The organism is Providencia hangzhouensis, from assembly GCF_029193595.2.
In the GTDB taxonomy this organism is placed as follows: domain Bacteria; phylum Pseudomonadota; class Gammaproteobacteria; order Enterobacterales; family Enterobacteriaceae; genus Providencia; species Providencia hangzhouensis.
Window position 1 is genome coordinate 3344946 of sequence record NZ_CP135052.1, and the last position, 115343, is coordinate 3460288.

Here is a 115343-nt window from a genome sequence, read left to right on the forward strand (position 1 = left end):
TCACCATCAAGACGCATATTATATTGGCCAACCCCCGACACTTCTAAAATAATCGGTGGGTTATCACTTGATGAAACGGTTTGTGTATCTGTTGCATCCGGCAATTCAACTTCCACACTTTGAGAAATAATCGGTGCTGTTGCCATAAATATCAGCAACAGTACCAACAATACGTCCAGTAATGGAACAATGTTGATTTCGGATTTCAGCTCACGTCTGCGACTTGTGCGCGCCATTCGCTTATCTCCCCCGTCTTATTTCTTATCAGCAGAGAAAGCTTGACGATGCAAGATGGCTAAAAACTCTTCCATAAAGTTATCGTAGTTTTGCTCTAATTTGCTGACACGTAAGTTCAAACGGTTAAATGCCATAACTGCAGGGATCGCTGCAAACAAACCAATTGCGGTTGCAATCAATGCTTCAGCAATACCCGGTGCAACCATTTGTAATGTTGCTTGTTTTACCGCGCCCAATGCAATAAATGCATGCATAATCCCCCAAACGGTACCAAATAAACCAATATAAGGGCTAATTGAGCCAACAGTACCTAAAAATGGGATATGCGCTTCAACTGATTCAAGTTCACGATTCATTGAGATACGCATTGCACGAGAAGCCCCCGTGACTACCGCATCTGGCGCATGAATATTCGCTTGGTGTAAACGAACGAACTCTTTAAAACCAGAATGGAAAATTTGTTCGGCACCACTCAATTCATCACGGCGAGCTTGGCTTTCTTTATATAAGCGCGATAACTCGATACCTGACCAGAACTTATCTTCAAATGCTTCAGCCTCACGAGTTGCCGCATTTAAAATTTTCGTTCTTTGAATAATGATCGCCCATGATGCGATAGAAAAACCGATCAAAACGAACATAATGAGCTGAACCAAAAGGCTCGCTTTAAGGAATAAATCCAGGATATTCATGTCAGTCACTGTTTAAACTCCGCGACAATAGACTTAGGAAGCGCAATCGGCTTCATTTTTGATGTGTCCACACAAGCAATAAGGGCATTTGCCCCACAAAGCAGGTTACCTTGCGAATCAACTAACCTTTGCTGAAAAGTTAATGAAGCGCGTTTCATTTCAATAATTTTCGTTTCAACTTCCAGCAGGTCATCTAGCTTAGCGCCTTTGACAAAATCAATTGTCATGCTTCGCACAACGAAGCCAAGGTTTTCAGCAAGCATACTTTGTTGATTGATACCTCTATTTCGCAGCATTTCGGTTCTTGCTCGCTCAAAAAAGGCTAAATAGCGTGCATGATAAACAACACCGCCCGCATCTGTATCTTCATAATACACGCGAACAGGCCAGCGAAATAACATAACAATCACTCCGTCTTAGGTTAAATTAATTAACGGTGCCACTATACGCAAGACAGTGCCAGTTTGGAATCACTTTGAAAGTAAAGATATCAAAAATAATTATGGGTCCATTGACCCATAATTAGCAATTAGAATTATCTAAAGACCTGAAAAAGTCCCCAAATAAGAATGATGGCAGCTGGCAATGGATGGAAAATTGCACGGAAGATAACTTTTTTAGGTTTAAAACCCACACCAAAAATCATCGCGGTACATGTTGCCCATATTAACAACAGCCCTTGCCATATCTGAAATGAACTCGTTTTCGCAGCAAATAGGGTTGGATCCCACATGACTGCACCTGCAGTTACTAAAGCTAAAATAAGGATAAGGGCCCTTATCGGCCCCTTATCCAATAGCTGATAGGTTTTATCCACCAGCATTTTTATTACTCACCATCTTTAGCTGTTTTAGAGTCTTCTGAGTGCTCTAATGCTAATGCTGCAATCACTGCAAAACTACAAGCTAACAGCGTGCCGAGGATCCAGGCGAAATACCACATAGTTATGCTCCTTAATACAGCGAGTGCTTGTTGCCTTCGATGAAGTTTTTGTCCAAACGACCGAACATTTTGTAGTAACACCATGCGGTGTATGCCAGTACGATTGGAACAAAGATAATAGCAACAACAGTCATCACTTGCAGTGTGAACAAGCTAGATGTTGCATCCCACATGGTCAAACTTGCGTTTGGCATGATGCTTGAAGGCATGATGAATGGGAACATTGCTACACCACAGGTTAAAATGATACAAGCGATAGTTAATGAAGAACTCACAAACGCCCAACCATTTTTGTCTGCTTTACTAAACAGCATTGTGATTAACGGTAGTGCTACACCTAGAGCAGGCAACGCCCACAGAATTGGGTAAGTGTTGAAATTAGTCAACCAAGCACCTGATTCAACTGCGACTGTTTTGTTGAGTGGGTTAGAAACACTCAATGTATCGATAGTTGAAGTAACAACATAACCATCAATACCCATTACTAACCAAACACCTGCGCCTGCGAAAGCAACTAAAGTAACTAATGCACAGATATAAGTCGCTTTACGAACACGTAAGTACAGTTCACCCGTGGTACGCATTTGCAAATAAGTTGCACCTTGCGTCACAATCATCATTAAGCCGACAACACCCGCTAACAGACCATATGGGTTTAGCAGACCAAACAGGTTACCTGTATAAGTCAGGTACTGCTGGTTATCGATTTGTAGTGGAACACCTAATAACAGGTTACCAAACGCAACACCGATAACTAATGGTGGAACGAAACCACCAATAAACAGACCCCAGTCCCACATATTACGCCATTTTGGGTTCTCCAGTTTTGAACGGTAGTCGAAACCAACCGGACGGAAGAACAGTGCTGCTAATACCAAAATCATAGCGACATAGAAGCCGGAGAATGCCGCAGCATAAACTTGTGGCCATGCAGCGAACATAGCACCACCCGCGGTGATTAACCAAACTTGGTTACCATCCCAGTGAGGTGCAACTGCGTTAATCATGATACGGCGTTCAGTATCTGTTTTACCTAAGATAGGTAATAAGAAGCCAACGCCCATGTCAAAGCCATCTGTGACAGCAAACCCAATCAGTAATACACCGATAAGGATCCACCACACAAATCGAAGAACTTCATAATCAAACATAAGTGGACTCCTATTTACTGAACGTCGTGTGCAGAAGTGTTTTTCTGTTCAAAGTGGTAACGACCGGTTTTCAGGCTACTTGGCCCTTTACGAGCGAATTTGAACATTAAGAACATTTCAGCAATTAAGAACAGTGTGTACAGACCACAGATCAATACCATAGAGAAGATCAGGTCATGGGTTGTCAAGTTGGAGTGTGCAACCGAAACCGGTAACACTTCACCAATTGCCCATGGCTGACGACCATATTCAGCAACGAACCAACCCGATTCAATTGCAATCCATGGTAATGGAATACCGAGTAGTGCAATACGCAGCAATAGTTTATTTTGACCAATACGGTTACGAACTACTGACAGGAATGCCCAGCCAATAATCAACAGTAACAGGAAGCCAACACCAACCATGATACGGAATGCCCAGAACAGAGGCCCAACGTTAGGAATACTATCTTTCACTGCTTTTTGGATTTGAGCTTCAGTTGCATCAACAACATTTGGTGCATATTGTTTTAACAGAAGACCATATCCAAGATCTTTTTTGCTTGCTTCGAATGCCGCACGCAGTTCAGGATCTTTATTACCTGCAAGAAGTTCTTGTAACTGACCGTATGCAATCATACCGTTACGAATGCGAACTTCGTGTTGTTTCATTAGGTCTTTCAAGCCTAAAACAGGTGTGTCGACAGAACGGGTTGCAATGATACCCATCGCCCAAGGAATCGAGATAGCAAATTTATTTTCTTGTTTCTCGGTATCTGGCCAAGCGATTAGGTTAAACGCGGCTGGAGGAGCATGAGTTTCCCACTCAGCTTCAACGGCTGCAAGTTTCGTTTTTTGTACGTCACCCATTTCGTAACCTGATTCATCACCAAGAACGATAACAGATAGAACCGCTGCAATACCAAAACTTGCCGCAATTGCAAAAGAACGCTTAGCAAAAGCAACATCACGACCTTTAAGCAGGTAGTAAGAGCTAATACCTAAAATAAACATTGCACCGGTACAATAACCTGCAGCAACTGTGTGGACGAATTTAACTTGTGCGACTGGGTTCAAGACTAGCTCAGAGAAGCTAACCATTTCCATACGCATGGTTTCAAAGTTGAAATCAGCAGCGATTGGGTTTTGCATCCAACCGTTCGCGACCAAAATCCACAGAGCAGAGAAGTTAGAACCTAAAGCAACTAACCATGTTACAGCAAGGTGTTGTTTTTTGCTTAAACGATCCCAACCAAAGAAGAATAAACCAACAAAGGTAGATTCTAAGAAGAACGCCATCAAACCTTCGATTGCAAGAGGTGCACCGAAGATATCTCCAACGTAGTGAGCGTAGTAAGACCAGTTAGTACCGAATTGGAACTCCATGGTCAAACCCGTTGCAACACCCAGAGCAAAGTTAATACCGAATAACTTACCCCAGAACTTAGTCATATCTTTATAAATTTGTTTGCCTGACAGTACATATACCGTCTCCATAATCGCAAGCAAAAACGCCATACCTAGCGTTAATGGTACGAACAGGAAGTGATACATCGCAGTTAAGGCAAACTGTAATCGTGACAGTTCGACAATATCAAACATCTTGACTCCTTGCTCCTAGCAGGAAGACACCGACTTGCGGCAACCCAGCTTCCAGTTTTAAATACTTAGAAAGCCTCTTAACTACCAGCAAAAAATGCCTCAAAACAACAAATAATTAACAAAATTAAAAGAACAAACGTTACTATAATAATAGTACGCCTATCTTCACACACAATAAACTTCTTTTACGTGACTCAGATTTGAATTCTGAATTTACATCAATAATTATACCCTTTAATAGAAAATCGAGTATTTGATCGAGCACCAATTTAAGCAATTTGAACAAATAAAGCCAGAGGCAATGAATTGATTTACGTCAATTTTTTTCCTGTTGTTAATTGATATACCTGTCAGTCAATTAATGGTTATTTACTTGTTAAAATGCTGTTATTGATAATGATACAAATGTTCTTAATTTTTCCAAAGATTAACAAAAAATATAATCATTGAATTAAAGCCTCGAAAAAAGAATATTTAATTTGTAATAGTATCTTATTTTAAACTTATTATGAATTTTATTAATATAGCCGTTTTTATCAACTAAACGGTTATATTGGTTTAATTGAATTGCCGTCAATATTATAAAATTGACATGCCGCAATTTTGCTATTTTTTGCACAAAATGCGATTAGCGCCCCCTACTCGTCTAGTTGCCCCTCATTATCAATTTTCCTTCATACAAGCCTGTAATACGCATTTTTAAGTATAGACACTCTTTTCAGAAAACCGCATAACCACATAAAAATTGTTTGAAATATTTTTGTAAACCATAAAAAAACCCGCGCTCACATGAGCACGGGCTTTCGTCTCTTACTCTTGCTAGTTGCCTAGCGAATCACTTATTTGTTCAGTAATGATTTTACTGCATCACCGATGTCTGCAAGGCTACGAACGGTTTTCACACCAGCCGCTTCTAATGCAGCAAATTTCTCATCAGCTGTGCCTTTACCGCCAGCGATGATTGCACCTGCGTGACCCATACGTTTGCCTTTTGGTGCAGTTACACCTGCGATGTAACCGACAACAGGTTTAGTGACGTGCTCTTTAATATAAGCCGCTGCTTCTTCTTCTGCGTTACCACCGATTTCACCGATCATGACGATAGCTTCAGTTTGCGGATCCGCTTGGAATAATTTCAGGATATCAATGAAGTTTGAACCTGGGATTGGGTCACCACCAATACCTACGCAAGTCGATTGACCTAAGCCTGCATCTGTTGTTTGTTTAACAGCTTCGTAAGTCAACGTACCTGAACGTGAAACGATACCGACTTTACCTGGCATATGGATATGACCAGGTTGGATACCAATCTTACATTCACCCGGAGTGATAACACCTGGGCAATTAGGCCCAATCATACGAACGCCTGCTTCGTCTAATTTCACTTTCACTGTCAGCATATCCAACGTTGGGATACCTTCAGTGATGGTGATGATCAGTTTAATGCCTGCATCGATAGCTTCTAAAATAGAATCTTTACAAAATGGTGCTGGAACATAGATAACAGAGGCTGTTGCGCCCGTTGCTTCTACAGCTTCACGAACAGTGTTAAATACAGGTAGACCTAAGTGAACAGTGCCACCTTTACCTGGAGTCACACCACCGACCATTTGCGTGCCATAAGCAATCGCTTGTTCTGAGTGGAATGTACCTTGACCACCAGTGAAACCTTGGCAAATTACTTTAGTGTTTTTATCGATTAAAATAGACATTATTTAGCCTCCGCTGCTGCTACTGCTTTCTTAGCTGCATCTGTCAGGCTATTTGCAGCGATGATGTTCAAGCCGCTATCTGCCAGTTTTTTAGCACCTAACTCTGCATTGTTACCTTCTAAACGCACAACTACCGGTACATTTACGCCAACTTCTTCAACTGCACCAATGATGCCGTCTGCAATCAGGTCACAACGAACGATACCACCAAAGATGTTAACAAAAACCGCTTTCACGTTTTCATCAGAAAGAATGATTTTAAATGCTTCAGTTACACGCTCTTTTGTCGCGCCGCCGCCAACATCTAAGAAGTTAGCTGGTGCGCCGCCGTGTAATTTAACGATGTCCATCGTACCCATTGCAAGGCCTGCACCGTTAACCATACAACCGATGTTGCCGTCTAATGCAACATAGTTCAGTTCCCACTGAGCTGCTTGTGCTTCACGCGCATCTTCTTGTGATTCATCACGCAGTTCACGGATTTCAGGTTGGCGATATAACGCGTTGCTATCGATACCTAATTTACCATCTAAGCAAACTAAATCACCCGCAGTGCTGATAACCAGTGGGTTGATTTCAGCTAATGCTAAATCACGTTCTAGGAATAATGTTGCTAGGCCCATGAAAATTTTTGCAAATTGGCTAACTTGTTTGCCAGTTAGACCTAATTTGAATGCTAACTCACGACCTTGGAAAGGCATTGGGCCAGTCAATGGGTCGATAATCGCTTTGTGAATTAACTCTGGGGTCTCTTCTGCGACTTTCTCAATTTCCACGCCACCTTCGGTAGAAGCCATGAACACAACGCGGCGAGTGCTACGGTCAACAACAGCACCTAAATAGAGTTCTTTATCAATGTCAGTCGCAGTTTCAACTAAAATTTGGTTTACTGGTTGGCCATTAGCATCTGTTTGATAGGTAACTAAGTTTTTACCTAACCAGTGTTCTGCAAACGCTTTAACTTCATTGATATCGCTAGTGACTTTCACGCCACCCGCTTTACCGCGTCCACCAGCGTGAACTTGGCATTTAATTACCCATGGGCCGTTACCAATTTTTTTAGCTGCATCGACGGTTTCAGCAACTGATGAACAGGCATAACCTGTCGGTGCAGGCATCCCATAACGTGCAAACAACTGTTTTGCCTGGTACTCGTGTAAATTCATGATGTTCTATCCATAATTGAGTCTGAAGAGGCGTTTATTCGCCTCCTGCAATTGTTACTGATTTAGCAACCCGCGAACGGGCTGCATCGGTTACTTCAGACCGGGCAAGTTGTACCCTGCCCTGTTATGTTGCTATACGTCCAGCAGTAAACGAGTTGGGTCTTCCAGCATATCTTTGATAGCGACTAAGAAGCCAACTGACTCACTACCATCGATTAAACGGTGGTCGTAAGACAGTGCTAAATACATCATAGGAAGAATTTCTACCTTACCATTTACAGCCATAGGGCGGTCTTTAATCGCATGCATGCCTAAAATCGCGCTCTGTGGTGGGTTAATGATAGGTGTAGACATCAGAGAACCGAATACGCCACCGTTAGTGATAGTGAAGTTACCACCACTTAAGTCTTCGACAGTTAATTTACCGTCACGACCTTTGACAGCCAGTTCTTTAATTTTCTTCTCGATATCAGCCATGCTCATTGCATCGACATCACGCAGCACTGGCGTTACCAGACCACGTGGTGTTGATACAGCAATACTGATATCGAAATAGTTATGGTAAACCACATCATCGCCATCAATAGAAGCATTCACTTCTGGGTAGCGTTTCAGTGCTTCAACCGCAGCTTTAACATAGAAAGACATAAAGCCTAAACGAACACCATGACGTTTTTCGAATACTTCGCCATATTGTTTACGTAAGTCTTTGATTGGTTGCATGTTGACTTCGTTAAACGTCGTCAGCATTGCAGTCGTATTTTTCGCTTCTAACAGGCGCTCTGCGATACGTTTACGTAAACGAGTCATTGGAACACGTTTTTCACTACGGTGCGCTAATGGCGCTTGTGGCGCTTCTGGTGCTTTCGCCGCAGGTGTCGCAGATTTATTTGCTGATAAATGTTTTTCAACATCTTCACGAGTTAAACGACCGCCAACGCCAGTCCCTTTGATATCCGCAGGGTTTAAATCGTGCTCTGCAATTAAACGACGAATAGCTGGTGTCAGCGCATCGTTGCTTTCTGTTTCTAAACTTGCAGTTTGACGTTGTGCAGGTGTTGACTCTTGTGCTTCTTTCACTTCAGCTGGAATACCAGTGCTATCGCCTAAACGAATGCGACCCAGTAACTGCTTAGACAATACTGTTGCACCTTCATCTTCAACGATAGCTTCTAATACACCCGCTTCGCTTGCAGGAACTTCTAATACGACTTTATCTGTTTCGATCTCAACCAGTACTTCATCACGCTGAACACTGTCACCTGGTTTTTTATGCCATGTGGCAACCGTAGCATCTGCAACGGACTCAGGAAGATCGGGAACAAGAATTTCTACGCTACTCATTTTCTATCCTTTAATTATTCAATGTTCAAAGCGTCATTAACCAGGGCTTTTTGTTGTTCCTGGTGTACGGACGTATAGCCAACTGCTGGAGATGAAGAAGCAGCTCGACCTGCATAACGTAAAGTTGCCCCTGCTGGGATAGCTTCACGGAAGTTATGTTGACTGCAATACCAAGCACCTTGGTTTAATGGCTCTTCTTGACACCATACAAAGTCTTTTACATCAGTAAATTGCGCCAACGCTTTTTGGATATCTTCGTGTGGGAACGGATATAGCTGTTCGATACGCACGATAGCAACGTCAGTTTGTTCATTTTTACGACGCTGTTCTAACAGATCGTAATAGACTTTCCCTGAACACAGAACGACGCGTTTCACATTTTTCGGATTGATTTCATCGATTTCACCGATAACTGGCTCAAATGTACCATTAGCCAATTCTTCCATGCTAGAAACCGCTAACGGGTGACGCAGCAGAGATTTTGGTGACATCACAATCAGAGGACGGCGCATTCCACGTAAGGCTTGGCGACGTAACATGTGATAAACCTGAGCTGGTGTTGATGGCACACACACTTGCATGTTTTGGTCAGCACACAGTTGCAGGTAACGTTCTAAACGTGCAGATGAGTGCTCTGGCCCCTGACCTTCATAACCATGAGGCAGTAGCATTACCAGACCACACATACGACCCCATTTTTGCTCACCAGAGCTAATGAATTGGTCGATAACTACTTGCGCACAGTTAGCGAAGTCACCGAATTGTGCTTCCCAAATAGTCAATGCGCGTGGTTCTGTCGTTGCATAACCATATTCGAATGCTAATACGGCGTTTTCAGTCAGAACAGAGTCCCAAACATTAAAAACACCTTGCCCGTTATGGATATTCTGCAGTGGGACGTAAACTGAACCATTCGTTTGATTGTGAATAACTGCATGGCGATGGAAGAATGTACCACGGCCCGCATCTTCACCCGATAAACGTACAGGAACACCTTCATCAACCAATGTTGCGTACGCTAAAGTTTCAGCAGCACCCCAGTCGAGAAGTTTCTCACCTTTTGCCATTTCGGCACGGTCTGCATAGATTTTCTCAACACGAGATTGCGCAACCACGCCTTCTGGAATAGTACTGACTTTAGTTGCCAGTTCAGTTAGGCGTTTAATATCAACGGTTGATTTGTATGATGCATCCCATTCATGGTTTAAATATGGAGCCCATGTGTATGAGTTCAGACCCATTTCACGGTATTCTTCAACCACACAGTTACCCGCATCTAACGCATCACGATACAGATTAACCATTTCAGTGACATCATTAGCACTTAACACATTTTCTGCAATTAAACGGTCTGCATAAATTTTACGTGGTGTTGGGTGCTGTTTGATTTTTTGATACATCACTGGCTGAGTTGCACTTGGCTCATCCGCTTCGTTATGCCCATGACGGCGATAGCATACTAAATCAATCATAACATCGCGTTTGAACGTGTTACGGAAATCCAGTGCCAAACGTGTTACAAATGCCACTGCTTCAGGGTCATCTGCATTCACGTGGAAAATTGGCGCCTGCACCATTTTAACGATGTCAGTACAGTATTCGGTTGAACGTGTATCTTTTGGATTTGAAGTAGTGAAACCAATTTGGTTATTAATTACGATACGTACAGTACCGCCAACTTCATAACCACGTGCTTGAGACATATTTAATGTTTCTTGCACAACGCCTTGGCCAGTTACTGCTGAGTCACCATGAATGGTAATTGGCAGAACCATATTGCTGCGGCCTTCATCCAGACGGTCACGACGAGCACGTACTGAACCAATAACTACAGGGCTAACAATCTCAAGGTGAGATGGGTTAAATGCTAATGCTAAGTGAACACGAGAACCTGCGGTTTCAAAATCAGAGGAGAAACCTTGGTGATACTTAACGTCACCCGCACTAGAGTGGTCTTTATGTTTCCCCGCGAACTCATCAAATAATTCGCCAGGTTTTTTACCTAAGATATTAACTAGAACGTTTAAACGACCACGGTGAGCCATACCCAAAACAACTTCACGGGTATCTTGCTTGCCTGCGTGGTGGATTAAATCTTTCAGCATTGGGATTAGTGAATCACCACCTTCCAATGAGAAACGCTTGGCACCTGGGAATTTAGCCCCAATGTAACGCTCAAGCCCTTCAGCTGCCGTTAATTCTGCTAAGAAGCGTTTTTTCTCTTCTACTGAGAAAATTTTAGATACGTCTACAGATTCAAGACGCTGCTGAATCCAACGTTTTTCTTCTGTATTTGTGATATGCATATATTCAGCACCGATAGAACCGCAATAAATACGTTTCAGGTGCTCATATAGCTCACTCAGCTTCATGGTTTCTTTGCCAATAGCAAATGAACCCACATTGAAGGTTTCGTTGAAGTCTTCTTTCGTCAGGTTGTGGAATGCGGGGTCTAAATCTGGAACAGATTCACGTTTCCAAAGACCTAACGGGTCAAGATTCGCATTTTGGTGCCCGCGGAAGCGGAACGCATTGATTAATTGCAAAACTTTAACTTGTTTTGCGTCGATAGCTGGATCGCTAACAGAGGTGTGATAACGTGTAGAGTCTTTTGCTAAGCGACGGAAGTAATCGCGCGCTTGGGAGTGGAATTGTTCACCGCTAGTACCTAATGCCGCACCAGGTAGTTGATCAAAAATTGCTTTCCACTCGGCATCGACAGAGTTAGGGTCAGTCAGATAATCTTCATAGAGCTGTTCTATATAAGTCTGGTTCGCGCCTGCCAGAAAGCTTGAATCCAGCCAGTCCTTCATTACGCCGTTCTGCATTGTGATCCCTTAAGCTTTTAAAGCTTTAGTTTTCGCCGTGGTTAACTAATCGCCGCATTTAAGCGACCTCGATAAAGGTTCTCTTGGACGTGCTTTATGCATGTTCTCTCTTTGGGAGGCCCTTTATCAGTAAGGGTTTCCCTTTTAAGGAACCTTTAAAAACTGGCTGCGGTTTTTAAAGGCCCCTATGCTTGGGCTGTCGTCTTCATCTTTTTTTGCAGTTGGCTATTTTTTCTACTTTTTGCTGTTACTTTCTTTGCTTTCACTTTTTTACGCTTTTGTAATGACAACGTTTTAATAAGTACTACTTTTTATGGGTGACAATGTTACTTTCTGACGCTCTTTGTTGGTATTTCGTTTTCGCGCTTTTGTGAGCTTCCGCGCATTTAAATCATGTCATTGTTTTTACTTTACGCGTTTCTTTTAACTTATGTTTTTATTTTGTGCTATTTCATTTTAACCCACAGCACCTGAGCACTGCGGGTTAAATATGCATCATTAAGCACTATGTTTTAGTAACATAGATTTAATATGACCGATAGCTTTCGTTGGATTTAGTCCTTTAGGGCATACATTGACACAATTCATGATGCTATGACAGCGGAAGACACTAAAAGCGTCGTTCAGATCATCTAATCGCGAATCGGTTTCTGTATCACGGCTATCAATTAAGAAGCGATACGCCGCCAGCAAGCCTGCAGGCCCGATAAACTTGTCCGGATTCCACCAGAAAGATGGGCAAGAAGTCGAACAACATGCACACAAAATACACTCATATAAACCATCGAGTTTTTCACGTTGTGCAGGAGTTTGTAAATTCTCACGCGCCGGTGGATTCTTATTATCATTAATAAGATATGGACGAATTTTTTCATATTGGGTATAGAATTGTGTCATATCGATGATCAGGTCACGTACAACAGGCAGACCTGGTAATGGGCGAATGACAATTTTCTTCCCACCACGGATTAACGCGGATAATGGCGTAATACATGCCAACCCGTTTTTACCGTTCATGTTCAGACCATCAGAACCACATACCCCTTCACGACAAGAACGACGGAAGGATAATGTTGGGTCTTGCTCTTTAATTTGGATTAACGCATCCAGCAACATCATGTCACGCCCTTCAGGAACTTCTAGCGTGTAATCTTGCATACGTGGTGCGTTGTCCACATCAGGATTGTAGCGATAAATCGAAAATTGTAATTTCATAGTTTATTTCTCCGCAACTGGATTAACACCACGCATTAGTAGGTACGAATTTTCGGTGGGAAGGCTTCACGCAGTTTTGGCTGCATGTTGACTTCACGACGCGTCATCGTTTCAGATTGCGGTAAATATAATGAGTGACATAACCAATTCGCATCATCTCGCTCTGGGTAGTCAAAGCGGCTATGCGCACCACGGCTTTCTGTACGGAAGTTTGCAGCTTGTGCCGTTGCATAAGCCGTTTCCATCAGGTTATCCAGTTCTAAACATTCGATACGCTGAGTATTAAACTCAGTCGAGGTATCATCAAGACGTGCATTTTGCAGGCGCTCACGAATCACTTTCAGCTCTTCTAAACCTTTCGCCATGGCATCGCCTTCGCGGAATACCGAGAAGTTATGCTGCATACAGGTTTGCAGTGCTTTACGGATTTCAGTTGGGTCTTCACCAGTACGTGCACCTTCCCAACGGTTAAAACGAGTCATCGCTGCATCGATATCAGATTCAGACGCATCACGCATTGAACCTTGTTCCATGATGGACTCTTTCAAATGCAGACCCGCTGAACGACCAAATACCACTAAGTCGAGGAGTGAGTTACCGCCTAATCGGTTAGCGCCGTGTACTGATACACAGGCAATTTCGCCGACTGCAAACAAGCCAGGAATGACTTCATCTTCACCTTTTTCGTTATAACGAATGGCTTGGCCTGTAACTTTAGTCGGAATACCACCCATCATGTAGTGGCAAGTAGGAATTACTGGGATTGGCTCTTTGATTGGGTCAACGTGAGCAAAGGTACGAGATAACTCAAGAATACCCGGTAAACGAGATTCCAGAACTTCTTTTCCTAAGTGGTCCAATTTCAGTTTAGCATGTGGACCCCATGGGCCATCGCAACCACGACCTTCACGAATTTCAATCATGATAGAACGCGCAACAACGTCACGACCCGCAAGGTCTTTCGCATTCGGCGCATAACGTTCCATGAAACGCTCACCGTCTTTGTTCAGCAAGTAACCACCTTCACCACGGCAGCCTTCAGTAACGAGAACACCCGCACCTGCGATACCCGTTGGGTGGAATTGCCACATTTCCATATCTTGTAGTGGAACACCTGCACGAGCAGCCATCCCCACACCATCACCTGTATTGATGTGTGCGTTAGTGGTTGATTGGTAAATACGCCCTGCACCACCGGTTGCTAAAATAGTTGCTTTCGCTTTGAAATAAACTAATTCGCCTGTTTCCATACAAATTGCAGTACAACCTACAACATCGCCATCTTGGTTTTTAACTAAATCAAGGGCATACCATTCAGAAAAAATGGTCGTGTGGTTCTTTAAGTTCTGCTGATACAAGGTATGTAACAGTGCGTGGCCAGTACGGTCAGCCGCAGCCGCAGTACGTGCAGCTTGCTCACCACCGAAGTTTTTAGACTGACCACCAAATGGACGTTGATAAATACTTCCGTCATCAAGGCGAGAGAATGGCAACCCCATATGCTCTAATTCAAGGATAGCCTCTGGCCCTGTTTTACACATGTATTCAATAGCGTCTTGGTCACCGATGTAGTCGGAACCTTTCACGGTATCGTACATGTGCCATTCCCAGTTATCAGGGTGAGTATTACCTAACGCAACAGTAATACCGCCTTGCGCTGAAACAGTATGAGAACGGGTTGGAAAGACTTTTGACAGCAGAGCACATGACAGACCCAACTGTGAAATTTGCAGTGCAGCACGCATACCTGCGCCACCAGCACCGATAACGATAGCGTCAAACTCTCTGATTGGCAGATTCATTTATGCACCCCACACAACAATTGTTCCGTAAATTAAATAAGCCAACAGACCTACAACGATAGCCAGTTGCAACACTAAACGAATTGCTAAAGGCTTAACGTAGTCAGTCAGCACTTGCCACATGCCAATCCACGCATGGACAAGAATCGAGAACAACGTGAGGATAGTGAATACTTTCGTCACAGAAGAGGCGAAAAAACCACGCCAGACGTCATAGGTAATGTCATTAATAGCAACAAAACCAACAATGTAGAGTACATAGAGCGCGATGACAATCGCAGAACCACGGATTAATAGCCAGTCCTGGATACCAGTACGGCCTAAAGCTGAAGCATTACTTACCATACTAAAACCCCCGCCAGAATTGCTAAAATCACGGTAATGACAAATGTAATTTTTGCAGATGAGTTACCAGCAGCAAGCGTTTCATCAACACAACCGAAATCCATTAGCATATGACGAATACCACCACAGATGTGGTAAGCCAAAGCCGTCAAGATGCCCCAAAGAATGAACTTAGCAAAAAAGCCAGTCATTATTTCAGACGCGTATTGAAAACCTTCTGGAGAGGAGAGAGATGTCCCTAACAACCAAAGCAGAATACCAACTGCGATGAGAGTAATGACGCCAGAGACACGGTGCAAGATCGAAGATATTGCAGTGATCGGGAAGTGAATCGTCTGCAAATCAAGGTTGACAGGTCTTTGTTTTTTCACAATTTTGCCCACACAGCTCTTTATTATTTTCCATCCTCCGGACCTGGGGTGGAAATCAGACAGCGACAGGGGGTACAAAATGCAACTTAACACAAACTCTAATCCATCATGTTTAAATAAAGTTGCATACTGATCACGCTGGGAACTCCTACTACAGGGTAATCCGGAGACCTGCCGCTAGTATAAAGTCTTCACAATGCCATTACAATTCCCACACAAAATGTTTGGAGACATTTAGCCCGAACAGTGAGAAGGATCACGATTTAAACATTTTGTATAAATGTGCTTATGTTATTTGACAATGATTCAACATTTATCTTACATATAGGACTGGCAGAATTATCTTAACGGTGCTGTTGACACTTCATCGTAAAAGAAAAAAACGTGAATATTGCAATGTTAAATACTCTTCAATTTGAACTATGATGGGTATTAATAACAAAAGTTATGAAAGTTGTTCCTCTTACCACAAATAATGATATTGTAGGGAAAACAACAAAAAGAACATAACATCTACACACTCATAAACAACCTAACTACATTGTCATCGGTCTCAGATTTCAGGTTTTATGTGATAGCTAGCTGATTTCCAAAGCATACCGGTAGAACAATGCACGAAGACGCAGTATAACGCTGGGCTTCTGGGTTGTTGGGTGTCGATTATCAAGCGCTAAGGAGACCGTAATGGCTGATAACAAAGCTAAGCTAACGACTGGTAGTAAGGGTGATATTGACCTAGATATTTTAAGCCCAACGATTGGTCAAGACGTTATCGATGTCCGAACTTTAGGTTCTAAAGGGTTCTTTACCTACGACCCTGGTTTTACTTCTACTGCATCCTGTGAATCAAAAATCACCTATATCGATGGTGAGCAAGGCATTCTGTTACACCGTGGTTTCCCTATCGATCAACTCGCTACTGAAGCCTCTTATCTCGAAGTTTGTTATATCCTGCTATACGGTGAAGCACCGACTCAAGAACAATATGACGTATTTAAAAATACGGTGACTCGCCACACCATGATCCATGAGCAAATTACTCGCATGCTTAATGGTTTCCGCCGTGACTCACACCCAATGGCTGTATTATGTGGTGTTACAGGCGCACTAGCTGCCTTCTATCACGATGCATTAGACGTGAATAACCCACGCCACCGTGAAATTACGGCTTATCGTCTGCTATCAAAAATGCCAACAGTTGCAGCGATGTGTTACAAATATTCAATTGGCCAACCTTTTGTTTATCCACGTAATGACCTGTCATACGCGGGTAATTTCTTGCACATGATGTTCTCTACACCATGTGAAGAATACACAGTTAATCCTGTTTTAGAACGCGCAATGGATCGTATTTTGATTCTGCACGCTGACCATGAACAAAACGCCTCAACATCGACAGTTCGTACTGCGGGTTCATCTGGCGCAAACCCATTTGCTTGTATCGCAGCGGGTATCGCTTCACTGTGGGGGCCTGCTCACGGTGGAGCTAACGAAGCTTGCTTACGTATGTTGGAAGAAATCCAAACTGTTGAGCACATCCCTGCATTTATCGAGCGCGCTAAAGACAAAAATGACTCTTTCCGCTTAATGGGCTTCGGTCACCGTGTTTATAAAAACCATGACCCACGTGCAACCGTAATGCGTGAAACTTGCCATGAAGTTCTAAATGAACTTGGCTTGAATGACAGCTTGCTGGAAGTCGCTATGGAGCTGGAACGTATCGCATTAAACGACCCGTATTTTATTGAGAAAAAACTGTACCCGAACGTTGACTTCTATTCGGGTATCATCTTGAAAGCAATGGGTATTCCATCTTCAATGTTTACTGTTATTTTTGCTATTGCACGTACCATTGGCTGGATTGCACATTGGAATGAAATGCACGATGACGGCCTGAAAATTGCACGTCCTCGCCAGCTATATACTGGCTATGACAAACGTGAATTCAACTCTGAATTATCAAAAAAATAATATTTAATTAAATCTGAACCCCTACATATGCTAAGGCCTCGAATTTTCGGGGCTTTTTCATGTTTGTTTACCAAAGTCATTTAGCTTACTGCTGCTGATATTCCCTTGGGGTCATCCCACTCATTTTACGGAAAAAACTAATAAACGCACTATCACTTGTTAAGCCAAGTTCTTGAGTAATATAATGATATGGCTTTTCTTGTGCGAGTAATTCAATGGCTTTAATATAACGCCACTGTTGGCGCCATGCTTGATAACTCATTCCTGTTTCTTTAAAAAAAATCCGTGTAATCGTCTTCTCACTCGCACCGATAGTTTGCGCTAATTGGTTTAAATTCGGTGGTAATTGTTCGATATCAACCCCTTTAAAGCGCCTATCTTGCGGTAGTGCTAACAGTGTTGGTTCTAAAGCAGCACTCTGTAATTCATCAATAAATACCGGTAATAAGTTGGCCAAACGCCCCTGCTGCCAATCACTATCAAACGGAGCAATAGCAATACGTTCTAGCACTTCCCTTAGCAATGGTGAAATATTTAAAATAACCACATCGTTCCCGATTTCTTTGGCATATTCTTCTGATAAATAAACCGAACGATACCCCACTGATGCCCTCATTTGCGCCCGATGAAGAACAAATGGTGGGATCCAAGCCATTCTACCAGGAGGAAGCAAAGACAGGCGATTTTCCAGTGAAATCCGTATACACCCTTGTTGTGTAAACAAAAGCTGTCCCATTTCATGTCTATGAAAACCTGAGTCATGCTGCCCCATTTTTGCTGCAATTCCCAATACTGGGGCGTGGTACCAGTGAGTTTGAAATTCATCTGTTTGATTTAACCAAGCCATAATGTCTCTTTTTTGATATTTATAGTCTTTATTATTGTAATAAGACAATAAAAATAACACTAAACTGCCTGCTATTAAATAGTTGTATCCGATTAGCCCCTTTATTTTTAGTAGATTGGCAGGAAAAAGTATGAAACATCCTCTCTCATTATGGCTTGCTGTTGCCTTAATGATGTTTCCTCAAATTGTGGAAACCATATACAGCCCCGCTCTCACTGATATCGCCAGTGCTTTCTCAGTAAATGCGGAACAAGCTTCACAAACACTGTCGCTTTATTTCTTTGCTTTTGCATTAGGCGTGGTGTTTTGGGGACGAATGTGTGACACCTTAGGGCGCCGCCCGACTATTTTGGCGGGTTTATTGATTTATGGTATTGCCTCTGTTGGCGCGTTATTTGTCACACATTTTTATTTATTATTATTAATGAGAATGTTGTCAGCATTTGGCGCTGCCGTAGGTTCAATTGGCACACAAACTACCATGCGTGATAGCTACCAAGGCCATGAATTAGCGAAAGTTTTTTCTATTATGGGAGTTGCTTTAGCAATTAGCCCTGCGTTGGGAATGTTATCTGGTGCTGGGTTAGCCAATTTTGGTGGCTATCGTGCCGTTTTTATCGGCTTAGCGATTTTAGCAGCGGTGCTTTTTCTCTGGTCCGTCTGTCGCTTACCTGAGACCAAGCCTGAAAACGTGACACAAGTCTCATTTATTGAGACATTTTTACGCATGATTGCGGATAAAGAAATTATTAGAAATGTGATCTTGATTGCATTTTTCAACATTAATTTATTTAGCTATTATCAGCTGGCACCTTTCAGTTTTGAACAATTAATGCTCACTCAACAACAGTTTGGATTAACTGGGATATTATTAGCACTTGGGGTCGGTTTAGGTTCGATATCAAATCGCTATTTATTGGCTAAAAAACACACATCTGAACAACTTGTTAAGCTATCGAGTATCATTTCTTTAGTTAGTGGCTGCTTAGTTTTTGCTCTAATGGATTCTATTTGGTTTGTTTTACCGGTTATTGGTGTCGTTATTGGTTACGGGATTGCGATTCCGAACATACTTGCCCATGCATTAAACCGTTATAGCGACCGAAAAGGCACCGCCGGAGCAATTTTAGGTTTATTTTACTACATCGGACTCGCCATCGGTCTAATGGTCGCTGGTTGGAGCCAACACTTAGGTTTAGTACTAACTATTTCGGGTTTGGTGTTGGTTTTTGCGTCACTAAGGTGGAGTAGCCAAGTACACTAAATAGATTTAGAGAAGCCCTTTTAGGTAGCTGTACAGCTAAAATAATGCCTGCTTGAGCCTATGGTCGACCAATAATTCAGAGACACGGATAACTTTTCTTCGGTTTCTAGAAGGATAACGTTACCGTGTCTATACATATACTTTGAAAGCGCTTTTTCTTAAAAATAAACGACATTCCCAAGATGAGCAAACCAAACTACGATAAGCCCTGTAAATTCTAATATACATAGAAACAAACTATGCAACTAATTACTTCAAACATACACTAGTAGCATGATAAATAAAGGTATTGTATTAGTGAGTTGGCTATTACGCTGTGGTGAGTTATCACACAACGCTGTTTATTGACCGTATCTAAAAATACCAGTTTTGAGGCTACAATGGAGCATCGTAGTGATGACTTTCCGCAATTAATGGCGTGGTTTCTAATTGCTTGGAATGCTTTGTTACGGTGTATAAACTCGTCATTCGGTGCCTTCCTCATCAATGGAGGTATTCAAAATTTACTGAAATACATGACAAGATTATTGGTACTTTCACTGAAAGAGAACATTATATTTAACCAAATCAACATATTTAATACACGACCAGCTAGGTGAGATTCACCGGACGCTTACTTATAAACCTAAATCAAGACTTTAGTAGAGACTTTACCAATGCCCTGAAGCACCGCCACCACCGCTAGAACCGCCTCCCCCACCGCTTGATGAACTTGATGAGCTAGATGAGCTAGATGAGCTTGATGAACTGAAATCGTGACTGGAAGTAAAATTAGAAGCATGTTTATGGGATGTGTTTACTGAATATGAAGGTTGATAAAAAGGTGAACCAAATCGACTGAACTCACAAATCGCTTTCCATTCTTTTCTCTGCTGTCGATAAATAGGAAATAAGATATTGATGCCAATAAACAACACGGTTAATGAAATAAGGTTAAAGAATAATGATAACACCACCATCAGTAATAAGATAAAAGGGTTAACAATACCATTAAGAATTATTTGTGTATAAAAAATGACAACGACTGAACAAAACACTACAGGGAAATACAGCGAAAATGATGTTGGAAAATAGAATGAGTAATTCAGATAATTTTTTAACCGTTTTAGCTGATTTGCACCTATCTTATATCCTCGCTTTTCTGAATTTTTCTTTTTTTTACCTGACTGCGCTATCACTTGATTAATTTTTCTTTTCAATTTTTTCGTTGAAAATACAAGCTGAAAACAATAAATTAGCCCTAATATTATCACATAAATTAAAATAAAATGTGTTTGTAATATTTTAAGAGGAATAAGATCTGTCAAAGAATTCGTTGAGCTTATTGGTCTATCATTAGCTACATGAATGGCATTTATAATCCCTTGCTCAATACCCGTATAATAGTTTTCTGCTCTAAAATACGGCAACATATTTTTTCGAATAATTCTCCCAGCAAGAACATCGGTAAATGTCCCCTCATAGCCGTACCCGACTTCAAAGCGAACACTGCGGTCATTTATTGCCACAACAAGCAGTAATCCATTATCAAGCCCCTTTTTACCTATCCCCCATTGATTAAAAACACGATTTGCGAAAGTTTCGATATTTTCACTCCCAGTAGTCGGAACGATATAAACAACAAATTGTGAACCATCATTCCGATTATTTTCAAAATTAATCAATAAATTATTTAGCGTTTTGAATTGCTGCGCCGTTAATAAATTTGCACGATCAATGACCCTATCTATTTTTAATGGGGGTGTATTATTCACTGATGCGCTCGCAATAGCACTAAATAAAAGCAAGGAAAATAAAATATTACGTATCATGAGTTAAAATCCACCGTTGGTGTTCTTTTGATTTCATGCCCATTCTCAACGTTAAAATTAATTTTTTTATCATACCCCATAAATTCCGCAATTAAGTTATAGGGGAATTGCCTAATTTGAGTATTATAATGGCGTACCGCCTCTATATACCGCCCTCTCGCAACTGAAATACGATTTTCAGCTCCCTCCAACTGTACCATCAGGTCTTGATAGAGTGAATTTGCTTTCAATTCAGGGTAATTTTCTGAAATGACTAACAGACGTGATAGAGATTGCCCTAAATTATCTTGAGCTTTTTGATAGCTCGCAGAAATTTCAGGATCATCAAACACGCGACCATCCACATTAATTTTCCCGACAGACGCTCTCGCCTTTACAATTTCTTGTAACACATTGCTTTCATGACTTGAATATCCCTTAACTGTACTGACCAGATTAGGGATCAAATCAAATCGACGCTGATATTGGTTTAATAATTCTGACGCTGCCGCAGAGACTAACTCATCATTTTTTTGGATTGTATTGTAAGAATTAACTAACAGAGTAAAAATTACAACTATCACTAATACCAAACAGATCGCTAACTTGCGCATTAAATATCCTTATATTAACCACTTAATGTTAATATTGACTATCTGGTGTAACACTAACTTCTTTACTATCATCAATCCTAGCGGATTCAATCATTATCCATCAGAACATCGTATCTTCTAACCAATTTTTACCGTTGAATTACCCATTAATACGCCACCGCAACTTACTGTATCACCTGTTCTGGCCGCAGGCTTACCATCAATAAATACACTACTTGAACCACCAACGATAGTTCTTGAATGCCCACCGTGAGGCGCTAATGCGTCTCCTTGCCGAGCAACCGCCTTACCATCGACTTTTACTGTTGGAGAACCTGTAATTACTTGAGTAGGGCCATGTTTCCCATGGCCTGTATCAGAATCACCAATAAGGATAATGTTTGGCATAATAGTACCCGACTATATGACCGGAATGAATTTTCCATTTACTAAAGAAAATATTGGGGAATGTACTCCAATAATTTTTCTATTTGCATCGTTAAAATAGCTATATGAAATAGGTGAATAATCAAAATCTTCTTTATAAACCAACTTTACCATTTTCCCATCATTCATAACTAAGGGTTCAAAATTATCCCAAGTAATTGGGATCATTGCGAATGCCTTCTGATTAAAATCAGCAGCTATTTCACGTGATTCAAGTTGTTCGTCAATCGTCCCTCCGGTTGTTTCTACCCAAGTTTTTAGTGAAGGAGCCAATATGTGTTTTATTTTTGATAAATCTTTTTGATTAAAAGCAGCCCAGAGTTCTAAATATGCGTCTTGTAACAATTTGCGTTGTTCTGGGGTATCTTGGTACCTTTCAGCGTTTACCCATTCCCATTCGGGTACTCCCATTACATTTATTTTTTTATTAAATTGGAATACTGTCATATCATGAGGATATTCATTGGGCCGAATATTCTGGCGTATTCTATTCTGATGTACTTTTTCTGTATTGGGGGCTTGAATCAATTTTTTCTCTACGTGTCTGTCCAGAGCATCACCTTGATACGCTTCTGGCTCACCTTTTTCATTAATTTTAACCAGTAGCGTTGTTAATGGAATAATATCGCCATTATCCGTTATTTTATTGACCGTAATCTCACATTTTGCATTCGGATTAAATTGATTGAGTTTATCTTTTGGTACCTCTTTAGTTGAAAACCAATTTGGTGATGCCATCTCAATGCTAATAGTATTCTCACCATTACGCATCATTATCATCGAGTTTGTGCTTGTCGTACCAAAACCTAATCCGCCACTCACAAGACCTGAGCGGTTATTAGTTCCACTTACCCCATTGGTTTTAACATCACAAAATGCGTATTTCATATCGACAGAAGTACGAATAAGAAAATCATTATCATCGGCATAACTCATAGACATATTTCCTAATATTAAGATTGTCGTCATACACAGTAAGTTGCTTAGTTTCATCATTAACCTTTTTCAAAAGTATTTTTTATAGCCGTGCCTGCTATGGATGTCGGTACGGCATTGACTGCTGAAGTAAACGCGGCTAGTTCCGGTCGTTGTCTTTCAGGTACTTTTCTAACTTGCCCCGCTAAATTAAAACGAATATCTGACTCGGTAGGCGTTAAAGGGTCTGCAAATTGGTAGATAGTCCAATCTGCGTCGAGTGGAGCACCCTCATAAAAAGCACTATCATCTTTTTTGGTTCGAAGAGAAATATCTGCCGTAAATTGAAATTTCAGCACAATACCATCATGACAAAGGACTAAGTCTATTCCATCATCATGGGCATCTAAAGCAAGTGCACCTTTTGTTTCGAATCGTAGATGAAATTCAAAACACGCCTCTAAAAAAAGGACATTGGCTTTGATATAAGCACCCGCATCGGCTTTAAAGCCTATCTCAAACTTATTATCACCATCAAATGCAAACTCTTGTTGCTTGTCAGGAGTTTGAGCCATCCCCACAAAACAGTGAACAGCAAAAGAGAAAGTAATATCAATATTAATACCCGCACTAAATTTATCTTTACCTTTTTTCCTTTCTTCTAAAGCTTCACGTAACTTACTTATACCGCTGCTCAAGGCTTTGCCACCATAAAGCGCAAGTACCTGCAAAACATCAATATTAAATGACCCGCCCCAAAAAGGCTTCCCTTCTAATGCACAAACTAATCGAGCTGAATCACGCTGAGTTACATTCTCCATAAAGAAGGTTAATCCAATCTCGATATCTGAAAAATCGAAAGAGAAAATAGGATATTTATCGGCGAAAGGGGTCAATTTACCTTTTTGCTGATATAACAATTTTGTTTCGATATCATTAATAATTTGACTGACTTTCAATATACCTGACAAGTCATCAAGAAACGTTTTTGTTTCGCTTATTTGCTTAATAGGCGTTAAATTATAGGGATGCCCTGCTAGCTCATAAAAAAAGCCGACATCAATACCTAGTGAGGTCGTTTTGACAAATGGGATCGGCGCTAATGTCCAGCCTTTATGGTACTTATTCAGCTTCTTCGGTAACGTATTTTCCCCTGGCCCGCCCTTGAGTCGTTCTGACTTTAATTTACTAATTTGCTTATCCCTTCGCTCTTTATCATTCGCTTCTCGAGTTTGAAAGGAGTAACTAAAATTGACAGAGAACCCAAACTTCACCGAAGGAATTACATCAAAAGTCCAATCTTGTTTCGTACCAAGGCAATTAGTCGCTGTAATATTGTATCGTCTAGGCGACTTGAATGCGTCAATGGGCGCCAGCATATTGACAAAGGTATTGAGTAAATTACTTGCGCTAAAAGTCCCCGCATCACGACTTGCATTATAGGAAACCGAAACCGATTGAGATGAACCCAAACTCAATGCTTGTTCATAGTTCTTTGAAGTGAGTATCGCGTTATGTTGAGCATTATTATGTTTCTTATCATTGAGCAGGATTTCTAACGGAACCCCCTCGCCCTCATCAATCACTATTTCCGGTGATATAACATCCTCGCCCCGCCACTCTAAAATCACCTTATCCTTTGAGGTGTCTTTGACAAGTAAATCCAGATAACAAGGTTCCGGTATGTCACATGTTTGCGTTGCACACCCTACTTTAGGTGATATTAATTTATCACTCATTATCCATTTTCCTTTGCTAAGTCTGGCAACATATTTAAGATACGATTAGCCAAACGATATACTCGATAATTTCCGGAACCCGTTTCATCAGCTAAAGACACGCGCCATTCTTCTGGAACATCCTCAATTCGATAAATTTGGTATAATGCCAGCATATAGGCAATTAACTGATAGGAATGTTTGTCATCGATTCTGTGCTGCTGACAAAATGACGACAAATCACTCGCTAATTGCCAATTTTGCCGCCAAGTGGTTTCACCATAACGCTCTTGTATTTTTTGTGCTCTCGGTGCTGGTCGTTCAAACGCACTGACAACCCAATCCTCTAATGAAAAATCCATTTGTGATTGATAACTCATACTTTTGGCGTGAATAAAAAAGTAAATTAACTGGTCTAAAAATTGGCGTTCAAAAACGAGATTTACTGCATCATATTGAATGGGGGTAAAACGCATCAGCTTGCCCCCGAGCTTCGCATTATCCGGAAATCCGCGGCGCTCACGCTCAAAGCGGGAAGCGGTTTCCTCTCCCCATAACAACGTCTTCAGCTGCGTGATAGGACCTAAAAATACATGCAATCGCCAATTATCAAAGGTTCCAAGCACATCCCACACATTGCGAGGGTCATAAAAACGCCAAAAGACCGGCTTTTCTTGTCCCGGTATCATCACCATCAAGTATTTGCGCAGATGCTGACGTAACTCACGCATGGTTGCGTTCGTATAAACATAAATTCCCCAAGGCGTCTCTCGCGTACTTAACCAGCGTTGCACCTCTTCGGTCACTTCCACTAAATAGGGCGCTAATGACACAATTTCAGGTTGAATCGGTTCGCTGTATAAGCAACTCGCCGGCGGTTCGTGCTCGGCGAACAAATTAAAGACATCGGGCTCGGAAGCTGCATCGATAATGGCATAGCACGTTTCAGGTTTAACCATTTTCCGCCTCCTCTTGCCCTTCCTTCATGGGACAATGCGCCACAAAGGCCGCGCCACTGCTCGCAGCGGCTTTAAGTACCGCAGGGTTAGTCGCTTGCAGGATATCCCCAGGGCTTCCCCCTGAATTTAAGTTTATCGCCGGTCCTTTAATATCCACGCCACCGCTGTGAACAACGACAAAGCTTCCGCCCACTTTTAACGTGATTTTGCTGCTGCTTTGTAAGGTAATATCCCCTTGTGCATTCACGCTGACCACACCTTGTATTGCCTTAACCAAATCCCCCTCAACCGAAAGGTGTTGGTCTCCCTCAACTTTGTCTTGATAGTTACCGGTTGTTTTGTGCGCTTGATTACCTTCAACCGTCACGGTCCGATTACTGGCAACAACCAGTTCATCGTTATGACCAATACTGGTTGTCCGGTCGTAATTAATCCGTTCACCCCGTGAGTTCAGCACATTGATGGCCAAATTCTTTTGCGCATGGAGATAGATTTCTTCTTGGCCTGCCTCATCTTCAAAACGCAACTCATTAAAGCCATCCCCTTTGTGGGTTTTGGTGCGAAACGTCGTGCGCGTTTTGTGTTTCGGTAAATCAATTGGCGGCCGATTACGGCCATTATAAGTACAGCCCGTAATGATGGGTTTATCTATATCATTGTTAAGATAGGAAATAATTACTTCCTGCCCAATTCTGGGGATGGACATAAACCCAAAGCCATCGCCGTTCCAACCGTGGGCGACTCGCACCCAACAAGACGCGCTATGGTCAGGTTTGCCGCGCCTGTCCCAATGGAAATAGACCGTAACCGCCCCTTGAGAGTTGGTATAGATTTCTTCACCCGGTGGCCCGACAACGGTAGCCAGCTCATCCCCATCCGCTGTAGGTTTATACCGATAGGGCGGTCGCCACTCTTGAGTACTGGGGATAAAGGACAGCTGGTTACTCAGTTGGGTGCCTTCACCGCCACTGTTATCAGCAAGAGGTTGCACACCGTGATGGGATACGCTAATCACTTGCCACGTCGTATTCATTCGAGGACTAGGATGGTTTGATAGGCTAAAGATGCGTCCCGGTGCTAACTCAATGCAGTTAGTCGTCGCCGTTCCTACTTGCCGCTGGTTTTGTGATTGCTCGTAGCGAATTTGGTTGAAGGGCTGCCCCTCGGCATCTTCTTGAAAGCGACCATAGCTTTCAAATACTTCATGTTGTTGATGAACTTCCCCCGTGACTTGGTGGCTCAGTGGGTAAGAGGGGCGAAGTTGGTTGTAGTCTTTATCCACGCGGATATCGCTGCACAACTGCTCGGCATAGCGCCATGTGGTGGCGGTGCTGTCGGTGATATCCGTTTCAGATTGCGGATTATAGGTGAGCGATATCCCCGCTTTCATGCCTAAATGACGGTCACTGTAAAACAGTTGTGGGCCTTCTTCGAACCAGTAATTAATCCCTTCTTCGGCAGCGAGGCGGCACCAGAACTCATACATCGTTTCACGCTTTTGGGTGATATACTCGCGTTTTAGATGCTCTTCAGGGTGGTAAAACTGCTTATCAAATTTGATGTGAGACTCGCTTAATAGCGTCTCAAGAATGTTCGGCACCGTCATATTTTGGAAAATGCGGCTGTCTTGCTTAAGCGTCATCACCCACATTTCAGGGCGTATCACAAAGTGATACCAGGTTTTCACACCATCCGTATTGCCTTGCTCTGCACCCGCTAAGATACCTTGTACCCTGCGAAGAATTTTTCCATCTCGCTTTACAGTCAACGAGGAGGCCACACCCAGCACCGTTTGAAAATCAATCTCGGGTAACGGGCTGACCGCCTGAATCGACAGTGAAAAGAGCTGGGAAAGCCCTTCTTGCAAATCAAACTGGGTCACTTGAAAGGTATTTTCAGGTAACCCACCAATGGTACAGGTGAATACTAATCCCGTCCCCATTTCGCCACTCATAATACGGTCTAGCAGTTGACCATGGGCTTCTTGCAAGGCTTGGTCCTGTGCATAGGTTCTGCCACCCGCATACCCACCACCGTGAATAAGTGGGTTATTTTCGGGGCTGCCAAGTCGTTTGTTTTTATTGGGGTCTGTCCAAGACATGGGGGTTTCCTCTACAGGAGAAAAAGCGAAAAATGCAAACGAGCCTCGAGAGGCTCGCTAAATTCGAACTTACGCTTCGAGCGGTGCGCGCCAGTCATCGGCACCGGATGTGCCTGCAACGGTGTGTTCCCAATCGATTTTGCGGTAAGACAGAGACACTTCGATTAACTGTGTAAAGTCCGCTTTCGCCGGGTCTTGGCAGTGCGGCATTTGGCAATCGATATTGACGATAGTCGCATCAGTTAACGTGGTGGTGAAGAAATGCTCTTGCTTGCCTTCAACCGATGTGCGGTACCATTTCAGTTCCACTTTCGGCAGCATTTCGCCAGACGCTAATGCGTTATACAGCAGCGGAACGGCTTTATTTAACGCCACGGTAAAACGGAACGGCTTGTGCGCACGTTGGCCTGAAGGTTGGCCGGATTGTGGGTCTGTCGGTACAGTCACAACGTGAGAAAACTCTTGCACTAACATTTGGTCTTCATGACCTTGTACATAAATATTACCGACAGAATCGGCAGTAAATGCACCGGCAGTGATGTTACCTTGGGTTTTTCCTTCAATGGAAATATAACATGGAGTTGGCATAGCGATATCCTTTATCCAGAATGACAAATTGGGTTAAGTCGACATAATTATCGATTAATTTCCGTCATCTCAGCCCGTGCGCACGGTAAGATTTGAGTTAAGGATAATAAAAGCTTATGAATGGACTGTAAACCGGAGGGCCAGTTTGTATCTCTCTAGGATAAGTGACTTAGCGTAAACGGGTTGAAATATCGCTATATAATTCCGGAAAAACACCAAAAACGAATCATAACAAAATAATCATCGAACAAAAAATAGACCAAATTGCGATTAGCCCAGTAAGTTCTAATGTACATAGAAATAAACTATGTTACTAAATATTTCAACTTAAGAAGTTATCGCAACTACATGATTCAAAACAAATAAAATAGAGAATTTAAGCTACCCTCTACTAGCAGTGAAATTATCACCCCAATTCAGCAGTGTATTTAGCTACCCAATGTGCAATTACAAGTTATTAATATCGATAGGTGTGCTAACCAACTATAAATTTTGCATTTTTACTGTGTGGTATAGGAGCGGTACAATAGTTTAGTAAGAAAGCACTATATTAAAGAATAATATTAAAAGAAAAATAGGAGGATACTTTATCTAACCATATGAGAAGTATCGGCCATATTGATAATACGTTCAAATATCAAACTAAATCTTAGGTACATACATATTAAGTGAAACCAACACTGCCACCGCTCGAATAAAACGAAAATTTAATTCTATAAATATATTATTAATCCATCTTCTATGTTTTTCGAATCACAGCTAGGCGGCAAGAGAGCAAAGCCCTAGGAGCATACATAAGTATGTGACTAGGGTTCGTGAATGCAGCCAACAACGCTTTGATGTAAAAGGCAACTAAAATTTAATTCTATAAATATATTATTAATCCATCTTCTATGCTTTTCGAATCACAGCTAGGCGGCAAGAGAGCAAATCCCTAGGAGCATACATAAGTATGTGACTAGGATTCGTGAATGCAGCCAACAACGCTTTGATGCAAAAGGCAACGAAAATTTAATTCTATAAATATATTATTAATCCATCTTCTATGCTTTTCGAATCACAGCTAGGCGGCAAGAGAGCGAAGCCCTAGGAGCATACATAAGTATGTGACTAGGGTTCGTGAATGCAGCCAACAACGCTGTGGTTTGAAAGGCGACGAAGATTAGGCAGGGTTATCGATATCGACAAACTCTGCATCTAACCCCTGCTCATCGACTAACCACTGAGTCAACGCCTTGATCCCATAACGCTCTGTTGCGTGATGCCCTGCACTGTAGAAATGGATACCCATTTCTCTTGCTATATGAATGGTTTGCTCGGAAACCTCCCCTGTTACAAAGGCATCTACGCCAAATTCTGCCGCTTGTAGGATGAAACCTTGCCCTCCACCTGTACACCATGCAATTTGGCGAATTTCTTCTTTTGCATTATCACCACAATGAAGAACTTTACGGCCAAGGCGAGTTTCTAAACGAGACGTTAATTCTGAAGGTGTAATAGGTTGATCAAAAAAACCAAATGGCATTAATGGGTCGATTTGGCCGTTCACCTGCACCCCCATAATATAAGCAAGCTGGGTATTATTACCTAACTGGTGATGTGCATCTAATGGGAGGTGATAACCATACAGGTTTATATCATTCGCTAATAATGTTTTTAAGCGATTTCTCTTCATGCCTTTGATAATGGCTGGCTCATTTTTCCAAAAATAGCCATGATGAACAATGACGGCATCAGCTTTCTTTTCAACAGCAACATCCAGCAATGCTTGGCAAGCTGTCACCCCTGTGATGATTTTATGTACATGGGGCCGCCCTTCAACTTGCAATCCATTCGGTGCAAAATCTTGGAACTCACTAACTTTCAATTCGTCATTAATGATTTCTTCTAATCTTAAATTATGCATTATGTTGTCCTTTTTACTGCACAGCTAAACGGTTTATCCACCAGTTTGAACGTAATTGACTGATAATCAATAAGCATAAACGGAAACATAATTTTTTTCTGTGTTATTTAGAACAAATCGAGGGCATTAATCGAGAAAAACCCAAGTGGATAGTAAATGCAAGTAAGAAAATAAAAAAACAAAACCCCCACAATTCAACATTGTAGGGGTTATTACTCGCCATTAAGTACTAAATTAGCGGTGACTTTCCAGCGTTGTCTCTGAACGTTCTAGCCAAACCGGTTTATCACTGGTTTTTGCCCAAACTTTATGTAAATGGCTATAAAACTTTGCTCTTTTTGGATAAAAAACCATAACCGGAAACGCAATAATGCCAGCTGTTACAGCAGCAGTGCGGCGTGCAAGTACCTGATTACGGGAATATTCGCGATATGTGGACATCGGTATCCTCCTTCAGTTGCCACTTTATTTGTCGATTCCAGCTTTGCTCTACCATTCCCCATTAACACACATTTCCCATTAACACAGTAGTAAAGAGCGACTAAAACCGAACAGATAATATGAAATATATTGACTGTAGATAGGATATCGCAAATTGTGTAATAAAACTACTCATCTGACCACTTAATGTGTAAATTTTTCTAAAAAATCTGTTCATTCCGTATTTTTATTACATTTTTTAACCAATAAATGTTTTATTTGTACATTTAAATTACAATTATTTAACAAGTAAATTAATAAAACCACACGCCACTTTCTCTATTAAGCACTCTCTTCTTGCTCGATAAATAACCATTTTTATACTTTTTTTACATCCTACCCGTGATTTTTATCAGCTTCTTTACAACGAACTCTTTAGCCTTATCTCATGGAAATAATAAGGAGAAAATACTGTGTCATTACTTTCCATTATTGGGGCAGTTCTCGTTGTTTTACTGCTGGCGTATCTGATTTATGCCCTGCTTAACGCGGAGGATTTCTGATATGACTACCACTACATTGCTATTTTTAGGTAGTTTTTTACTGATCTTATTCATCTTAGCAAAACCTTTAGGTAACGGTATTGCTCGGCTAATCGACAATGATATACCTCGTCGGTTAGCAAGCAGTGAGTCCTTACTTTGGCGCCTTGCTAGGGTCAAACAACCAGGGCGTGAAATGGCTGAGATGAATTGGCGACAATATGCCTTAGCGATTGTATTATTTAATCTTTTAGGCTTTGTTTTATTATTCGTTATTTTAATCTGCCAAGGCCGTTTGCCCCTTAACCCTCAACACTTTGAAGGGATGAGCTGGGACTTAGCCTTTAATACCGCGGTTAGTTTTGTTACTAATACTAACTGGCAAGCCTATAGCGGCGAAAATACATTAAGCTATTTAAGCCAAATGGCAGGGCTGACTGTACAAAACTTTCTTTCCGCAGCGACAGGCCTTGCTGTGGCCTTCGCAATTATTCGTGCTTTTTCACACCATGGCAGTAAAACTGTCGGTAATGCGTGGTTAGATATTTACCGCATTACTGTGTATTTGCTCTTCCCTTTAGCGATTATTTTTGCGCTATTTTTTGTCAGCCAAGGTGTGATCCAAAATTTTTCCAATTATTTACTTATTCATCCTTTAGATAGCAGTGAACAGCTATTACCGATGGGGCCAGTTGCGTCCCAAGAAGCAATAAAATTGCTCGGCACAAATGGTGGCGGGTTCTTCGGCTCTAATTCATCGCACCCTTTTGAAAACCCAACTGCACTGAGTAATTTTGTGCAAATGTTAGCGATTTTCCTAATCCCTACTGCACTTTGCTTTGCCTTTGGTCGTGTCGTTGGTAACAACAAGCAAGGCCATACCTTACTCTGGGTTATGGGGATCATTTTTGTGGTTGCTGCCATAGTCGTAGTTAAAGCGGAATATGTGGGAAACCCATTTTTAGCCGAACTGCATGCCACTAGCTCTGCCAATATGGAAGGAAAAGAGAGTCGTTTTGGGATTGTCGGCTCCGCTTTGTTTGCCGTCGTCACCACCGCAGCCTCTTGTGGAGCGGTTAACGCCATGCATGACTCCTTTACTGCAATGGGTGGAATGGTGCCGATGTGGTTAATGCAAATTGGTGAAGTGGTATTTGGCGGTGTCGGTTCCGGTTTATACGGCATGTTGCTGTTTGTGTTACTCGCCGTTTTCCTTGCTGGCTTGATGATTGGCCGTACACCTGAATACCTCGGTAAAAAAATCGAAGTTCGGGAAATGAAAATGGTCGCACTGGCGATTTTAGTCACCCCAACCTTAGTACTACTTGGTACAACTATTTCATTAATGACCGAAGCTGGGCGTGCAGGGATTTTAAATCCAGGCGCGCATGGGTTTAGTGAAGTGCTATATGCCTTTTCTTCTGCCGCCAATAATAATGGTAGCGCTTTTGCAGGGCTCAGCACGAATACGCCGTTCTACAATGTGCTACTTGCAATAGCCATGTTTATTGGTCGTTTTGGTGTGATCCTTCCCGTCTTAGCGATTGCAGGCTCAATGGCCAATAAAAAACCACAAGCCCAAAGCCATGCTACTTTACCCACAACAGGCCCTTTATTCATTGGGTTACTGATTTTCACTGTGCTTCTCATTGGTGCCCTAACCTTTGTACCAGCCCTTGCTTTAGGTCCAATTGCTGAACAATTACACATTGGTTTTGCGGGATGATAAGGAGGAAAATATGAACAATAAAAATATTAAATTATTCGATAATAAGCTAATCAAGCAGTCTATTTTTGAGTCTATCAAAAAATGCACCCCGCAAGCGCAATGGCGTAACCCAGTGATGTTTGTAGTCTTTATTGGCAGTATTATCACTACGTTACTTTGGTTAGCCATGGTAATGGATTACACACTAGGTAGTGCTTGGTTCAGTGGAATGATCACCCTTTGGCTGTGGTTTACGGTTATTTTTGCCAACTTTGCGGAAGCACTCGCTGAAGGGCGTAGCAAAGCACAAGCCCAAAGCTTAAAAGGCGTAAAGCAACAAAGTAGCGCAACGCGTTTAGCGTCTGCTTCGCTGGATGCCAATCAAGAAATAGTGAATTCAGATCAGTTACGTAAAGGCGATATTGTGTTGATCCGTGCTGGAGATACCATTCCTTGCGATGGGGAAGTCATCGAAGGCGGCGCCTCTGTGGATGAAAGCGCAATTACAGGGGAATCAGCTCCAGTGATCCGTGAATCTGGTGGTGATTTTTCCTCTGTAACAGGGGGAACTCGCGTACTTTCCGATTGGCTGATCGTGGAATGTACGGTCAACCCCGGTGAAACCTTCTTAGATAGAATGATTTCCATGGTTGAAGGTGCGCAACGCCGTAAAACACCCAATGAAATCGCACTCACCATTTTGTTAACTGCATTAACGATCATTTTCGTCCTTGTCTGTGCAACTTTGTACCCCTTTACCTCTTTTGCCGCAGATTATGCCGGTGCTGGCGATGCAGTTTCTATTTTAGTGTTGATTGCCCTATTAGTTTGTTTAATCCCAACCACCATTGGTGGCTTGCTTTCGTCTATCGGTGTAGCAGGGATGAGCCGCATGCTAGGAGCCAATGTTATTGCCACCAGCGGGCGTGCCGTAGAAGCTGCGGGAGACGTTGACGTTCTATTACTCGATAAAACAGGGACAATTACACTGGGAAACCGCCAAGCCTCCGAGTTTTTACCGCTAACGGGTATCACTGAACAGCAACTGGCTGATGCAGCACAATTATCTTCTTTAGCCGATGAAACACCAGAAGGCCGCAGTATTGTGATACTGGCAAAACAAAAATTCAATTTACGTGAAAGAGATATTCATGCCCTGAATGCGACTTTTGTTCCTTTTTCTGCAATGACGCGTATGAGTGGAGTCAATATTGGCGAACGGATGATCCGCAAAGGCTCTGCGGATGCGATCCGTCGTTATATTGAAGCTAACCACGGTAAATTCCCAGTAGAAGCCGATCAACTGGTCGAAAAAGTTGCTCATTTGGGAGGAACCCCACTCGTTGTCGTTGATAACCAAACTGTATTAGGGGTTGTGGCACTCAAAGATATCGTTAAAGGTGGAATGAAAGAGCGTTTTGCTCAAATGCGCAGTATGGGCATAAAGACCGTGATGATCACGGGAGATAACCATTTAACCGCCGCTGCTATTGCGGCAGAGGCTGGGGTTGATGATTTCCTTGCTGAAGCCACACCGGAAGCCAAACTGGCGTTGATCCGCCAATATCAATCTGAAGGCCGCTTAGTTGCCATGACAGGTGACGGCACCAACGATGCGCCAGCACTGGCGCAAGCGGATGTCGCAGTGGCAATGAACTCTGGCACCCAAGCGGCAAAAGAAGCCGGTAACATGGTTGATTTAGACTCTAACCCAACCAAATTAATCGAAGTCGTGCATATTGGTAAACAAATGTTGATGACTCGCGGCTCATTAACCACCTTCAGTATTGCCAATGATATTGCTAAATATTTTGCCATTATCCCTGCAGCTTTTGCGGTGACATGGCCACAATTAAATGCATTAAATATTATGCAATTACATTCACCTGCGTCCGCTATCCTTTCTGCGGTTATCTTCAACGCATTGATTATTATCTTCTTGATCCCTTTAGCCATTAAAGGTGTCCATTATCGCCCAATGAGTTCCCAATCATTATTGCAACGTAATTTAGGCATTTATGGCTTAGGCGGGTTAATTGTGCCATTCGTTGGGATCAAACTGATTGATCTGCTTATTAGTTTTTTTGGAATATAAGGAGTTGATTATGAATATGATCCGTTCGTCGATTATCATGTTACTAGTACTCACCATTTTTACCGGTATTGCTTACCCATTAATGGTAACTGGTCTCGCTAACATCTTTTTTCCATGGCAGGCTCACGGCTCTCTACTTATGCAAGATGAACGTACTGTTGGCTCAGCCTTGATCGGGCAAAATGTGGGTGATGTCCGCTATTTTCACGGTCGCCCCTCTGCGACGGTTGATAGCCCCTACAACGCATTAGCTTCTGGCGGAAGTAATTTAGCGGTCAGTAACCCGTTATTACAACAAACGATGATTGAGCGTAACGAACAACTGCGCGCAGCAAACCCCGATGCAGATAACGCCACCCCAGTGGATTTACTCACGGCGTCTGCCAGCGGCTTAGACCCCAATATTTCTATTGATGCAGCATTATACCAAGCTCCACGCATTGCAAAAAGCAGGCAAATTCCTTTGGATGCGGTAAAATCATTGATAGAAACACATACTGAACAGGCGCTGTTACCCTTTTTAGGCGAATCAGTCATTAATGTGCTAAAACTGAACCTAGCACTTGATGAATATCAACAACAAATAAACAGTCAAACTCACTAGGGGCTGTGATGAACAATCAGGAACCTATTCGCCCTAACCCCGATGAACTCTTGGTCAAAGCCAATGAAATTGGGCGTGGCAAATTAAAGATTTTTTTCGGTGCCTGTGCAGGTGTTGGAAAAACGTATGCCATGCTGCAAGAAGCGCAAAGGCTTAGAGCCCAAGGGCTAGATGTTCTGGTTGGCGTGGTAGAAACCCATGAAAGAGAAGAAACAGCCGCGTTACTTGACGGCCTTTCTCTGTTACCACCCAGACGCATTACCCATCACGGCCGCCGCCTAAATGGCTTCGATATTGATGCTGCAATTGCTAGGCATCCTGCCATAATTTTAATGGATGAATTAGCATTTAGTAATCCTAATGGCAGCCGACACCCTAAACGTTGGCAAGATGTCGAAGAGTTACTTGATGCTGGAATTGATGTACTGACGACCATCAACGTTCAGCACATTGAAAGCCTGAATGATATTGTTGGAAGCATTACAGGTATTCGAGTCCGTGAAACGGTTCCAGACCATATTTTTGATGCCGCTGACGAAGTGGTGTTAGTCGACCTTCCCCCTGACGACCTACGGCAACGTCTTAAAGAAGGTAAGGTATACATACCAGGGCAAGCCGAACGCGCCATTGAGCATTTTTTCCGCAAAGGAAATTTAATTGCACTTCGTGAACTCGCACTTCGTCGCACTGCCGACCGAGTTGATGACCAAATGCGTGAATTTCGTGGCGGTAAAGGCCAAGCGCCCGTATGGCACACTCGCGATGGGCTATTGTTATGCGTTGGCCATAATACGGGAAATGAAAAGTTAGTTCGTACCGCGGCTCGGCTTGCCGCAAAATTCGGTAGTGTCTGGCATGCTGTTTATGTTGAAACCCCTTCGCTTCATCAGCTACCTGAAACACAGCGTAGAGCTATCTTAAAAGCATTGCGACTTGCTCAAGACTTAGGGGCAGAAACAGCGACCTTATCAGATCCTTCTGAAGAAAAAGCCATATTGCGTTACGCACGAGAACATAATTTAGGGAAGATATTAATTGGCCGACGTAATAAAACAAATAAATGGTTTAAGTTCAATTTACGCCCCGGTTTTGCCGATCGCCTAGGTAAGCTCGGCCCAGATCTAGACCTAGTGATCGTCGCACTTGAAGAAAAAAGTGAGTGGGACAAAGAACCCGAAAGAAAACCGTTCTCTGAAAAATGGCGATCGGATATGAATGGCTATTTAATGGCCATTGTGATGTGCGCCGCTATCACCTTATTTTCACGTACCTTTTTATTGGCCCTCGATAAAGCCAACCTCGTGACACTCTATCTATTAGGTGTCGTGTTAATCGCATTATTTTATGGTCGACGCCCCTCTGTCTTTGCCGCCTTGGTTAACGTGATCAGTTTTGACCTGTTCTTTGTTCAACCCCATTTTTCCCTTGCTATCATGGATATGCAATATTTAGTCACTTTTACGGTGATGCTAATTGTTGGGGTTGTTGTGGGGAATTTAACTGCGGGTATGCGCTACCAAGCTCGTATTGCTCGGTATCGCGAACAACGGACCCGTCATTTATATGAAATGACAAAAGAATTAGGCCAAGCCATCACCACTGATGATATTGGAAAAACAGGGTACCATTTTCTCAATAATGCCTTCCAAGCCAAAAGTTGCTTATTATTACCTGATGAGGATGGGCAATTAACACCGTTGCAATGTGATGGCTACACGGCAATGCAAATTGATAAAGCCATTGCTAAGTGGAGTTTTGATAAACGCCAGCCAGCCGGTGCTGGTACGGATACTTTGCCAAGTGTTCCTTATCAATTACAACCTATCACTACTGCCGACCAAACCCTTGCCGTTCTTGCCATTGAGCCAAGAAACATGCGCCAGTTATTGATCCCAGAGCAGCAACGCATGCTGCAAACCTTTACGGGGCTGATTGCAAGCTCGCTTGCTCGTCTACAATTGACCAAACAAGCTGAATTAGCCAAATTAAACATTGAACGTGAACAACTGAGAAACTCGTTACTTGCCGCACTTTCCCATGATCTAAAAACGCCACTTACCGTTTTGTTCGGGCAAACTGAAATTTTAATGTTGAACTTATCAGCGGAAAATTCACCATTAACAGAGCAAGTCAACCAAATGCGCCAACAAGTACTAAGCACCTCTCGCTTAGTTAATAATTTACTGGATATGGCTCGTTTGCAATCTGGCAGCATTCAACCCAACTTAGCGTGGGAATCACTACAAGAAATTACCAGTAGTGCCGTTAGAACCTTAGATTACACCTTACACAGTCACCCTTTAGAGATTGATATTCCAGCAGATTTATTGCTTTATTGTGATGCCAATTTGATTGAACGAGTGCTAATCAATCTCTTAGAAAATGCCGTAAAATATAGCAATAACAATACCCCGATTGGTATTCGAGCCGCAGTTGAAGGGCAAAAAATTCATATTGAAATATGGGATGCCAGCAATGCGATCCCAAACGGGCAAGAAAAAACCATTTTTGATAAATTTTCTCGGGCACAAAAAGAATCAGCAATCCCAGGCGTTGGCTTAGGGCTTGCCATTTGTCGTGCCATTATTCAATTGCATGAAGGCGAAATTTGGGCGCAAAACAATAATAAAGGTGGAGCCAGTTTCCATTTTGTTTTACCTTTAAAGCAACTGCCTGATATTGAGGCAGAGATATAGAAGGACCCTCGATATTGTGAGTACTAACCATCAAATACTGGTTATTGAAGATGAAAAAGAAATCCGTCGCTTTGTTCGTTTAGCGTTGGAGGGTGAAGGCTGGAAAGTGTTTGAAGCCGAAAATTACCACCGCGGCCTAATCGAATCGGGTACTCGGCAACCTGATTTATTGATTTTAGACCTTGGCTTGCCCGATGGTGATGGGCTTGATTTAATTCGTGACCTACGTCAGTGGAGCAGTATTCCGATTATTGTTTTATCCGCTCGCGAAGAAGAATCACAGAAAGTGGCTGCATTGGATGCAGGCGCTGATGACTACCTCACAAAACCCTTTGGGATTAGCGAATTACTGGCTCGTGTTAGGGTTGCTTTACGGCGTTTCGGCAAATCCACCCAAGAAAACTCAAAATGCCAGTTTGGGGATATCACTATCGATTTTATTAATCGAATTGTTACCAAGCAAGGTGAAGAGCTCCACCTTACCCCGATTGAGTTCCGTTTACTCAGTGAACTCGTGGCTAATAGCGGTAAAGTATTAACTCAACGGCATTTATTACTGCAAGTTTGGGGGCCTAATTATGTGGAACATAATCATTACTTACGCATCTATATGGGCCACCTACGGCAAAAATTGGAAAATGACCCTGCTCGCCCTATTCACTTATTAACCGAAACAGGGATTGGTTATCGGTTTATGCCCTAATGGATTACCATTCATTGAATTCTAGGAATCTTACCGATAGTTTAAATTAAAAGGCTGCCTATAATTTACTCACCTTTTTTCTATGGAGAGAAATTCGTGCAGTCACTCACAGCCCAACTATCAAACCGTTTTTCATCTGCTTTAGTACTTTTTTTAAGCGTTTTTGTTACCACCCAAGCACTTGCGCTAAGCCCTGAAGAAAAAGTTCGTACTGAATCATTACTAGCAGAGCTTGGTAAGCAACAGAACCTTACTTTTACTCGTAACGGAACTGAACATTCTGCTGCCGACGCAGAATCTCACTTACGTTTAAAACTACGTAAAACAGAAAAACGTCTCAAAACTACAGAACAATTTATTGATAATGTTGCCTCAAAATCGTCCATTACTGGCGAAGAGTACCAAGTCAAAGATGCACAAGGTAATGTGATCCCAGCCAATAAATATTTGCATGGTTTACTGAAAGACAAAGTGGATAACAAATCTGAGTAAATTCTGTAGGTTCTGTTGATTACTATAAAAAACGCTGGCAAATAAATGTCAGCGTTTTTTTGTTCTAATATTCGATCTAGCCCCTAAATAATTTGTACCACAGGTAGGCGGCAAATTAAGTTATCCCGTGAGCATACATAAGTATGTGACTCGGGTAACTTAATGAAGCCAATACCCCTGTGGCACAAAGAATGACAGGGACATCAAGTTAAGAGTTCTCAATCTTAGCCCAAGTATCACGCAACCCCACCGTCCGATTAAAGACTAAATGATCTGCACTACTTAGCTTATTATCCGCGCAGAAATACCCTTCACGCTCAAACTGATACGCTTTTTCTGCCTCTGCATTTTTCAGGCTTGGCTCAACAAAACCATGACGAATAATTAACGATTCAGGATTGATAACGGATAAGAAATCGTCTTCTGCACCTGGGTTTGGCACAGTGAATAAACGGTCATACAGACGAATTTCTGCAGGTAATGCATGCGCTACGCTAACCCAATGAATAACGCCTTTCACTTTACGGCCATCTGCTGGATCTTTATTTAATGTGCCTGCATCATAAGTACAGTAAATGGTTGTAATATTACCATCCGCATCTTTTTCAACACGCTCTGCTTTAATGATATATGCATTACGCAAACGAACTTCTTTGCCTAATACTAAACGCTTATATTGGCGATTTGCTTCTTCACGGAAGTCCGCACGGTCAATATAAATTTCGTTACTAAATGGCACTTGGCGCGTTCCCATCTCCGGTTTATTTGGATGGTTTGGCGCTGTTAAAATCTCTTCACCAGCAGGCATGTTTTCAATGACAACACGAACTGGGTCGATAACCGCCATAGCACGTGGTGCTGACTCATTTAGATCATCACGAATACAGGACTCTAAAGAGGCCATTTCGACGTTGTTATCTTGCTTCGTCACACCAATACGTTGGCAAAATTCACGAATAGATGCTGCGGTATAACCACGACGACGCAAACCTGAAATGGTTAACATCCGTGGGTCATCCCAACCATTTACGTGTTTTTCGGTCACTAATTGGTTCAGTTTACGCTTAGACATCACCGTATATTCCAGATTCAGACGAGAAAACTCATACTGACGAGGGTGACAGTCAATCGTGATATTATCTAAAACCCAATCATATAAACGGCGATTGTCTTGGAATTCTAAGGTACATAAAGAGTGAGTAATGCCTTCTAATGCATCAGAAATACAATGCGTGAAGTCATACATTGGATAAATACACCATTTATTGCCAGATTGGTGATGTTCCGCAAATTTAATACGATATAAAACTGGGTCGCGCATCACCATAAATGGCGAAGCCATATCGATTTTCGCGCGTAAACACGCTTTTCCTTCTTCGAAGCCGCCCGCACGCATTTTTTCGAATAGTGCTAAGTTGTCTTCAATTAGGCGCTCACGGTATGGGCTATTTTTACCAGGCTCTTTGAGTGTCCCACGATATTCGCGAATTTCGTCTGGGCTGAGCTCATCAACGTAAGCTAAGCCTTTTTTGATCAACTCGATCGCGTATTGATACAAAGTATCAAAGTAGTCAGAGGAATAACGAACATCGCCGCTCCACTCAAAACCAAGCCATTTAACGTCTTCTTGAATAGAGTTAACGTATTCGACATCTTCTTTTACAGGATTTGTATCATCAAAACGTAAGTTACATTGGCCCTGATAATCCTTGGCAATGCCAAAATTCAAGCAGATTGATTTCGCATGACCAATATGTAAATAGCCATTCGGTTCAGGTGGAAAACGCGTATGCACTGACGTGTGTTTTCCAGTCGCCAGATCTTCATCTATGATCTGACGGATAAAATTTGTTGGGCGAGCATCTGCCTCATTCATTGTCATCATTCCTCAATGCCAAAAGCGCGCAAAAGCGTATAGTAATTAAATATATTCTACCATAATCAATCAGGAAACAACCGTTTGATTGCGCCAAGTGCAGCAAAAGCGATGATCAGAAGGAATTTAGGGTAAAAACCTCATCTTTACCCACCGATATACGCGATTCTAAGCCAGTATCATGACGGCTAAAACGACGAGTAACAGTAACGGATAGCTTTGGGCATGACGTTTATCGCTCAGGTAAGGCATTAATAAAGAAGCAAAACGGATCCCTAACCACGATGTCACAATTAAAATTAATGCCCCTTTGATATAGATCATCCCCAGAAACCCTGCTCCGAGATCAATGTGCTTATCAATAGCGAAATAAAAATAGGTTAATGTGCCCGTGATTGCCATTGGTAATGTCAATGGGTTCGCAAATGCGGCTGCTTGGATCATACTGGCACCACGGCGCCGCATTAGTGGAACAGTCATCACACTGCCGCCAACACCTAAAAATGCCGCCACCGCACCAATCACCACGCCAATCGGGGTATCGGCAAAAATACCGCCACGGGAGGCTTGTATACCTATAGATTCTGTTTTCATAAAACCGGGACGAATAAAGCAATCTAAAATAGTGATAATTAAATAACCAATAAATATCCAACGAATTAATGCACTATCTACGGATAGCGCCACTATTGCCCCTAGAATTCCGCCAATTGAAATAGGGATAATAAAAGGGCGAATAATTGGCCAACTCAGGTTGCCTTTAAGGTAATGAGCACGACTCGAAAGCGTCGATGAAAAGATCATCACACAGGTTGATGTTGCCACCGCAATTTGCATTGCCACACTGCCTGCATCGCTTTGCGGCCCCCACACTAAGGTAATCAAGGCATATAACAGTGGAACCGTAATAAAACCGCCACCGAAGCCGAATAGTGCGGTGGTGATCCCCGAAATAAAGCCAAATAAACACAGAAGCAGTTCCACAGATAACCCCTCTCAGTAATTGAGAAAATATTTTATCGATGAAAAAAGCCCCTTGCTTATGCAAATTTGACAACCTTGTTTGAGATTTCGCCAATGTTATTAACAAATGCAACTTTTTTAACACAGAAAATTAAAGTATTCTTTGTACTATACTTTTAACTTATTATTTATAATGACCTTTCACACTAGTCATAAAATAAAACTTTACTAAATCAACCAATCGCATCTTTCTCTTTCTGATTTCCTCTATGTTTTTTTAGGTATGTTTCTATTTGTTTTTCTACTTTATCATTACATTCTTTAACCCAAATACGATTATTAGGATCCTGTTGTTTACATTTATCACCCTCATTTGATATTTTGAGTAAATCAACATAGGTATCAAAATTCTTGAGGTAATATGCATCTTGCCCCTTTGGATTATCTCTTGCTACCATTTCTAAGTAGTATTTTGCTTTATTAAAGTCCTGAGGGATCCCGCCGAGTCCATGTAAATAAATCGTCGAAAGATTTTTTCCTGCTACAAGTACCTTATTACCATAAAGGTGATAAGCGCGTTTATAATATAAAATTGCTTCTGACATATTTTTTTTCGAGCCTTCATTACCATGCTGATGGTTTACCCCTGTAAATAACAGAGCTAACCCATTATTAGAATTAATTTCTAATACTCTCTTCAAAAAGAAATTTGCCAGTGCACACTCTTCTTTTGCAGCTTTCACATTATGTAAATGCTTAAAATCGGTGCAACCAATTCTGAAAAAAGAAAATAAGGCATAATTATCATCTTCATTATTGTTTTTTAATGCCCGATGATATAACTCAACCACTTGTTGTTGGTTTTTGGGATAAGGAACTCGCTTAGGTAGGTCTGGATCATAACGAAGTTCTGTTTCATTATATTCAATGGTATATAGACGATCCCTCACAGTTGGAATTAAAGGAGGATTTATATTTCCCCCCCAAGTTGGAGTCCCGATCATGAACGCTCCTATAACGATAAACCATGAAATCAACCTCACGAAATTTCTCCTAAATCATAAGCCGAGAGTGAAGTTATAAGTATTTCACTAATTCAGTAATATTACATATTTCTTATGTTTTTGTTTTAGATAAATATTAATTTGTATAAAACAAGTAAATTAAATTATTTACTAATAATTTATAAATATAGATAATTACCATTCATCTCGATAATCGAATGAAACTTGATAATCATATTTACTAAATTCAATGTTATGTTTTATATGATTTTGAAGATTAGAAACCCAGTCAGAAACCATATCAAAACAACCATTATTAATAATATTTTCCTCAGGATTAATGGTTTCCTCTATAATGCTATCATTATCGCCTAGATCTAGAGAATACTCTTCACCAACATATTCCTCTGTTTGTTTATCAAACCAAACCAAATGAATTTTTAATCCCATTTCTTTCTCCTTATAGATACTTTTTTATAATTATTTTAGGCGCTTTAATTTTAATTATTCGCGTATTTTAGAAAAAACACCTCCCCACAAAGCTAACAATTAATTATATTTTCTTTATAAACTAAACTCAATTGATAGTGATTATCATTATTTGTTATACCCTGTATGATTATCTTTTTCTTATTTAACCACCATAAAATAAATATCCTCCGGCATAGCCGGAGGTTTTTAATATGCGCCTATAAGGCTTTGTTACCAGCCGCGCCCTAACAGGCGCATAACGGCCCTGACATTTGCATCTATGGATTACTTACGGCCCGTAAACGGGCTGCCCGGATAGGGGATCGACAATTGCTCTCCCAATTTATCCTGTTCTAACTGATGTTTTATATATTCTTGTATTCGTTTCGTATTCTTTCCTACCGTATCAACATAGTACCCTCTGCACCAAAACTCTCTATTTCGATATTTAAACTTTAAATCCCCAAATTGCTCATAAAGCATTAGGCTACTTTTTCCTTTTAAATACCCCATAAAGCTCGAAACACTCATCTTGGGTGGGATTTCTAGAAGCATGTGTATATGGTCAACACAACATTCTGCCTCCACTATCCTGACATTTTTCCACTCACACAATTTCCTTAAAATACTACCTATCGCCCTACGTTTTTCACCGTAGAAAACTTGCCTTCTATACTTTGGGGCAAAAACAATGTGATATTTACAATTCCATCGTGTATGCGCTAAGCTCTTTTCGTCCCCATTGGGACCCCCTTTTGATTTTTTGTTTGACTCTTGCAGTTGCCAGACCGCAAGGTGTTTTAACAAATCAAAAGGGGTTTTAATATCTTATTCAAAGCTGAAAGCTTTACGGAACCCCCAGCCTAGCTGGGGGTTTTCTATGCACAACAAAAGGGTGGCCTAAGCCACCCTCTTACTAACTTATAATATTAAACTGAACTATTTCAGAACATTATAAATAACCGTTTCGCCTGCTTTTACTTCACCGTCAACTAAAATCTCGACGCCAGCAAAATCATCGATATTACTAATGATGACAGGGCTAATCATTGATTTGGCATTAGCTTCAAGGAACGCGAGGTCGAGGTTCAGAATTGGTGTTCCAGCAGTCACTTCCGCACCTTCTTCCACTAAACGTGCACAACCTTCACCTTTCAGTGCAACAGTATCAATACCCATATGAACTATGAGCTCAACACCGTTTTCTGTTTCAAGGCAGAATGCGTGGTTAGTTTCGAAAATTTTCACCACCGTACCTGATGCCGGCGCTAGCACTTCGCTGCTTGTTGGTTTGATGGCAATACCATCGCCCACAATGCGGCTAGAAAACGCTTCATCTGGCACATCGTCAAGGGAGAACACTTGACCACTGACTGGCGCAACCAGAGATAAAATCACATTACCTTTTGTTTTCGCAGGCTCTGCGGCTTTTTTCTCTTCTGGTGCAGCTACCGGAGCAGCTCCTGCGATAGGGCCTTTTGCAATCACTTCAGTCATCGCTTTTGCCACCAATTCAGCACGTGTACCGACAATCACTTGCACATTTTGTTTGCTTAAGCGGATAACACCTGAAGCGCCTAAACGTTTTGTCATGGCGTCATTAACAATCGCTGAATCTTTAACGCCTAAACGTAAACGTGTAATACAGGCATCAATACTGACGATGTTGTCACTACCACCAACCGCTGCAACATATTGGCGAGCTTCTTTTTGAATATCGCTGTCACTGTTATCGGCAGGACTAATGCTTTCGTCATAACCATCAATCGTTTCATCACCTGCGCTCTCTTCACGGCCTGGTGTTAACAGGTTGAATTTACGGATCATGAAACGGAAAATGACATAATAAATGCAGAAGAAGACTAAACCTTGGACAATCAACATATACCACTGAACGGCTAATGGGTTACGTGACTGCAATAGCATATCGACTAAACCTGCGCTGAAGCCGAATCCGGAGATCCACTCCATCGTCGCTGCAATATAAACAGAGATACCCGTTAATAATGCGTGGATTACGTACAGAATTGGTGCCACGAACATGAAAGAGAATTCGAGTGGTTCAGTGATACCTGTAAAGAATGCCGCAAACGCACCGGCAATCATAATACCAGCAACTTTCGCTTTATTTTCTGGACGTGCGCAGTGGTAAATCGCTAATGCCGCGCCCGGCAGACCAAACATCATAATTGGGAAGAAACCAGCTTGGTAGCGACCTGTAATACCTACCGTTGCCAGACCTGCATCAATTGACTTAGCGCCGCCTAAGAAGTTTGGAATATCATTGATTCCTGCAACGTCAAACCAGAACACCGAATTGAGTGCGTGATGCAGACCGACAGGAATTAATAAACGGTTGAAGAAGGCGTAAATACCCGCACCCACAGAACCTAAGTCTTTAATGCTTTCACCGAAAGAGACTAAACCGTTGTAAACCACCGGCCAGACATACATCAGTATGAAGGCTAAGATGATCATTAAGAACGAGGTCAAAATCGGTACGAGACGACGGCCGCTAAAGAAAGACAACGCTTTGGGTAGCTCTACGCCACTATAACGGTTGTACAATTCAGCTGATAGAACCCCAACTAAGATACCCACGAACTGGTTATTAATTTTACCGAATGCCGCAGGAACGCTTTCCAGCGGAACATTCATGATCATGGAATAAGATGCAGGCGAACACAGTGTTGTCACCACTAAAAAGCCGACAAAACCGGTCAGTGCAGCCGCACCGTCCTTATCTTTTGACATCCCATAAGCAACACCAATAGCAAATAGCACGGACATATTATCGATAATAGCCGCACCCGATTTAATCAGTAACGCCGCGATTGCACTATTGGCTCCCCAACCATCTGGGTCAATCCAATAGCCAATCCCCATCAGGATTGCTGCGGCTGGTAGTACAGCAACTGGCACCATAAGTGCCCTACCAATCCGCTGTAAGTAGCTAAGAATATTCACAAACTCCCCCTTTATCGCCCTATTTTTGCCCCATTTACGGGATCTTATTGTTCACACACCTAAATCATAATTTAGGTTATTGAGAGTATCAATTTTATAGTCTAAATTAATTGTTTCGCGATGCAAAATAAATAGGTTCGATTTGTGATAAATGTCAACGAAAGAGTTACCGATATGACTAAATTACTAGCTATTATCGAAAACTTATTTTATGATTAAAAATAACTTATTTATGTTATTAACCTGTATATTCTCAGCGCGTTTAAAATGCAGGTGTAGCCGTTAAAACGGCACTGTGTACCAACACCAGCGCGTAATAAATTTGTAGTATAACGAGTATTCCTATATCTAATGAATAACATCAGGGATACATATATACATGAAAGATTTCACAGACTTATTAGAGGTAATTGAGACATGAGGCTAATTCCACTTAACAATGCGCATGATGTCGGCATTTGGTCCGCACAGTATATTGCTGACAAAATTAACGCATTCAACCCAACTGCTGATCGCCCTTTCGTTCTTGGGTTACCAACAGGCGGCACTCCTCTTGCCACTTATAAGGCATTGATTGCTTTATATAACGCAGGAAAAGTCAGTTTTAAGCATGTGGTAACATTTAATATGGATGAGTATATTGGTATTCCCGCTAATCATCCTCAAAGCTATCACACATTTATGCATGATAATTTCTTTAACCACATCGACATTCAAGCGCAAAATATCAATTTACTGAATGGTAATGCCCCTGATGTTGATGCGGAATGCCAACGTTATGAAGATAAAATTAAATCTTACGGCAAAATTAATTTATTTATGGGCGGCGTAGGTAACGACGGTCACATTGCTTTTAATGAACCCGGTTCTTCATTGAACTCTCGTACCCGCATTAAGACATTAACACCAGAAACGCGCCAAGCTAACTCACGTTTCTTTGATAATGATATCAATCAAGTACCAAAATTCGCTTTAACTGTGGGTGTAGCCACATTAATGGATGCTGAAGAGTTAATGGTACTCGCTACGGGTGCGAATAAAGCGAACGCAGTTCATGCAGCAGTTGAAGGTTCAATTAACCATATGTGGACAGTGAGCTGCGTGCAAATGCACCCAAAAGCACTGGTCGTTTGTGATGAACCAGCAACACTCGAATTAAAAGTTAAAACGCTTAAATATTTCAAACAGCTAGAATCTGAAATTATTGAAAAGTTTAACTAAGATTATGTTTATCAATCACCCGGTCAGCGAAGGCTGATCGGTGACCCACCTTCCAGAGGTCAGGAGTTTTAAGCCATGTATGCATTAACAAATTGCATTATTTATACAGGTCATGAAAGACTGGATAACCATGCGGTCGTCATTGATGGTGAAATCATCAAAGATGTTTGTCCTGTCTCTGAATTACCTTCCCATATTCCACAGCATGACCTACAAGGTGCAATCTTATCCGCTGGGTTTATTGACCTGCAAGTCAACGGCTGTGGTGGTGTCCAATTCAATGATAATAAAGAAAATGTCACATTGAAGAATTTGGATATCATGCAAAAAGCCAATGAGCGTACAGGGTGTACCAGTTACCTGCCAACGCTGATTACTTGCTCTGACGAATTAATGAAGCATGGTATTGAGGTCATGACAGAGTACTTAAAAGACCACAAGAACCAAGCTCTAGGACTTCATTTAGAAGGCCCATATATTAATGTTATCAAAAAAGGTACGCATAACCCTGAATTTATCCGCCAACCATCCGCTCAGATGATTGATTATTTAGCCGCTCATGCAGACGCTATCACTAAAATTACTTTAGCGCCTGAAATGGTAGAACTTGATTACATTCACCAATTGAAAGATTCCGGCATTGTTATTTCTGCTGGACATTCAAATGCGACGTATGAAGAAGCCAAACTGGGTTTTAAAGCCGGAATTCGCTTTTCAACGCACCTTTTTAACGCCATGCCATATATTTCAGGCCGTGGCCCAGGTTTAGTTGGCGCTATTTATGACACTCCTGAAGTATATGCGGGAATTATCGCTGATGGCTTGCATGTCCAGTGGGCAAACATTCGTAATAGCAAACACTTAAAAGGTGATAAATTAATTTTAGTGACTGATGCCACAGCGCCCGCAGGAATAGATCCTCAAACTGGTGAAATGGATCATTTTATCTTCGCAGGTAAAACCATATACTACCGCGATGGATTATGTGTAGATGAAAATGGCACACTCAGCGGCTCATCACTCACAATGATAGAAGCAGTGAGAAACAGTGTAGAGTACGTGGGTATCCCATTAGATGAAACACTGAGAATGGCAACGCTCTACCCCGCAAGAGCCATCGGAGTTGATGAGACCTTAGGGTCTATTGCTCCGGGTAAAATTGCGAATTTAACCGCGTTTAACCACGACTTCGACGTCCTTGCAACCTATGTTAACGGAGCCGAAGTCTACAAAAAATGAGTAACTAGCTAATGAATCAAAGCCACTCGCTGAAGCAAATTGGTAATATTGATCTCGTCAAACAACTAAATAGCGCTGTCGTCTATAGTTTAATTGACCAACATGGCCCGATATCAAGAATTCAAATCGCGGAGCAAAGCCAACTTGCCCCAGCCAGTGTGACTAAAATCACTCGCCAGTTACTCGAACGTGGTTTAATTAAAGAAGTTGACCAACAGGCCTCCACTGGGGGCCGTCGTGCTATATCTATTGTTTCTGAGCACAAAAATTTTCATACGATTGGCGTCCGCTTAGGCCGCTATGATGCCACCATCGCCTTATACGACTTAGGTGGCAAAATGATCGTCGATGCTCATTACCCTATCACAGAGCCTTCTCAGCAAGCCGTAGAACAAAAACTGATTGCTGCCCTTGAAGACTTTATCGAACACAATCAGAAACGCTTAAAAGAGTTGATCGCGATTTCTATTATTCTCCCTGGGTTAGTTAACCCAAACAGTGGTATTGTTTACTACATGCCGCATATCAAGGTCGATAATTGGCATCTCATCGACAACTTGCAAGCACACTTTAAAATTACCTGTTACGCAGGGCACGATATTCGCAGCCTAGCCCTCGCTGAGAGCTATTTTGGTGCAACTCGTGATTGCGAAGACTCACTGCTCGTTCGTATCCACAGAGGCGCAGGGGCAGGCTTAGTCATCAATAAAGAGATATTGCTCAACCACCGAGGTAACCTCGGAGAAATCGGCCATATCCAAGTTGACCCCCTTGGCGAACTTTGCCACTGTGGTAATTTTGGTTGTTTAGAAACCATTGCCTCAAACCAAGCGATTGAAGCCCGCGTAAAACAGCGTTTAGAACAAGGCTATTCAAGTTCCCTTACATTGGAAATTTGTACGATTTCCCATATTTGCCAAGCCGCTAATAAGGGAGACCCACTTGCTACGGAAGTTATCCAACACGTTGGTCGGCAAATCGGTAAAGCGATTGCAATCTCTATAAACTTATTTAACCCTGAAAAAGTCGTTATTGCAGGGGATATCACGGAAGCAGAACAAATTCTGATACCCGCGATTCAAAGCTGTATTGACACACAAGCCTTAAAAGGATTTAGGGACAATCTCCCCATTGTTACATCGCAGTTGGTTCATAATTCGGCAATAGGCGCTTTCGCACTCACTAAACGTGCGATGCTTAATGGTGAATTATTACAAAAATTGTTTGAAAGCTAATTTTTGGAGTTATTTTCTTTAAAGCAGGTTGAGATACCTGCTTTTTTATTAGCTATAAACTGAATTCTTCGTTTCATGAGTCATTTTTAAAACACTTCACACTCTTTCAGCTATCCTCCTCTTACAAATTCTTGGACTCTTTCGATGTTTTATTTCGCTTCATCACCAAATTACATTTATCTAGCAGGTAAGACAAAAGTGATTTTTTTCAAATATGGGCTTGTTTTTTGCTGGCTTTATCGACAAAATGATTATTCATCAAACAAACAGACACATTTTCTGAAAAATAGTGCAAAAAGCTGTTGACTGTCGTGTCTGTAATTAGCATAATGCGCCCCGCAACGCCGACGAAGGTTATGCAAAAAAAGATGGCTATGTAGCTCAGCTGGTTAGAGCACAACACTCATAATGTTGGGGTCACAGGTTCGAATCCCGTCATAGCCACCATTATTTTGCGGGAGTGGCGAAATTGGTAGACGCACCAGATTTAGGTTCTGGCGCCGCAAGGTGTGCAAGTTCAAGTCTTGTCTCCCGCACCATTTTCCTTCTCGGTAGCATTGAATTTAAGATTGGGGTATCGCCAAGCGGTAAGGCACCAGGTTTTGATCCTGGCATTCCCAGGTTCGAATCCTGGTACCCCAGCCATCTTAAAACAATCAATAGTAGAATTCCCGGATGGGGTATCGCCAAGCGGTAAGGCACCAGGTTTTGATCCTGGCATTCCCAGGTTCGAATCCTGGTACCCCAGCCATCTACTATCCTACCTATAGTTGCACAATTCATTTTAAAGAAATCATATATGGCTATGTAGCTCAGTTGGTTAGAGCACAACACTCATAATGTTGGGGTCACAGGTTCGAATCCCGTCGTAGCTACCATTTCTTTTGTTGGGGTATCGCCAAGCGGTAAGGCACCAGGTTTTGATCCTGGCATTCCCAGGTTCGAATCCTGGTACCCCAGCCATTCTCTTTTCAACATCGCTTAAATTAACTCCCTGCTCTATCTTACTATGCTTAGGCAGTCTTAATTTTACTTATCGATTTTATTGATAAATTAAATAAAAAATAACAAATTAGCAGATAACTCCATTTTTTAAGCAGTAAAGTATCCCTCTCTACTGTTTTCTATATTTACATCCCTATTTTTAGTTTAAATGATTACTTTTTGGTCATTTGCTTATTTATTTAATCCTAATATTACCGATTAACCAATAGCTTAATCGTTTAAAGTGATGTTAAAGCAACATTTACCTCATAAAATTTACGTTTGCATAACTTTTCTATCAAATGTGTGACTTCAATCATTTCTATATAACCATCGAAAGTGGTAATCTGCGCTCGAATTGTAGTTAGGTATGATTATTACCAGTTAAATTATTATCAACCTCTGGTACTAATAAACTCAGTCCCTTCTTCCATTCCAACTAAATTAGTTCTCAGAAACTCTAATAAAAGTTTTAAACCTAATAATTATAAATTGCCAAACGCAACATTTTTACAGAGAAAATTTATGCGAAACATGATAAAGCAACCCATATATAAGATCTTATATGTTCAGGTGATCGTAGCCATCGTTCTGGGTATAGCACTTGGCCACTTTTTTCCCGACATTGGAGAGTCATTAAAACCGCTTGGTGATGCATTCATCAAAATCGTTAAAATGATTATCGCGCCAGTTATCTTCTTAACGGTTGTCACTGGTATTTCAGGCATGTCAAACATGAAGGCAGTGGGCAGTGTCGCAGGTAAAGCGATGTTGTACTTCATCACTTTTTCAACCATTGCATTAATTATTGGTCTTATTATTGCCAATATCATTCGCCCAGGCTCTGGCCTGAATATTGACCCTGCAACCTTAGACAGCACTAAAGTTGCTACTTACGTTGAAAAAGCCCACGAGTCTTCAATTGTTGGCTTTTTGATGAATATCATCCCCGATACCGTCATTAGTCCATTAGTAAATGGAAATATTCTGCAAGTTCTATTTATTGCGGTTATTTTTGGGTTAGCGCTAGCTGCAACGGGTAAACACGGCGAGCCTATCGTTAAGTTACTGCAAAACTTTTCTGAACCTGTGTTCAAAATGGTTGCGATGCTCATGAAACTCGCGCCTATTGGGGCATTTGGGGCAATGGCCTTTACCATTGGTAAGTATGGGATTTCATCTATTGGCAACTTAATGATGCTGATAATGACTTTCTACATTACATCCGTTCTATTTGTGTTGTTAGTGTTAGGAGCAGTTGCTAAGTACAACGGTTTCTCCATCATTGCGCTAATTAAATATATCAAAGACGAGCTCTGGTTAGTTTTAGGTACCTCTTCTTCCGAAGCCGCACTGCCAAGCTTAATGCGCAAAATGGAGCATGCAGGGTGTGAAAAATCAGTTGTCGGGTTAGTTATCCCAACAGGTTATTCATTCAATCTTGATGGTACGAATATTTATATGACCATGGCTGCATTATTCATTGCTCAAGCTACCAATATTGAATTGACGATTTGGGAGCAAATTTCGCTGTTGCTCGTTGCAATGATTAGCTCTAAAGGTGCTGCTGGCGTTACTGGTGCGGGTTTCATTACATTAGCGGCAACCTTAATGGTTGTTCCAAGTATTCCTGTTGCAGGTATGGCCTTAATCCTTGGTATTGACCGCTTTATGTCTGAATGCCGTGCTTTAACTAACTTAGTGGGTAACGCGTGTGCGTGTATCGTTGTTGCACGTTGGGAAAAAGAACTGGATACCGAAAAACTGGCTCATGCGTTTTCAGCAAAAAATGAAACATTGGATTCTGTGATTACTGAAGATGACAGCATCAATACAGACACAAGTAATATTCAACCGGTTGATTTAGCTAATAATAAATAGCACTAACTTCTTCACTTAATAATAAATAGGCCGCTAATTAGCAGCCTATTTATTATATTCAAGATAATTTCTATAAACCTAACGCATACTTCAACGCCAGCTTTTTCGCTTCTCCAGCACGCTGTGCCGCCATCAACCCAAGATTCCTAAATATTTTTAATCCTGGTAAGTTTTCACTAAATGCCATGTAAAAAACATCCATCCCAGCTTGCATAATTAAATTATCAGGCAAACGACGTCGTTGGTAACGTTTCAATACATCAAGGGAACTCCAAGGTTGTATATATTCACGCGCGTAAATTACTTCTTTCAAAAGAGCATCAACATCTCGATAGCCTAAATTCACACCCTGCCCCGCTAATGGGTTGATAGTATGGGCTGCATCGCCAATCAATGCTAACCCATCCATCACATAGCGGCTTGCATGATGACGAGTCAGTGGAAATGCCCCTGACGCAATTGCGATAACAGGCCCTAAACGTTCAGGAAAGGCTTCGGATATTGCTCCCGTCAATTGTTCCATTGACATACCTTGTAAACGTCTAATCTTTGCGGGACTGTCATACCAGACTAATGAGGCCCAATTATCATACAGAGGTAAAAATGCCCTTGGCCCTGATGGAAAAAACTGCTGCCATGTTTTATCTTGCTGAGGTTGCTGTGTTTGAATGCTAATCAACATACATGACTGGCGATATTGCCAGCCGCGGCTACCAATTCCTGCCATTGTACGGACTTGCGAATTAGCGCCATCGGCTCCGACCACAAGCTTAGCTTGTAAAGTACGGCCATCATCTAATGCTAACATCCATTCTTTTTGCTGCTTAGGTTGGTATAAATTGATGAGTTTCGCCGGGCAAACAAGGTCTAGATTGCTGTATTTTTCACATTCTTGCCATAACGCAAGCTGTAGTACTCTGTTTTCTACCATAAACCCAAGTTCAGGTAGCCCAAGGCTTTTAGCATCAAAAATCACATTGCTATCTGGTTCTTCCCATGTTTCTAACTGGCGATATGGGGCACTTCGCATTGCCTTAACATGTTGCCAAGCCCCTAATTGCTCCAACAATTCAACAGAAGCGCGGCTAATCGCAGAAATACGAACATCAGGGGCACTTTGTGGGTCAAAGGCCACAGGTTGTGCTTTTTCAAGCAAAGCAACTCGCATGCCTTCTTGAGCAAAGCCCAATGCTGCTGCCGCGCCAGTCATACCCGCACCAACGACGACAACATCATAAGATTCGATTAATTTATTCATACGTTCGCTACTATTTACTGTTTAATAAAGGTTACTGTTTAATAAAGGTTATTGTTTGATAACAGTGACCACGTTGATAAAGGTATTGTACCGAAAAATGAGGGTTCTCACAGGAAATATAGGCATTGAAGTCTTAGAGGTCATTCATTCCTCCACCTTAATAACCTTACAAATAGTATATTTTGCTGAAAACACTTTGATTTGCACAAAAAACAACCACAATTTTACAACATCCTCTGGTCACTGATGCCGCAAATGAATACAATACGTGCTAATTTTAAAACAATAGGCAAATTGCCTGCCCTTAGATTTCGTGTAGTGATATCATTTTAATTATCTTTGCATTTATCCCATCATACAATGATGTCCTTAATCAAAATGCATGCGAGTTCCCAAAAATATAAAGGGTAGGACTTTGGATTTACAACGCGTTTCGGAGTCCATTACACTAGCCGCTTCGAAAACACCGGATATACGACATGTCGACGAATAAAAAGCTATATATTAAAACTTGGGGTTGCCAAATGAATGAGTATGACTCATCCAAAATGGTTTCTTTATTAGAAAATACCCATGGTTATCAACTCACTGAAGTTGCAGAAGAAGCAGACTTATTACTGCTTAATACCTGTTCCATTCGTGAAAAAGCACAAGAAAAAGTCTTCCATCAGCTTGGTCGTTGGAAGTTTTTTAAAGATAAAAACCCTGACATCATCATTGGTGTAGGCGGCTGTGTTGCTTCGCAAGAAGGGGATTTTATTCGCCAACGTGCGCCAAGCGTTGACATCGTTTTCGGCCCGCAAACTTTGCACCGTTTGCCTGAGATGATTAATCAAGTTCAAGGTACGCGTAGCCCTGTTATCGATATCAGTTTCCCTGAAATTGAAAAATTTGACCGCTTACCAGAACCTCGCGCTGAAGGCCCGACCGCATTCGTTTCCATTATGGAAGGCTGTAACAAGTATTGCACTTTCTGCGTAGTGCCTTATACCCGTGGTGAAGAGGTTAGCCGCCCTTGTGATGATATTCTTTTTGAAATCGCACAGTTAGCCGCACAAGGTGTACGTGAAGTTAACTTACTGGGCCAAAACGTGAATGCATACCGTGGTGAAACCTTTGATGGTGAAATTTGCTCATTTGCAGAATTACTGCGTTTAGTCGCGGCTATTGATGGCATCGACCGTGTCCGCTTTACCACTAGCCACCCAATTGAATTTACTGACGATATCATCGAAGTTTACCGCGATACCCCTGAATTAGTCAGTTTCTTGCATCTACCCGTGCAAAGTGGCTCAGACCGCGTTCTAACAATGATGAAACGCGCTCATACCGCACTTGAATATAAAGCCATTATTCGCAAACTGCGTGAAGCACGCCCTGGTATTCTAATCAGTTCAGACTTTATCGTGGGCTTCCCCGGTGAAACAACCGAAGACTTCGAAAAAACCATGAAACTGATTGCAGACGTGAACTTTGACATGAGCTACAGCTTTGTCTATTCCGCGCGTCCAGGCACCCCAGCTGCGGATTTACCTGATGATGTAACCGAAGATGAGAAAAAACAGCGTCTATACTTACTGCAACAGCGTATTAATCAGCAAGCATTAAGCTTCAGCCGCCAAATGGTGGGAACCGTTCAACGTATCTTAGTTGAAGGAACATCGCGTAAAAACGTCATGGAGCTGTCTGGACGTACTGAAAATAACCGTGTTGTGAACTTTGAAGGCACACCGGATATGATCGGTAAATTTGTGGATGTCGAAATTGTGGATGTTTATACCAACTCATTGCGCGGTAAAGTCATTCGTACAGAAGATCAAATGGGTCTTCGCGTTCATGAATCACCAGAGTCTGTTATTGCACGTACTCGTAAAGAAGATGAGCTAGGTGTTGGCAGCTTTCAACCCTAAGCCACAACCATAGGATATTCAGTGACCGAGACAAAAAATTTGCAAATCGCAACACAAGAAATCTTTCTAGAACCCGCAGATAACCAGCGTTTAATGAGCCTCTGCGGGCCATTTGACGATAATATCAAGCAGCTAGAACGCCGCCTTGCTATCGAAATTAATCGCCGCGATAACCGTTTTAAGTTATCGGGTAAGCCGCTGAATGTTCAAGCGGCGAGCAAAATTTTACGTCAACTGTATGTCGATACCGCGCCTGTGCGCGGTGTTATCCCTGATATCGACCCTGAAAATATTCACTTAGCCATTCTGGATAGCCGTGTTTTAGAGCAATCTGCCGATAGCGTTCCTGACTACGGTAAAGCGGTGAATATTAAGACTAAACGTGGTGTGATCAAACCACGCACTCCAAATCAAGCGCAATATATCGCCAATATTTTAGACCATGATATTACATTTGGCATTGGCCCTGCAGGAACTGGGAAAACCTATTTAGCGGTAGCCGCGGCGGTAGATGCGTTAGAGCGCCAAGAGGTTCGCCGTATTTTGCTAACCCGTCCTGCGGTTGAAGCAGGTGAGAAACTTGGTTTTTTACCTGGGGATCTCAGCCAAAAAGTCGACCCTTATCTACGCCCACTTTATGATGCGCTATTCGAAATGTTAGGCTTTGAAAAAGTTGAAAAGCTGATTGAGCGTAATGTTATCGAAGTCGCACCGCTGGCCTATATGCGTGGCCGTACCTTGAATGATGCTTTTATTATTTTAGATGAGAGCCAAAACACCACCATCGAACAGATGAAGATGTTTTTAACTCGTATTGGTTTTAATTCCAAAGCGGTTGTGACGGGTGATATTACTCAGGTTGACTTACCTCGCGGGAGTAAATCAGGGTTACGTCATGCCATTGAAGTGCTTTCCGAAGTCGATGATTTAAGCTTCAATTTCTTCCACAGTGAAGACGTAGTTCGCCATCCAGTCGTTGCAAAAGTTGTCATGGCTTATGAGGCTTGGGAAGAACAAGACAATAAACGTCGCCAGCAGTTACGTGAAGAAAAAGAACAACAAAAGCAATTTGAAAAGCAGGAAAATCTATAAATGAGTGACATTATTCTCGATTTACAAATTGCGTGTGAAAACCCTAATGGCTTGCCTTCGGAAGCCGAGTTTCAGCGTTGGTTAGCGGCTGTTTTGCCTAAATTTCAAGCACTAAGTGAAGTCACTATTCGGGTAGTTGATGAACAGGAAAGCCATCACTTAAATTTAACCTATCGCGGCAAAGACAAACCGACTAACGTGTTGTCATTCCCCTTTGAGGCTCCACCAGAAATTGAACTGCCTTTGCTTGGTGATTTAATTATTTGCCGCCAAGTCGTTGAGCAAGAAGCTATTGACCAACAAAAAACAGCAGAAGAGCACTGGGCTCATATGGTCGTTCATGGTTGCCTTCATCTTTTAGGCTATGATCATATTGAAGATGATGAAGCGGAAGAAATGGAAGGTTTAGAAACTGAAATTCTGGCTGAGTTGGGCTATGAAGACCCATATCTTGCAGAAAAAGAGTGACCTAACTATAATTTTTTGAGATATCTTTGTCAAAGAAAGTATTATTTTACAAAAAATTGACGGTTATTTTGCAGATAAACCGTCAATTTTGTGCTAAAAAAGAATGTAGTAAACTGTTTTTATTAACTAACCTAAGCTCCAAATACTTTGACTTGGGCTACTTTTGGTACCAAGTGCGGCCAACAACGCTGCGGTTCGAGATACGACGAGTGAATACTCTAAATAATTCGAATTGCAGCTAGGCGGCCAGCGAGGATATCTCGATGAGCATACATTAGTATGTGATTCGAGTAGCCGAGTGCAGCCAACAACGCTGCGGTTCGAGATACGACGAGTAAATACTCTAAATAATTCGAATTGCAGCTAGGCGGCCAGTGAGGATATCTCGATGAGCATACATAAGTATGTGATTCGAGTAGCCGAGTGCAGCCAACAACGCTGCGGTTCGAGATACGACGAGTAAATACTCTAAATAATTCGAATTGCAGCTAGGCGGCCAGTGAGGATATCTCGATGAGCATACATAAGTATGTGATTCGAGTAGCCGAGTGCAGCCAACAACGCTGCGGTTCGAAGTATGACGAGTATTTTTTGAGGAAAAAAAAATTAACCGCCATGAGCGACGATAACTCTTCGAGTAGCGATAACCCTGGTCCTAAGAAAGGGTTCTTTGCACTGTTAAATCACCTATTCCATGGTGAACCTAAAAATCGTGATGATTTGGTCGAATTAATCCGCGACTCTGAACAGAACGATTTGATCGATCCTGACACCCGCGAAATGCTTGAAGGGGTAATGGATATTGCGGATCAGCGTGTGCGCGACATTATGATCCCGCGTTCCCAAATTGTTACCTTAAAACGTAACCAAACGCTTGATGAGTGCCTTGATGTCATTATTGACTCTGCTCACTCACGCTTCCCTGTTATTAGTGAAGATAAAGACCATATCGAAGGGTTATTAATGGCAAAAGATTTACTGCCATTTATGCGTACTGACGCTGAGCCTTTTAGTATCGATAAGGTATTACGCCAAGCGGTTGTTGTCCCTGAAAGTAAGCGAGTAGACAGACTACTCAAAGAATTCCGCTCTCAACGCTACCATATGGCTATCGTTATCGATGAGTTTGGTGGTGTTTCTGGTCTAGTGACTATTGAAGATATTTTAGAGCTCATCGTGGGCGAAATTGAAGACGAATACGACGACCAAGACGATGTTGATATTCGTCAACTTAGCCGCCATTCTTATTCTGTGCGCGCCCTTACGCAGATTGAAGATTTCAATGAAGCCTTTGGGACTCATTTTAGTGACGAAGAGGTTGATACGGTCGGTGGCCTCGTTATGCAAGCCTTCGGTCATCTACCTTCTCGTGGTGAAACCATCACAATTGACAACTATCAATTTAAAGTTGCGATGGCAGATAGTCGCCGGATCCTTCTGCTTCACGTGAAAATTCCAGACGACGCGCCAGTTCCAACTTTGGAAGAAGAACAGACTTAATGAACTCAACGTCTATTTATCAAAGTCAGCGGTTGCGGTTACTGCTGGCTTTAATTTTCGGAGCCAGTGGAACGCTGGCTTTTTCGCCTTTTGACATCTGGCCTGCCGCACTTCTTTCTATCCTTTTTCTCCAATTACTGACCTTGCAGCGCACAGCCAAGCAATCTTTTGCTATCGGTTTCGCTTGGGGATTTGGCTTATTCGGTAGTGGCGTTAACTGGGTTTACGTCAGTATCGCGGATTTTGGGGGGATGCCAGGGCCTGTTAACGTCTTTATTGTCATTCTTTTGGCAGCATACCTTTCCCTTTATACAGGGCTTTTTGGGGCATTGATGGCTAAATTTGCCCCACATGCCAATATTTGGCGTTTAGTATTTCTTGCTCCTGCCCTGTGGCAAGTCACTGAGTTTTTACGTGGTTGGGTTCTCACTGGTTTCCCATGGCTGCAATTTGGCTACAGCCAAATTGATGGCCCCATGAAATCGCTCGCTCCAATATTCGGCGTCGAAATGATCACATTGCTATTATTTAGCATTAGTGGTTTGTTAGCGCTCGCTATCCTACGTCGTAGCTTTATTGCATTAGCCACAGCGGTAGTTTTACTGTTTGCCCCATTAGTTGCCAAAAATATTCAGTGGTTTACCCCGCTTGAAGACAACAAAATGCAGGTGGCATTAGTTCAAGGTAATATCCCGCAATCAATGAAATGGGAAGCCAGTTTTTTACAGAAAACCAAAGATACCTATATGGAGTTATCTCGTCCTTATATTGGTAAAGCATCGCTAATTATCTGGCCTGAATCTGCCGTACCTTCTGTTGAACTGGATAACCAAGCATGGCTAAAATCCCTCGACCGGCTGTTAGCGGCTTCGAACACTCAATTAATCACAGGGATCGTTGATGCAAGGCCAATGGATGGGGAATATGAGTTCTTTAATACGATTATTGTATTAGGGGATAAAAACCCGTATCTCTACCCATCAAAAAACCGTTATAACAAACATCATTTAGTGCCATTTGGGGAGTTTGTTCCATTAGAAGATATCCTGCGCCCTATTGCACCGTTTTTTAACTTACCGATGTCTGGATTCAGCCGTGGTGATTACCAACAAGCCCAACTCGCTGTAGGGAATATTCACCTCACTGCCGCTATTTGTTATGAAATTATCTTAGGTACACAGGTCAGAGATAATTTTAAACCTGATAGCGACTACTTACTTACTGTTTCAAATGATGCGTGGTTTGGCCAATCTATCGGCCCATGGCAGCATTTCCAAATGGCACGTATGCGTTCGTTAGAATTGGGACGCCCATTATTACGTTCCACTAATAACGGGATAACTGCAGTGATCCGTGCGGATGGTTCAATACAAGATATGCTACCACAATTTAAAACAGCAACTCTTTCCACTGAAGTCACACCGACAACAGGGCTAACCCCTTACGCACGTTGGAGTAATCATCCAATGTGGGGAATCGCCATTATGTTTGGTATTCTTGGTTTTGCTATGAATAGACGTCAAAAGTAACGATGTTGACCCCACCTCGGTACCTGTAAATGAGGTGGGGAAATTAGCTAAGCAACCAATAACCCCTGTGTGTCCGCAATCTTCACCGTCACAATACAACCTGAATTGAATTGTAAGAAATCATCTTCAATGCCATCAGAAAAAATAACGCCGTTATCTGGCATTAATGACTCAACAGCTAACGGGCTACTCGGCTCAATCGTGCCAAATACCCATCTGGTTCCTGTAGTTTTACTTAAAAACGGCTCCCTAACACTAAATTGTAATTTACTTTCCCCCCAACCAAATCCTTTTGCCAACGGGTGAGTACTTACTCCCATAATGGCCTGTGCTCCCGCTAAAATAGATTGAAACCACCCCGTTGACCCAAGTCCTGTGGATATAATTATTCCAGAAGATGATTGAAACTCTTGTTCCCCATTCCAGTTCAATAAATAGCGTGCCGAAGTGTGGCTTTTCGGGCCAATGAATAAATCGTTTACCGCTAATAGTGATTGCCCATCATTGGTTGTAGCTTGTGCAAAAGTCACTATTTTTTGCTCTATTTTTCCTTTTAAGGTATTTATCACGACTTCCTGCAATTGGCCTATTTCAAAAGGAAGTAGTTGGCCATCCCACCTTTTAGGATCAGGATTAATAGCAATAACTGGCTGTCCATTTAAGTATTTCAAGGTATTCGCCACTAAACCATCTTGGCCAATAACAACAACAATATCGTGTTTAGAAAATTGGTAACTAGGCAATAATTTTCGTTCCAATAATTGAAATCTACCCAATGATTTCAATACCGATTCGGCTTGCACTAATTGGCGCTGATATAAATCATGCTCATTTAAATAATCGCTCACTTCAACATGGTTATGCTCCAAGTAAAATTTGGCTTGAGGCCAGGTGTTAAAGCGTTCAATCAATTCCTGTAAACGCGTTTTACGCATGACTAATACAAATCGCACGTCATTATTCCTTTGCATTATTTACCTCCTTTTTTCATTAACTGGCTAAATAAATCAGGCGATATATTGAGCTCACCAATTTTTCCAGCATTTTGTGCCAATGATTCGAATGCCATCGCCATCAACTGCTCAGGTCCCATTTTAGCCAACGCTAACGCTTTTAAGTTTTCAACGGGTAATTGGCTATAAGCTTTCATTTTAGATTCAATGGAATAAGCATCTGCATCAGACTGTATACGCTGGTTTTCAACACTAAGCGCAACCAGCTCATTGCGTTTTGCCTCTGCACTTACTTGTGCAATTAACTCTTCTTGCTCTATTTCGGCTCGCTCTCGCAATATTTTTCGCTCATTATCAAGACGAGCCTCTTCAATTTGTTGTTCTTTGGCCTGAACAGATAAATCTGTTTCTAATTCAGCTTCTTTAATTGTTCGCTCTTGTTCTACAGAAAACTTACGTCTTGCATAAATGGCATCATCAGCCTCTTTCAGTATGGATTCTCTCGCTTGTGCTTCTAACGCTTTGAGCGTTTCAGGTAATGGTGCGATGGCAGAAATAGAAACATCCAAAATTTCAATTCCCAGTGACTCAATAACCGCCTGCTCTGCTAATTGCTGGTTTACCAAAATCACTAATGATTGACTAATTAGTAATGCATCTCGCAATGAAGTAGTTTGTATTTTGGCTTGAATCACTGTTTGAGCTGCTCGCACTACTCGGTCACTTAATTTAAGGGGATCTTCAGAAGAGTAGCTTTTCCCATCCTTAGATAAATTAAAATTTAAGACGTCCGCGGTTTTTTCCGGCTGCTTTACCTGAAAAGAAATTTGCCCCTGGATACGTAAACTTTGGAAATCAGACGTTTGTAAATTAAAAATAAATGGGGCTTCTTGGGCATTTAATGGAAGTGCCGCAATGGATGTTTTATCGGAGTTATACCAAAAACTGAGCCCCTTACCTTGCTTACGCACTTTCCCATTCACCGATTGAATAACAAAAGTTGATGAGTCTGCTTTGAAATATTTAAAGTTAATCATAGTGGATTCCTCATTATTGTCTTTATGACCTTAATTAATTATTGTCTTATAGACAAAAACAAGTCAAGCATTAAATGTCTTAATGACAATAACTATTTTTACCTGTATGATCTAACCCTAAACTTCATCTTTAGCGATAAGTGGTAACAATATGAATGAAAAAGAGTTTCTTGCTAGTTATGACAGAAAAGATTATTTATCGCCTTTACTCACTGTCGATGCTGTTTTGTTTACTTACCATGAAAACACGTTGAAGGTATTACTGGTTGAGCGAGCAAGTTTCCCTGAAAAAGGAAAATGGGGCTTACCGGGAGGATTTATTGATGAGCAAAATGATCAAACCTTAGAAGAGACTGTTTTACGTAAACTAAAAGAAAAAACAGGAGTTATTCCTCCTTATGTTGAGCAGCTTTGTACAGAAGGAAATCACCAACGAGATCCTCGAGGCTGGTCTGTCACTGTTTGCTATACAGCTCTAATTGCTTACCAAGCCTGCGAAGCCCATATTGATACCGTGGATTCTGTAAAATGGGTCTCTATTGATGAAATTGAACAACTGACTCTTGCGTTCGACCACCTCAAACTTTATCAACACGCGAGAGAACGCCTAAAGCAAAAATCACTCTATTCGATAGTTCCAGGTTTTGCATTACCTGACGTTTTTACCTTAGCAGAGCTACAGCATGTCCATGAAGTTTTGATTGGTAAGCCTTTGCAAAATAAATCGTTTAGGCGCCGACTCGAACAAGCTGATTTGTTAATTGATACCGGAGAGAAACGCCACGAGCGCGGCCGACCCGCTAATTTGTATCGTTTAAAACCACAATCAGCGGACTACCGTTTTATTCGTAATTTAGAATTCTAATCATTGATATGCCTGATAAATAAATATTATCAGGCGTTCTAATGAATACTATTGGCAAATCGCAGGGGTAACAATATAGGTAAAAATAAGTTTGTTAGACTTATGATAATTATGCGTAATGCCTTCAGGGAACATTTCATGCAAAATATCCATACCTGCATTTTTACCGCAGTAGTTGCGATTTAAAATCTCACGCATATTTTGCTGCCAGCTATCACCTTCCAATATATTGTCAGGGATCCCTTTGATAGTGTATTGGTAAAATAACATGCCATTTTTAGCAGTCACTTCCGTCAATAGTGTTACGTCATCAATCAGCATAGGTAATGATTCCGCCATGTCAGATAGAAAAATGCCCCGTAACATCGTTGGGTCATCATCTCCTTTTGCATTAAACGCATTGATTTTATCTTCTGTTGAATTGGCTTTTATTTCATCATAACGCTGTTCTATTTCTGAATTTTTGATTGTTCCTGATGGTTCTTTCGTGGTCGTTTTTTCTTCCACATCAGGGGAGCATCCCGTGATTAATACCGCGCCTAAAAATAATCCAACCACTTTTTTAAATATCGCCATCCCATTCACCTATTTTATTATTTATATAGCCGAATGAGTTTATCATAGTGATAAATTAAACTTATAGGCAGAAAAATCCCCTTTTTAAGCCAAAGGGGATGATAGAAAAATTAAAACGATGCCAACCACATACGCATTTTTAGGCCATAAGAGCTAGTCCAACCCGATGTAAAGCTGACTAATTCACCGTTATCAATTACCATAAATGTGGGAGTTGCGCTGACCCCAACCGCATTGGAAAGCTGACCGCTGGTATCGTTAATCACAGGAAACGTTAATTCCTTGTTTTCCATTCCCTTGATTAAGCGAGATGTTTCACCTGAACGTATCGCGACCGAAATAATTGGCATACCTGATTGGCTTAACTCTGATACCGTTGGCGAAGTCAAATTACATACCCCACACCAAGTTGCCCAAAAATACACTAGAATCGGTTTTTCTTTACTTAACTCAGCTAATGAAACGCTCTCACCATTCACTAGAGTGTGCTGCTCCAATAATACGGGCGCAAGGGTTTGTGGTTTGCGCCATAAATCCATCACCGTAAAGGCAATAAATAAAATAATTGCCAAAACAATAATTTCTTTAGACCACTTTTTTATTTTATTCATATAGTTACTTACCTATTTGTTATCAAATAGTACAAATCAAAGATGTAAGAAACCAAAACATCCACTTAAAATGAATGCTTTAGCATTTAATTAAATATTTTTTTCCTATCCTCTAATTTTAGAGTTTGGATTGTTTAATCTTTATCCTCTAATTCTAGAGTTTGGATTATTTAATCTTTATCCTCTAAATAATTCGCGTTGTGGCTAGGCGGCGAGTGAAACTAAGCCCTAGGAGCATACATAAGTATGTGACTAGGGTTAGTAAGCGAAGCCAACAACGCCACAGCACGAAGTATGACGAGGATTATTTGAGCTTAGCGAGCTGCTCCTTCACTACCGCCTCAAACTGCTGTGCATCAATAGCACCTGGGATCATTTCATCACCCACCAATGTTGCTGGGGTACCATTCACACCCAATTTTTCTGCCAATATCATATTGGTACGAATACCATCGCGGCTCTTATCACTCGCTTTTAGCTTATCGTTGCCAGTGGCTTTGAGAGCATCTTTGATATTTGCATCTGATAGCATGCCCTGTTTTTGCATAAATTTATGGTGTAAAGCTTCAAATGCTTTCGGGTCTTCTTGCCACAGTGTCATGGTTAACTGAGCTGAATCCATTGAAGTCTGGCCTTTAAATGGTAAGTATTTAATTACCACAGCCACATCATCAGGGTATTTTTTCACAAGATCCATCAGTTGTGGGTCGAAACGCTTACAGAATGGGCAGTTAAAATCAGTAAAGTTAACCAAAACTAACTTGGCATCTTTTTTACCGATACGCGGGCTGGTTGGGTCATTGAATAAAGCATCGTGCTCCGCTTTTAACGTTTCTTTCATTTGGGCTTGTTGTTTTTCCCCTTGTTTGGCTTGCAGGGCAACGATAGCTTCTTCGAGAATTTCTGGGTTTTCAACCAAAGTATCACGCACTAATTTACGCACTTGTGCTTCTTGGTCTGCACTCAAAGGTGCCGCCTGTGCTACTGATCCAATCATTAGTGACGAAAATAAAACAGCTAAAATTGTTTTTTTCATTTTGTGGCTCCTTTGGCCTGATTCATAACGGATATTAGCGATTCACGATCAAGTATCGTTGAAAGTACTTCGCCTTCGGCCAAGTTAGGGCCATAGATTTGATTAAATGGAACAGCGACCTGCCCACGTTTTTGTAAAAATGCTGTAATTTCAGGTGAAGGCTTCGTCCAATCACCACGTAAAGCAACAACATCAGGTTCACTAAGCAGCTGTTGAATATCATCTCTTAGCAATACATTGTATTTATTTGCCTTACAGGTTACGCACCATTCCGCGGTAACATCAATAAATACGCGTTTATTATCCGCTAGCGCATCAGCAATTGCCTGTTCAGTTAGCGGTTGCCAATTCACCGTATCTTTAACGAGAGAGCGGCTACCAGAGTGCTGTTCTTGCGTCATCCAAACAAATCCACCAGCAAAAACAGCGAATAATATAAATGGCAAGATAGCTGCTCTTACACCACGTTTTATCGCGATAAAGACCACTAATAACACTAAGAAAATGACAGCAATCGAGGTCGAAGTAGAGACACCAAAATGCGGAATTAATAAACTAATTAGCCATAAGCTGGAAACTAGCATCATGACTCCAAGTATTGCACGCAATTTGAGCATCCACATACCCGGTTTTGGTAACAACCTCGCAATAGCAGGAAAAGCGGCAATTAATAGCCAAGGCAAACTCATTCCGACACCTAATGCCGTGAAGATCAACCACAACTCTTCCATTGGCGCTGCCAGTGCAAAGGCCACGGCTGTGCCCAAAAATGGTGCAGAACAAGGCGTTGCCAACAATGTCGCGAGTACCCCTTGCCAGAAATGACCACTATTGCCATGACCACCTGCGGTCGCCAAGCGTGTATTAGCCTTACTGCCAAGGTTGATTTCGAATAAACCAAATAAATTTGCAGTAAATAACGCCGTTACCACCACCATAAAGCCGATAAACCACGGGTTTTGGAACTGAATACCCCAGCCAACGGCTTGCTGACCGACCCGCAGTAAGGTCATCAGTAAGGCGAGTAACCAGAAGGAAACCAAAATCCCTGAAGAAGACAGTAAAAATTGACGACGAATGGTTTTCTGCTCACCTTGCGGAACCATTAAGACTGAGCCCAGTTTCATGGCGAGTACAGGAAGAACGCATGGCATTAGATTAAGGATCAAGCCACCTAAAAGTGCAAATAACACTACTTGCCATAAAGAAGCACCGCTCACTTTTGACGCTATTGTGCCAGTAAATGTGCTAACTTGATGGCTAATTTGCTGGGAAATGTCACCATCAGAAACCACAAAAGAAATGGTTTTTCCGGTTAAATCAGGAGACTCGCCCCCCCAATCATCACCAACATCTATTGTTGCTGTTAAATGTTCTCCTGATGTTTCTATTACAGGTACGCCTAACGCCGCCCCTTCAACCACATCAGTGAAAATGTTCGGTTGTTCCCACGAGTTCCCTGTGTTTTTTTGTAATTCAATGATTAGCTTATCATTAGCAAAACCAACTTTGGTTTGCTCAACTAAACCACTTGATGGTGGAACCGCACCTTTGGCTTGGTTAAACGCCCAAGTAAAGTCAGCAGGAACAGGTTCTGTTAAATCGAGCTCAAATGGGTAATCGGTTAAAATACAAACATTACTACATGTTGATAATGTTAACGTTCCTGCCAGTTTGTCCAACTTCTCATTACTTGTTACTGTTATGGGGAAAACCACATCGCCCATATAACCTTGAGTTGAAACACCCGCGACATCAAAGCGCCCTGGTGTTGGCCATTGCCAATCCGTTGATTCAACAGGTGACGACCATACGATTTCAGGCGCTACTCCGCCTTCGCCTGGCGAGCGCCAATAGGTTTTCCACCCCTCATCAAGTTTCACATCAAGCAAAACCTCAATTTTGCCATTTTCCTGTGCTGAACTTAATAACCTGACCTGCGCATGCCGTGGAGTGTTGTCATTCATCCACCCCGTATTCGCAGGTTGCAACCACCCCGTATCTGCAGCGTATAAACTGCTCGAAAATAGTGCAAAAAATATAAAAAATGAATTAATTAAAAAACGCATTGTTTCCTCCAGAATAAATTACACAAACGAATCCCTATTCGTTGTGTGTTAATTCCGAAGATTACAAAATTGTAAGTGTCTTCTGACTCTTGGAGGGGCATGCTTCTCTTCATTATTTGCTCTAGATATAAATAGATTAGTACAAAATAAAGTTAGCGCAGCCAAAGTAAGGAACATAAAGAAGAATGGTTCAAGCACAGCAGGTAACAAAGTCATTAATGACTTGGCGCTAAGTTCACAACTAGAAAGATGTGTACTACTGCTATCACCTTGTTTTACTTGTGATTGTTCGATATAGGAAAGGTTAGCTCCAGTATTAATTTGCACTTGAGCTAAGACATCTGGCACAAAAAAATTGGCGAGCAGACGCTCTCCGACGGCGCGTTGATTCATACAAATCAATACCATCAGACAGGCGAATATCACTAATCCTTTACCTAATTTTAAATGCCTGTTCATGCGCACCTTGGTATAACTTCCTGAAATAATACTAATTATGCGACTTTGATAACCATAACGATAAAAACCAGTCTTTGATTAATACCGTTACACCGTCTATAAGTTAAATAGAGGTTACATCTTACACAGCAAAATATTCCGTACAAGTGTCATCAGCTAACTTTACAAATATTATTCTCTTCCCAATGAACAAAAATGCAGTTCCATCAAAACTAGGCACGTAAATTGCTTTATCCAATATATGACATGAAATGAAGATAGATTGCACCTTAACAGTGCGTGACTATCAGTTTAGGACAATATTAAGTGGCAAATCACCATGTTAGTGCGGTAATTCAAAAATTACCCAAATAATATGCGAGACAGCTCCCGAAATTGAAACAATTTGTTTTCATTAATTAACAAATTTAATTACTTTTTAACAACAATAAAACATATAGCGGATAATCGCGGTATTGTCTAAATCTGCGAAATATTTGCAAACACAACACTACAAAACCACAGTAATTCAGGCGTTATCTCGTGATGACCCCTTAAAATTACAACGGGTTTACACCGATGTTCTAAAGGAGTTGTAATTATGCGTATAAGTAAACTTGTATTATCGATGATGATTTTAGGTGCAACCTGCGCAGTCCAAGCAGAAGAATTAAACGGCACTCTGAAAAAAATCAAAGACAACGGTGTAATAGTTGTTGGTCATCGTGAATCATCCGTACCGTTCTCTTACTATGATAATAGCCAGAAAGTGGTTGGTTACTCGCAGGATTATTCAAATGCCATTGTTGATGCAGTGAAGAAAAAATTAAACATGCCTGATCTGCAAGTCAAACTCATTCCCATTACATCACAAAACCGTATTCCACTCCTGCAAAATGGCACATTTGATTTTGAATGTGGTTCAACAACCAATAACGTAGAAAGACAAAAACAAGCAGCTTTCTCTAACACTATCTTTGTGGTCGGGACACGCTTACTCACCAAAGGTGATTCCGGTGTAAAAGACTTTGCTGACTTAGCCGGTAAAAATGTTGTCGTGACCTCAGGTACGACTTCTGAAATTCTGTTGAATCAGTTGAATGATGAAAAAAATATGAAAATGCGCATTATCAGCGCGAAAGACCATGGTGACTCATTCCGTACCTTGGAGTCAGGCCGTGCTGTTGCCTTTATGATGGATGATGCATTGTTAGCGGGTGAGCGAGCAAAAGCGAAAAAACCGGATATCTGGGAAATCGTTGGCAAACCGCAAACTGAAGAAGCTTATGGCTGTATGTTGCGTAAAGATGATCCTCAATTTAAAGCACTTATCGACGAAACCATTGCGAATGCACAGACCTCGGGGGTCGCAGAGAAATCCTTTGACCGCTGGTTCAATCAGCCTATTCCACCAAAAAATCTGAACCTGAAATTTACTTTGTCCGATGAAATGAAAGCCTTATTTAAAGAACCAAATGACAAAGCATTAAACTAATAAAAAGACAAACAGGGTATTACTGAAGTAAGAATTGCAAGGCGGTCGTTCCCCGCCTTGCATCCTCTCTTACGACAGTATTCGGGAATTACATTGCCCACAGGAAGTCAATATTATGTCTATTAACTGGAATTGGGGGATTTTCCTTCAGGAAGCCCCATTTGGGAATACCACCTACTTAGGGTGGTTAATATCTGGCCTCGAAGTCACCGTAACACTTTCTATTTGCGCTTGGATTATTGCATTTCTAGTCGGTTCATTCTTCGGTATTTTACGTACAGTACCTAACCGTTTTTTAGCTTTTTTAGGTACCGCATACGTAGAATTATTCCGTAACGTGCCGCTTATTGTACAATTTTTTACTTGGTATTTAGTTATTCCAGAACTTCTCCCGCGTTCAATCGGGGATTGGTTTAAAATGGATTTAGATCCTAACTATCAATTCTTTATTTCCTCAATGCTTTGCCTTGGGTTATTCACCGCAGCGCGGATGACTGAGCAAGTGCGCGCAGCCATTCAGTCACTACCTAGAGGGCAAAAAAGTGCCGCACTCGCAATGGGGCTGACTTTGCCACAAACCTATCGCTACGTTCTATTACCCAATGCCTATCGGGTTATTTTGCCACCAATGACGTCAGAAATGTTGAACTTGGTTAAAAACTCAGCCATTGCGTCAACCATTGGCTTAGTCGATATGGCAGCACAAGCTGGAAAGCTATTGGACTATTCTGCTCACGCGTGGGAATCATTTACCGCCATTACGTTAGCTTATGTCGGTATTAACGTCATTATTATGATTCTGATGACGTTATTAGAGCGCAAAGTTCGCTTACCTGGCACTCTTGGAGGGCGGTAAAATGATGTATGAATTTGACTGGAGCTCAATTGCTCCGAGTATGCCCTTTTTAATCGATGGCTTTATTGTCACAGCAAAAATCACACTAACCGCGATAGTGGTCGGAATTTTGTGGGGTACCGTCCTTGCCGTGATGCGGTTATCCACATTCAAACCAATTAGCTGGTTTGCGGCCTTGTATGTGAATACATTCCGTTCTATTCCGTTGGTTATGGTTTTACTGTGGTTTTACTTAATCGTACCTAGCTTATTACAAAATGTTCTAGGCTTATCACCAAAAAATGATATTCGTTTAATTTCTGCAATGATAGCCTTCTCTCTTTTTGAAGCGGCCTATTACTCTGAGATTATTCGTGCTGGTATTCAAAGTATTTCACGAGGACAAGCCTCTGCGGCGTTAGCTTTGGGAATGACAAATATGCAAACTATGCGGCTCGTGGTGTTACCGCAAGCCTTTAAAGCCATGGTGCCGTTGTTGTTAACTCAAGGGATTGTGCTGTTCCAAGACTCATCCCTCGTGTATGTGCTCAGTTTGACAGACTTTTTCCGTACCGCCACCAATATTGGTGAGCGTGATGGGACACAAGTAGAGATGGTACTGTTTGCGGGTCTGGTGTACTTTATTGTCAGTTTTGGCGCTTCTATGTTAGTGAATTATCTTAAGAAAAGGACTGTTTCATGATAACCCTGAAAAATGTATCCAAATGGTATGGCCAATTTCAGGTGCTTACAGACTGCACAACTGAAGTTAAAAAAGGTGAGGTTGTGGTTGTGTGCGGGCCATCTGGTTCTGGTAAATCCACATTAATAAAAACAGTGAATGGTTTAGAGCCGATTCAACAGGGTGAGATTTTTGTGAATGATATTCAAGTTAATAACAAAAAAACTGACCTTGCAAAACTTCGCTCTAAAGTTGGGATGGTATTCCAACACTTCGAGCTATTTCCTCATTTGTCGATTATTGAAAATTTGACATTAGCGCAAGTTAAGGTATTAAACCGCGATAAAAAAGAAGCGGAAGCAAAAGGTTTGAAATTATTGGAACGCGTAGGTTTATCCAGCCATGCCAATAAATTTCCAGCTCAGCTTTCAGGTGGGCAACAACAGCGTGTCGCTATCGCTCGAGCACTGTGTATGGATCCTATCGCTATGCTATTTGATGAACCTACTTCAGCGCTAGACCCAGAAATGATCAACGAAGTGCTTGATGTTATGGTTGAATTAGCCAATGAAGGCATGACCATGATGGTGGTTACCCATGAAATGGGATTCGCCAAAAAAGTGGCTAATCGTGTTATTTTTATGGATGAAGGCAAGATAGTTGAAGACAGTAAAAAAGAAGACTTTTTTGCTAACCCACAATCTGACCGTGCAAAAGATTTTCTCGCAAAAATCCTCCATTAATATTCGAGAGGGAGCTCATTAGCTCCCTCGTCTTATCACTGTGCTATTAGCAAATAAATCAACAGCAACAACCTGAATTCGAAATAGATCAATAAACCACTACCATTTAACAAACTTTTTAGTTAAGTTGTTTGGTTATCAGCGTAAAATATCCTGATCCGTTCCCCGAAAAGCAATATCCAGCCTCCCTCGTAGGTTCAGCTAATCAACTATTGTTGTTTTCGGTGTAGATCCGCTATGCTATGCGATCTCAATTAAGAAAGACATTCACGCTACAGATGTAGCATTTATTCACCATAGGATTATCGGTGCCATGCAAGAACAATATCGTCCAGAAGATATAGAGCCTAAAGTACAGCGTCACTGGGATGAAAAAGCAACTTTCAAAGTGACTGAAGACAACAGCAAAGAAAAATACTACTGCCTGTCCATGCTACCTTACCCTTCTGGTCGACTACACATGGGCCACGTACGTAACTACACCATGGGTGACGTTATCTCTCGTTACCAACGTTTGTTGGGGAAAAACGTTCTCCAACCAATTGGTTGGGATGCGTTTGGTCTGCCTGCTGAAGGTGCTGCGGTTAAAAATAATACTGCTCCTGCGCCTTGGACTTATGCCAATATCGATTACATGAAAAACCAGCTGAAAATGCTCGGTTTCGGTTACGATTGGGATCGCGAAGTCACGACTTGTACCCCTGAATATTACCGTTGGGAACAATGGTTCTTCACTAAATTGTATGAAAAAGGTTTAGTGTACAAAAAAACCTCTGCGGTTAACTGGTGCCCACATGACTTAACTGTTTTGGCGAATGAACAAGTGGTTGATGGCTGCTGCTGGCGTTGTGACACCCCTGTTGAGCGCAAAGAAATCCCACAGTGGTTTATTAAAATTACCGACTACGCAGAAGAGCTGCTCAACGACCTTGACAAATTAGATGACTGGCCAGAGCAAGTCAAAACCATGCAGCGCAACTGGATCGGTCGTTCCGAAGGGACTGAGATCACGTTCAATGTTGCAGACCGTGATGAAACCTTAACAGTCTATACCACTCGCCCTGATACTTTTATGGGGGCAACTTATGTGGCTGTTGCCGCAGGTCACCCTCTGGCTAAAGAAGCCGCGACAAATAACCCTGAATTAGCCCAATTTATTGATGAGTGCCGTAATACCAAAACTGCGGAAGCAGATATGGCGACCATGGATAAAAAAGGTATGGCAACCGGTTTATTCGTTATTCATCCATTAACCCAAGAAAAGCTGCCAATTTGGGTCGCGAACTTTGTCTTAATGGAGTACGGTACTGGTGCTGTTATGGCCGTTCCTGCCCATGACCAACGTGACTGGGAATTCGCTCACAAATATAACTTACCCATCAAAGCGGTTATTGCCGATGCTAATGGCAATGAGCCTGATTTATCCCAAGAAGCGATGACCGAAAAAAATGCACTGATTAACTCAGGTGAATTCAGTGGGTTAGACCACCAAGCTGGCTTCAATGCCATTTCAGACAAACTCGTCGCGCTAGGTGCAGGTCAACGTAAAGTAAACTACCGCTTACGTGACTGGGGTGTTTCACGTCAACGTTACTGGGGTGCACCAATCCCAATGGCAACATTGGAAGATGGTACTGTCGTTCCTGTTCCTGAAGACCAGTTACCTGTCATTTTGCCAGAAGATGTTGTGATGAACGGCATTACCAGCCCGATTAAAGCTGACCCTGAGTGGGCAAAAATGACCATTAACGGTCAACCGGCATTACGTGAAACTGATACTTTCGATACCTTCATGGAATCGTCTTGGTACTATGCACGTTATACCTGCCCGCAATATGACGACGGCATGTTAGACCCCGAGGCAGCAAATTACTGGTTACCGGTTGACCAATATATTGGTGGTATCGAACACGCCATCATGCACTTAATGTATTTCCGCTTCTTCCATAAGTTGATGCGCGATGCAGGGTTAGTCAACTCAGATGAACCAGCAAAACGCTTACTGTGCCAAGGCATGGTGCTTGCTGATGCATTCTATTATACCGGCAGCGATGGCCAGCGTGTTTGGGTTTCTCCAGCAGACGCCATTGTTGAACGTGACGACAAAAACCGTATTACTAAAGCCGTAGATAATGAAGGCCATGAACTGGTGTATACCGGTATGAGCAAAATGTCTAAGTCGAAAAACAACGGTATTGACCCACAATTAATGGTCGAAAAATACGGTGCAGACACTGTTCGTCTGTTTATGATGTTCGCTGCTCCACCAGAGTTAACCCTTGAGTGGCAAGAATCCAGCGTTGAAGGTGCTAACCGCTTCGTGCGTCGCGTTTGGCGTTTAGTACACGAGCACTCACAAAAAGGTGCAACTTCGCCTTTAGATATCAGCGCATTGACGCCAGAGCAAAAAGATTTACGTCGTGATTTGCATAAAACAATCGCGAAAGTCTCTGATGATTTCAGCCGTCGTTATGCATTCAACACTGCTATTGCTGCTATCATGGAATTCATGAACAAATTGGTTCGTGCGCCACAAGAAACGGAACAAGACCGTGCATTAGTTCAAGAGTCTCTTGAGGCTATCACGCTGATGTTATCACCAATCATTCCACATGCTTGCTTTGAAATGTGGAAAGCGCTCGGTCACCAAACAGACATCGATTTCGCACAATGGCCTGTTGCTGATGAAAAAGCCATGATTGACGATACCAAACTGGTTGTCGTTCAAGTTAATGGTAAGGTTCGTGGTCGTATCACCGTTCCGGCTGATGCAAACCAAGAATTTGTCCTAGATATGGCAAAAAATGAACCGAGCGTAGCGAAATACCTTGAAGGTGTTGGCATTCGCAAAGTAATCTATGTCCCAGGCAAATTGCTAAACCTTGTTGTAGGTTAATATTAGGTTGTTGGCTGATAAGGAGGCCAGGTGCGTTATCTGATAACTTTATTTTTGAGCCTGGCGGTGCTAGTCACCGCAGGTTGCGGTTTTCGTCTTCAAGGAACAACACAAATTCCTGAGGAACTGAGAACTTTGCAACTAAGTTCAAGTGATCCATATGGCTACCTTACAAGGGCGCTTAGGGAGCAACTGCGGCTCAATAATGTAACCATTCTCGAAACTGGAAGAGCCGGTGTTCCCATTTTGAAAGTTCTGAGTTCTAATGAAAACACTGAAACTGTGTCCGTTTATCAAGATGGTAAAGCGGCAGAAAAACAATTAACACTGGTAATGAATGTGCAAGTGTTAATGCCTGATGGCGCTATCTATCCTTTACAGAGCCGTGTTGAACGCACTTTCTTCGACAACCCTTTAGAAGCACTGGCGAAAGATGCTGAAAAAGAAATTGTAAGGCAAGAAATGCAAGAACAAGCTGCACGCAATATTGTACGTAAATTATTGCTTGTTCATTCAGCAGAACTTGAAAAAGCAAAAAACCAAGCGGCTGATACGAATACTCAACCATAATGACACGTATCTACCCTGAACAGCTGGCCTCTTCGTTACAAGAGTCTCTAAGAGGCCGCTATTTAATTTGGGGCAATGAGCCCCTTCTTCTTCAAGAAAGCCAAGATGCCATCCGCAAAGCAGCACAAGAACAAGGCTTTGAAGAGCATTTTTCGTTTTCTCTAGAGCAACATACTGATTGGGATGAGATATTTAGCCTCTGCCAAGCTCTCAGCCTATTTGCTAGCCGTCAAACTCTCACGCTGTTATTGCCTGAAAATGGCCCTAACGCTGCCATGGCTGAAAAGCTGAACCAACTGGCGCAATTACTGCATTCAGATCTCCTGCTTGTGTTACGTGGTCATAAGCTCACTAAAGCACAAGAAAACAGTGCTTGGTTTAAAGCAATTAGCCAAGATGCTATTTATATCAGTTGCCTAACGCCTGAATATCAGCGGTTACCACAATGGGTATCTAAACGCGCCTACAGTATGAGGCTTTCATTAGAAACCGAAGCTAACCAACTACTTTGTTACTGTTATGAAGGGAATTTACTTGGTTTAGCGCAAGCACTTGAGCGGCTGTCTCTTCTTTATCCAGATGGTAAACTCACCTATCCTCGGGTTGAGAGTGCCGTTAATGATTCTGCACATTTTACTCCCTACCATTGGGTTGATGCCCTATTGGCCGGTAAATCCCGCCGTTCATGGCATATTTTAGAGCAATTGCAGCAAGAAGATATTGAGCCTGTTATTTTATTGCGATCAATCCAGCGCGATCTAATGTTGCTTATTACATTAAAACGCCAGTCGGCAACAACCACGTTAAAGACATTATTTGATCAACACAAAGTATGGCAAAACCGCCGGGGTGTGCTCACGGAAGCCTTACAACGTTTAACATTGCATCAATTACAATCTGCATTAATGTTATTAACACAAGCAGAAATCAATATTAAACAAGATTTTAGCCATTCTCCATGGCCTGACCTGCAGTCACTGTCTATGCTATTATGTGGTAAAGCATTTGCAGAGAATTTTATTCATGAGTAACTCATTTTCAAAACAACATAACTTACTCGCATTATTCGGTGGAACGTTCGACCCCATTCACTTTGGCCATTTACGTCCAGTTCAAGCACTTGCTCAACAAGTTGGGCTGGAAAAAGTTATTTTGTTACCTAACCACGTTCCTCCCCATCGTCCACAACCAGAAGCGACGCCATCACAACGTTTAGAAATGGTGAAACTCGCAATTCAAAATGCGCCTTTATTTGCTATCGATACGCGTGAATTAGAGAAAAACAGCCCTTCTTACACGATAGAAACACTGGTTGAATTACGCCAAGAAATTGGGCCAGAAAAACCTCTGGCGTTTATTATTGGTCAAGATTCCTTATTGTCGATTAATAAATGGCACGGCTGGGAGCAAATACTTGATAACTGTCATTTATTGGTTTGTTCCCGACCGGGATATGCTACACAGTTTGCCGATCCTAAAATGCAAAACTGGCTGTTAGAACATCAAACAACAGACCCTATTGCCTTAAACCAAGTGGCGAATGGGTATATTTTTATTGGAGATACCCCACTGGTAAATATCTCAGCAACAGAGATCCGCGAAAAATTAAATTCAGGCGACTCTTGTCACGATTTAATTCCAGATGCAGTTCTGCAATATATTCATCAACATCATCTTTACCAGCAATAAGGGAGCTCCCTTATTGAACAACTATTCGGATATGGCTCAAAAATGACTTGCTCTATTAAATAGTTGTCTGGGTATTGAATAAGCAATTGTTTCATCATCTCTAACGGCCTGTTTAACGGTAAATTCCCCGCTAAATAGTCGTTAATCAGCCATAATAAGCGTTTTTTCTCATCCTTCGTGGCTTTGTGTTTGAAATAACCTTGCATATGGCTCAGCGCATTAACTTCCGTATTTCTTGCTGGCACTGTCGCCAATATTTCCATTAAACAAGCTTTATATTGATTAAAAAAACACACGAGGTCGGTACTGCTTTTAATACTCGCCACTAAACGCCCTGTATACTGATAGCCAACAGGGGAATACGCCATGATGAGATATTTGTGGCAGCTATGAAATTGAATAATGTTGTGATGTGTTAACTCGTTGTATAAGCCATCTAACCTTTGTAACGTATACAATTTCGTCAAAAAGCAGTCCCAGAACGTTGTATCTTGTAGTTTATTACTGGTTAATATTGGAATGTTAGCAGGGAATAGCCCCTGTAATTCAGGGAGTTGCTGCCCAAAGCAAATAATACCATTAACTTTGTTTTGCCTGTCCTCATGGGAAAAATCCGTGATAAATTCAACCATGGAACTCACTTGTCGATGAATATTAACAGGAAGATGATTAATCCCTTCAAATATAAAAACTTTTGGCTTAATTATTTGCATAATACCTATCTCATCCTAAAATGTTTTTCAGGAGTACAGTTTCTAGAGTTATTTTGTAAAGTTAACACAAACTTCTTGCTCAAATGTACGGATATCCCTATAAATTTCACTCCACAATGAATAAAAAATAATTTAGCCGATTTTTCTTAAAATCTAGGGTAAAATAACAAGGCTGTTAATGTGTTTGATTCGTTATCAGCCATTATTTTATCTACAAACTACAAACAGTGTTTAACGTGATATTCTGTTTATTTGAATAAAAGGTGAACCTTTTGCAAGGAACTGAACTCCAACAATTTATTATCGATCAGCTTGATGATGCTAAAGCAGAAGATATCATTACTATCGATGTTCAAGGGAAATCAAGTATTACCGATCAGATGATCATCTGTACAGGGACATCAAGCCGCCATTTGATGTCAGTCGCTGACAGATTAATCGAAGCTTGCCGCAAAAATGGTTTAATGCCATTGGGTGTTGAAGGGCAAGGCATTTCTGATTGGATTGTCGTCGACCTTGGCGATGCCATTGTTCATATTATGCAAGAAGAAAGTCGTCGTATGTATGAATTAGAAAAGCTTTGGAGCTGAGTTTGAAATTACAGCTCATCGCCGTTGGAACAAAAATGCCGGACTGGGTCCAGACCGGCTTTATGGATTACCTCCACCGTTTTCCTAAAGATATGCCATTTGAATTAACGGAAATTCCAGCAGGAAAACGCGGGAAAAATGCAGATATAAAGCGCATTCTAGAAAAAGAAGGCGAATTAATGCTCGCAGCTGTAGGTAAAGGAAATCGCATCGTCACTTTGGATATTCCAGGGGATCGTTGGGATACCCCAAAACTTGCCGTACAGCTCGATAAATGGAAACAAGATGGTCGTAATGTTAGTTTATTAATCGGTGGTCCCGAGGGTCTTTCACCGGCTTGCAAAGCAGCCGCGGAGCAAAGCTGGTCGCTTTCACCACTTACGCTGCCCCATCCACTGGTTCGTGTCCTTGTTGCTGAAAGTCTTTATCGCGCATGGAGTATTACGACTAACCACCCTTATCACAGGGAATAGTCAGGTTTAAATATGTTCAAAATGGCAATGGGATGAAAACACAACGCACCCCTTTTCGCGACCATACCGCTGAATCAGTTTTGTTTATCCGCCGAGCGCTTATCGCCTTCGGTGTGATTGTCATTTTAACATCTATTCTTGTGACGAATTTGTATCACTTACAAATTGTCCGTCATGAAGATTACCAAACGCGGTCAAACGATAACAGAATCAAATTGGTGCCTATTGCACCAAGCCGTGGGATTATTTATGACCGTCGAGGAACCCAACTCGCACTTAATAGCACGTTTTACCAGTTAGAAATCGTGCCCGAAAAAGTCAGTAATCTACAAGAAACTTTAGATAATCTTCGCAGCGTGGTCGATTTAACTGACGAAGACATCACTAATTTTGAAAAAGAGCGTAAGCGCTCACGTCGGTTTACCTCTATTGCACTAAAAACACAGCTTAACGAAGTCCAAGTCGCTCGTTTTGCTGTTAACCAGTACCGTTTTCCTGGTTTAGAGGTCAAAAGCTACCAACGTCGTTCTTACCCATACGGTTCTGCACTAACCCATGTGATTGGCTATGTGGCAAAAATTAATGACAAAGATGTTGAACGTCTTGATAAAGAAGGTTTATTACCCAATTATGCCGCTAGCCACGATATCGGTAAATTAGGTATTGAACGTTATTATGAAGACATCTTACACGGCAAAACAGGTTATGAAGAAGTTGAAGTGAATAGCCGAGGTCGTGTTATTCGCCAACTTCATGAACAACCACCGCAAGCGGGTCGAGATATCTACCTTACCATTGACCTCGAATTACAGATCTATATCGAAAAACTGTTAACCACTAGCCGTGCTGCCGTTGTCGTCACTGACCCACGTAATGGCGAAATTTTGGCTCTGGTGTCTAATCCAAGTTATGACTCTAACTTGTTTGTTAACGGTATCTCAAATAAAGATTATCAAGCGTTATTAAATAACCCTGATAGGCCGTTGATTAACCGGACAACTCAAGGGCTTTATCCCCCTGCATCAACAGTAAAACCCTTTATTTCTGTCGCCGCATTGAGTGAAAAAGTAATCACGCCAAATACGACTATTTTTGATCCTGGTTGGTGGCAATTACCGGGTTCAGAAAAACGCTACCGCGACTGGAAGCGTTGGGGACACGGTAAACTTAACGTATCGAAATCTATTATTGAATCTGCGGATACCTTCTTCTACCAAGTCGCTTATGATATGGGAATTGATCGTATTTCTGAATGGATGAGCCGTTTTGGTTTTGGCGATTATACGGGTATTGACCTGGCTGAAGAGCGTTCTGGCATCATGCCAACCCGTGAATGGAAACAAAAACGCTATAAAAAACCTTGGTATCAAGGTGATACGATCCCTGTTGGGATAGGACAAGGCTATTGGACAGCAACTCCAATTCAAATGTCAAAAGCATTGATGACATTAATAAATGATGGTCAAGTTAAGACACCTCATTTACTCTACGGCACAAAGTTGGGTAATGCCATGGTGCCTTATGAAGACAAAGAAACCAAACAAATTGGCGATATTAACTCAGGTTTTTGGGAACTAGCTAAGCATGGAATGTACGGTGTAGCCAATGCACCAAATGGTACTGGCCGCCGCAGTTTCATTGGCACACCATATAAAGCTGCAGCAAAATCCGGTACCGCACAAGTCTTCAGCTATGAAACCTATAATGCCAGTAAGCTGGCAGAGCACTTGCGCGACCACAAGTTAATGATTGCTTATGCTCCGTATGATAAACCCACTATTGCCGTTGCGATTATTTTAGAAAATGGGGGCGTAGGCCCAGCAGTCGGTGATATTGTGCGGCAAATATTTGACCACGTTCTTCTTGGTGATAACCGAACCGAAGTCGCAGTGTCAGCAACCAATGCAGGAGAAGATCGCTGATGCGCAATTCTATGAATAACAATGAGCTATAAAGAATATGACAGACGATAAGAAAAAAATTTCGTTATCCACACGTCTGCATATAGATGTGCCTATGCTGCTAATTATTATCGCGTTGCTTGCATACAGCGCATTTATTATGTGGAGTGCCAGCGGCCAAGATCCTGAAATGATGGAGCGTAAATTAGGGCAGATAGCGACAGGCTTCGTCGTCATGATAGTGATGGCGCAGATCCCCCCTAGAATGTATGAAAATTGGGCACCTCACCTGTTTATCTTCTGCGTTATTTTACTGGTTTTTGTTGATGTCTTTGGGCAGATAAGTAAAGGGGCTCAGCGTTGGCTAGACTTAGGGTTCATTCGGTTCCAACCCTCTGAAATTGCAAAAATTGCCGTCCCTTTAATGGTCGCTCGTTTTATGAACCGAGACCTATGCCCTCCTTCATTCAAAAATACCGTAATTGCACTAGTATTGATTTTTGTACCCACATTATTGGTGGCGGCGCAACCAGACCTTGGTACTTCAATTTTAGTTGCAGCTTCAGGCTTGTTCGTTTTGTTCCTTGCAGGAATGAGTTGGCGGCTTATTACTGTTGCAGCGATTGCGCTCGCGGCCTTCATTCCCCTGCTGTGGTTCTTTTTAATGCATGGCTACCAAAGGGCCCGTGTCATGATGTTATTAGACCCAGAAACTGACCCATTAGGGGCTGGTTACCATATTATCCAGTCAAAAATTGCAATTGGTTCTGGTGGGTTAATGGGGAAAGGTTGGCTACATGGCACGCAATCACAGCTTGAATTTTTGCCAGAAAGACATACCGACTTTATTTTTGCTGTGTTAGCAGAGGAACTTGGCTTAGTTGGGGTGCTCATTTTACTTGGCCTATACCTTTTACTGATTATTCGCGGGCTTTATATTGCTGCTAGCGCACAAAATACCTTTGGTCGAGTTATGGTTGGCGGCTTGATCTTAATCCTTTTTGTCTATGTATTTGTGAATATCGGTATGGTCAGTGGTATATTACCTGTGGTTGGTGTTCCCCTCCCTTTAGTGAGTTATGGGGGCTCCGCATTGATTGTTTTAATGGCTGGATTCGGTATTATCATGTCGATACATACACACCGAAAATTCCTTTCTAAAAGTTTATAAAATGAGGCTTAGTATGCGTTTACAATGGATAATGCTTGGCGTCACAGCCGCGCTACTCAGTGGCTGTGTGACAGATGAAGTTAAACAACCAGCCCAAGTGCCAACCAATGTACCCACTCAAGATGTATTAGGTGCAGAGCCTCATTATGAGCCGTATCATCCAACCGCAAATAATGATTACTCACGTAATGGTCAACAATACCAAATCGTACGTGACCCATCACAATTTAGCCAAGTGGGTTATGCATCTATTTATGGTGCTGAGTCTGCAGGTAATATGACTGCGATTGGGGAACGCGTTAACCCAGTAGAATTAACAGCGGCTCACCCGACTTTGCCAATCCCAAGTTATGTACGTATCACCAATATGATGAATGGCCGCATGATGGTTGTTCGTGTTAATGACCGCGGGCCTTATGTTCCAGGTAAAAGTATTGCTGTTTCAAGAGCTACCGCTGACCGCCTGAATTTAATGCCTACGACAAAAATTAAAATTGATGCCATTCAAGTTGCCCAAGATGGCTCCTTATCAGGGACAGGAACAGTAGGTTCTAACTTTGTGAAACAGAGCTATGCTTTACCGGGACGCCCACAATTAGGTTCTGGCCCAATGGGCACCCCTGTGATGGAAAACTTGCCAACTCCGGAAAATACATTGCCAGTTCAGCAGCCCAAAGAACCGATGCAGCCTACTATGCCAGACATGAGCCTGCAAACACCAACACCGCCACCTGCAACCGTTGCAGCTGAAGAACCGGTTCCAGAGCGTGGTTTTCTTGTTCAAGCAGGTGCCATTAGTAGCCAAGCCAACGCGCAAAATATGCTGAATGAGTTGAAAACACAATTTAATGTTCCAGGCCGTCTACAACCCTATAATGGTATTTACCGAGTACAGCTAGGGCCATTTAGTACAAGGCAACAAGCTGTTGAGGTTCAAGGCCGTTTACAGTCTGAAAAAAACCAATCGTCAATGGTCGTTGCGCCATAGAGCTATGTAACTTTAGGTTGCTCAATCATATTTTGGGCAACCTAAATACAGGCAATATTCAACTGACAAAAAAAATCATTGGTACAGCGCAAAAGTCACTTTTTCCTTATCCCGTTCTTTTGCTAAACTGCGCCTCCTTGTGTTAACCGAATTTCGGATGTAATGGTAAAACCATGAATAATGTCGCTCCATCACGCATCGTGCGTCATACTGTGCTGGGTTCCGCACTCCTTCTTATGACTGCTAACATTGCGAACGCTAATGAAACCTTCCCAAATACATCAATTCCTGCAGCACCCGCTATTGATGCAGAAGCTTATATCTTAATTGATTATAATTCAGGCAAAGTTCTCGCTGAAAGTAATGCTGACCAACGCCGTGATCCGGCGAGTTTGACAAAAATGATGACCAGCTATGTTATCGGTCAGGCAATTAAGTCAGGCAAAATTGGTGAAAATGATATTGTCACGGTTGGAAATGATGCGTGGGCTACTGGTAACCCAGTATTTAAAGGCTCATCATTGATGTTCTTAAAACCAGGCGATCGTGTTAGTGTTTCTCAGTTGACTCGTGGCATTAACTTGCAATCAGGTAATGATGCCTGTGTTGCAATGGCCGACTATATTGCGGGTGACCAAGCCAACTTTGTTCAGCTAATGAATGGTTACGTGAACAAATTAGGACTGAAAAATACCCATTTTCAAACTGTTCATGGGTTAGATGCTGAGGGCCAATATAGTTCAGCACGTGATATGGCTCTTATTGGGCAAGCGCTAGTACGTGATGTGCCTGAAGAATACGCAATTTATAAAGAGAAAGAGTTTACCTTTAACAACATCCGTCAAACAAACCGCAATGGGCTGTTGTGGGATAAAAGCTTAGCTGTTGATGGCATCAAAACAGGCCATACTAATGCCGCGGGCTATAACCTTGTCGCATCAGCAACTGAAGGTGACATGCGCCTGATCTCTGTTGTTATGGGGGGTAAAAGTAGCAAAGGCCGTGATGCCGAAAGTAAAAAATTACTCACTTACGGTTTCCGCTTTTATGAAACCGTTAAACCATTACAAGCCAATGTGGATTTTGCCAGTGTGCCAGTCTGGTTTGGTGATGAAAATGAAGTAAAATTAGGTGTGACCGAAGATTTATACCTCACTATCCCACGAGGCCGCTTAAAAGATTTAAAAGCCAGCTATGAATTAACGACAACTGAACTAGAAGCACCATTAACCAAAGGCCAACAAGTAGGGACAATTAGCTTCCAACTTGATGGTAAAATCATCGAACAGCACCCTTTAGCAGTGTTAAAAGATGTTGAAGAAGGTGGCTTTTTCAGTCGGTTAATTGACTACATAAAATTACTCTTTCATCGCTGGTTTGGTTAAGACTTGAAACTAAAATAAGTCGTCCCCATATAGTAAATATCGAAATAGATAAGTACCGAAATGTTTGTTGGATGAATACATCTCATTGGCTGGTTTAATACCAGCCAATCTTTTTCAGCCAGCAGCCCAATTTAAAAATTAGGAGTGCCCATGAAAACGAAATTAGGTGAACTGCTTGAGTTCCCATGCCCATTAACCTACAAAGTGATGGGCTTGGCACAGCCTGAACTGGTTGATCAAGTGATTGAAGTGGTACAGCGTCATGCGCCAGGTGACTATAGCCCAGACGTAAAACCAAGTAGCAAAGGCAATTATCACTCAGTTTCTATTACTATCAATGCAACTCATATTGAACAAGTTGAAACCTTGTATACTGAGTTAGGTGCATTAGAGTTAGTGAAAGTTGTACTTTAAACAACAAGTTATCAAAGGCCGAATAGTCTACTGTTATTCGGCCTTTTTCATTTTTATGCCCTACGTTAAAATGCAATATATTCACTCCTAAATAACATTTGTTTCCAATCTAAATCACATTTTATGCAAGCATCCAGTCGTATGTTAACTTGAAGTATGGCAAACATAGGCGTTATACTGCCCGCAACGATAAAGACAACGTGGACACCTAAATTTTGTCAGATAGATGTATAACCATACGCCAACTTGGCCTTGCTCCTTATCAAACTGTTTCTGATGCGATGCACCAATTCACAGAACACCGTACGCCAGAAACCCATGATGAAATTTGGCTAGTTGAACATCCTCGCGTATTTACCCAAGGCCAAGCCGGAAAAGCGGAGCACGTTCTTGCCCCTGGTGATATCCCTGTTATCCAAAGTGATAGAGGCGGCCAAGTTACCTATCATGGGCCAGGGCAACAAGTGATGTATGTTATGCTCGATCTAAAACGCAATAAAATTGGTGTTCGTGAGCTAGTTACCGCATTAGAAAATACCGTCGTAAATACCCTTGCCCATTTTAATATTGCAGCGTATCCTCGCCCTGATGCTCCCGGTGTCTATGTTAATGGCGACAAAATTTGCTCCCTCGGATTACGCATAAGGAAAGGCTGTTCTTTTCATGGGCTCGCATTGAATATTGATATGGATCTTGAACCCTTTAATCGTATTAATCCTTGTGGTTACAGTGAATTAAAGATGACTCAAATGAGTAATCTTGCTCCCAAAGTATCAGTTTCCGATGTTCAGCCTGTGCTAATTCGCCAATTCTGTGACACACTAGGATTTCATATTGTTCAATAATAATGCTATAATTTTTTAACATTTTTAAAAAATATTTTAATGAATGGATAACAGTCTCCATTCGGTTTTATTTAGAATTATCACTTATCCATCAGCATAAAAGATAACTGGAACCGTCATATTATGAGTAAACCAATTCAGATAGAACGCGGAATTAAATATCGTGACGCCGACAAAATGGCGCTGATCCCTGTCAAAAACGTTGTGACTGAACGAGAAGAAATTCTACGTAAACCTGACTGGATGAAAATTAGGCTTCCTGCTGATTCCACTCGTATTCAAGGCATTAAAGCAGCCATGCGCAAAAATGGCTTACACTCTGTATGTGAAGAGGCATCATGCCCTAACCTTTCTGAGTGTTTTAACCATGGTACCGCGACCTTTATGATTTTGGGCGCTATTTGTACCCGCCGCTGCCCATTCTGTGATGTTGCCCATGGTCGCCCAAATGCACCAGATGCCAACGAGCCCGAAAAATTAGCGCAAACTATTAAAGATATGGCGCTACGCTATGTCGTCATTACGTCTGTTGACCGTGATGACCTACGTGATGGCGGAGCACAGCATTTTGCTGATTGCATTAGTGCTATTCGTGAAAAAAGCCCATCAATTAAAATTGAAACGCTGGTTCCTGACTTCCGCGGCCGTATGGATCGCGCATTAGAGATTTTAACCGCAACACCACCTGATGTGTTTAACCATAATCTTGAAAATGTGCCACGTGTTTACCGCCAAGTTCGCCCTGGCGCTAACTATGAATGGTCTTTAAAATTACTCGAAAAATTTAAAGAAGCACATCCAAATATCCCAACTAAATCGGGGTTAATGGTCGGTCTTGGTGAAACCAATGAAGAAATTATCGAGGTTATGCGCGACTTACGTCGTCATGGTGTAACGATGCTTACACTAGGCCAATACTTACAACCAAGTCGCCATCACTTACCCGTCAAACGCTATGTCAGCCCAGCTGAGTTCGATGAAATGAAAGAAGAAGCCATGGCAATGGGCTTCACTCACGCAGCCTGTGGCCCATTCGTTCGCTCTTCTTATCATGCCGATTTACAAGCTAAAGGCGAAGAAGTTAAATAATCTCAACTGTTTAATTTATAGATAATTTATAGATGAAAAGGTCTGGTTTATATCAGGCCTTTTTTATTTTTATAGATAAAAAAACTCGCCCTAGCTATCTAGGGCGAGTTTTCAGCTGTTCGTTTTAATCTTAATTATAAAAATTACAGAGGAATAACGTTAGCAGCAGATGGGCCTTTAGCACCTTCAGTAATTTCAAATTCCACTTTTTGGCCTTCAGCTAAGGTTTTGAAACCATCGCCCATAATCGCAGAAAAGTGAACAAATACATCTTTGCTACCATCTTCTGGAGTGATAAAACCAAAACCTTTAGATTCGTTGAACCACTTAACGTTACCTTTAACTTTAGACATCAAATATTACCTTTAAAATAAAATAGACACACCATCTGTATCAAGCTCAGTACATCAGATTTCTCAGTTACTTGTCTACAACCTAGATCACGAAAATGGACTAAAAAGATAAAAAAATATTATTTATCGATAGAATAGGTTCTGATTTCGACAATAATTCTTATCAATAGTAATTATTACAACCAATAGTATTACCTATAACTAATTATTTAGTGTTTACTTCTCATGCAAAAGTAACCAATCTTTAATATCTAAGCCCCCTGTATACCCCACTAATTTTCCATCATGCCCAAGTACGCGATGACAAGGAACAATTAATGAGATTGGATTACGTGAGTTTGCCATACCGACCGCACGACAATAATTTACGGAGCCTAACTTTAACGCCAAATCTTTATAGCTCCATCGCTCCCCGTAAGGGATCCCACAAAGATGTTTCCACACTTTTTTCTGAAATTCTGTTCCTTGTGGATTTAATGCAACCGTAAAAACGGTTCTTTTATGATTAAAGTATTCCTTTAATTCTTTCACACAAAGCTTGGAGTGCTCATTCTTCGTTTCTTTTTCTGTTTTTTCATCCACAAAATAGAGGCTCGTTATTCCGTCATCATCAGCCGTAATATGTATCCACGGTTTAGGAAATTTATCCGGTGTTGCTAAATATTGATGGTACATAGTATCTCCTCAAAAGGACTCAATTACCTGATTGTATATACAGTTATAGAGTAAATTATTTCCACTTTGCAATGATCTTTTTTCTTAGAGAGTCTATCTGAATCATCCAATACCATACTTTTTTATTTTCAATGTTAATAACCACCTAGCTAATAATTAGAATAATTATCATTCAATATTTTCTATTCACTACATATTGTGTGGTTGATAAGTTAAAAATCTATATATAGTATTTATATGTCACGCACCTTATTTTTACTACTATTAAACATTCAAAAGGTAAATAACATGGCTGAGATTACCATTTATAGTAAACCTAACTGCGTTCAGTGTAATGCAACTTATCAAGCCTTAGATCGCAAATCTATTTCCTACCAAATCATTGACCTTACTGAAGACAGCCAAGCTCTTGAATTAGTCAGAAAATTAGGCTACCAGCAAGTTCCTGTTGTTATTGCGGGAGACAAACATTGGGCAGGTTTTCGACCAGACATGATTAGCTTATTAGCCGCTTAGGTGGTGTTATGAAAACGGAATCACTCATCTATTTTTCAAGTCGCTCAGGAAATTGCCATCGCTTTATTGAAAAGCTAGGTGTCCCAGCAACGCGGTTGCCTATTGGAAGCCACGAAAATAGTCTAATTGCGACAAAACCTTATGTTTTATTACTGCCGACCTACGGTGGTGGTGGTAGCAAAGGTGCTGTCCCAAAAGAGGTGATCCAATTTCTTAATATTGAAGTCAACCGCACACTTATCCGCGGTGTTATTGCTGCGGGTAATACCAATTTTGGTGATGCCTATGCGATAGCTGGAAATATCATTGCGCAAAAATGCCATGTCCCCTACCTATATCGTTTTGAACTTCTTGGTACTGATAAAGATGTTCAGTCCGTTCAACAAGGCCTAAAAACGTTTTGGCAACGTACAAACAACTAGAGTTATTCCAAATGGATAAAATGCAAAATATATCAGATGTGGATTATCATGCGCTCAATGCGATGTTGAATTTATATGATAATGAAGGCCGTATTCAATTTGATAAAGACAAAGAAGCGGCTCACCACTATTTTCGACAGCATGTGAACCAAAACACCGTATTTTTCCATGATTTAAAAGAAAAATTAGACTTTTTAGTACAAGAAAATTATTACGAAAACAGTGTATTAGAACAATATGACTTTGAATTTATCAAAGCACTATTTAAACAGGCATACGCTCATAAATTCCGTTTTCAAACGTTTCTCGGTGCCTTTAAATATTACACGAGCTATACGCTGAAAACTTTTGATGGCAAACGCTATCTCGAACGCTATGAAGATCGCGTTTGTATGGTTGCTTTAACGCTTGCGCAAGGGAGTGAATCTCTTGCTAAATTGTATGTCGATGAAATTATTACAGGTCGTTTCCAACCTGCAACTCCCACCTTCCTTAACTGCGGTAAAAAACAACGCGGTGAGCTAATCTCTTGTTTTCTTTTAAGAATCGAAGACAACATGGAATCTATTGGCCGCTCTGTGAATTCGGCTTTGCAGCTATCCAAACGAGGTGGCGGAGTCGCCTTTCTAATGACCAATTTGCGGGAACAAGGCGCCCCAATAAAACTGATTGAAAACCAGTCTTCTGGTGTTGTTCCTGTCATGAAAATGTTAGAAGATGCATTTTCTTATGCCAACCAATTAGGTGCAAGGCAAGGCGCCGGTGCCGTCTATTTGCATGCTCATCACCCTGATATTATGCGTTTTCTTGATACTAAGCGTGAAAATGCAGATGAAAAAATACGGATTAAAACACTTTCTTTAGGGGTCGTTATCCCCGATATTACTTTCCAGCTAGCGAAAGATAACCAGGACATGTATTTGTTCTCTCCTTATGATACTGAGCGCATCTATGGGGTTCCTATGTCTGAAATTAGCGTTACAGACAAATACCATGAGATGGTCAATAACAAAGCGATAAAAAAATACAAAATTAATGCTCGGGAGTTTTTCCAAACTTTAGCTGAGATCCAGTTTGAATCTGGATATCCGTATATTTTATTTGAAGATACTGCCAACCGAGCTAACCCTATTGCAGGACGCATTAATATGAGCAATCTATGCTCAGAAATACTACAAGTTAATCGCCCTAGCATTTATGAAGACGATTTGAGCTATCAACAAATTGGTAAAGATATTAGCTGTAATTTAGGCTCCATGAATATCGCTAAAACAATGGATTCACCGGATTTCGCCCAATCAATAGCTGCAGCTGTTAGAGCATTGAGCGCGGTTTCAGATATGAGCGATATTCGCTCAGTCCCTTCCATTGCTGAAGGTAACCGACAATCGCATGCGATTGGGTTAGGTCAAATGAATTTACATGGCTACTTGGCAAGGGAGCATATTTATTACGGCTCAGAAGAAGCGCTCGATTTCACCAATATCTATTTTTATGCGGTCACCTATTACGCATTAAAAACTTCAAACCAATTAGCCATCGAAAGAAAAACTGCATTTGTTGGTTTTGAACATTCAAGCTATGCCTCTGGTGATTATTTTGATAAATATATCAACAATATTTGGCTACCAAAAACACAAACCGTTCAGGAATTATTCCGACGTTCGGGTATCGAAATTCCAACTCGTGAAGATTGGCAAGCTTTAAAGCAGTCTGTCATTACCTATGGGATTTATAACCAAAACTTGCAAGCGATACCTCCTACAGGGTCTATTTCTTATATCAATAATTCAACATCAAGTATTCACCCGATTGTTTCACGAATTGAAATTCGTAAAGAAGGTAAAATTGGTCGTGTCTACTACCCTGCTCCTTTCATGACGAATGAAAACTTAGAATATTACCAAGATGCTTACCAAATCGGCCCTGAAAAAATTATTGATACTTATGCCATGGCAACTCAGCACGTTGACCAAGGTTTATCTTTGACTCTATTTTTTAAAGATGATGCCACCACACGAGATATTAACCGAGCGCAAATATATGCCTGGCGAAAAGGAATCAAGACATTGTATTACATCCGATTACGCCAAACTGCCCTCGAAGGAACTGAAGTCGAAGGCTGTGTATCTTGCACTTTGTAATAGGAATATATTATGACCACCAGCACATCTAACACACCAGTAAAAGCCATTAACTGGAACCGTATTCAGGATGATAAAGACTTAGAAGTATGGAACCGATTAACGAGCAATTTTTGGCTTCCAGAAAAAGTGCCATTATCTAATGATATTCCGTCTTGGAATACCCTAACTGCTGCAGAAAAACAGCTGACGATACGTGTATTTACCGGTCTTACACTACTAGATACGATTCAAAATACGGTGGGTGCGCCTTGCTTAATGCCAGATGCTCAAACTCCCCATGAAGAAGCGGTTTTGTCGAATATTAGCTTTATGGAAGCAGTACATGCTCGCTCTTATAGTTCAATATTTTCAACACTCTGTTCAACGGTTGATGTCGATGATGCATACCGCTGGAGTGAAGAAAACAATGCATTACAAAATAAAGCTAAGATTATCCTGTCTTACTATTGTGATTCACACCCTTTAAAGAAAAAAATCGCAAGTGTCTTTTTAGAATCATTTCTATTTTATTCAGGTTTTTATTTACCAATGTATTGGTCAAGTAGAGGAAAATTAACCAATACCGCAGATCTTATACGCTTAATTATTCGTGATGAAGCCATACATGGCTATTATATTGGCTATAAATTTCAAAAGTCATTAGCACAATATGATGAGAATACTCAGAAAAAAATTAAGGATTTTGCTTTTTCATTATTATTCGATTTATATGAAAATGAAGTGAAATATACACAAGAACTTTATGACACAGTGGGTTGGTCAGAAGATGTCAAAAAATTTCTTCATTATAATGCGAATAAAGCATTAATGAATTTAGGTTATGAAGCTTTATTTCCTGATACGGTCACCGATGTCAGTGCTGCGATATTATCTGCCTTATCTCCTGATGCAAATGAAAATCATGATTTCTTTTCGGGCTCTGGTTCATCTTATATTATTGGTAAAGCAGTCAGTACCGAAGATGATGACTGGGACTTTTAACCAAAGCTTTAATTTAGCTTATTGATAGATACCACTCCAACAAAAAACCATACCATGATGAATTATAATGACTTTATTTATCATGGTATTTTTTAGCTCAAAAAACAGACTGATTCATTCGTTTTTTATATGTATATCTGTTTAATTACTCATTTTTAATGAGTTAATCTGGCCGTTAATTTCAATTCAATCAAGTTTTACTTCATTTTATATTAATTTAATTAATGAATAAGCTGTTAAATTCAATTTTTTTACCTATTAAACCAGCATCTACCCAGCTAAAAATCGAATAAATTCAGCTGCCCCCATATTAATAAAAGCAAAGTGAACTATTTTTAAATAAATTCAACTTCACCAGTAAGTTAACTTTGATATGGAAATCATAAAATTACCATCCTATAGCTCAATGAGGCTTTTATTAATATTAATAAAATCACTTTTTACCTCTAATTTTTTTGATTAATTATACTTAACCTAGGGTTGTCAGCTGATTTTATTATGCTAGGGTTTATTGCTTGCAAATTTTATTAATAACTCAAACGGAGAAATTTGAATTTAATCCATAATTAGCTAATCAATTAAACTAAATACAGGAATCTATGCCCTAATAATTTTCAAAGGATAATCATAGTTAGGAAATATAGTGTTAACTATCACTATAGAATTCATCACACTCAATATGGGTAATTCATCTTCCTTATTGATTGAAAATTGGGTAAATAATATATGGCAACAAAATTACAAGTTAAAAACTTATATAAAATATTTGGGGACAATCCTGCTCAAGCATTTAAGCTATTAGAATCAGGTATGAATAAAGATGATATCTTTGAAAAAACAGGCCTAACCGTAGGTGTTCAAGATGTTAATCTGACGATTGAAGAAGGCGAAATCTTTGTTGTCATGGGACTTTCTGGCTCAGGAAAATCTACCTTGGTGCGCCTCCTCAATCGCCTGATAGAACCTACTAGCGGGCAAGTCATGATCGATGGAGAGGATATTTCCAATATCTCTGACAAAGCATTGCGCGAAGTTAGGCGAACAAAAATTAGTATGGTGTTTCAATCCTTTGCATTGATGCCACATATGAACGTCATTGATAACACCGCTTTTGGTATGGAACTTTCTGGCATTCCAAAAGAAGAGCGCCATAAGAAAGCCATGAATGCGCTTGAACAAGTTAATCTTGAAAAATGGGCTAATTCATACCCAGATGAGCTCTCGGGTGGGATGCGCCAGCGTATCGGGTTAGCCAGAGCGCTAGCCAATGACCCTGATATTCTGTTAATGGACGAAGCGTTCTCAGCCCTTGACCCATTAATTCGTACTGAAATGCAAGATGAACTGCTCTCCTTACAAGGGGATAAACAACGCACTATTGTCTTTATTTCTCATGATCTTGATGAAGCCATGAGAATTGGTGACCGCATTGCCATTATGCAAGGAGGCGTTGTCGTTCAAGTTGGTACGCCTGATGAAATCCTCAATAATCCAGCGAATGATTATGTTAAAACCTTTTTCCGCGGTGTGGATATCAGCCAAGTATTCAGCGCTAAGGACATCGCACGTAGGCGGCCAAATGCCCTATTGCATATCGCACCGGGCTTTGGTCCCCGCTCCGCGCTAAAAGTCCTTAACGATGAAGATCGCTATCACGGCTATTTAATTTCTCGAGGACATACCTTTGCCGGTGTGGTTTCTGTTGAATCCTTAGAAAAAGCGCTTCATGAAAAAGCAGGTATTGAAGCCGCAATTTTAACTGATATCGAACCAATTCAAGGTGATACATCCTTAAATGAAGTTATTTCTACAGTAGCCCAAGCCCCTTGCGCCGTTCCGGTTATTAACGAAAAAAACCGGTATTTGGGCGTGATTTCAAAAGGAATGCTGTTACAAGCGCTGGATAAGGAGACACCAAATGAGTAAGCAAAATCAAGAAGCTACGACTAACCAGCAAGATCCATGGGCTGATACTGAAGTCACTGAGACACCAACACAAGGTACTGAAAATACACCAGCTGATGACCCATGGGCAGCGACAAGCTCTAGCGAGACAAATACCTCTGCGGATGATCCTTGGGGCAATGCATCAGACACAACAACACCTGCTGATACCAGTTCGAGTGATTGGCTTGATGCCGCCCCAACTGATAGCATCGTGCCCGATCAGTTTAATATTATGGACCCCTTCCAACACACACTGATCCCCCTTGATTCATGGGTTACGCATGCTATCGATTGGATTGTTCTCAACTTTCGTCCTGTATTCCAAGGAATACGCGCTCCCATTGATTTCATTCTGAGCGGGTTTGAACAATTTCTTACATCACTACCAGCTCCTGTTGCCATTATTATTTTCGCATTACTCACTTGGCAATTAGCCGGACGCGCAATGGGTGTGGCCACATTTATTTCGATGATAGCCATCGGGGCGATTGGTGCTTGGTCAGAAGCGATGGTGACACTATCTCTAGTGCTCACATCTTTACTGTTTTGTATTGTGATAGGACTACCACTGGGTATTTGGTTGGCACGTAGTGATAGAGCCGCTAAGATTATTCGCCCATTACTTGATGCGATGCAAACCACACCTGCATTCGTCTATTTAGTCCCGATTGTTATGTTATTTGGTATCGGTAATGTACCCGGTGTCGTCGTCACCATTATATTTGCTTTACCGCCAATCATTCGTTTGACCATTTTAGGGATCAAACAAGTCCCAGCTGACTTAATTGAAGCCGCTGAATCATTCGGTGCAAGCCCTCGCCAAATGCTGTTTAAAGTGCAATTGCCATTGGCAATGCCAACCATTATGGCCGGGGTGAACCAAACCTTGATGTTAGCACTGTCGATGGTCGTTATCGCCTCAATGATTGCAGTCGGAGGCTTAGGCCAGATGGTCTTACGGGGTATTGGCCGCCTTGATATGGGTCTCGCGTCTGTCGGAGGGGTCGGTATTGTTATTCTGGCTATCATCTTAGACCGTTTTACCCAATCTTTAGGGCAAGATACTCGCGGCAAAACATCATGTCGTTGGTATCAAAAAGGCCCTATTGGGCTAGTCATGCGCCCATTTTGTAAAAAAAACCATTAATCAGAACATCCTCCATTCACCTAAGTGCCACTCACGTGGCACCTAACTTGGCTCTTAACTTTAAAGCCAAGCTCGCTGCGAAAAAACAGAGGGAACAATATAATGAAACATAAAATCATTCTTGCATCTGCACTAACAGCCATGTTTACCGTCCCATTTGCAGGTGCTAACGACCTGCCAGGTAAAGGGGTAAAAATTAACCCTGTGCAAAGTACGATCAGTGAGGAGACATTCCAAACACTGATTGTTGCGAAAGCCCTTGAAGAACTCGGCTATGATGTCCAACCGATCAAAGAAGTCGACTATAATGTTGCTTACGCATCAATTGCGAACGGTGATGCGACTTACTTAGCCACCAGCTGGGTTCCTTTACATAATGCGCAATATGACGCCGCTGGCGGTGATAATGTGTTCTATCGTCAAGGTAATTATGTTGTCAATGCAGCTCAAGGCTACCTCATCGACAAAAAAACCGCTGAAAAATACAAGATTACCAATGTTGAACAACTCAAAGACCCTAAAATTGCCAAACTCTTTGATTCAAATGGTAATGGTAAAGCGGATTTAACGGGATGTAACCCAGGTTGGGGCTGTGAAGCAGCCATCAATAACCATTTAAAAGCCTATGACTTAGAAAAAACGGTTGACCATAACCAAGGGAACTACGCGGCAATGATGGCAGATACCATTACCCGATATAAAGAAGGTAAGCCTATTTTATATTATACGTGGACGCCTTATTGGATAAGTGATGTCCTCAAGCCGGGCCGTGATGTAGTTTGGTTAGAAGTGCCATTCTCATCAATGCCAAACGGTGAAAAAACAGACACCACATTACCTAACGGAAAAAACTATGGTTTCCCACCAAATACCATGCATATCGTCGCCAATCAAAAATGGGCTGCAGATAACCCTGCTGCAGCAAAATTATTTGAAGTAATGAAACTACCTATTGCCGATATTAATGCGCAAAACTTAAGAATGCATAATGGTGAAGCATCTCAATCGGATATTCAGCGCCACACAAATGCTTGGATCAAAGCCCATCAATCCACTTTTGATGGCTGGGTAAAAGAAGCACAAGAAGCCGCTAAGTAAGTATAAACAGCTCGATTAAGTCACCTTAGCCACCCTAGCCGGTGGCTTTTTTACATCAATGACAAAAAGAAATAAACCAAGGTAATAAATTTTGTTTATAGTAGTCGCCTAGCTAATAATAGGTAATCCTCATGAAACAGACCCAAACTGCAGAGCTAACAACGGGCCTCACTATTTTAATGGCCATTGCCACAGGTCTTGTCGTTGCCAGTAATTACTATGCTCAACCGCTTTTAGACACCATTGCGGGGCAGTTTAATTTAACCACTAATATGGCTGGGTTTATTGTCACCGCGGCCCAACTGGGCTATGCGGCAGGTTTACTTTTTTTAGTCCCGTTGGGAGATTTGTTTGAACGCAAGCGTTTAATTTTAACGATGACCTTTCTTTCGGCATTAGGGCTATTAATTACAGCGCTTTCAAATAATATTTGGCAAATCCTTTTAGGTACCGCCCTTACTGGACTATTTTCAGTTGTTGCACAAGTCCTGATCCCACTAGCAGCATCTATTGCTAAGCCTCATAAACGTGGTAAAGCGGTAGGAATGATTATGAGTGGGTTATTGCTGGGCATTTTACTTGCAAGAACGGTTTCAGGTGCTGTTGCTATGGTCGGTGGCTGGAGAGCGATCTATTGGGTGGCCTTTGCATTATTGATGCTGTTAATGATTGTTCTAGCCATTAAACTCCCCCGTTACCATCAAAAAGCTAACTTAAACTACTTCCAGCTCATTGGTTCTATTGGCCGGTTATTTTTCGGCACTCCAGTGCTTGCGGTACGCGCTTCTCTCGGTGCATTATCATTTGCCAATTTTGGTTTACTGTGGACCGCAATGGCTTTCTTATTAGCCAGTCCGCCATTCAATTATTCCGAAGGGACTATAGGTTTATTTGGCTTAGTCGGTGCCGCAGGTGCCATTATGGCCTCCCAAGCAGGGCATCTTGTCGATAAAGGCAAAGGAAAGCTCATTACAACTATTGGGTTGGTGTTATTACTATTATCCTGGATACCCATCGGTTTAGCGAAATATTCCCTGGTCGCATTTATCATTGGTATTTTGGTGCTAGACCTTGCAGTACAAGCCGTCCATGTCACCAGTCAGAGTACGTTATATCGAATATTACCTGAAGCTCGTAACCGCCTAACGGCAGGCTATATGACCAGCTATTTCATTGGGGGCGCACTAGGATCTCTACTTTCAGGCTATGCCTATGAACACGCGGGTTGGGAGGGAGTTGCGATTGCAGGTGCAATCTTAACCACTCTAAGTTTAATTATTTGGGCTATCGGTATTCGCTATGATCCCATCATCACCACAACTGATGACTAAACATAACTGATATCTGTATCAATACATTTTATGATGAAAATTTTCGAGATCACATAAACATATAAAATCTCATAATACATTAAACTTATGTGACTCAATTTTACCCATCAAATCTGTTGAATATTGAATAAATAAACAGTTCATCATAAGGCCAATAATTATCAACTGTGATAGTAAACAAAGTAAATATTAGGGAATGACACAGTTAAACAAATACAATGACTCTATGAAAAGGTAGTATAACTGTTAATAAATCAAATTATTGCTATATCAGATAATGTTTAAATTATACAAAAATAAGTAATTACACCTATCCATTAAAAATATCTATCTAAGTTGTAATTATTGGGTAACAAAAAAAATGGTATTGAGTTAATGTCGTGTGATTATATATTGTTTTGTATGATTGAAATTAGCCTTTAATTAAGCATTGGCTTGGTTGTTTTATAACCAAAAATGACACTATCAGTGTAAAAAGGTCAGCCTGCTATACAAAAATAGGTAAATTACATTCATAAAATTTATGAATCATGTATCATTATCAAAATAAAATCGGCGATATTAATTAAGTATAATTGCTAATTCTATCTTTTAATATACCATTTAGGTGGTTGATGACAGTTGTAATCTTACCAACTGAAACTAATAAGGTATCCCAATAATGGAAAGTTCATTTACACCAACTGAAGAGCTACTCAATGCTCGTGTAGAACAACAAGATTCACATGAAAGTCCTATTCCGTATCAAGAAATCCTACTGACACGCCTATGCATGCATGTTCATGGGAAGTTACTTGAAACACGAAATAATATGTTAAGGTCTCAAGGTATTAATGAAACCCTGTTTATGGCACTTATGATCCTTGATACAAAAGACTCCCGCAGTATTCAGCCATCTGAACTCAGTGCGGCTCTTGGTTCCTCACGAACCAATGCAACACGAATTGCAGATGAACTGGAAAAAAATGGTTGGATTGAGCGCAAAGAAAGTCACAACGATAGACGTTGCCTTCATCTACACCTCACAGAAAAAGGGACGGAATTTTTAAATGGCCTATTACCACCTCAACACAGCGCATTAATTGATATTTGGTCTGTTTTAGATGCTGATGAGAAACAACAGCTTAACACGCTGATGCGTAAATTACTGACAAAACTGGATACTATAAAAGATTGACCATAAAATTTGTAAGGTTAATGTATTTGAGCCATTCTTAAGCTCAAAGGTGAAAAAAAACTTTTCAGCCCATAATATTTCATTATCCTTTCACCCTTATGCTTTACGATATCCCATCAAACAGCAAAATCATTTGTAGTCTCAGTTTCCAGTGGTTATTACCTAACTACTGGAAACAACCGTGATCCTTATCCAGAGAAGTGGAGAAATACGAGTATGAGTTCCCCTGAGGAAATGCAACAAACGCAAACTCCCCAACGAAATAAAAAAAGGCAACGTAAAAGTGCGCTTATCTTGTTGACTCTATTATTTATTATTATAGGCGTTGGCTGGGGGGCCTACTGGTATCTCGTTCTTCGTCACTATGAATCAACGGATAATGCTTATGTCGCGGGAAACCAAGTACAAATACAATCCCAAGTTTCCGGCAGCGTGATGACTGTCAATGTGGACAACACAGATTTCGTGACAAGTGGAACTGTTTTGGTTGAACTGGACCCACGTGATGCTGAATTAGCTCTCGATAAAGCAAAAACAGAATTAGCCAACAGTGTGCGTCAAACCCGCCAGCACATGGTCAACAGCCGCCAGCTACAAGCCAATATTGAGGTCAAACGTTCTGAATTAAACCGGTTGCAAAATGATTTAAAACGTCGAGAAGTTTTAGGTAGTAGCCATGTCATTGGTAAAGAAGAACTACAACACGCAAGAGAAGCTGTCGTCAGTGCTAAAGCGGCATTAGACATGGCAATAGAACAATATAATGCTAATCAAGCCATAGTGTTAAATAGCTCAATTGAAAAACAACCCGCAGTAGAGCAAGCAGCAACACAAGTTCGAAACGCTTGGCTCACCTTGCAACGGACGAAAATCGTCAGCCCTGTTGATGGCTATGTTTCACGCCGCAGTGTACAAGTGGGTTCACAAATCACCCCTTCAACCCCATTAATGGCCATCGTTCCTTCCAATGGTATGTGGATTGATGCGAACTTTAAAGAAACACAACTTGCGGATATGCGTATCGGCCAACCTGCGAAAGTCATTACTGATTTTTACGGTAAAGATATCGTATTTAACGGTACTGTTGTGGGACTTGATATGGGAACAGGTAGCGCGTTCTCTTTATTACCCGCACAAAATGCCAGTGGTAACTGGATCAAAGTGGTCCAACGCCTACCCGTACGTATTGCCTTAAATGAAAACCAACTTGAAGAACACCCATTACGTATCGGTTTATCCACCGAAGTTACGGTTGATACATTAGATAAAAATGGCAAAGTGCTTTCTAAAGGGATGCGTGATACCCCTGCTTACCATACTGCTGCATTAGCTGTAGATATGTCTCCTGCGGACAAAATAGTTACTGAGATAATTAATAATAACCTAGGAAATAAATAGTGGGGGTGCAATCGTGACGACAGCACCTTTAACGGGATCAAAACTCGCATGGATGACAATTGCTCTTTCATTGGCAACATTTATGCAAGTTCTTGATTCCACCATTGCTAACGTAGCTATTCCAACCATTGCAGGAAACTTGGGGGCATCCAACTCGCAAGGAACATGGGTAATAACCTCTTTCGGCGTTGCCAATGCCATCTCCATCCCCATCACTGGTTGGCTAGCCCGTAGGATAGGTGAAGTCAGGCTATTTTTATGGTCTACAGGCTTATTCGCTTTAACTTCATGGCTATGCGGTATTTCTGGCAGCTTAGAGATGCTGATCTTATTCCGAGTTTTACAAGGTTTAGTCGCAGGACCACTCATTCCTTTATCTCAAAGCCTACTGCTTAACAATTATCCTCCAGCCAAACGCAATATGGCCCTCGCCCTTTGGTCAATGACTATCGTTATTGCTCCGATTTGCGGACCGATTCTTGGTGGTTATATTAGTGATAACTACCATTGGGGCTGGATATTTTTTATCAATGTACCATTTAGTATTGCGATCATTTTTGCCATCATGCGCACCTTAAAAGGCCGTGAAACTAAAATATCTATTCAGCGCATTGATACTATTGGTTTAGTGCTATTGGTTGTTGGTATTGGTGCTTTACAGATTATGCTTGACCAAGGCAAAGAGCTGGATTGGTTTAACTCGACTGAAATTATCGTCCTGACCGTTATTGCTGTTGTCGCTATTGCCTTTTTAATTGTATGGGAACTCACCGATGACCATCCCGTCATCGACTTATCCCTATTTAAAGAACGCAATTTTACGATTGGCTGTTTGTCCTTAAGCCTTGCTTACATGCTCTATTTTGGAACGATTGTACTACTGCCGCAATTGCTACAAGAAGTTTATGGCTATACCGCAACATGGGCTGGGTTAGCCTCTGCACCTGTAGGATTATTACCGCTATTGATTACGCCAATTATAGGGCGTTTTGGTAACCGAATTGATATGCGTTATTTAGTTACATTCAGCTTTATTATCTATGCTGTTTGCTACTATTGGCGTGCTTATACTTTCGAACCTGGGATGAGTTTTGCCGAAGCTGCTTGGCCGCAATTTGTGCAAGGTTTAGCCATCGCTTGTTTCTTTATGCCTTTGACAACCATTACATTATCTGGCCTGCCGCCAGAAAAAATGGCCTCTGCATCGAGTTTATCTAACTTTACTCGTACCCTAGCTGGAGCCATTGGGACATCAATCACCACAACAATGTGGACCCAAAGAGAGTCAATGCATCATGAAAACCTCGCTGAATTTGTTAACCCATATAACCCAAATGCCCAACAGATGTACAGTGAACTGGCGAAAATAGGCATGAATGAGCAGCAAAGTGCGGCCTATCTTGCTAAAACGATTACTGACCAAGGACTGATTATGTCAGCAAATGAGATATTCTGGCTCTCAGCTGGAATTTTTATCCTACTGATGGTCATTGTCTGGTTCGCTAAGCCACCATTTGGGGCAGGTTCAAAAGACGGTGGTGGTGCTCATTAATTAGCCCAACCCAGTGAATAACTTGGTGATAGATATAAAAAAGCCATACATAGCGGGAATACATCCTTTTATGTATGGTCTTATTTTTCTGATAAAGCGTAGGTGGTTATTTAACTTGGTTTTGTTGCCACCACTGGGCTAACATAATTCCTGTTGCAACAGAGACATTCAAGCTTTCCACTTTACCTGTTCCACCGATATAGAGACTCATATCGCCTTGATCCCACGTACTATCACTTAAACCATCACTCTCTTGGCCTAAAACTAAGACCATTTTGGCCGGTAACTTCGCTTTTGCGAGATCTTGACTGCCTTTATGGCTAGAAGTCGTCACAATGGTATAACCCGCTTTGCGGAATTTATCCAAAGTATCTGTCAATCCATCTGCATCAATCGCTTTAATGTGTTCAGCACCACCTTCTGCAGTGCGAATTGCCGCCCCAGACTCTAGCATGCCTGCATCCTGCAAAATCACACCTTTGATACCGAAATGCGCACAGCTACGCATAATTCCGCCCAGATTATGTGGATTTCCCACATCTTCCAGTGCTAATACGCAGTCATTACCTGCCGCTTGCTGCAAGTAAGCATCAGCACTCATTCCACCGCGTTTTTTAATGATAAAACAGACACCACCATGATGTTCAGTTCCGGATGCTTTCGATAACTCTTCGTCATCAACAACGTGGTAAGCTTTGCGATTTGCCGCCATCCATTTTAACGCATCACGAAAACGCGGTGTGACAGATTGCAAGAACCATGCGCGAACAATCGCATCAGGGCGGTTTTTAAACATGGCTTGGCAGGCATTCTCACCGTAGATACGAGTTTCTTCTTGGCGCTGCTTACGCAATTGTTCAGGGTCAATCTGGCTCTTACCAACAATTCCGCCATGGTCATTCGTTAACTCTTCGCTATCTGGCTTAGAAACAGTGCGCCATGGCGAACGCTCGCGAGGTGCTTCATTACGGTTATCAGAGCGACGACCTTCACGCCCACCTTCAGGGCGGCTTGAGCGACCACCACGATCTTGACGGGCACCATCTCGTCTATCACCACCACGCTTGTCATTACCGCGCCTATCATCACGGCCACCGCCTCGGCGTTTATCATTACCTTTATTGTTGTCCTGCTCTTCACTGCGGACATACATCACTTTTACTTTGCCGTTTTTACCACTAAAATCATTCGAGTCGTTCATCACTATCCCCTACACTAAGCTATGGCGCGAAGATTACATGATGTTGCATGGCTACGCTACCGATTCGCACTATTATCTCATCTAAAAGTTATTGAATATACTTCTATCGTATAGAAATCGTTTTGCGTACAATATGCGCCTTAATTTTAGGCCTAAAAAATATAATTCAACATGACTTCGAATGCCGTTTATCACCTGCGTCAACAGCGCCTCGCATTATCGACTAAACCGTTTAGGGCACGAGGCTGCCGAGTAAAACGTTGCCAATATTGTTTGTTACCTAACCCACAATGCCTATGCCAAGACACCATATCATCACAAGCAAAAAGCCAATTTTGCTTGATTATGTTTGATGGTGAGGTATTTAAGCCAAGTAATACAGGAAAGTTGATTGCGGATGTTTTGCCCGACACTTTGGCCTTTCAATGGTCAAGAACAGAGCCTGATACGCAGCTATTGGCGGCACTGCAAGACACCACAAGGCAGCCTTACCTTATTTTTCCAGAAAGCTACGCTCAAAATGAACGCATCGTGGTCAATGAACCGACTTTGTCGGATAAACCCGCTTTATTTATTTTACTCGATGGGACCTGGCCTGAAGCACGCAAAATGTTTCGAAAAAGCCCTTATCTTAATGATATTCCAATGCTTTCAATTAATACCAAAGCAAGAACTGACTACTTACTCCGTACGCCATCAAGGGAAGAACAACATTGTACCGCCGAAGTTGCAGCTACCGTTTTAGAATTAGCGGGAGATTTAGACGCTTCACAACAACTCTTTAGCCACTTCAATCTTTTCCGTCAAAAATACCTTGAAGGGAAACCGCATCACCCTATTGCACAAAAGCTACTTACCGAATCCCACCTCTAACTATTTATTGGTACTGTTTTTCTCTTTCTTTTCGAGCCCAGTACCATTAAATGACAACTTTTAGATCGTCGTGCTGATAAAACGTGAACGTGCTTGTATAAATTAATTAAACTCACCAGATAAACTAGCGCAATCTCAAAGATAAGGCATAGTATTCATAAGTATCACTCAGCCACTTTTTATCTATTGAACGCTTATCTCGTTCAACAAAGCAAAGGGTTATCAACCATGGGTTTAGTCAGTCAGTTAGAATCTTTATTCCGGCCAAAGTCTATCGTTGTCGTGGGAGCATCTGAAAACCCGAGCCGCGCAGGTTCGGTGATGATGAAAAACCTACTTACCAGCGGTTTTAAAGGTCCTATTTTACCTGTTAATCCAAACCGAAACTCTGTCCTCGGCGTACTTGCTTATCCTTCTATAGATAAATTACCGCTCAAACCTGATCTTGCCGTTATCTGTACCCATTACTCACGTAATATCTCCTGTTTACAGCAATTAGGGGAAGCTGGCTGTAAAGTGGTTATTATTTTGTCATCCCCTTCAATTCAGTTTAATGAATTAAAAAAAGTCGCCCAGCAATATCAAATTCGCCTATTAGGCCCGAATAGCCTAGGTTTTCTCGCACCATGGCAAGGTTTGAATGCGAGTTTTTCTCCAATACCAATCTTAAAAGGAAAACTCGCTTTTATCTCTCAATCTGCTGCTGTATCGAATACCGTTCTGGATTGGGCAAGGCACCGAGACATCGGTTTTTCTTATTTTATTGCCCTTGGTGATAGCATCGATATAGATATTGACGATTTACTCGATTACTTAGCGCGTGACAGCAAAACCAGCGCTATTTTGCTGTACCTTGAGAGCATTAGTGATGCACGACGTTTCTTATCATCATCTCGCAGTGCCTCACGCAATAAACCTATATTAGTGATAAAAAGTGGTCGAACCCGCAAAGCACAAAAACTACTGGGCGATAAACCTAGCCTAGATGCCGCTTACGATGCTGCTATCCAGCGTGCAGGTCTTCTTCGCGTGCAAGATACTCACGAAATGTTTTCTGCGGTTGAGACATTAAGCTATATGACTCCATTACGCGGTGAGCGTCTTTCAATCATGAGTAATGGTTCTGCCCCAGCCGCGATGGCATTAGACGAACTTCTCTTACGTAATGGTAAACTTGCAACGTTAAGTGTTGAAACAGAAAATGAATTAAGTTCACTATTACCTCTTGATTTATCGACACAAAATCCGATTGACTTAGGAGATGATTCCACCGTTGAGCGCTATATCAATGTACTGAACAAAATGCTCGATAGCCATGACCATGACGCTTTGTTACTTATCCACACTCCCAGTGCGATAACTGAAAGTAAAACCATGGCAGAAAAAATTATTAAAACTATTAAGCAACACCCACGCGGAAAGTGGCTAACCATTTTAACCAACTGGTGTGGAGAATATTCCTCTCAAGAATCTCGTCGCCTATTTAGTGAAGCTGGGATCCCTACCTACCGCACTCCAGAAGGGGCAATCACAGCGTATATGCATATGGTGGAATATCGCCGTAACCAAAAACAATTAAAAGAAACGCCAGCCCTTCCAGTAGGTATCACCGCTAATACGCAACAGGCTCATGAATATATTCAGCAAGCATTAGAAAATAATAAGCTCCACTTGGATACTCATGAAGTTCAGCCAATTTTAAAAGCCTACGGGTTAAATAGCTTACCCACCTGGATTGCACATTCGAGCAATGAAGCCATTGAAATCGCAGAGAAAATTGGTTACCCCGTTGCTTTAAAACTACGTTCTCCCGATATTGTACACAAGTCAGAAGTACAAGGGGTCATGCTCTATTTACGCAATGCTAAAGAGGTAGAAGATGCAGCTAAAGCGATTATGGAACGAGTTTCAACAAATTTCCCTAATGCACGAATTGAAGGTCTACTAGTACAAAGTATGGCTAATCGAGCAGGTGCTCAAGAGCTCAGGATCGCTGTTGAACTAGACCCTGTCTTTGGCCCTCTTATCATGTTAGGAGAAGGTGGTATTGAGTGGCAACAAGAGAGCCAAGCTGCTGTAGCTCTTCCTCCGCTAAATATGGCTTTAGCTCGCTACCTAGTTATTAATGCTATTAAAGGTTATAAAATAAAATCCCGAAGTGCTTTAGAACCATTAAACATCATAGGGTTATCTGCTTTATTAGTACGAGTTTCAAATTTAATTATTGATTGCCCAAATATTACAAGGTTAGATATTCATCCATTGCTCGCCTCAGGGGATGAATTTACTTTACTTGATGTCTCCATGGCATTAAGCCCAACAGATGATGCGACAACATCAAGACTGGCAATTCGCCCTTATCCTAGTGAGCTAGAAGAAACAATTCATTTAAAAGAAGATCTTACCTGCTTACTACGACCGATCCTCCCTGAAGATGAACCTTTGCTAAAATCCTTTATAGAGCAAGTGACTAAAGAGGATCTTTATTATCGCTACTTTAGCGAGATCAGCGAATTTACCCACGATGATCTTGCCAATATGACACAGATTGATTATGACCGTGAAATGGCTTTCGTTGCGGTAAAAAACCCCAATACTACGCCTGAAATTATTGGCGTCACGCGAGCAATGGCTGATCCTGATAACCAAGAGGCTGAATTTGCAGTACTGGTTCGCTCTGATATGAAAGGGCAAACGCTCGGTTATCAACTTATGCAAAAGTTACTTAACTATACGCGAAGCCACGGCATTAAAAAGCTAACAGCCATAACTATGCCTGAAAACCGCAATATGATAAGCCTAGCTAAAAAACTTGGTTTTGAGATTGACGTTCAATTTGAAGATGGAGTCGTTAATCTGACACTTCACTTATAGAAATATCTAAGGACACGGCTTAACTTGTATAGTAATTAAACAAGTCGTCAATTTATACTAAATGGTTTAGCTAAATATGCTATCATCCATAGATCATTCGCTTAAAAATGTGCGCAAAGCGAGTTGCTATTAGACTAATAAGAGAAAATTTACACTGTGATGTTGTCAAAATTAAAACAAGCAAAACATCAACAATATTTGTTAAGTTTACCAAAACTCTCTCAAGAAATTGCTGATGTAAAAACGCTATATAAGACAGAAGATTTTCGTGATGAACTGCTTAAACAAATTTCTCAGGCTCAAAATACTATCTACATAACGGCTTTGTATTTAGAGAAAGACGATGCAGGTAAAGACGTACTTCATGCTTTATACGCTGCAAAACAAGCTAATACATCATTGGATATCAAAATTCTCGTAGACTGGCACCGTGCTCAGCGAGGTCGCATAGGGGTTGCAGCAAACGCCACTAATGCCGATTGGTATTATGATGTTGCAAAACATTACCCTGAAATTGAAATCCCTATCTACGGCATCCCTGTAAATACACGGGAAGCTCTGGGTGTTTTGCATCTAAAAGGCTTTTTATTTGATGATACTCTGCTCTATAGCGGGGCTAGTATTAATGACGTCTATTTACAACGTCATAGTAAATACCGTTACGACCGCTATCACCTGATCAAAAATAGCCAACTTACCGCATCAATGAAAAAATTTATTGATGACGCATTACTACAAGCTGATGCCATTCATTTATTAAATACGCCAACTCGACCAAAAACAGCTGAGTTTAAGCATTTAATTAAACAATTTCGTTTGGGCTTACGGGGAGCGTCCTATCAATTTTCAGGGAATGCAACTAATGATGAGCTGTCCGTCACTCCCTTTGTTGGTCTCGGTAAGAAAAACGATTTAAACCGTGTTATCACTCATTTAATGGGTGCAACAAACAATAAACTAACAATCTGTACGCCTTATTTTAATTTGCCTGCGGTGTTAGTTAGGGTTATTAGTCGGTTACTGCGTGATGGCAAACAAGTAGAAATTATCATTGGTGACAAAACTGCCAACGACTTCTATATCCCACCTGAAGAGCCATTTAAAATTATTGGTGCATTGCCATACCTTTATGAGATCAACTTGCGCCGTTTTGTTAGTCGCTTGCAACGCTTTATTGATAACCAGCAGTTAACAGTAAGGCTCTGGAAAGACGCAGACAATACCTATCACCTAAAGGGGATGTGGGTTGATAATCACTGGCAATTGATCACGGGTAACAACTTAAACCCACGCGCTTGGGGGTTAGATCTTGAAAACGCAGTATTAATTCACGATCCAAAACAACAGCTGCAAGAGCAACGCAATCACGAGCTAGAGTGCATTCGAACTCATACTAAGGTTGTTAGCCATTTTCGTGAACTGGATAGCATCCAAACCTATCCTGTTAAAGTGAAGAAATTAATCCGACGACTACGTCGAATACGAGTCGATCGCTTAATTAGCCGCATCCTTTAGAATTTAAACAAAGCGTCACTCCGGTGGCGCTTTTACTTTGCTACTTTAATTTTTTAGGTATCTTACCAAAAATGTTTAAATCACTGATCATTAGCTTACTTATATTCATTTCAACAGGATGTACTGGTTTTCATTGGGCTAATGATAATTGGCAAGGTAAAGATAAAGCGCAGCATTTTGCATTTTCAGCCGCGATGGCTGCGGCTGGTAATGCTTATGCAGATAAACAAAACATGCAACACCGCGATGCTGCAATATTTGGTATTCTATTTTCAGTTTCTCTTGGCGCAGCAAAAGAGCTTTATGACAGCAGGCCTAATGGTACTGGGTGGAGTTGGCATGATTTTGCCTATGATGTTGCAGGGTCAATAGCAGGTTATAGTTTATATCAGTCCTTAAAGTAACCCACGCCCTTCTTTCCCATTTTTACATTCCTCTCCTATTTTTAATATTTCGCTCACCATCGAAGTATCTATAAATTAAACCGTTATAGTTGAGCTTCTACATTAAGGAGAGTTTTATGATTGCCGTAATTTTTGAAGCCATCCCAATACCAGTGCAAAAAGAGCGTTATTTTGAATTGGCAGCCAAACTTAAATCTGAACTTATGCACATTGACGGGTTTATTGCTGTCGAACGCTTTCAATCTATTACAACAGAAGGAAAAATTCTCTCACTTTCATGGTGGGAAACAGAAGAAGCAGTAAAACAATGGAAAAACCATTTCATGCATATCGATGCACAAGTTGAAGGACAACAAACCATTTTTTCCCATTATCGAATTCGAGTTGCCCATACCTTAAAGGATTACTCATTCAATAACGAGGATAGCTTTGATGTATGATATTCATGTGATTATTGAAAACCAAGTGGGTGCTTTAGCACTATTGGCAACCACATTAGGGAAACATGGTATTGGCCTTGAAGGTGGTGGCGTTTTTTCTATCGAAGAAAAAAGTCATGCTCACTTTCTTGTTACCCAGCCAGAAAAAGCACGAGATGCCTTAACTACTGAGGGTTTACAGGTTGAAAGTATCATACAACCAGTGATCCGCAAATTAAAACAAGAACGTCCTGGCGAACTTGGAGAAATTGTTTCTCAACTCGCACTTCACCAAATTAATATCCTTGTTCAATACAGCGACCACAATAACAGGTTAATATTAATAACAGACAACAATATATTAGCCGCTGAAGTAACAAAGAAGTGGGAAAGCCAACCATGATACCAAGCAAAAATAGTATTCCCATTGAAGAAAAAGAGCCATTAGAACAATCTATCGCAAAAGTTGCCTCTGCGATTGCTGACCCTTCAAGGGTCAGCATTTTGTGTGCATTAATGGATGGCAGGGCTTGGACAGCAACAGAATTAAGCGTAGCTGCAAATATAGCCCCATCAACAACGAGTGCACACTTAACTAAACTTTTAAACAGCCACTTAATTAGTTGCCTATCTCAAGGAAGACACCGTTATTATAGGCTTGCAAGCACAGACATTGCCGAATTATTAGAAACATTAATGGGGGTATCCATGAAATTGGAGTACACCCCACCTATAACAACACCTATTCATCTGCGAAAGGCACGTACTTGCTATGATCACTTAGCGGGAGAAATTGCCGTTCAGATCTACGAATTTATGGATAAAAATGGCTGGTTTACAGCTAGAGAAAATAAATTATCAATGATTGGTGCCAATCAATTTAAAAAATTAGGCATCGACATTGATCCTAATACAAAACGAAAAATAGCATATGCTTGTTTGGATTGGAGTGAAAGACGTATGCACCTAGGGGGACTAGCAGGAACCTTACTATTGAAATTTTTTGCAGAAAAAGAATGGATAGAGAAAACAAAAGGTTATCGAGAAATTACTTTTACTACCTACGGTAAGAAAGCTTTAAAGCGTATTTTTAATATTAATATAGCTTAACCCCCCAACAAAATAACGAACACCCCTAGAACGATTTGATAATATACTTACCAAGCTAATTACTAATTAAAAGCAGACGTAAAACTGTATTTCTCCAAACAATGCCCCAAGTCACCTACAATAGGTTATTATCCATAAAATCCAGTATGTTAGTAATACAAAAAAGCCTCGTGATTTTTATCACGAGGCTTTGATAAGTGGCGGAACGGACGGGACTCGAACCCGCGACCCCCTGCGTGACAGGCAGGTATTCTAACCAACTGAACTACCGCTCCACTTATTCTTTTGCCTTTCGGCTGTTTACTGCTTATTGAGCAATAAACCTTTAATTAATGTCTGGCAGTTCCCTACTCTCACATGGGGAGACCCCACACTACCATCGGCGCTACGGCGTTTCACTGCTGAGTTCGGCATGGGGTCAGGTGGGACCACCGCGCTATTGCCGCCAGACAAATTCTGTTTTGTTCCCGTTTAGTTTTTTCTTCACTAAACCAGAACCTCAATCTCAAACAAGCTGCGTGTCCTTCACCTTTCGGCTTCTCACTTCTCGAAAACAACTCTATCTCTCTAAAACACCTTCGGTGTTGTCAGGTTAAGCCTCACGGTTCATTAGTATTGGTTAGCTCAACGTATCGCTACGCTTACACACCCAACCTATCAACGTCTTAGTCTTAAACGTTCCTTTAGGACCCTTAAAGAGTCAGGGAAGACTCATCTCAAGGCAAGTTTCCCGCTTAGATGCTTTCAGCGGTTATCTCTTCCGCACTTAGCTACCGGGCAATGCCATTGGCATGACAACCCGAACACCAGTGGTGCGTCCACTCCGGTCCTCTCGTACTAGGAGCAGCCCCTTTCAATCTTCCAACGCCCACGGCAGATAGGGACCGAACTGTCTCACGACGTTCTAAACCCAGCTCGCGTACCACTTTAAACGGCGAACAGCCGTACCCTTGGGACCTACTTCAGCCCCAGGATGTGATGAGCCGACATCGAGGTGCCAAACACCGCCGTCGATATGAACTCTTGGGCGGTATCAGCCTGTTATCCCCGGAGTACCTTTTATCCGTTGAGCGATGGCCCTTCCATTCAGAACCACCGGATCACTAAGACCTACTTTCGTACCTGCTCGAGCCGTCACTCTCGCAGTCAAGCTGGCTTATGCCTTTGCACTAACCGCATGATGTCCGACCATGCTTAGCCAACCTTCGTGCTCCTCCGTTACTCTTTGGGAGGAGACCGCCCCAGTCAAACTACCCACCAGACACTGTCCGCACCCCAGATAATGGGGCAACGTTAGAACATCAAACATTAAAGGGTGGTATTTCAAGGTTGGCTCCACGCAGACTGGCGTCCACGCTTCAAAGCCTCCCACCTATCCTACACATCAAGGCTCAATGTTCAGTGTCAAGCTATAGTAAAGGTTCACGGGGTCTTTCCGTCTTGCCGCGGGTACACTGCATCTTCACAGCGAGTTCAATTTCACTGAGTCTCGGGTGGAGACAGCCTGGCCATCATTACGCCATTCGTGCAGGTCGGAACTTACCCGACAAGGAATTTCGCTACCTTAGGACCGTTATAGTTACGGCCGCCGTTTACTGGGGCTTCGATCAAGAGCTTCTCCTTACGGATAACCCCATCAATTAACCTTCCAGCACCGGGCAGGCGTCACACCGTATACGTCCACTTTCGTGTTTGCACAGTGCTGTGTTTTTAATAAACAGTTGCAGCCAGCTGGTATCTGCGACTGGCTTCAGCTCCATGAGTAAATCACTTCACCTAATGCCAGCGTGCCTTCTCCCGAAGTTACGGCACCATTTTGCCTAGTTCCTTCACCCGAGTTCTCTCAAGCGCCTGAGTATTCTCTACCTGACCACCTGTGTCGGTTTGGGGTACGATTAATGATAATCTAGAGCTTAGAGGCTTTTCCTGGAAGCGGGGCATGAGCTACTTCATCACCGTAGTGACTCGTCATCGGACCTCAGCATATAGTGAACCGGATTTGCCTAATTCACCTGCCTACATCCTTAAACCGGGACAACCGTCGCCCGGATAGCCTAGCCTTCTCCGTCCCCCCATCGCAATTATCACCAGTACGGGAATATTAACCCGTTTCCCATCGACTACGCATTTCTGCCTCGCCTTAGGGGTCGACTCACCCTGCCCCGATTAACGTTGGACAGGAACCCTTGGTCTTCCGGCGTGCGGGTTTTTCACCCGCATTATCGTTACTTATGTCAGCATTCGCACTTCTGATACCTCCAGCATGCCTCACAGCACACCTTCACAGGCTTACAGAACGCTCCCCTACCCAACAATATCTAAATATCGCTGCCGCAGCTTCGGTGCATAGTTTAGCCCCGTTACATCTTCCGCGCAGGCCGACTCGACCAGTGAGCTATTACGCTTTCTTTAAATGATGGCTGCTTCTAAGCCAACATCCTGGCTGTCTGAGCCTTCCCACTTCGTTTCCCACTTAACTATGACTTTGGGACCTTAGCTGGCGGTCTGGGTTGTTTCCCTCTTCACGACGAACGTTAGCACCCGCCGTGTGTCTCCCGTGATAACATTCTTCGGTATTCGTAGTTTGCATCGAGTTGGTAAGTCGGGATGACCCCCTAGTCGAAACAGTGCTCTACCCCCGAAGATGAGTTCACGAGGCGCTACCTAAATAGCTTTCGGGGAGAACCAGCTATCTCCCGGTTTGATTGGCCTTTCACCCCCAGCCACAAGTCATCCGCTAATTTTTCAACATTAGTCGGTTCGGTCCTCCAGTTAGTGTTACCCAACCTTCAACCTGCCCATGGCTAGATCACCGGGTTTCGGGTCTATACCCTGCAACTTATTCGCCCAGTTAAGACTCGGTTTCCCTACGGCTCCCCTATACGGTTAACCTTGCTACAGAATATAAGTCGCTGACCCATTATACAAAAGGTACGCAGTCACACCCTAAAGGTGCTCCCACTGCTTGTACGTACACGGTTTCAGGTTCTATTTCACTCCCCTCGCCGGGGTTCTTTTCGCCTTTCCCTCACGGTACTGGTTCACTATCGGTCAATCAGGAGTATTTAGCCTTGGAGGATGGTCCCCCCATATTCAGACAGGATAACACGTGTCCCGCCCTACTCGTCGAGTTCACAACACTAACACCTTCGGATACGGGGCTATCACCCTTTACTGCCGGACTTTCCAGACCGTTCTCCTGATGCTAATGCTGATTAAGACTCTGGGCTGCTCCCCGTTCGCTCGCCGCTACTAGGGGAATCTCGGTTGATTTCTTTTCCTCGGGGTACTGAGATGTTTCAGTTCCCCCGGTTCGCTTCGTTTGACTATGTATTCATCAAACGATAGTGCAACGAATTGCACTGGGTTTCCCCATTCGGAAATCGTCGGTTGTAACGGTTCATATCACCTTACCGACGCTTATCGCAGATTAGCACGTCCTTCATCGCCTCTGATTGCCTAGGCATCCACCGTGTACGCTTAGTCGCTTAACCTCACAACCCGAAATTGTTTCAACGTTCACATTACTGTCATGGCTGTGCGTGGTGAACTTCTTCGTTGGGCAGTGCTCGCAATGCTCACGTACCTAAGTACGCTGCGCTTGCTGTGCGCTGTCCGCCTTGAATTTCACACTGCTCGCGCATGCCGCTCGAGTTTGTGACCGAAAATTTCAGGTCTGAAATTTTGAGAGACTCTCACATTGTTTAAGCGATAAACAATGTGCGTTGTTTTCAATTTTCAGCTTGTTCCAGATTGTTAAAGAGCATAATTATTCGCAATAGACTATTACTAATCTATTCTGAATAATCAGAAAAATTATGGTGGAGCTAAGCGGGATCGAACCGCTGACCTCCTGCGTGCAAGGCAGGCGCTCTCCCAGCTGAGCTATAGCCCCATAAAGGTATTTTCGGTATCAATTAATCTCTTTATAAGATTTTCTTATTCGGAGGTCTTTTTTCTTAGGCAAGGCGTGGATTAGCGAAGTTTACTTTTGGGTAAACGAGCTGAGCCATAACGCAGCATAAGAGAAAAGTGGTAGGCCTGAGTGGACTTGAACCACCGACCTCACCCTTATCAGGGGTGCGCTCTAACCACCTGAGCTACAAGCCTATCGATACCGCTACTCTATTTCATCAGACAATCTGTGTGAGCACTTCACAAAAACACTTCAATGGTAAGGAGGTGATCCAACCGCAGGTTCCCCTACGGTTACCTTGTTACGACTTCACCCCAGTCATGAATCACAAAGTGGTAAGCGCCCTCCCGAAGGTTAAGCTACCTACTTCTTTTGCAACCCACTCCCATGGTGTGACGGGCGGTGTGTACAAGGCCCGGGAACGTATTCACCGTAGCATTCTGATCTACGATTACTAGCGATTCCGACTTCATGGAGTCGAGTTGCAGACTCCAATCCGGACTACGACGTACTTTATGAGTTCCGCTTGCTCTCGCGAGGTCGCTTCTCTTTGTATACGCCATTGTAGCACGTGTGTAGCCCTACTCGTAAGGGCCATGATGACTTGACGTCATCCCCACCTTCCTCCGGTTTATCACCGGCAGTCTCCTTTGAGTTCCCGACCGAATCGCTGGCAACAAAGGATAAGGGTTGCGCTCGTTGCGGGACTTAACCCAACATTTCACAACACGAGCTGACGACAGCCATGCAGCACCTGTCTCAGAGTTCCCGAAGGCACCAAAGCATCTCTGCTAAGTTCTCTGGATGTCAAGAGTAGGTAAGGTTCTTCGCGTTGCATCGAATTAAACCACATGCTCCACCGCTTGTGCGGGCCCCCG

The 115343-nt window shown here is 41.8% G+C and carries 98 protein-coding genes, 9 tRNA genes, 3 rRNA genes and 1 pseudogene (2 of these 111 cut by a window edge); 60 read left to right on the top strand and 51 right to left on the bottom strand.

Features of this window, described 5'->3' with window-relative positions; all coding sequences use genetic code 11:
* From tolR to sdhC, 15 genes are all read right to left on the bottom strand, one after another.
* A protein-coding gene (gene tolR, locus PZ638_RS15200) for a colicin uptake protein TolR (RefSeq protein ID WP_004256786.1) crosses the window boundary here: on the bottom strand, positions 1 to 236 show its 5' portion. It extends 187 nt beyond the left edge of the window; only the first 236 of its 423 coding nucleotides appear in the window; the start codon lies at positions 234 to 236; the stop codon falls past the left edge of the window.
* Positions 237 to 254: 18 nt separating this feature from the next.
* Positions 255 to 938 (bottom strand): Tol-Pal system protein TolQ, encoded by a 684-nt coding sequence (gene tolQ, locus PZ638_RS15205; protein ID WP_004256787.1) that lies wholly within the window; start codon positions 936 to 938, stop codon positions 255 to 257.
* On the bottom strand, positions 935 to 1330 hold the full coding sequence (gene ybgC, locus PZ638_RS15210) for a tol-pal system-associated acyl-CoA thioesterase (RefSeq protein WP_414703341.1): 396 nt from the start codon (positions 1328 to 1330) through the stop codon (positions 935 to 937). The genes tolQ and ybgC overlap by 4 nt, the downstream gene beginning before the upstream one ends.
* Before the next feature lie 134 nt (positions 1331 to 1464).
* Positions 1465 to 1752 (bottom strand): cyd operon protein YbgE, encoded by a 288-nt coding sequence (gene ybgE / locus PZ638_RS15215; RefSeq protein ID WP_004256791.1) that lies wholly within the window; start codon positions 1750 to 1752, stop codon positions 1465 to 1467.
* 5 nt (positions 1753 to 1757) lie between these two features.
* Positions 1758 to 1871, bottom strand: a complete 114-nt coding sequence (cydX, locus tag PZ638_RS15220) for a cytochrome bd-I oxidase subunit CydX (protein WP_004256792.1) — start codon at positions 1869 to 1871, stop codon at positions 1758 to 1760.
* A gap of 11 nt (positions 1872 to 1882) precedes the next feature.
* Positions 1883 to 3022, bottom strand: coding sequence for a cytochrome d ubiquinol oxidase subunit II (gene cydB / locus PZ638_RS15225; protein WP_004256794.1), 1140 nt, complete (start codon positions 3020 to 3022; stop codon positions 1883 to 1885).
* Positions 3023 to 3036: 14 nt separating this feature from the next.
* Positions 3037 to 4605 (bottom strand): cytochrome ubiquinol oxidase subunit I, encoded by a 1569-nt coding sequence (gene cydA, locus PZ638_RS15230; protein WP_004256799.1) that lies wholly within the window; start codon positions 4603 to 4605, stop codon positions 3037 to 3039.
* 839 nt (positions 4606 to 5444) lie between these two features.
* On the bottom strand, positions 5445 to 6317 hold the full coding sequence (sucD, locus tag PZ638_RS15235) for a succinate--CoA ligase subunit alpha (protein WP_004256808.1): 873 nt from the start codon (positions 6315 to 6317) through the stop codon (positions 5445 to 5447).
* Positions 6317 to 7483: an ADP-forming succinate--CoA ligase subunit beta gene (sucC, locus tag PZ638_RS15240; protein WP_004256812.1), complete on the bottom strand. Its 1167-nt coding sequence runs from the start codon at positions 7481 to 7483 to the stop codon at positions 6317 to 6319. The genes sucD and sucC overlap by 1 nt, the downstream gene beginning before the upstream one ends.
* 132 nt (positions 7484 to 7615) lie before the next feature.
* Positions 7616 to 8827 (bottom strand): 2-oxoglutarate dehydrogenase complex dihydrolipoyllysine-residue succinyltransferase, encoded by a 1212-nt coding sequence (gene odhB, locus PZ638_RS15245; RefSeq protein ID WP_164565424.1) that lies wholly within the window; start codon positions 8825 to 8827, stop codon positions 7616 to 7618.
* Positions 8828 to 8841: 14 nt separating this feature from the next.
* Positions 8842 to 11655 carry a 2-oxoglutarate dehydrogenase E1 component gene (gene sucA, locus PZ638_RS15250; RefSeq protein WP_004256820.1) on the bottom strand — a complete coding sequence of 938 codons (2814 nt, stop codon included), beginning with the start codon at positions 11653 to 11655 and terminating at the stop codon, positions 8842 to 8844.
* A gap of 498 nt (positions 11656 to 12153) precedes the next feature.
* The gene (locus PZ638_RS15255) at positions 12154 to 12870 is read right to left on the bottom strand and encodes a succinate dehydrogenase iron-sulfur subunit (RefSeq protein WP_004256824.1); all 717 of its coding nucleotides are present in this window, start codon (positions 12868 to 12870) and stop codon (positions 12154 to 12156) included.
* Positions 12871 to 12905: 35 nt separating this feature from the next.
* The gene (gene sdhA / locus PZ638_RS15260) at positions 12906 to 14672 is read right to left on the bottom strand and encodes a succinate dehydrogenase flavoprotein subunit (RefSeq protein ID WP_042848296.1); all 1767 of its coding nucleotides are present in this window, start codon (positions 14670 to 14672) and stop codon (positions 12906 to 12908) included.
* Entirely contained in the window at positions 14673 to 15017 is a 345-nt protein-coding gene (sdhD, locus tag PZ638_RS15265; protein WP_004256832.1) for a succinate dehydrogenase membrane anchor subunit, read from the bottom strand. It abuts the gene before it with no gap.
* A complete protein-coding gene (gene sdhC, locus PZ638_RS15270) occupies positions 15011 to 15400 on the bottom strand; it encodes a succinate dehydrogenase cytochrome b556 subunit (protein WP_004256840.1) in 390 nt (129 codons plus the stop codon). Before sdhC ends, sdhD begins: the two co-directional genes overlap by 7 nt.
* Positions 15401 to 16072: 672 nt before the next feature.
* On the opposite strand from sdhC, the gene PZ638_RS15275 reads away from it, so the two are divergent.
* Positions 16073 to 17359 (top strand): citrate synthase, encoded by a 1287-nt coding sequence (locus PZ638_RS15275; protein ID WP_004256842.1) that lies wholly within the window; start codon positions 16073 to 16075, stop codon positions 17357 to 17359.
* 85 nt (positions 17360 to 17444) lie between these two features.
* Here PZ638_RS15275 and PZ638_RS15280 read toward each other — a convergent pair whose 3' ends face one another.
* Positions 17445 to 18206, bottom strand: a complete 762-nt coding sequence (locus PZ638_RS15280; protein WP_181489499.1) for an AraC family transcriptional regulator — start codon at positions 18204 to 18206, stop codon at positions 17445 to 17447.
* A 130-nt stretch (positions 18207 to 18336) separates the two neighbouring features.
* On the opposite strand from PZ638_RS15280, the gene PZ638_RS15285 reads away from it, so the two are divergent.
* Positions 18337 to 19470 carry a multidrug effflux MFS transporter gene (locus PZ638_RS15285; RefSeq protein WP_210852922.1) on the top strand — a complete coding sequence of 378 codons (1134 nt, stop codon included), beginning with the start codon at positions 18337 to 18339 and terminating at the stop codon, positions 19468 to 19470.
* A 263-nt stretch (positions 19471 to 19733) separates the two neighbouring features.
* Here PZ638_RS15285 and PZ638_RS15290 read toward each other — a convergent pair.
* From PZ638_RS15290 to PZ638_RS15340, 11 genes and pseudogenes are all read right to left on the bottom strand, one after another.
* A pseudogene (locus tag PZ638_RS15290) lies at positions 19734 to 19938 on the bottom strand (hypothetical protein); the annotation flags it as partial.
* Positions 19939 to 20120: 182 nt separating this feature from the next.
* Complete coding sequence (locus PZ638_RS15295) at positions 20121 to 21281, bottom strand: TPM domain-containing protein (protein WP_144141159.1); 1161 nt, start codon at positions 21279 to 21281, stop codon at positions 20121 to 20123.
* Complete coding sequence (locus PZ638_RS15300; RefSeq protein WP_144141161.1) at positions 21278 to 21874, bottom strand: LemA family protein; 597 nt, start codon at positions 21872 to 21874, stop codon at positions 21278 to 21280. The genes PZ638_RS15295 and PZ638_RS15300 overlap by 4 nt, the downstream gene beginning before the upstream one ends.
* Before the next feature lie 117 nt (positions 21875 to 21991).
* The gene (locus PZ638_RS15305; protein WP_144141163.1) at positions 21992 to 22261 is read right to left on the bottom strand and encodes a type VI secretion system PAAR protein; all 270 of its coding nucleotides are present in this window, start codon (positions 22259 to 22261) and stop codon (positions 21992 to 21994) included.
* 12 nt (positions 22262 to 22273) lie between these two features.
* Positions 22274 to 23236 (bottom strand): hypothetical protein, encoded by a 963-nt coding sequence (locus PZ638_RS15310; protein WP_144141165.1) that lies wholly within the window; start codon positions 23234 to 23236, stop codon positions 22274 to 22276.
* 59 nt (positions 23237 to 23295) lie between these two features.
* Positions 23296 to 24954, bottom strand: coding sequence for a hypothetical protein (locus PZ638_RS15315; RefSeq protein WP_164455883.1), 1659 nt, complete (start codon positions 24952 to 24954; stop codon positions 23296 to 23298).
* A complete protein-coding gene (locus PZ638_RS15320; RefSeq protein ID WP_144141168.1) occupies positions 24954 to 25892 on the bottom strand; it encodes a DUF4123 domain-containing protein in 939 nt (312 codons plus the stop codon). Before PZ638_RS15320 ends, PZ638_RS15315 begins: the two co-directional genes overlap by 1 nt.
* Complete coding sequence (locus tag PZ638_RS15325; protein WP_206277540.1) at positions 25885 to 27993, bottom strand: type VI secretion system Vgr family protein; 2109 nt, start codon at positions 27991 to 27993, stop codon at positions 25885 to 25887. The genes PZ638_RS15320 and PZ638_RS15325 overlap by 8 nt, the downstream gene beginning before the upstream one ends.
* Positions 27994 to 28062: 69 nt before the next feature.
* Positions 28063 to 28581 carry an Hcp family type VI secretion system effector gene (locus tag PZ638_RS15330; protein WP_004246976.1) on the bottom strand — a complete coding sequence of 173 codons (519 nt, stop codon included), beginning with the start codon at positions 28579 to 28581 and terminating at the stop codon, positions 28063 to 28065.
* A 1162-nt stretch (positions 28582 to 29743) separates the two neighbouring features.
* Positions 29744 to 30487, bottom strand: coding sequence for a type 2 GTP cyclohydrolase I (locus PZ638_RS15335; protein WP_164455885.1), 744 nt, complete (start codon positions 30485 to 30487; stop codon positions 29744 to 29746).
* A 234-nt stretch (positions 30488 to 30721) separates the two neighbouring features.
* Positions 30722 to 30928 (bottom strand): YbfA family protein, encoded by a 207-nt coding sequence (locus PZ638_RS15340; RefSeq protein ID WP_036957942.1) that lies wholly within the window; start codon positions 30926 to 30928, stop codon positions 30722 to 30724.
* Positions 30929 to 31380: 452 nt separating this feature from the next.
* On the opposite strand from PZ638_RS15340, the gene kdpF reads away from it, so the two are divergent.
* From kdpF to PZ638_RS15370, 7 genes are all read left to right on the top strand, one after another.
* The gene (gene kdpF, locus PZ638_RS21235; RefSeq protein ID WP_071585860.1) at positions 31381 to 31470 is read left to right on the top strand and encodes a K(+)-transporting ATPase subunit F; all 90 of its coding nucleotides are present in this window, start codon (positions 31381 to 31383) and stop codon (positions 31468 to 31470) included.
* A gap of 1 nt (position 31471) precedes the next feature.
* On the top strand, positions 31472 to 33175 hold the full coding sequence (kdpA, locus tag PZ638_RS15345) for a potassium-transporting ATPase subunit KdpA (protein WP_144140808.1): 1704 nt from the start codon (positions 31472 to 31474) through the stop codon (positions 33173 to 33175).
* 13 nt (positions 33176 to 33188) lie between these two features.
* On the top strand, positions 33189 to 35252 hold the full coding sequence (gene kdpB, locus PZ638_RS15350; protein WP_272674779.1) for a potassium-transporting ATPase subunit KdpB: 2064 nt from the start codon (positions 33189 to 33191) through the stop codon (positions 35250 to 35252).
* Positions 35253 to 35262: 10 nt separating this feature from the next.
* On the top strand, positions 35263 to 35856 hold the full coding sequence (kdpC, locus tag PZ638_RS15355; protein ID WP_036957946.1) for a potassium-transporting ATPase subunit KdpC: 594 nt from the start codon (positions 35263 to 35265) through the stop codon (positions 35854 to 35856).
* A gap of 8 nt (positions 35857 to 35864) precedes the next feature.
* Positions 35865 to 38552: a two-component system sensor histidine kinase KdpD gene (gene kdpD / locus PZ638_RS15360; RefSeq protein ID WP_181489490.1), complete on the top strand. Its 2688-nt coding sequence runs from the start codon at positions 35865 to 35867 to the stop codon at positions 38550 to 38552.
* 16 nt (positions 38553 to 38568) lie between these two features.
* Entirely contained in the window at positions 38569 to 39255 is a 687-nt protein-coding gene (kdpE, locus tag PZ638_RS15365; RefSeq protein WP_080544454.1) for a two-component system response regulator KdpE, read from the top strand.
* A 96-nt stretch (positions 39256 to 39351) separates the two neighbouring features.
* Positions 39352 to 39747 carry a DUF5329 family protein gene (locus PZ638_RS15370; protein WP_004256937.1) on the top strand — a complete coding sequence of 132 codons (396 nt, stop codon included), beginning with the start codon at positions 39352 to 39354 and terminating at the stop codon, positions 39745 to 39747.
* Between the two features lie 208 nt (positions 39748 to 39955).
* Here PZ638_RS15370 and glnS read toward each other — a convergent pair whose 3' ends face one another.
* From glnS to nagE, 6 genes are all read right to left on the bottom strand, one after another.
* On the bottom strand, positions 39956 to 41623 hold the full coding sequence (gene glnS / locus PZ638_RS15375; protein WP_144140804.1) for a glutamine--tRNA ligase: 1668 nt from the start codon (positions 41621 to 41623) through the stop codon (positions 39956 to 39958).
* Between the two features lie 168 nt (positions 41624 to 41791).
* Positions 41792 to 42607 carry a sulfite exporter TauE/SafE family protein gene (locus PZ638_RS15380; protein WP_004256943.1) on the bottom strand — a complete coding sequence of 272 codons (816 nt, stop codon included), beginning with the start codon at positions 42605 to 42607 and terminating at the stop codon, positions 41792 to 41794.
* Positions 42608 to 42819: 212 nt separating this feature from the next.
* Positions 42820 to 43590: an SEL1-like repeat protein gene (locus PZ638_RS15385; RefSeq protein ID WP_094961816.1), complete on the bottom strand. Its 771-nt coding sequence runs from the start codon at positions 43588 to 43590 to the stop codon at positions 42820 to 42822.
* A 195-nt stretch (positions 43591 to 43785) separates the two neighbouring features.
* The gene (locus PZ638_RS15390) at positions 43786 to 44040 is read right to left on the bottom strand and encodes a colicin E3-like toxin immunity protein (protein ID WP_004256948.1); all 255 of its coding nucleotides are present in this window, start codon (positions 44038 to 44040) and stop codon (positions 43786 to 43788) included.
* A gap of 306 nt (positions 44041 to 44346) precedes the next feature.
* A complete protein-coding gene (tnpA, locus tag PZ638_RS15395; RefSeq protein ID WP_180312677.1) occupies positions 44347 to 44841 on the bottom strand; it encodes an IS200/IS605 family transposase in 495 nt (164 codons plus the stop codon).
* Positions 44842 to 45000: 159 nt separating this feature from the next.
* A complete protein-coding gene (nagE, locus tag PZ638_RS15400; protein ID WP_206277891.1) occupies positions 45001 to 47028 on the bottom strand; it encodes an N-acetylglucosamine-specific PTS transporter subunit IIBC in 2028 nt (675 codons plus the stop codon).
* Between the two features lie 417 nt (positions 47029 to 47445).
* Between nagE and nagB the strand changes: the two genes are divergently transcribed.
* The 10 genes from nagB to PZ638_RS15450 all read left to right on the top strand — a co-directional run bounded on the left by nagB (position 47446) and on the right by PZ638_RS15450 (position 53588).
* Positions 47446 to 48249, top strand: coding sequence for a glucosamine-6-phosphate deaminase (gene nagB / locus PZ638_RS15405; protein WP_004256954.1), 804 nt, complete (start codon positions 47446 to 47448; stop codon positions 48247 to 48249).
* Between the two features lie 75 nt (positions 48250 to 48324).
* A complete protein-coding gene (gene nagA / locus PZ638_RS15410) occupies positions 48325 to 49488 on the top strand; it encodes an N-acetylglucosamine-6-phosphate deacetylase (RefSeq protein WP_004256957.1) in 1164 nt (387 codons plus the stop codon).
* An 11-nt stretch (positions 49489 to 49499) separates the two neighbouring features.
* Positions 49500 to 50723 (top strand): DNA-binding transcriptional regulator NagC, encoded by a 1224-nt coding sequence (nagC, locus tag PZ638_RS15415; RefSeq protein ID WP_094961813.1) that lies wholly within the window; start codon positions 49500 to 49502, stop codon positions 50721 to 50723.
* Between the two features lie 370 nt (positions 50724 to 51093).
* Positions 51094 to 51170: transfer RNA gene (locus PZ638_RS15420), tRNA-Met, on the top strand.
* Between the two features lie 7 nt (positions 51171 to 51177).
* Positions 51178 to 51262: transfer RNA gene (locus tag PZ638_RS15425), tRNA-Leu, on the top strand.
* Between the two features lie 31 nt (positions 51263 to 51293).
* A tRNA-Gln gene (locus tag PZ638_RS15430) sits at positions 51294 to 51368 on the top strand.
* Between the two features lie 31 nt (positions 51369 to 51399).
* A tRNA-Gln gene (locus PZ638_RS15435) sits at positions 51400 to 51474 on the top strand.
* 50 nt (positions 51475 to 51524) lie between these two features.
* Positions 51525 to 51601 (top strand) — tRNA-Met (locus tag PZ638_RS15440).
* A gap of 10 nt (positions 51602 to 51611) precedes the next feature.
* Positions 51612 to 51686: transfer RNA gene (locus PZ638_RS15445), tRNA-Gln, on the top strand.
* Positions 51687 to 52232: 546 nt separating this feature from the next.
* Positions 52233 to 53588 carry a dicarboxylate/amino acid:cation symporter gene (locus tag PZ638_RS15450; protein ID WP_036957950.1) on the top strand — a complete coding sequence of 452 codons (1356 nt, stop codon included), beginning with the start codon at positions 52233 to 52235 and terminating at the stop codon, positions 53586 to 53588.
* A gap of 70 nt (positions 53589 to 53658) precedes the next feature.
* Here PZ638_RS15450 and ubiF read toward each other — a convergent pair whose 3' ends face one another.
* Positions 53659 to 54846 (bottom strand): 3-demethoxyubiquinol 3-hydroxylase, encoded by a 1188-nt coding sequence (ubiF, locus tag PZ638_RS15455; RefSeq protein WP_206277451.1) that lies wholly within the window; start codon positions 54844 to 54846, stop codon positions 53659 to 53661.
* Positions 54847 to 55325: 479 nt separating this feature from the next.
* On the opposite strand from ubiF, the gene miaB reads away from it, so the two are divergent.
* The 5 genes from miaB (at position 55326) to lnt (ending at position 61345) form a co-directional block, all read left to right on the top strand.
* Complete coding sequence (gene miaB / locus PZ638_RS15460) at positions 55326 to 56756, top strand: tRNA (N6-isopentenyl adenosine(37)-C2)-methylthiotransferase MiaB (protein WP_096864953.1); 1431 nt, start codon at positions 55326 to 55328, stop codon at positions 56754 to 56756.
* Positions 56757 to 56795: 39 nt separating this feature from the next.
* Positions 56796 to 57848 carry a PhoH family protein gene (locus PZ638_RS15465; protein ID WP_004908988.1) on the top strand — a complete coding sequence of 351 codons (1053 nt, stop codon included), beginning with the start codon at positions 56796 to 56798 and terminating at the stop codon, positions 57846 to 57848.
* Positions 57849 to 58316: an rRNA maturation RNase YbeY gene (gene ybeY / locus PZ638_RS15470; protein ID WP_004256989.1), complete on the top strand. Its 468-nt coding sequence runs from the start codon at positions 57849 to 57851 to the stop codon at positions 58314 to 58316.
* Between the two features lie 615 nt (positions 58317 to 58931).
* The gene (gene corC, locus PZ638_RS15475) at positions 58932 to 59816 is read left to right on the top strand and encodes a CNNM family magnesium/cobalt transport protein CorC (protein ID WP_036958175.1); all 885 of its coding nucleotides are present in this window, start codon (positions 58932 to 58934) and stop codon (positions 59814 to 59816) included.
* Positions 59816 to 61345 (top strand): apolipoprotein N-acyltransferase, encoded by a 1530-nt coding sequence (gene lnt, locus PZ638_RS15480; protein WP_094961809.1) that lies wholly within the window; start codon positions 59816 to 59818, stop codon positions 61343 to 61345. Before corC ends, lnt begins: the two co-directional genes overlap by 1 nt.
* 47 nt (positions 61346 to 61392) lie before the next feature.
* Here lnt and PZ638_RS15485 read toward each other — a convergent pair whose 3' ends face one another.
* Positions 61393 to 62316 carry a diacylglycerol kinase catalytic domain-containing protein gene (locus tag PZ638_RS15485; protein WP_094961808.1) on the bottom strand — a complete coding sequence of 308 codons (924 nt, stop codon included), beginning with the start codon at positions 62314 to 62316 and terminating at the stop codon, positions 61393 to 61395.
* A complete protein-coding gene (locus tag PZ638_RS15490; protein ID WP_004257001.1) occupies positions 62316 to 63335 on the bottom strand; it encodes an SPFH domain-containing protein in 1020 nt (339 codons plus the stop codon). The genes PZ638_RS15485 and PZ638_RS15490 overlap by 1 nt, the downstream gene beginning before the upstream one ends.
* Positions 63336 to 63486: 151 nt before the next feature.
* Between PZ638_RS15490 and PZ638_RS15495 the strand changes: the two genes are divergently transcribed.
* Complete coding sequence (locus PZ638_RS15495; RefSeq protein WP_164455891.1) at positions 63487 to 64200, top strand: NUDIX hydrolase; 714 nt, start codon at positions 63487 to 63489, stop codon at positions 64198 to 64200.
* Between the two features lie 48 nt (positions 64201 to 64248).
* Here PZ638_RS15495 and PZ638_RS15500 read toward each other — a convergent pair whose 3' ends face one another.
* The 5 genes from PZ638_RS15500 to PZ638_RS15520 all read right to left on the bottom strand — a co-directional run bounded on the left by PZ638_RS15500 (position 64249) and on the right by PZ638_RS15520 (position 68951).
* Positions 64249 to 64776, bottom strand: a complete 528-nt coding sequence (locus PZ638_RS15500) for a hypothetical protein (RefSeq protein ID WP_004257009.1) — start codon at positions 64774 to 64776, stop codon at positions 64249 to 64251.
* Positions 64777 to 64886: 110 nt separating this feature from the next.
* Complete coding sequence (locus PZ638_RS15505) at positions 64887 to 65387, bottom strand: redoxin domain-containing protein (protein WP_096864956.1); 501 nt, start codon at positions 65385 to 65387, stop codon at positions 64887 to 64889.
* 304 nt (positions 65388 to 65691) lie between these two features.
* Positions 65692 to 66423, bottom strand: coding sequence for a DsbA family protein (locus tag PZ638_RS15510; protein ID WP_110591314.1), 732 nt, complete (start codon positions 66421 to 66423; stop codon positions 65692 to 65694).
* Positions 66420 to 68492: a protein-disulfide reductase DsbD family protein gene (locus tag PZ638_RS15515; protein ID WP_272674768.1), complete on the bottom strand. Its 2073-nt coding sequence runs from the start codon at positions 68490 to 68492 to the stop codon at positions 66420 to 66422. Before PZ638_RS15515 ends, PZ638_RS15510 begins: the two co-directional genes overlap by 4 nt.
* 48 nt (positions 68493 to 68540) lie before the next feature.
* Positions 68541 to 68951 carry a metal resistance protein gene (locus PZ638_RS15520; RefSeq protein WP_094961801.1) on the bottom strand — a complete coding sequence of 137 codons (411 nt, stop codon included), beginning with the start codon at positions 68949 to 68951 and terminating at the stop codon, positions 68541 to 68543.
* A gap of 607 nt (positions 68952 to 69558) precedes the next feature.
* Here PZ638_RS15520 and PZ638_RS15525 point away from each other — a divergent pair.
* From PZ638_RS15525 to nadD, 8 genes are all read left to right on the top strand, one after another.
* A complete protein-coding gene (locus tag PZ638_RS15525) occupies positions 69559 to 70425 on the top strand; it encodes a glutamate/aspartate ABC transporter substrate-binding protein (RefSeq protein WP_004257033.1) in 867 nt (288 codons plus the stop codon).
* Positions 70426 to 70540: 115 nt separating this feature from the next.
* Complete coding sequence (locus PZ638_RS15530) at positions 70541 to 71281, top strand: amino acid ABC transporter permease (protein WP_004257036.1); 741 nt, start codon at positions 70541 to 70543, stop codon at positions 71279 to 71281.
* Between the two features lie 4 nt (positions 71282 to 71285).
* Positions 71286 to 71963, top strand: coding sequence for a glutamate/aspartate ABC transporter permease GltK (gltK, locus tag PZ638_RS15535; protein ID WP_036958176.1), 678 nt, complete (start codon positions 71286 to 71288; stop codon positions 71961 to 71963).
* Positions 71960 to 72685 carry an amino acid ABC transporter ATP-binding protein gene (locus PZ638_RS15540; RefSeq protein WP_004257041.1) on the top strand — a complete coding sequence of 242 codons (726 nt, stop codon included), beginning with the start codon at positions 71960 to 71962 and terminating at the stop codon, positions 72683 to 72685. Before gltK ends, PZ638_RS15540 begins: the two co-directional genes overlap by 4 nt.
* A gap of 313 nt (positions 72686 to 72998) precedes the next feature.
* Positions 72999 to 75581: a leucine--tRNA ligase gene (gene leuS, locus PZ638_RS15545; protein WP_164455896.1), complete on the top strand. Its 2583-nt coding sequence runs from the start codon at positions 72999 to 73001 to the stop codon at positions 75579 to 75581.
* Positions 75582 to 75611: 30 nt separating this feature from the next.
* A complete protein-coding gene (gene lptE, locus PZ638_RS15550) occupies positions 75612 to 76151 on the top strand; it encodes an LPS assembly lipoprotein LptE (protein WP_096864959.1) in 540 nt (179 codons plus the stop codon).
* A complete protein-coding gene (gene holA, locus PZ638_RS15555) occupies positions 76151 to 77182 on the top strand; it encodes a DNA polymerase III subunit delta (RefSeq protein ID WP_144140782.1) in 1032 nt (343 codons plus the stop codon). The genes lptE and holA overlap by 1 nt, the downstream gene beginning before the upstream one ends.
* Positions 77175 to 77840 carry a nicotinate-nucleotide adenylyltransferase gene (gene nadD / locus PZ638_RS15560; RefSeq protein ID WP_144140780.1) on the top strand — a complete coding sequence of 222 codons (666 nt, stop codon included), beginning with the start codon at positions 77175 to 77177 and terminating at the stop codon, positions 77838 to 77840. The genes holA and nadD overlap by 8 nt, the downstream gene beginning before the upstream one ends.
* Here nadD and PZ638_RS15565 read toward each other — a convergent pair.
* Positions 77828 to 78553, bottom strand: coding sequence for a YbgA family protein (locus PZ638_RS15565; RefSeq protein ID WP_144140778.1), 726 nt, complete (start codon positions 78551 to 78553; stop codon positions 77828 to 77830). The genes nadD and PZ638_RS15565 overlap by 13 nt on opposite strands.
* A 263-nt stretch (positions 78554 to 78816) precedes the next feature.
* On the opposite strand from PZ638_RS15565, the gene rsfS reads away from it, so the two are divergent.
* The 9 genes from rsfS to lipA all read left to right on the top strand — a co-directional run bounded on the left by rsfS (position 78817) and on the right by lipA (position 87409).
* Positions 78817 to 79143 (top strand): ribosome silencing factor, encoded by a 327-nt coding sequence (gene rsfS, locus PZ638_RS15570; protein ID WP_004257063.1) that lies wholly within the window; start codon positions 78817 to 78819, stop codon positions 79141 to 79143.
* A 2-nt stretch (positions 79144 to 79145) separates the two neighbouring features.
* The gene (rlmH, locus tag PZ638_RS15575) at positions 79146 to 79616 is read left to right on the top strand and encodes a 23S rRNA (pseudouridine(1915)-N(3))-methyltransferase RlmH (RefSeq protein ID WP_036957956.1); all 471 of its coding nucleotides are present in this window, start codon (positions 79146 to 79148) and stop codon (positions 79614 to 79616) included.
* 32 nt (positions 79617 to 79648) lie between these two features.
* Complete coding sequence (gene mrdA / locus PZ638_RS15580) at positions 79649 to 81538, top strand: peptidoglycan DD-transpeptidase MrdA (RefSeq protein ID WP_004257068.1); 1890 nt, start codon at positions 79649 to 79651, stop codon at positions 81536 to 81538.
* Positions 81539 to 81575: 37 nt separating this feature from the next.
* Positions 81576 to 82688 (top strand): peptidoglycan glycosyltransferase MrdB, encoded by a 1113-nt coding sequence (gene mrdB / locus PZ638_RS15585; protein ID WP_004257071.1) that lies wholly within the window; start codon positions 81576 to 81578, stop codon positions 82686 to 82688.
* Positions 82689 to 82701: 13 nt separating this feature from the next.
* Complete coding sequence (gene rlpA, locus PZ638_RS15590) at positions 82702 to 83676, top strand: endolytic peptidoglycan transglycosylase RlpA (RefSeq protein ID WP_144140776.1); 975 nt, start codon at positions 82702 to 82704, stop codon at positions 83674 to 83676.
* Between the two features lie 173 nt (positions 83677 to 83849).
* On the top strand, positions 83850 to 85061 hold the full coding sequence (dacA, locus tag PZ638_RS15595; RefSeq protein ID WP_094961795.1) for a D-alanyl-D-alanine carboxypeptidase DacA: 1212 nt from the start codon (positions 83850 to 83852) through the stop codon (positions 85059 to 85061).
* A gap of 150 nt (positions 85062 to 85211) precedes the next feature.
* Positions 85212 to 85475, top strand: a complete 264-nt coding sequence (ybeD, locus tag PZ638_RS15600; RefSeq protein ID WP_004257083.1) for a DUF493 family protein YbeD — start codon at positions 85212 to 85214, stop codon at positions 85473 to 85475.
* Positions 85476 to 85756: 281 nt separating this feature from the next.
* A complete protein-coding gene (lipB, locus tag PZ638_RS15605; RefSeq protein ID WP_004257086.1) occupies positions 85757 to 86320 on the top strand; it encodes a lipoyl(octanoyl) transferase LipB in 564 nt (187 codons plus the stop codon).
* A 123-nt stretch (positions 86321 to 86443) separates the two neighbouring features.
* Positions 86444 to 87409, top strand: a complete 966-nt coding sequence (gene lipA, locus PZ638_RS15610; RefSeq protein ID WP_004257088.1) for a lipoyl synthase — start codon at positions 86444 to 86446, stop codon at positions 87407 to 87409.
* A gap of 143 nt (positions 87410 to 87552) precedes the next feature.
* On the opposite strand, the gene cspE is transcribed toward lipA, so the two are convergent.
* Both cspE and PZ638_RS15620 read right to left on the bottom strand, forming a co-directional pair.
* On the bottom strand, positions 87553 to 87762 hold the full coding sequence (gene cspE / locus PZ638_RS15615) for a transcription antiterminator/RNA stability regulator CspE (protein WP_004257099.1): 210 nt from the start codon (positions 87760 to 87762) through the stop codon (positions 87553 to 87555).
* A 216-nt stretch (positions 87763 to 87978) separates the two neighbouring features.
* Positions 87979 to 88437 carry a methylated-DNA--[protein]-cysteine S-methyltransferase gene (locus PZ638_RS15620; RefSeq protein ID WP_004257101.1) on the bottom strand — a complete coding sequence of 153 codons (459 nt, stop codon included), beginning with the start codon at positions 88435 to 88437 and terminating at the stop codon, positions 87979 to 87981.
* Positions 88438 to 88725: 288 nt separating this feature from the next.
* Here PZ638_RS15620 and nrdH point away from each other — a divergent pair, with 288 nt between their 5' ends.
* The 11 genes from nrdH (at position 88726) to emrB (ending at position 102153) form a co-directional block, all read left to right on the top strand.
* Positions 88726 to 88953 carry a glutaredoxin-like protein NrdH gene (gene nrdH, locus PZ638_RS15625; RefSeq protein ID WP_036957963.1) on the top strand — a complete coding sequence of 76 codons (228 nt, stop codon included), beginning with the start codon at positions 88726 to 88728 and terminating at the stop codon, positions 88951 to 88953.
* 8 nt (positions 88954 to 88961) lie between these two features.
* On the top strand, positions 88962 to 89375 hold the full coding sequence (gene nrdI, locus PZ638_RS15630; protein ID WP_004257105.1) for a class Ib ribonucleoside-diphosphate reductase assembly flavoprotein NrdI: 414 nt from the start codon (positions 88962 to 88964) through the stop codon (positions 89373 to 89375).
* An 11-nt stretch (positions 89376 to 89386) separates the two neighbouring features.
* Positions 89387 to 91519 carry a class 1b ribonucleoside-diphosphate reductase subunit alpha gene (gene nrdE / locus PZ638_RS15635; protein WP_272674766.1) on the top strand — a complete coding sequence of 711 codons (2133 nt, stop codon included), beginning with the start codon at positions 89387 to 89389 and terminating at the stop codon, positions 91517 to 91519.
* 12 nt (positions 91520 to 91531) lie between these two features.
* Positions 91532 to 92503 (top strand): class 1b ribonucleoside-diphosphate reductase subunit beta, encoded by a 972-nt coding sequence (nrdF, locus tag PZ638_RS15640; protein WP_272674764.1) that lies wholly within the window; start codon positions 91532 to 91534, stop codon positions 92501 to 92503.
* A gap of 726 nt (positions 92504 to 93229) precedes the next feature.
* The gene (gene proV / locus PZ638_RS15645; protein ID WP_272674763.1) at positions 93230 to 94429 is read left to right on the top strand and encodes a glycine betaine/L-proline ABC transporter ATP-binding protein ProV; all 1200 of its coding nucleotides are present in this window, start codon (positions 93230 to 93232) and stop codon (positions 94427 to 94429) included.
* Positions 94422 to 95597 (top strand): glycine betaine/L-proline ABC transporter permease ProW, encoded by a 1176-nt coding sequence (gene proW / locus PZ638_RS15650; protein ID WP_272674762.1) that lies wholly within the window; start codon positions 94422 to 94424, stop codon positions 95595 to 95597. The genes proV and proW overlap by 8 nt, the downstream gene beginning before the upstream one ends.
* Positions 95598 to 95699: 102 nt before the next feature.
* Complete coding sequence (gene proX / locus PZ638_RS15655) at positions 95700 to 96695, top strand: glycine betaine/L-proline ABC transporter substrate-binding protein ProX (protein ID WP_272674759.1); 996 nt, start codon at positions 95700 to 95702, stop codon at positions 96693 to 96695.
* A 131-nt stretch (positions 96696 to 96826) separates the two neighbouring features.
* Positions 96827 to 98026, top strand: a complete 1200-nt coding sequence (locus PZ638_RS15660; protein ID WP_004257121.1) for an MFS transporter — start codon at positions 96827 to 96829, stop codon at positions 98024 to 98026.
* A 661-nt stretch (positions 98027 to 98687) separates the two neighbouring features.
* Positions 98688 to 99203: a transcriptional repressor MprA gene (mprA, locus tag PZ638_RS15665; RefSeq protein ID WP_004257124.1), complete on the top strand. Its 516-nt coding sequence runs from the start codon at positions 98688 to 98690 to the stop codon at positions 99201 to 99203.
* Between the two features lie 216 nt (positions 99204 to 99419).
* Positions 99420 to 100601 carry a multidrug efflux MFS transporter periplasmic adaptor subunit EmrA gene (gene emrA, locus PZ638_RS15670; protein ID WP_180312096.1) on the top strand — a complete coding sequence of 394 codons (1182 nt, stop codon included), beginning with the start codon at positions 99420 to 99422 and terminating at the stop codon, positions 100599 to 100601.
* 52 nt (positions 100602 to 100653) lie between these two features.
* Complete coding sequence (emrB, locus tag PZ638_RS15675) at positions 100654 to 102153, top strand: multidrug efflux MFS transporter permease subunit EmrB (protein WP_050763760.1); 1500 nt, start codon at positions 100654 to 100656, stop codon at positions 102151 to 102153.
* 106 nt (positions 102154 to 102259) lie between these two features.
* Here emrB and PZ638_RS15680 read toward each other — a convergent pair whose 3' ends face one another.
* On the bottom strand, positions 102260 to 103354 hold the full coding sequence (locus PZ638_RS15680) for a tRNA/rRNA methyltransferase (protein ID WP_004257138.1): 1095 nt from the start codon (positions 103352 to 103354) through the stop codon (positions 102260 to 102262).
* A 171-nt stretch (positions 103355 to 103525) separates the two neighbouring features.
* Between PZ638_RS15680 and PZ638_RS15685 the strand changes: the two genes are divergently transcribed.
* The 7 genes from PZ638_RS15685 to PZ638_RS15715 all read left to right on the top strand — a co-directional run bounded on the left by PZ638_RS15685 (position 103526) and on the right by PZ638_RS15715 (position 110549).
* Positions 103526 to 104227: a tRNA-uridine aminocarboxypropyltransferase gene (locus tag PZ638_RS15685; protein ID WP_036957965.1), complete on the top strand. Its 702-nt coding sequence runs from the start codon at positions 103526 to 103528 to the stop codon at positions 104225 to 104227.
* A 228-nt stretch (positions 104228 to 104455) separates the two neighbouring features.
* Positions 104456 to 107101, top strand: coding sequence for a bifunctional acetate--CoA ligase family protein/GNAT family N-acetyltransferase (locus PZ638_RS15690; protein WP_096864975.1), 2646 nt, complete (start codon positions 104456 to 104458; stop codon positions 107099 to 107101).
* Between the two features lie 159 nt (positions 107102 to 107260).
* Complete coding sequence (gene pssA / locus PZ638_RS15695; RefSeq protein ID WP_094961788.1) at positions 107261 to 108616, top strand: CDP-diacylglycerol--serine O-phosphatidyltransferase; 1356 nt, start codon at positions 107261 to 107263, stop codon at positions 108614 to 108616.
* A 71-nt stretch (positions 108617 to 108687) separates the two neighbouring features.
* On the top strand, positions 108688 to 109020 hold the full coding sequence (locus PZ638_RS15700) for a YfiM family lipoprotein (protein ID WP_094961836.1): 333 nt from the start codon (positions 108688 to 108690) through the stop codon (positions 109018 to 109020).
* A 116-nt stretch (positions 109021 to 109136) separates the two neighbouring features.
* Positions 109137 to 109460 (top strand): antibiotic biosynthesis monooxygenase family protein, encoded by a 324-nt coding sequence (locus PZ638_RS15705; protein ID WP_094961787.1) that lies wholly within the window; start codon positions 109137 to 109139, stop codon positions 109458 to 109460.
* Positions 109453 to 109842: a hypothetical protein gene (locus tag PZ638_RS15710; protein ID WP_004257151.1), complete on the top strand. Its 390-nt coding sequence runs from the start codon at positions 109453 to 109455 to the stop codon at positions 109840 to 109842. Before PZ638_RS15705 ends, PZ638_RS15710 begins: the two co-directional genes overlap by 8 nt.
* On the top strand, positions 109839 to 110549 hold the full coding sequence (locus tag PZ638_RS15715; protein WP_094961786.1) for an ArsR/SmtB family transcription factor: 711 nt from the start codon (positions 109839 to 109841) through the stop codon (positions 110547 to 110549). The genes PZ638_RS15710 and PZ638_RS15715 overlap by 4 nt, the downstream gene beginning before the upstream one ends.
* 198 nt (positions 110550 to 110747) lie before the next feature.
* On the opposite strand, the gene PZ638_RS15720 is transcribed toward PZ638_RS15715, so the two are convergent.
* From PZ638_RS15720 to PZ638_RS15745, 6 genes are all read right to left on the bottom strand, one after another.
* Positions 110748 to 110824 (bottom strand) — tRNA-Asp (locus tag PZ638_RS15720).
* A 59-nt stretch (positions 110825 to 110883) separates the two neighbouring features.
* Positions 110884 to 110999, bottom strand: a 5S ribosomal RNA gene (rrf, locus tag PZ638_RS15725).
* Positions 111000 to 111137: 138 nt separating this feature from the next.
* Positions 111138 to 114043, bottom strand: a 23S ribosomal RNA gene (locus tag PZ638_RS15730).
* A gap of 325 nt (positions 114044 to 114368) precedes the next feature.
* A tRNA-Ala gene (locus PZ638_RS15735) sits at positions 114369 to 114444 on the bottom strand.
* Between the two features lie 138 nt (positions 114445 to 114582).
* Positions 114583 to 114659 (bottom strand) — tRNA-Ile (locus PZ638_RS15740).
* 65 nt (positions 114660 to 114724) lie between these two features.
* Positions 114725 to 115343: ribosomal RNA gene (locus tag PZ638_RS15745) — 16S ribosomal RNA — on the bottom strand; it runs 921 nt beyond the window's last position.
* The 16S, 23S and 5S rRNA genes sit together here with 3 tRNA genes alongside, the layout of an rRNA operon.

Coding starts and splice junctions, on each gene's coding strand:
- PZ638_RS15300 (WP_144141161.1), bottom strand. CDS start 21,874: ATGCGCAAGTTAGCGATCTGTTTGGTATTAGTGATAGTTGTAATTTTT.
- PZ638_RS15385 (WP_094961816.1), bottom strand. CDS start 43,590: ATGATCGGGACTCCAACTTGGGGGGGAAATATAAATCCTCCTTTAATT.
- PZ638_RS15525 (WP_004257033.1), top strand. CDS start 69,559: ATGATGATTTTAGGTGCAACCTGCGCAGTCCAAGCAGAAGAATTAAAC.
- proX (WP_272674759.1), top strand. CDS start 95,700: ATGAAACATAAAATCATTCTTGCATCTGCACTAACAGCCATGTTTACC.
- PZ638_RS15335 (WP_164455885.1), bottom strand. CDS start 30,487: ATGCATAATTTAAGATTAGAAGAAATCATTAATGACGAATTGAAAGTT.
- dacA (WP_094961795.1), top strand. CDS start 83,850: ATGAATAATGTCGCTCCATCACGCATCGTGCGTCATACTGTGCTGGGT.
- PZ638_RS15275 (WP_004256842.1), top strand. CDS start 16,073: ATGGCTGATAACAAAGCTAAGCTAACGACTGGTAGTAAGGGTGATATT.
- emrA (WP_180312096.1), top strand. CDS start 99,420: ATGAGTTCCCCTGAGGAAATGCAACAAACGCAAACTCCCCAACGAAAT.
- PZ638_RS15505 (WP_096864956.1), bottom strand. CDS start 65,387: ATGAATAAAATAAAAAAGTGGTCTAAAGAAATTATTGTTTTGGCAATT.
- leuS (WP_164455896.1), top strand. CDS start 72,999: ATGCAAGAACAATATCGTCCAGAAGATATAGAGCCTAAAGTACAGCGT.
- kdpC (WP_036957946.1), top strand. CDS start 35,263: ATGAATATGATCCGTTCGTCGATTATCATGTTACTAGTACTCACCATT.
- holA (WP_144140782.1), top strand. CDS start 76,151: ATGACACGTATCTACCCTGAACAGCTGGCCTCTTCGTTACAAGAGTCT.
- cydX (WP_004256792.1), bottom strand. CDS start 1,871: ATGTGGTATTTCGCCTGGATCCTCGGCACGCTGTTAGCTTGTAGTTTT.
- PZ638_RS15255 (WP_004256824.1), bottom strand. CDS start 12,870: ATGAAATTACAATTTTCGATTTATCGCTACAATCCTGATGTGGACAAC.
- cydB (WP_004256794.1), bottom strand. CDS start 3,022: ATGTTTGATTATGAAGTTCTTCGATTTGTGTGGTGGATCCTTATCGGT.
- PZ638_RS15490 (WP_004257001.1), bottom strand. CDS start 63,335: ATGATTAACTTTAAATATTTCAAAGCAGACTCATCAACTTTTGTTATT.
- gltK (WP_036958176.1), top strand. CDS start 71,286: ATGTATGAATTTGACTGGAGCTCAATTGCTCCGAGTATGCCCTTTTTA.
- PZ638_RS15390 (WP_004256948.1), bottom strand. CDS start 44,040: ATGGGATTAAAAATTCATTTGGTTTGGTTTGATAAACAAACAGAGGAA.
- mrdA (WP_004257068.1), top strand. CDS start 79,649: ATGAAAACACAACGCACCCCTTTTCGCGACCATACCGCTGAATCAGTT.
- PZ638_RS15620 (WP_004257101.1), bottom strand. CDS start 88,437: ATGTACCATCAATATTTAGCAACACCGGATAAATTTCCTAAACCGTGG.
- nadD (WP_144140780.1), top strand. CDS start 77,175: ATGAGTAACTCATTTTCAAAACAACATAACTTACTCGCATTATTCGGT.
- nagB (WP_004256954.1), top strand. CDS start 47,446: ATGAGGCTAATTCCACTTAACAATGCGCATGATGTCGGCATTTGGTCC.
- nrdE (WP_272674766.1), top strand. CDS start 89,387: ATGGATAAAATGCAAAATATATCAGATGTGGATTATCATGCGCTCAAT.
- pssA (WP_094961788.1), top strand. CDS start 107,261: ATGTTGTCAAAATTAAAACAAGCAAAACATCAACAATATTTGTTAAGT.
- PZ638_RS15305 (WP_144141163.1), bottom strand. CDS start 22,261: ATGCCAAACATTATCCTTATTGGTGATTCTGATACAGGCCATGGGAAA.
- nrdH (WP_036957963.1), top strand. CDS start 88,726: ATGGCTGAGATTACCATTTATAGTAAACCTAACTGCGTTCAGTGTAAT.
- nrdI (WP_004257105.1), top strand. CDS start 88,962: ATGAAAACGGAATCACTCATCTATTTTTCAAGTCGCTCAGGAAATTGC.
- PZ638_RS15715 (WP_094961786.1), top strand. CDS start 109,839: ATGATACCAAGCAAAAATAGTATTCCCATTGAAGAAAAAGAGCCATTA.
- PZ638_RS15280 (WP_181489499.1), bottom strand. CDS start 18,206: ATGGCTTGGTTAAATCAAACAGATGAATTTCAAACTCACTGGTACCAC.
- PZ638_RS15705 (WP_094961787.1), top strand. CDS start 109,137: ATGATTGCCGTAATTTTTGAAGCCATCCCAATACCAGTGCAAAAAGAG.
- PZ638_RS15510 (WP_110591314.1), bottom strand. CDS start 66,423: ATGAAAAAAACAATTTTAGCTGTTTTATTTTCGTCACTAATGATTGGA.
- sucC (WP_004256812.1), bottom strand. CDS start 7,483: ATGAATTTACACGAGTACCAGGCAAAACAGTTGTTTGCACGTTATGGG.
- PZ638_RS15710 (WP_004257151.1), top strand. CDS start 109,453: ATGTATGATATTCATGTGATTATTGAAAACCAAGTGGGTGCTTTAGCA.
- PZ638_RS15485 (WP_094961808.1), bottom strand. CDS start 62,316: ATGCAAAGGAATAATGACGTGCGATTTGTATTAGTCATGCGTAAAACG.
- PZ638_RS15700 (WP_094961836.1), top strand. CDS start 108,688: ATGTTTAAATCACTGATCATTAGCTTACTTATATTCATTTCAACAGGA.
- PZ638_RS15285 (WP_210852922.1), top strand. CDS start 18,337: ATGAAACATCCTCTCTCATTATGGCTTGCTGTTGCCTTAATGATGTTT.
- PZ638_RS15685 (WP_036957965.1), top strand. CDS start 103,526: ATGACTTCGAATGCCGTTTATCACCTGCGTCAACAGCGCCTCGCATTA.
- PZ638_RS15540 (WP_004257041.1), top strand. CDS start 71,960: ATGATAACCCTGAAAAATGTATCCAAATGGTATGGCCAATTTCAGGTG.
- rlpA (WP_144140776.1), top strand. CDS start 82,702: ATGCGTTTACAATGGATAATGCTTGGCGTCACAGCCGCGCTACTCAGT.
- PZ638_RS15320 (WP_144141168.1), bottom strand. CDS start 25,892: ATGGTTAAACCTGAAACGTGCTATGCCATTATCGATGCAGCTTCCGAG.
- lnt (WP_094961809.1), top strand. CDS start 59,816: ATGAACTCAACGTCTATTTATCAAAGTCAGCGGTTGCGGTTACTGCTG.
- PZ638_RS15495 (WP_164455891.1), top strand. CDS start 63,487: ATGAATGAAAAAGAGTTTCTTGCTAGTTATGACAGAAAAGATTATTTA.
- ubiF (WP_206277451.1), bottom strand. CDS start 54,846: ATGAATAAATTAATCGAATCTTATGATGTTGTCGTCGTTGGTGCGGGT.
- odhB (WP_164565424.1), bottom strand. CDS start 8,827: ATGAGTAGCGTAGAAATTCTTGTTCCCGATCTTCCTGAGTCCGTTGCA.
- kdpA (WP_144140808.1), top strand. CDS start 31,472: ATGACTACCACTACATTGCTATTTTTAGGTAGTTTTTTACTGATCTTA.
- emrB (WP_050763760.1), top strand. CDS start 100,654: ATGACAATTGCTCTTTCATTGGCAACATTTATGCAAGTTCTTGATTCC.
- PZ638_RS15310 (WP_144141165.1), bottom strand. CDS start 23,236: ATGAGTTATGCCGATGATAATGATTTTCTTATTCGTACTTCTGTCGAT.
- mprA (WP_004257124.1), top strand. CDS start 98,688: ATGGAAAGTTCATTTACACCAACTGAAGAGCTACTCAATGCTCGTGTA.
- corC (WP_036958175.1), top strand. CDS start 58,932: ATGAGCGACGATAACTCTTCGAGTAGCGATAACCCTGGTCCTAAGAAA.
- PZ638_RS15680 (WP_004257138.1), bottom strand. CDS start 103,354: ATGAACGACTCGAATGATTTTAGTGGTAAAAACGGCAAAGTAAAAGTG.
- PZ638_RS15520 (WP_094961801.1), bottom strand. CDS start 68,951: ATGAACAGGCATTTAAAATTAGGTAAAGGATTAGTGATATTCGCCTGT.
- PZ638_RS15330 (WP_004246976.1), bottom strand. CDS start 28,581: ATGCCAACTCCATGTTATATTTCCATTGAAGGAAAAACCCAAGGTAAC.
- proW (WP_272674762.1), top strand. CDS start 94,422: ATGAGTAAGCAAAATCAAGAAGCTACGACTAACCAGCAAGATCCATGG.
- sdhD (WP_004256832.1), bottom strand. CDS start 15,017: ATGGTAAGTAATGCTTCAGCTTTAGGCCGTACTGGTATCCAGGACTGG.
- PZ638_RS15450 (WP_036957950.1), top strand. CDS start 52,233: ATGCGAAACATGATAAAGCAACCCATATATAAGATCTTATATGTTCAG.
- PZ638_RS15340 (WP_036957942.1), bottom strand. CDS start 30,928: ATGTCCACATATCGCGAATATTCCCGTAATCAGGTACTTGCACGCCGC.
- ybgC (WP_414703341.1), bottom strand. CDS start 1,330: ATGTTATTTCGCTGGCCTGTTCGCGTGTATTATGAAGATACAGATGCG.
- lipA (WP_004257088.1), top strand. CDS start 86,444: ATGAGTAAACCAATTCAGATAGAACGCGGAATTAAATATCGTGACGCC.
- glnS (WP_144140804.1), bottom strand. CDS start 41,623: ATGAATGAGGCAGATGCTCGCCCAACAAATTTTATCCGTCAGATCATA.
- lipB (WP_004257086.1), top strand. CDS start 85,757: ATGCACCAATTCACAGAACACCGTACGCCAGAAACCCATGATGAAATT.
- mrdB (WP_004257071.1), top strand. CDS start 81,576: ATGACAGACGATAAGAAAAAAATTTCGTTATCCACACGTCTGCATATA.
- PZ638_RS15295 (WP_144141159.1), bottom strand. CDS start 21,281: ATGATACGTAATATTTTATTTTCCTTGCTTTTATTTAGTGCTATTGCG.
- kdpD (WP_181489490.1), top strand. CDS start 35,865: ATGAACAATCAGGAACCTATTCGCCCTAACCCCGATGAACTCTTGGTC.
- kdpB (WP_272674779.1), top strand. CDS start 33,189: ATGAACAATAAAAATATTAAATTATTCGATAATAAGCTAATCAAGCAG.
- PZ638_RS15690 (WP_096864975.1), top strand. CDS start 104,456: ATGGGTTTAGTCAGTCAGTTAGAATCTTTATTCCGGCCAAAGTCTATC.
- PZ638_RS15315 (WP_164455883.1), bottom strand. CDS start 24,954: ATGAGTGATAAATTAATATCACCTAAAGTAGGGTGTGCAACGCAAACA.
- nrdF (WP_272674764.1), top strand. CDS start 91,532: ATGACCACCAGCACATCTAACACACCAGTAAAAGCCATTAACTGGAAC.
- ybeD (WP_004257083.1), top strand. CDS start 85,212: ATGAAAACGAAATTAGGTGAACTGCTTGAGTTCCCATGCCCATTAACC.
- cydA (WP_004256799.1), bottom strand. CDS start 4,605: ATGTTTGATATTGTCGAACTGTCACGATTACAGTTTGCCTTAACTGCG.
- cspE (WP_004257099.1), bottom strand. CDS start 87,762: ATGTCTAAAGTTAAAGGTAACGTTAAGTGGTTCAACGAATCTAAAGGT.
- PZ638_RS15325 (WP_206277540.1), bottom strand. CDS start 27,993: ATGTCTTGGACAGACCCCAATAAAAACAAACGACTTGGCAGCCCCGAA.
- nagC (WP_094961813.1), top strand. CDS start 49,500: ATGAATCAAAGCCACTCGCTGAAGCAAATTGGTAATATTGATCTCGTC.
- ybeY (WP_004256989.1), top strand. CDS start 57,849: ATGAGTGACATTATTCTCGATTTACAAATTGCGTGTGAAAACCCTAAT.
- miaB (WP_096864953.1), top strand. CDS start 55,326: ATGTCGACGAATAAAAAGCTATATATTAAAACTTGGGGTTGCCAAATG.
- nagA (WP_004256957.1), top strand. CDS start 48,325: ATGTATGCATTAACAAATTGCATTATTTATACAGGTCATGAAAGACTG.
- sucA (WP_004256820.1), bottom strand. CDS start 11,655: ATGCAGAACGGCGTAATGAAGGACTGGCTGGATTCAAGCTTTCTGGCA.
- PZ638_RS15500 (WP_004257009.1), bottom strand. CDS start 64,776: ATGGCGATATTTAAAAAAGTGGTTGGATTATTTTTAGGCGCGGTATTA.
- sdhA (WP_042848296.1), bottom strand. CDS start 14,672: ATGAATCTGCCAATCAGAGAGTTTGACGCTATCGTTATCGGTGCTGGT.
- PZ638_RS15660 (WP_004257121.1), top strand. CDS start 96,827: ATGAAACAGACCCAAACTGCAGAGCTAACAACGGGCCTCACTATTTTA.
- PZ638_RS15565 (WP_144140778.1), bottom strand. CDS start 78,553: ATGCAAATAATTAAGCCAAAAGTTTTTATATTTGAAGGGATTAATCAT.
- ybgE (WP_004256791.1), bottom strand. CDS start 1,752: ATGCTGGTGGATAAAACCTATCAGCTATTGGATAAGGGGCCGATAAGG.
- proV (WP_272674763.1), top strand. CDS start 93,230: ATGGCAACAAAATTACAAGTTAAAAACTTATATAAAATATTTGGGGAC.
- PZ638_RS15530 (WP_004257036.1), top strand. CDS start 70,541: ATGTCTATTAACTGGAATTGGGGGATTTTCCTTCAGGAAGCCCCATTT.
- sucD (WP_004256808.1), bottom strand. CDS start 6,317: ATGTCTATTTTAATCGATAAAAACACTAAAGTAATTTGCCAAGGTTTC.
- PZ638_RS15515 (WP_272674768.1), bottom strand. CDS start 68,492: ATGCGTTTTTTAATTAATTCATTTTTTATATTTTTTGCACTATTTTCG.